Source organism: Cupriavidus sp. GW823-FHT06D04, from assembly GCF_058795055.1.
This window is the reverse complement of the sequence record NZ_JBXAHL010000011.1, coordinates 110,054-201,263: the sequence shown is the minus strand read 5'-3', so window position 1 is coordinate 201,263 and position 91,210 is coordinate 110,054. Positions and strand designations below refer to the sequence as shown.

The window sequence follows — 91,210 nt, the reverse complement described above, 5'->3', positions numbered from 1 at the left end:
AACAGGTCCGTGAAACAGCTCCGCGCCGATGATAGTGCGGATACCCGTGTGAAAGTAGGTCATCGCCAGGCTCTTATTCCCAAAACCCCTCGACAGCGTGTGCTGCGAGGGGTTTTGTTTTTTCCGGCCGTCGCCGCGCGTGGCCCCGCGGCCCTGCCAGGCCGCCTCAGAGCCTCCAGGAGCCGCGCTGGAAAGCCCCTATAGGGTGAGAACGCAGAAATCTAAACTGCGCTTGTGGGAGCGATCAGGCGGTTCAAGCGCCACGCTGGAACGCCTTCCCTGGTCTGCCCAAGTACAGCATCCGCAACGGAAAGTGCTTGACAGGCAAGGTGAGAAGCCCCATAATCGATAGTTCTCTGCGGAGAGGTGCCCGAGTGGCTAAAGGGGGCAGACTGTAAATCTGTTGGCTTACGCCTACGCTGGTTCGAATCCAGCCCTCTCCACCAGAATGCAAGACAGCAGCCGGCAGTGCCGGTGAAGAAGCAGGAAAGAACCGGGCGGGTGTAGCTCAATGGTAGAGCAGAAGCCTTCCAAGCTTACGACGAGGGTTCGATTCCCTTCACCCGCTCCAGTCGCGCGGTTGCTGTCAGAGTAGTACGTCAAGTTTCGCCCATGTGGCTCAGTGGTAGAGCACTCCCTTGGTAAGGGAGAGGTCGGCAGTTCGATCCTGCCCATGGGCACCAAATACCACGCACTGGCAATATCGCTACCGAGACAGGAGTCGCGAAATGGCAAAGGAAAAGTTCGAGCGGACCAAGCCGCACGTGAACGTTGGCACGATTGGTCACGTTGACCATGGCAAGACCACGTTGACGGCAGCGATCGCTACGGTGCTGGCAGCCAAGTTCGGCGGTGCCGCCAAGAAGTACGACGAAATCGACGCAGCGCCGGAAGAAAAGGCACGCGGTATTACCATCAATACCGCCCACGTCGAGTACGAAACGGCCAACCGCCACTACGCGCACGTTGACTGCCCGGGCCACGCTGACTATGTGAAGAACATGATCACGGGTGCCGCCCAGATGGACGGCGCAATCCTGGTTTGCTCGGCCGCTGACGGCCCGATGCCGCAAACGCGCGAGCACATCCTGCTGGCGCGTCAGGTTGGCGTGCCTTACATCATCGTGTTCCTGAACAAGTGCGACATGGTGGACGACGCTGAACTGCTCGAGCTGGTCGAGATGGAAGTTCGCGAGCTGCTGAGCAAGTACGAGTTCCCCGGCGACGACACCCCGATCATCAAGGGTTCGGCCAAGCTGGCGCTGGAAGGCGACAAGGGCGAGCTGGGCGAAGTGGCCATCATGAACCTGGCCGACGCACTGGACACCTACATCCCGACGCCGGAGCGTGCCGTTGACGGTACCTTCCTGATGCCGGTGGAAGACGTGTTCTCGATCTCGGGTCGCGGCACCGTGGTGACCGGCCGTATCGAGCGCGGCGTGGTGAAGGTCGGTGAGGAAATCGAAATCGTCGGTATCAAGCCGACGGTGAAGACCACCTGCACCGGCGTGGAAATGTTCCGCAAGCTGCTGGACCAGGGTCAAGCCGGCGACAACGTTGGCCTGCTGCTGCGCGGCACCAAGCGTGAAGACGTCGAGCGCGGCCAGGTGCTGTGCAAGCCGGGTTCGATCAAGCCGCACACCCACTTCACCGGCGAGGTGTACATCCTGTCGAAGGACGAAGGCGGCCGTCACACCCCGTTCTTCAACAACTACCGCCCGCAGTTCTACTTCCGTACCACCGACGTGACCGGCTCGATCGAGCTGCCGAAGGACAAGGAAATGGTCATGCCGGGTGACAACGTGTCGATCACCGTCAAGCTGATCGCCCCGATCGCCATGGAAGAAGGCCTGCGCTTCGCTATCCGTGAAGGCGGCCGTACCGTCGGCGCCGGCGTCGTGGCAAAGATCCTCGACTAAGTTGTTTGATAGCGAACGCGGCACCAACCGGCCGCGTTCGTTGCCAGAAGGGGTTGGCGCCAGCGCCGGCCCCACAGTTGTTTTAGGGGTATAGCTCAACTGGCAGAGCGTCGGTCTCCAAAACCGAAGGTTGGGGGTTCGATTCCCTCTGCCCCTGCCAAATCAATCAGCCGCGTCGCGAAGAGCAATCGTGACGCGGCTTAGTCTCGTTTGCGAAACATGGCCAATCCCAATGTTGAAACCGTGAACGCCAGCAGCGGCAAGTGGATGCTTGGCGTGGCGGTGCTGCTGGTGGTTGCGGGCGTCATCGGTTTCTATGCACTGGCACAGCAACCGTCTTATGTACGTGGCGCCGCACTGTTCGGTGGTATTGCACTGGGTATCGTGGTTGCACTGGTGTCTGTACCAGGCAAGGACTTTATCGGGTTCGCCAAGGAATCGTATCGGGAAGTTCGCAAGGTCGTCTGGCCGACGCGCAAGGAAGCCGGGCAAATGACGGGGCTGGTCTTCGTCTTTGTCGTCGTCATGGCGCTGTTCCTGTGGTCGGCTGACAAGCTCATCGAGTGGGTCGTCTTCTCGCTCGTGCTGGGCTGGAAATAAGAGGTAGCACATGACGGATAACGCTCAGCAGGAAACCACCGCGCCGGAATCGCCTTCGTCGAAGAAGCGCTGGTATGTCGTGCATGCCTACTCCGGCATGGAGAAGAGCGTGCAGCGCGCGCTGCAGGAGCGCATCGAACGCGCCGAGATGCAGGACAAGTTTGGCCGCATCCTGGTGCCGTCCGAAGAAGTCGTGGAAATCAAGGGCGGCCACAAGTCGGTCACGGAGCGTCGTTTCTTCCCGGGCTATGTGCTGGTGGAAATGGAAATGACCGACGAGACCTGGCACCTGGTGAAGAACACCAGCAAGGTCACCGGTTTCGTGGGCGGCGCCCGCAACCGCCCGAGCCCGATTTCGCAGCGCGAAGTCGACAAGATCATGACCCAGATGCAGGAAGGGGTCGAGAAGCCGCGTCCCAAGACGCTGTTCGAAGTGGGCGAAATGGTGCGCGTCAAGGACGGCCCGTTCACCGACTTCAACGGCAACGTGGAAGAAGTGAACTACGAGAAATCGCGCCTGCGCGTCTCGGTCACGATCTTCGGGCGTGCCACGCCGGTCGAGCTCGAGTTCGGCCAGGTCGAGAAGGTTTAAGGAATTTGCCGGCTGCGGCCTGAAAGGGCGGCAACTGGCAACGGCGACGCCCCGGTGGCGGCGCCAAGAGGAGCGTGAGGCCGTGCCGAAGGTGCGGCGACAGCGCGTTACGACTCAACAGGATCGCATCCCGAAAGGGCGATCCGGATTGGAGTAGAGATGGCCAAGAAGATCATTGGCTTTATCAAGCTGCAGATTCCGGCTGGTAAGGCAAATCCCTCCCCGCCCGTTGGTCCCGCACTGGGTCAGCGTGGTCTGAATATCATGGAGTTCTGCAAGGCGTTCAACGCCCAGACCCAGGGTATGGAACCCGGTCTGCCGGTGCCGGTGGTGATTACCGCCTTCGCCGACAAGAGCTTCACCTTCGTGATGAAGTCGCCCCCGGCGACCGTGCTGATCAAGAAGGCAGCTGGCATCACCAAGGGTTCGCCGAAGCCCCATACCGACAAGGTTGGCAAGATCACCCGCGCCCAGGCTGAAGAAATCGCCAAGGCCAAGAACGCTGACCTGACCGCCGCCGACCTGGACGCCGCCGTGCGTACCATCGCCGGTTCGGCTCGTTCGATGGGCATCACCGTGGAGGGTCTGTAAATGGCTAAGGTTTCCAAGCGCGTCGCCGCCAACAAGGCGAAGATCGAGCGTACCAAGTTCTACCCGATCGACGAGGCCCTGGGCCTGGTGAAGGGCTGCGCTTCGGCGAAGTTCGACGAGTCGATCGACGTGGCTGTGCAGCTGGGCATTGACGCCAAGAAGTCGGACCAGGTGGTTCGTGGTTCGGTGGTGCTGCCCGCAGGTACCGGCAAGTCGGTTCGCGTGGCTGTGTTCGCCCAAGGCGAAAAGGCCGAAGCCGCCAAGGCCGCCGGTGCTGACATCGTCGGCATGGAAGACCTGGCTGAGCAAGTCAAGGCCGGCAACCTGAACTTCGACGTCGTGATCGCTTCGCCGGACACGATGCGTATCGTCGGTACGCTGGGCCAGATCCTGGGCCCGCGCGGCCTGATGCCGAACCCGAAGGTCGGTACCGTGACGCCCGACGTGGCCCAGGCCGTGAAGAACGCCAAGGCTGGTCAGGTGCAGTTCCGTGTCGACAAGGCCGGTATCATCCACGCCACCATCGGCCGCCGCTCGTTCGAAGACGCAGCGCTGAAGAGCAACCTGTCCGCACTGCTGGAAGCCCTGGTGAAGTCCAAGCCGGCTACGAGCAAGGGCGTGTACCTGCGCAAGATCGCCGTCTCGTCCACCATGGGCGTTGGCGTGCGCGTGGAACAAGCTTCGCTGTCGGCCTGAGCTGACGGCATGGGCTGACCGGACCCGATAACACCGGTCGGCCACGAATTGAAGATCCTGGCGTTAGCGGGGATCGGCTCCGGACCTGGTTCTGTCAAGCGGCGGGACAAGGATAGGGAGCAAGGCTTTGGGCAGTGGCGGCAGCCGGACACATGGTGTTCAGGCAGTCGCCGCTGGTTATCAAAGACCGCTGGTGTCCACATGACCGCAGTCAGGCATGCGGGCTTAATCGGCCGGGACGTACAGGCAGGGCCAGGTGCCGTGCATGACCAACCCCGGGCAACCAGCGCAGATGGCGCACCCGAAGGGATTGATGAATCCGGGCCTGTCCCGGGTGATTCGGGCCAATCGGACGCCGTTCGTTTGTGCTGACGTGAAGACTCCGGTATTGCCGGAGGGCTAGCGTCATTTTGGAGCTTAACCGTGCCACTCAATATTGAAGATAAGAAGGCCGTCGTTGCTGAGGTTTCGGCGCAAGTCGCCAAGGCCCAGACCATCGTCGTGGCCGAATATCGCGGCATTACGGTTGGCGATCTGACCAAGCTGCGTTCCACCGCTCGGCAGCAAGGCGTGTACCTGCGTGTTCTGAAGAACACGCTGGCCCGCCGTGCCGTCGAAGGTACGCCGTTTGCAAGCCTCGCAGAGCAGATGACCGGTCCGCTGATCTACGGTATTTCCGAAGATGCAGTGTCGTCGGCCAAGGTTCTGAACGACTTTGCCAAGACCAACGACAAGCTGGTCCTGCGCGCTGGGTCGTATGACGGCAAGGTTCTCGACGCTGCCGCCGTGAAGGCGCTGGCATCGATCCCGAGCCGCGACGAACTGATTGCTCAGCTGCTGGGCGTGATGCAGGCACCGGTGTCGGGCTTCGCCCGTCTGCTGGCTGCACTGGCTGCCAAGAACGCCGAAGGCGCTCCCGCGGAAGCGGAAGCTGCTGGCGCCTAAGGCAATCCAGGCCTCGCATCGAAAGATCGCATTACCGATACCGAATCAAATCTAGTAGGAGTATTTCAAATGGCAATCACCAAAGACGACATCCTGGAAGCCGTTGGCGCGATGTCCGTGATGGAACTGAACGACCTGGTCAAGGCGTTTGAAGAGAAGTTTGGCGTGTCCGCCGCTGCCATGGCCGTGGCAGCTGCCCCGGGCGCCGGCGGTGCCGCCGCTGCTGAAGAGCAGACCGAGTTCAACGTGATCCTGGCCGAAGTCGGCGCCAACAAGGTTGGCGTGATTAAGGCTGTTCGCGAAATCACCGGCCTGGGCCTGAAGGAAGCCAAGGACCTGGTCGATGGCGCACCGAAGCCCGTCAAGGAAGGCGTGGACAAGGCTGCAGCTGCCGAAGCCAAGAAGAAGCTGGAAGACGCTGGCGCAAAGGTCGACGTCAAGTAAGGCATTGCTCGCGTGCCCTTCCGGCACGCGGATGGGGCTGGCAAAGGGAAATTCCCGGCGCCAGCCTTTTTGCGCTTGTGCGAAAGTGTTTTGAGAAGCACTCTTCGCGCCAAAAAGTGATGTTTGCGAGCCCCGGTGCCTTTGGGCATGCCGGAGTCTCAGCAGAGGCCAAACATCAGTGGCACACTAAGGGGTTGCTGCTGATGTTTGTCTTCTGAACCGACTGCAGAAGACAAGTTTGGTCGGGTGTCCCCCGGGCGAGTACAGGCGTTGCGCTTGATGCGACGACCACACCGCCCGCAGCGTGCGGACACCGTCAGCCAGAGGTTGGTAGCGGCCAACCGCCAAATCCCCTCCCAGTCGCTGAACACCTCAGGTCCGGCCAGGTCCAGCCAGCCCTGCGATGATTCGGAGATCCCATGGCGTACAGCTTCACCGAAAAGAAGCGCATTCGCAAAAGTTTTGCGAAGCGCGCGACGGTACATCAGGTTCCATTCCTGCTTGCCACCCAGATTGAATCCTACACTCAGTTCTTGCAAGCGGAAACGCCGACCGCGCGTCGCAAGACCGAAGGCCTCCAGGCCGCTTTCAACGCAATCTTCCCGATCTCCTCGCATAACGGGCTTGCCCGTATGGAGTTCGTCTCGTATCACCTGTCCAACCCGCCGTTCGACGTCAAGGAATGTCAACAGCGTGGCCTGACCTTCCACTCGGCGCTGCGCGCCAAGGTTCGCCTGATCATCAACGATCGCGAGAATCCTGGCAAGGTCAAGGAAGTGAAGGAGCAGGAAGTCTACATGGGCGAAATCCCGCTGATGACTTCCACGGGTTCGTTCGTCATCAACGGCACCGAGCGTGTCATCGTCTCGCAGCTGCACCGCTCGCCGGGCGTGTTCTTCGAGCACGACAAGGGCAAGACCCACAGCTCGGGCAAGCTGCTGTTCTCGGCACGTATCATCCCCTACCGCGGTTCGTGGCTGGACTTCGAGTTCGACCCGAAGGACATCCTGTACTTCCGCGTCGACCGCCGCCGCAAGATGCCGGTGACGATCCTGCTGAAGTCGATCGGCCTGACCCCGGAACAGATCCTCGCGCACTTCTTCGTGTTCGACAACTTCACGCTGCAGGCCGAAGGCGCGCAGCTGGAGTTCGTGCCCGAGCGCCTGCGCGGTGAAGTCGCGCGCTTCGACATCGCCGACAAGAACGGCCGCGTGGTGGTCGAGAAAGACAAGCGGATCAACGCCAAGCACATCCGCGACCTGGATTCGGCCGGCACCAAGCTGATCAGCGTGCCGGAAGACTACCTGCTGGGCCGCGTGCTGGCCAAGAACATCATCGACCCGGATACCGGCGAGGTGATTGCCAACGCCAACGACGAACTCACCGAAACGCTGCTGGAAAACCTGCGCGAAGCCGGCGTCAAGCAGATCCAGACCCTGTACACCAATGACCTGGACCAGGGCCCGTACATGTCGCAGACCCTGCGCGTGGACGAGACCGCCGACCAGACCGCTGCGCGTATCGCGATCTACCGCATGATGCGCCCGGGCGAGCCGCCGACCGAGGAAGCCGTGGAAGCGCTGTTCCAGCGCCTGTTCTACAGCGAAGAGTCGTACGACCTGTCGCGCGTTGGCCGCATGAAGGTCAACAGCCGCCTGGGCCGCCCCACCGGCGAAGGCGCCATGGTGTTGCAGGACGAGGACATCCTCGAGACTATCAAGATCCTGGTCAACCTGCGCAACGGCAAGGGCGAGGTCGATGACATCGACCACCTGGGCAACCGTCGCGTGCGTTGCGTCGGCGAACTGGCCGAAAACCAGTTCCGCGCCGGCCTGTCGCGCGTGGAGCGTGCCGTCAAGGAACGTCTGGGCCAGGCCGAGACCGAGAACCTGATGCCGCACGACCTGATCAACTCGAAGCCGATCTCGTCGGCGATCCGCGAGTTCTTCGGTTCGTCGCAGCTGTCGCAGTTCATGGACCAGACCAACCCGCTGTCCGAGATCACGCACAAGCGCCGTGTCTCCGCACTGGGCCCGGGCGGTCTGACGCGCGAGCGCGCCGGCTTTGAAGTCCGTGACGTGCACCCGACCCACTATGGCCGCGTGTGCCCGATCGAAACGCCGGAAGGTCCGAACATTGGTCTGATCAACTCGCTGGCACTGTATGCCCGCCTGAACGAATACGGCTTCCTGGAAACGCCGTACCGCAAGGTGGTCGACAGCAAGCTGACCGACCAGGTCGACTACCTGTCCGCGATCGAGGAAGGCAAGTACGTGGTGGCGCAGGCTAACGCGACCGTTGACGCCGACGGCAACCTGACCGACGAACTGGTGTCGGCGCGTGAAGGCTCCGAGCGTGAAACCCGCATGGTCACGCCGGACCGCGTGCAGTACATCGACGTGGCACCGTCGCAGATCGTGTCGGCCGCTGCCTCGCTGGTGCCGTTCCTGGAACACGATGACGCGAACCGTGCACTGATGGGCGCCAACATGCAGCGCCAGGCCGTGCCTTGCCTGCGTCCGGACAAGCCGCTGGTCGGCACCGGCATCGAGCGTACCGTTGCGGTCGACTCGGGTACGGCCGTGCAGGCGATGCGTGGCGGCGTGGTCGACTACGTCGACGCGATGCGTATCGTGATCCGCGTGAACGACGACGAAGCCGTTGCCGGTGAAGTCGGCGTGGACATCTACAACCTGATCAAGTACACGCGCTCGAACCAGAACACCAACATCAACCAGCGTCCGATGGTCAAGGTTGGCGATATCGTTGCCCGCAACGATGTGATCGCCGACGGCGCCTCGACCGACCTGGGTGAACTGGCCCTGGGCCAGAACATGCTGGTGGCGTTCATGCCGTGGAACGGCTACAACTTCGAGGATTCGATCCTGATCTCGGAGCGTGTGGTGGCCGAAGACCGCTATACCTCGATCCACATCGAGGAACTGTCGGTCGTTGCCCGCGACACCAAGCTGGGACCGGAAGAAATCACGCGCGATATCTCGAACCTGGCCGAGGCCCAGCTGGCTCGCCTGGACGAGTCGGGCATCACCTACATCGGCGCTGAAGTCGAAGCCGGTGACGTGCTGGTGGGCAAGGTCACGCCGAAGGGCGAGACCCAGCTGACCCCGGAAGAGAAGCTGCTGCGCGCGATCTTCGGCGAGAAGGCTTCGGACGTGAAGGACACCTCGCTGCGCGTGCCGTCGGGCATGAGCGGCATCGTGATCGACGTCCAGGTCTTCACCCGCGAAGGCGTGACGCGCGACAAGCGTGCCCAGTCGATCATCGACGACGAACTGAAGCGCTACCGCCTGGACCTGAACGACCAGCTGCGTATCGTGGAAGGCGACGCGTTCCAGCGTCTGGAGCGCCTGCTCATCGACAAGACCGTCAACGGCGGTCCGAAGAAGCTGGCCAAGGGTGCCAAGATCACCAAGGAATACCTGGCGGACATCGACAGGTACCACTGGTTCGACATCCGTCCGGCCGACGAGGAACTGGCTGCCCAGCTGGAAGCCGTCAAGGAAGCCATCGAGCAGAAGCGCCACGAGTTCGACCTGGCCTTCGAAGAGAAGCGCAAGAAGCTCACGCAGGGCGACGAACTGCCGCCGGGCGTGATCAAGATGGTCAAGGTGTACCTGGCCGTCAAGCGCCGCCTGCAGCCTGGCGACAAGATGGCAGGCCGTCACGGCAACAAGGGTGTCGTGTCCAAGATCACTCCGATCGAAGACATGCCCTACATGGCCGACGGCACGCCTGCCGACATCGTGCTGAATCCGCTGGGCGTGCCTTCGCGGATGAACGTGGGTCAGATTCTCGAGACCCACCTGGGCTGGGCCGCGCGCGGTCTGGGCGAGCGCATCGGCAACATGCTGAAGGCGCAAGCCAAGGCAGCCGAAGTGCGCAAGCTGCTCACGCAGATCTACAACGAGAGCGGCAAGGTCGAAGACCTCGACAGCCTGTCGGATTCGGAAGTCCTGGAACTGGCCGAGAACCTGAAGAAGGGCGTGCCGTTCGCGACGCCGGTGTTCGATGGTGCGCATGAGGACGAAATCCGCCGCATGCTGGACCTCGCCTATCCGGAAGAGATCGCGAAGGAGAAGGGCCTGACGGCTTCCAAGCAGCAGGTCACGCTGTTCGACGGCCGCACCGGCGAGGCGTTCGAGCGTCCGGTCACGCTGGGTGTGATGCACATGCTGAAGCTGCACCACCTGGTCGATGACAAGATGCACGCGCGTTCCACCGGCCCGTACTCGCTGGTGACGCAGCAGCCGCTGGGTGGTAAAGCCCAGTTCGGTGGCCAGCGTTTCGGTGAGATGGAAGTTTGGGCACTGGAAGCCTACGGCGCGTCGTACGTGCTGCAGGAAATGCTGACGGTCAAGTCCGATGACGTGAACGGCCGTACCAAGGTGTACGAGAACATCGTCAAGGGCGAGCACTCGATCGATGCCGGCATGCCGGAATCGTTCAACGTGCTGGTGAAGGAAATCCGCTCGCTGGGTATCGACATCGACCTCGATCGCTACTGATCGGGCAGGTGAGGGGAGCCGGTTGCGGCCGGTTCCCCGTCGACACTACAGGCGAAGGATTTCCCACAGGATGAATGCCATCGACCCGGACCAAATCCGGGGCGGTGGCGAAACAAGGAGTTGCAATGAAAGCATTGCTCGATCTCTTTAAGCAGGTACAGCAGGAAGAGCAGTTCGACGCGATCAAGATCGGCCTGGCCTCGCCCGAGAAGATCCGTTCGTGGTCGTACGGCGAAGTCAAGAAGCCGGAAACGATCAACTACCGTACCTTCAAGCCGGAACGCGACGGCCTGTTCTGCGCCAAGATCTTTGGCCCGATCAAGGACTACGAGTGCCTGTGCGGCAAGTACAAGCGCCTGAAGCACCGTGGCGTGATCTGCGAGAAGTGCGGCGTTGAAGTGACGCTGGCCAAGGTGCGCCGCGAGCGCATGGGCCACATCGAACTGGCCGCGCCGACCGCGCACATCTGGTTCCTGAAGTCGCTGCCGTCGCGCCTGGGCATGGTCCTGGACATGACGCTGCGCGACATCGAGCGCGTGCTGTACTTTGAAGCATTCGTGGTGATCGAACCCGGCATGACCCCGCTCAAGAAGAGCCAGATCATGTCCGAAGACGACTACCTGGCGAAGTGCGACGAGTACGGCGAGGGCGAGTTCGTCGCCATGATGGGTGCCGAGGGCATCCGTGAGCTGCTGCGCGGCATCGACATCGAGAAGCAGATCGAACAGATCCGCGCCGAGCTGCAGGCCACCGGCTCCGAAGCCAAGATCAAGAAGTTCGCCAAGCGCCTGAAGGTGCTCGAGGCCTTCCAGCGTTCGGGCATCAAGCCCGAGTGGATGATCCTCGAAGTGCTGCCGGTGCTGCCGCCCGAGCTGCGCCCGCTGGTGCCGCTGGACGGCGGCCGCTTCGCGACCTCGGACCTGAACGACCTGTATCGCCGCGTCATCAACCGTAACAACCGCCTCAAGCGCCTGCTGGAGCTGAAGGCGCCTGAAATCATCGTGCGCAACGAAAAGCGCATGCTGCAGGAAGCGGTTGACTCGCTGCTGGACAACGGCCGTCGCGGCAAGGCGATGACTGGCGCCAACAAGCGTCCGCTGAAGTCCCTGGCTGAAATGATCAAGGGCAAGGGCGGCCGTTTCCGTCAGAACCTGCTGGGCAAGCGCGTCGACTACTCGGGCCGTTCGGTCATCGTGGTGGGCCCGACCCTCAAGCTGCACCAGTGCGGCCTGCCCAAGCTGATGGCGCTCGAGCTGTTCAAGCCCTTCATCTTCCACAAGCTGGAAACGATGGGCATCGCCACCACCATCAAGGCGGCGAAGAAGGAAGTGGAAAGCCAGACCCCGGTGGTGTGGGACATCCTCGAAGAGGTGATCCGCGAGCACCCGGTGATGCTGAACCGTGCGCCGACGCTGCACCGCCTGGGTATCCAGGCGTTCGAGCCGGTGCTGATCGAAGGCAAGGCCATCCAGCTGCACCCGCTGGTCTGCGCGGCGTTCAACGCCGACTTCGACGGTGACCAGATGGCTGTTCACGTCCCGTTGTCGCTGGAAGCGCAGATGGAAGCTCGCACGCTGATGCTGGCTTCCAACAACGTGCTGTTCCCGGCCAACGGCGACCCGTCGATCGTGCCGTCGCAAGACGTGGTGCTGGGTCTGTACTACACGACCCGCGACAAGATCAACGGCCGCGGCGAGGGCATGACCTTTGCCGACATCAGCGAAGTGATCCGCGCCTACGAGAACAAGGAAGTCGAACTGGCTTCGCGCGTGAACGTGCGTATCACCGAGTATGAGCTGGTCGACAAGGACGCCGAGGGCGACGCCCGCTTCGCACCCAAGATCACGCTGCAGGCCACCACGGTCGGCCGCGCGATCCTGTCCGAGATCCTGCCCAAGGGCCTGCCGTTCTCGGTGCTGAACAAGCCGCTCAAGAAGAAGGAAATCTCGCGCCTGATCAACACCGCGTTCCGCAAGTGCGGTCTGCGCGAGACCGTGATCTTCGCCGACAAGCTGCTGCAGTCGGGCTTCCGCCTGGCAACCCGCGCCGGTATCTCGATCGCCATCGACGACATGCTGGTGCCGCCGCAGAAGGAAAAGATCATCGCCGAGGCCTCGGCCAAGGTGAAGGAATACGACAAGCAGTACATGTCGGGTCTGGTGACCGACCAGGAACGCTACAACAACGTCGTGGACATCTGGGGCGCCGCCGGCGACCAGGTGGGCAAGGCGATGATGGAGCAGCTCCAGCACGAAGACGTGGTCGACCGCGAAGGCAAGACCGTGAAGCAAGAGTCGTTCAACTCCATCTACATGATGGCCGACTCGGGCGCACGGGGTTCCGCCGCGCAGATCCGCCAGCTGGCCGGTATGCGTGGCCTGATGGCAAAGCCGGACGGCTCGATCATTGAAACGCCGATCACGGCGAACTTCCGTGAAGGCCTGAACGTTCTGCAGTACTTCATCTCGACCCACGGCGCACGTAAGGGCCTGGCCGATACGGCACTGAAGACCGCGAACTCGGGTTACCTGACCCGTCGTCTGGTCGACGTGACGCAGGATCTGGTTGTGGTGGAAGACGATTGCGGCACCTCCAACGGCGTGGCCATGAAGGCCCTGGTCGAAGGCGGTGAAGTGATCGAAGCCCTGCGCGACCGTATCCTCGGCCGTGTGACCGTGGCCGACGTGGTGAACCCTGAAACCCAGGAAACCGCGATCGAAGCCGGCACGCTGCTGGATGAAGACCTGGTTGAGCTGATCGACAACATCGGCGTGGACGAAGTCAAGGTCCGCACCCCGCTGTCGTGCGACACGCGCTACGGCCTGTGCGGCAAGTGCTACGGCCGCGACCTGGGCCGCGGCGTGCTGGTGAACTCCGGCGAAGCGGTTGGCGTGATTGCCGCCCAGTCGATCGGTGAGCCGGGCACGCAGCTGACCATGCGTACGTTCCACATCGGTGGTGCGGCATCGCGTGCGGCAGTGGCGTCGAGCGTGGAAGCCAAGGCAACCGGTACCGTGCGTTTCACGGCGACCATGCGTTACGTCACCAATGCGAAGGGCGAACTGATCGTCATCTCGCGTTCGGGCGAGGCGCTGATCACCGACGACCACGGCCGCGAGCGCGAACGCCACAAGATCCCGTACGGCGCCACGCTGCTGGTGCAGGACGGCCAGGCCATCAAGGCTGGCACGCAGCTGGCCACGTGGGACGCGCTGACTCGCCCGATCGTTTCGGAATACACCGGCACGACCAAGTTCGAGAACGTCGAAGAAGGCGTGACCGTCGCCAAGCAGATGGACGAAGTCACCGGCCTGTCGACCCTGGTGGTGATCGACGCCAAGCGCCGCACGGCTGCAACCAAGGGCATCCGCCCGCAGGTGAAGCTGCTCGACGCCAGCGGCCAGGAAGTGAAGATCCCGGGCACGGACCATTCCGTGACCATCGGCTTCCAGGTCGGCGCGCTGATTACCGTGAAGGATGGCCAGCAGGTGCACGTGGGTGAAGTGCTCGCGCGTATCCCGACCGAATCGCAGAAGACCCGCGACATTACCGGTGGTCTGCCGCGTGTGGCCGAGCTGTTCGAAGCGCGTTCGCCGAAGGACGCCGCCGTGCTGGCGGAAGTCACCGGCACGACCTCGTTCGGCAAGGACACCAAGGGCAAGCAGCGTCTGGTCATTACCGACCTGGACGGCAATGCCCACGAGTTCCTGATCGCGAAGGAAAAGCAGGTGCTGGTGCACGACGGCCAGGTGGTGAACAAGGGCGAAATGATCGTGGAAGGTCCGGCGGACCCGCACGACATCCTGCGCCTGAAGGGCATCGAAGAGCTGGCGCACTACATCGTGGACGAAGTCCAGGACGTGTACCGTCTGCAGGGCGTGAAGATCAACGACAAGCACATCGAAGTGATTGTTCGTCAGATGCTGCGCCGCGTGCAGATCGCCGATGTCGGCGACACCAAGTTCATCCCGGGTGAACAGGTGGAGCGTTCGGAACTGCTCGACGAGAACGACCGCGTGATCGCCGAAGGCAAGCGTCCGGCCACGTACGAGAACCTGCTGCTGGGTATTACCAAGGCGTCGCTGTCGACCGACAGCTTCATCTCGGCGGCATCGTTCCAGGAAACCACGCGCGTGCTGACCGAAGCCGCGATCATGGGCAAGACCGACGACCTGCGTGGTCTGAAGGAAAACGTGATCGTCGGCCGTCTGATCCCGGCCGGTACCGGCCTGGCCTACCACCGCGCCCGCAAGGCGCGCGAGGCCTCCGAGCGCGAACGCGCCCAGGCGATCGCCGAAGAAGAGCAGTCGCTCTTCATCGAGCCGGCGCCGGTGGTGCAGGCGACGACCGAAGGCGAAGGCGACAACGTCTGATCGCAGTAAGCTGTTTGCCGCCGCAAGGCGGCCCGAAAGCCCGGCTGATCCAGCCGGGCTTTTTTTTCGTCTGCACGCGGCGTTTGCTTTCGTGAGAAACGTCGCAGAGTTTGCCCTGCGGTCGCTGAAGCCGGGTCCCTTAGTGGTATGGTTACGGCTTTTCCGGCTTCAGCAATTCCGTTGTCTATGTCGCACGCGCTGGCGATCCTCAAAGATGTGTTCGGCTACCACGCCTTCCGTGGGCGCCAGGCCGAGATCATCGACCACGTTGCGACGGGCGGCGACTGCCTGGTGCTGATGCCAACCGGCGGCGGCAAGTCGCTGTGCTACCAGATCCCGGCGCTGCTGCGCCAGCGTGCCGGCGACGGCGTCGGCATCGTGGTGTCGCCGTTGATCGCGCTGATGCAGGACCAGGTCGCGGCACTGACCGAAGCCGGCGTGCGCGCCGCGGTGCTCAATTCGACGCTGACCGGGGCCGAGGCCTCGGCGGTCGAGCGCGACCTGCTGGCCGGGCGCATCGAGATCCTCTACGTGGCGCCGGAACGGCTGATGACGCCGCGCTTCCAGGACTTGCTCGAGCGCATTCGGGTCGGGCTCTTTGCCATCGACGAAGCGCACTGCGTGTCGCAGTGGGGCCACGACTTCCGCCCCGAGTACATCCAGTTGTCGGTGCTGCATGAGCGCTTCCCGTACGTGCCGCGCATCGCGCTGACGGCAACGGCCGACGCACTCACGCGCAATGAGATCATCGAGCGCCTGGCGCTGGACAACGCCCGCGTCTTCATCTCCAGCTTCGACCGGCCCAATATCCGCTACCGCATCGTCGAGAAGGACAATGCGCGCCAGCAGCTGCTGGCCTTCATCAAGGCCGAGCACACCGCGGCCGACGGCACCCATGACAGCGGCATCGTCTATTGCCTGTCGCGCAAGAAGGTGGAAGACACGGCACAGTGGCTGAGCGGGCAGGGCATCAATGCGCTGGGCTACCACGCCGGCATGGATGCCCAGGTGCGCCAGCACCACCAGGCGCGCTTCCGCGAGGAAGAAGGGCTGGTGATGGTGGCGACGATCGCCTTCGGCATGGGCATCGACAAGCCCGACGTGCGCTTTGTCGCCCACCTGGACCTGCCCAAGAGCATGGAAGGCTACTACCAGGAAACAGGGCGCGCCGGCCGCGACGGCCTGCCGGCCAATGCCTGGATGGCCTACGGCCTGGGCGACGTGGTGCAGCAGAAGCGCATGATCGACGAGTCCGAGGCGGACGAGGCCTTCAAGCGCGTGTCGTCGTCCAAGCTCGATGCGCTGCTGGGCCTGTGCGAGACCGCGGGCTGCCGGCGCGTGCGCATCCTGGCGTATTTCAACGAGGCCAGCGAACCCTGCGGTAACTGCGATACCTGTCTGGAGCCGCCGGCGACCTGGGACGGCACGCGTGAGGCGCAGATGGCGCTGTCGTGCGTGTACCGCACTGCGCAGGCGAGCCGGGTTCACTTCGGCGCCACCCACCTGATTGACGTGCTGCGCGGCAACAGCTCGGAGAAGATCCGCCAGTGGGGGCACGACAAGGTGTCCACCTTCGGCATCGGCAAGGACCGCTCGGTGCATGAATGGCATACGGTGTTCCGCCAGCTGATCGCCCAGGGGCTGCTGACCATCGACCATGGCGGCCATGGCGCGCTGCTGCTGGGCGAGGACGCGCGCGCGGTGCTCAAGGGCGAGCGCCAGATCATCTTGCGTCGCCAGGCCACCAAGCCGGGCAAGTCCGGCGAGCGTGCCGCACGCGGCACCCGCACCGACCACACCGCGGACATGGATGCCGACATGCTGGCCAACTGGGAGGCGCTGCGCCGCTGGCGCACCGAGGCCGCGCGTGAGCACGGGGTGCCGGCCTATGTCATCTTCCACGATGCAACGCTGGCGGAGCTGGCCCGGACCGCGCCGGGATCCCTGTCGGCGATGCAGGGCATTCCCGGGATTGGTGCCTCCAAGCTTGAGCGCTACGGGCAGTCCATCCTGGAAGCGCTCCGCGGGGTCTGAGCGGGAGGGCAGCGTCAGCGCGTCCCGGAAAGGGTATACGGCTTGACGGTATACGATTCCCCTGCTAGGATGCCAGATTCGAGTTTTTGGCTTTGGATTTCGCTCGCCCGTCGGACAAGTGGCCTTTAGGCCGCTGCCGGCAAGCCTTCCGGACTGGGTTTCCATGGACCGGTGGCGGCAGACGCGGGATCCGGGTGCCGGCTCGCGCTCTTTGGCATGCTGTTACCGCACAGTCCCGTCTCCAGAGCGCGTCCGCTCACCTCTCCCGCCCAAAACCCGTAGTTGCCTCTCCATCCTGGCGCATGCCGGTGCGAGTGGCGTTTTTCGTCAAACCAAGCTGGATTGAACAATGCCAACTATCAACCAACTGGTTCGCAAGCCGCGCGTCTCTGAAGTCGTCAAGAGCAAGAGCCCGGCGCTTGAGAACTGCCCCCAGCGCCGTGGCGTGTGCACCCGCGTGTACACCACGACGCCGAAGAAGCCGAACTCGGCACTGCGTAAGGTTGCCAAGGTGCGCCTGACCAACGGTTTCGAAGTCATTTCGTACATCGGCGGTGAAGGCCACAACCTGCAGGAACACTCGGTCGTGCTGATCCGCGGCGGCCGTGTGAAGGATTTGCCGGGTGTGCGTTACCACATCGTCCGTGGCTCGCTCGACTTGCAAGGCGTGAAGGACCGCAAGCAGGCTCGTTCGAAGTACGGCGCGAAGCGTCCGAAGGCAGCCTAAGCTTAAGCAGCCTGGGTCGGAAAGACCCGAAGCAACAAACGATAGCCTGTGGCGCGAGTCATGGTGCTGTCACCAGGCGGCGGTACAACGGAGCGCCTTTTTGGCAACCGTGCCGTCGAGTAAGTGGTCACCCGGCGAATTTGCTGTCTATCGCATGCAAGCTAGTTGGTGGCCGGAGAGCGGGAAAAACTGACCGCGCTCTCAACTGAATCTAAAGGAAAGAAGATGCCACGTCGTCGTGAAGTCCCCAAGCGGGATGTTCTGCCTGATCCGAAGTTCGGCAACGTTGAAGTTGCCAAGTTTATGAACGTGCTGATGCTGGACGGCAAGAAGTCGGTTGCCGAACGTATCGTCTATGGCGCGTTCGACCAGATCGAAAAGAAGGCAGGCAAGGCCCCCATCGAAGTGTTCTCCGTTGCCATCAACAACGTGAAGCCGGTGGTGGAAGTGAAGAGCCGTCGCGTGGGCGGCGCCAACTATCAGGTTCCGGTCGAAGTCCGTCCGTCGCGTCGTCTGGCATTGGCGATGCGTTGGCTGCGCGAGGCCGCGAAGAAACGCAGCGAGAAGTCGATGGCGCTGCGCCTGGCAGGTGAGCTGCTGGAAGCATCGGAAGGCCGTGGCGGCGCAATGAAGAAGCGCGACGAAGTGCACCGCATGGCCGAAGCCAACAAGGCGTTCTCGCATTTCCGCTTCTAAGCGCGCGATAGCGTTTGTTGGTTGCCGGGCGGGCTGTGTTTTTACACATCTCGCCCGTTTGTGTTAGGGGCGCGGGCCATGAGATGCCGGCGCCTCACGGACGAATAGAGGATTAAAGTGGCTCGTAAGACTCCTATTGAGCGCTACCGTAACATCGGTATTTCGGCTCACATTGACGCGGGTAAAACCACCACGACCGAGCGGATCCTGTTCTACACCGGTGTGAACCACAAGATCGGTGAAGTGCATGATGGCGCGGCCACCATGGACTGGATGGAGCAGGAGCAGGAGCGCGGCATCACCATCACGTCTGCTGCGACCACCGCCTTCTGGAAGGGCATGGCCGGCAACTACCCCGAGCATCGCTTCAACATCATCGACACCCCGGGCCACGTGGACTTCACCATCGAGGTGGAGCGTTCCATGCGCGTGCTGGACGGCGCGTGCATGGTGTACTGCGCAGTGGGTGGCGTGCAGCCGCAGTCGGAAACCGTCTGGCGTCAGGCCAACAAGTACCGCGTGCCGCGTCTGGCATTCGTCAACAAGATGGACCGTACCGGCGCGAACTTCTTCAAGGTCTACGACCAGCTGAAGACCCGCCTGAAGGCCAACCCGGTGCCCGTCGTGGTGCCGATCGGCGCTGAAGACGGCTTCCAGGGCGTCGTCGATCTGCTGGAAATGAAGGCGATCATTTGGGACGAAGCCAGCCAGGGCGTGAAGTTCGAATACCAGGACATCCCGGCTGAGCTGCAAGCCACCGCTGAAGAATGGCGCGAGAAGATGGTCGAGTCCGCCGCCGAAGCCAGCGAAGAGCTGATGGAAAAGTACCTGGGCGGCGAAGAGCTGACCCGCGCCGAGATCGTCAAGGCGTTGCGTGACCGTACCATCGCCTGCGAAATACAGCCGATGCTGTGCGGCACCGCGTTCAAGAACAAGGGCGTGCAGCGTATGCTCGACGCCGTGATCGACTTCCTGCCGTCGCCGGTCGACATTCCGCCGGTTACCGGCACGGACGAGGACGACAGCGAGAAGAAGCTCGAGCGCAAGGCTGACGACAACGAAAAGTTCTCGGCACTGGCGTTCAAGATCATGACCGACCCGTTCGTTGGTCAGCTGATCTTCTTCCGCGTCTACTCGGGCAAGATCAATTCGGGCGACACCGTGTACAACCCGGTCAAGAGCAAGAAGGAACGCCTGGGCCGTATTCTGCAGATGCATGCCAACCAGCGCGAAGAAATCAAGGAAGTGCTGGCCGGCGACATCGCCGCTGCAGTGGGTCTGAAGGACGCCACCACGGGCGACACGCTGTGCGATCCGGCTGCACCGATCGTGCTCGAGCGCATGGTGTTCCCGGAGCCGGTGATCTCGCAGGCTGTCGAGCCGAAGACCAAGGCTGACCAGGAAAAGATGGGCATCGCCCTGAACCGCCTGGCCGCTGAAGATCCGTCGTTCCGCGTGCGTACCGATGAAGAATCGGGTCAGACCATCATTTCGGGCATGGGCGAGCTCCACCTCGAAATTCTGGTCGACCGCATGAAGCGCGAATTCGGCGTGGAAGCCAACATCGGCGCGCCGCAGGTGGCCTACCGCGAAACCATTCGCAAGACGGCCGAAGGCGTCGAGGGCAAGTTCGTCAAGCAGTCGGGCGGCCGCGGCCAGTACGGTCACGCTGTGATCACGCTGGAACCGCAAGAGCCGGGCAAGGGTTTCGAGTTCATCGACGCCATCAAGGGCGGTGTGATTCCTCGCGAATACATCCCGGCGGTCGAAAAGGGTATCGTCGACACGCTGCCGAACGGCATCCTGGCTGGCTTCCCGGTGGTAGACGTGAAGGTCACGCTGACGTTCGGTTCGTACCACGACGTGGACTCGAACGAAAACGCGTTCCGCATGGCCGGCTCGATGGCTTTCAAGGAAGCCATGCGCAAGGCCAGCCCGGTTCTGCTTGAGCCGATGATGGCCGTGGAAGTGGAAACGCCGGAAGACTACACGGGTACCGTGATGGGCGACCTGTCGTCCCGCCGCGGCATCGTGCAGGGCATGGACGACATGGTGGGCGGCGGCAAGATCATCAAGGCCGAAGTCCCGCTGTCGGAAATGTTCGGTTATTCCACGTCGCTGCGCTCGGCCACGCAAGGCCGCGCCACGTACACCATGGAATTCAAGCACTACGCTGAAGCACCGAAGAACATCGCCGAAGCCGTGATGACGGCCAAGGGCAAGTAATAAGCTGTTTGCCGCCGCACCCCGCGTGGGGCGCGGCGGCGTGATGAATCGACAAGACTGAATTCCATTAGGAGCTGAAAAATGGCAAAGGAAAAGTTCGAGCGGACCAAGCCGCACGTGAACGTTGGTACGATCGGTCACGTTGACCACGGCAAGACCACGCTGACCGCGGCGATCGCCACGGTGCTGGCAGCCAAGTTCGGCGGTGCCGCCAAGAAGTACGACGAAATCGACGCAGCGCCGGAAGAAAAGGCACGCGGTATTACCATCAATACCGCCCACGTCGAGTACGAAACGGCCAACCGCCACTACGCGCACGTTGACTGCCCGGGCCACGCTGACTATGTGAAGAACATGATCACGGGTGCCGCCCAGATGGACGGCGCAATCCTGGTTTGCTCGGCCGCTGACGGCCCGATGCCGCAAACGCGCGAGCACATCCTGCTGGCGCGTCAGGTTGGCGTGCCTTACATCATCGTGTTCCTGAACAAGTGCGACATGGTGGACGACGCTGAACTGCTCGAGCTGGTCGAGATGGAAGTTCGCGAGCTGCTGAGCAAGTACGAGTTCCCCGGCGACGACACCCCGATCATCAAGGGTTCGGCCAAGCTGGCGCTGGAAGGCGACAAGGGCGAGCTGGGCGAAGTGGCCATCATGAACCTGGCCGACGCACTGGACACCTACATCCCGACGCCGGAGCGTGCCGTTGACGGTACCTTCCTGATGCCGGTGGAAGACGTGTTCTCGATCTCGGGTCGCGGCACCGTGGTGACCGGCCGTATCGAGCGCGGCGTGGTGAAGGTCGGTGAGGAAATCGAAATCGTCGGTATCAAGCCGACGGTGAAGACCACCTGCACCGGCGTGGAAATGTTCCGCAAGCTGCTGGACCAGGGTCAAGCCGGCGACAACGTTGGCCTGCTGCTGCGCGGCACCAAGCGTGAAGACGTCGAGCGCGGCCAGGTGCTGTGCAAGCCGGGTTCGATCAAGCCGCACACCCACTTCACCGGCGAGGTGTACATCCTGTCGAAGGACGAAGGCGGCCGTCACACCCCGTTCTTCAACAACTACCGCCCGCAGTTCTACTTCCGTACCACCGACGTGACCGGCTCGATCGAGCTGCCGAAGGACAAGGAAATGGTCATGCCGGGTGACAACGTGTCGATCACCGTCAAGCTGATCGCCCCGATCGCCATGGAAGAAGGCCTGCGCTTCGCTATCCGTGAAGGCGGCCGTACCGTCGGCGCCGGCGTCGTGGCAAAGATCCTCGACTAAGCACTTCCTGGGACATGCCTGTCGGGCATGTCCCCATTCAACGGGCACGTTGCCCAATCGCTCTTTTAAGGAAATATCATGCAGAACCAGAAGATCCGTATCCGCCTGAAGGCTTTCGACTACCGCCTGATCGACCAGTCGGCTGCGGAAATCGTGGATACCGCCAAGCGTACCGGCGCGATCGTCAAGGGCCCGGTGCCCCTGCCGACCCGCATCCAGCGCTTCGACATCCTGCGTTCGCCGCACGTCAACAAGACCAGCCGCGATCAGTTCGAGATCCGCACGCACCAGCGCCTGATGGACATCGTCGACCCGACCGACAAGACGGTTGACGCGCTGATGAAGCTCGACCTGCCGGCAGGCGTGGACGTCGAGATCAAGGTGTAATCATGCTTCGGGCCGCGCCCGCGGCCTGCTGCAGCAAAACGGCGAACCGTATGGTTCGCCGTTTTTGTTTTCAAGGCTTGCATACAGCTGCCTTGCTCGCCCGATTGCTCCCGTACCGTGCGAGCGAGGGCGACGAATCGATCCGGTTGCCACCGCCATCTCGCGCCGCAAAGTGATACATAAGCACTGATTGGTTGAATCATGTTGTATCACTAACGTCGATTGCAACTGGCGCAAGTGATGTAAATCAAAGCCGCGACGCCAACGCTGCTACGCTGATCGGCGTGTCCGTCATGGTGCCCGGCGCCCTGCCCGAGAAGCAGCAATCCCCGCACCGCTCAACGTCCCGGTGCTGGTCCTCTTCATGCGTTCGAAATCTTGAAAAAGGGGAGCGCGAAATGGCGCTCCGGCGCGTCCCCCGCAGCGGCTTTACCTTATTTCAGTCGTGACGGCAAAGCCGCAACCCTAAGCGTGGCGCCCCCCAGAGGAGACAATCATGTTTGAAAGGACTCACCGGACCCGTGCGTCCGCGCTCGGGCAATGCCATCGGCATTGCCCTGGCGTTGGGCATCGGACTCACGCTCAGTGAGTGCGGCGGCGGCGATGGGCAGCCTGAAGCTTCAACCGTGGCCGCGGTCGACTACACGGCGGCGTGCGCTACGCTGTAAGGCAGGGCCAGCATAACGGCGGTAAAGCGCATCGAGGCGGCGGGCGGGCTGCCGGGCTACTGCAAGGTTTCGGCAACCAGCGGCACGTTGCTCGACATCGAAGTGGATCTGCCGGACAACTGGACGGGCAGGCTGATGCACCAGGGTAGCGGAGGTTTCGATGGGCAGGTGAAAACCGTGGAGAGCTTCAGCGCCGGCTTCCCCCTGTACCAGCCGCTCCAGCGGGCCGTTGCGTACGCCGCGTCGAATGGCGGCAACCGTACTGGCGACCCCTCCGAATTCCTGACGAGCCAAACCGAGAAGTCCGACTATGCCTATGCCGCGGTCGGCACCACGATCGCTTTCGCCAAGGCAGCAGTCAAGGCGTTCTACGGGCGCGCACCCAGCTATACCTACTTCAACGGCGCGTCCAATGGCGGGCGCAATGCCTATATCGCGGCGCAGCGCTGGCCGGACCAGTATGACGGGATCATCGCCGGCGCGGAAACCATGAACATGGCCACGCAGACAGCAGCGTGGCACAACCTGGCCCGGCGTGCCGGTTCCGACCGACATGCCGGCCGCGGCCCAGTGGACAGCGCTGAACGCTGCCGCGATCGCAGCATGTGACGGGCTGGATGGGATCAGGGACGGCATCATCCGGCCGCGCTGGCGTGCGGTGCCCCCGGGGCTGATGCGGCCACCTGCCTGACCCCCGGGCAGCTGCGCACCGTTCAGGAACAGGTCGGGCCGCTGAGCGACGCGGCGGGCGCGCTGGTCTACGCGGGCTACTACTGGGCCGATTTTGGCGAATTCTTGCCATACTACGTGGGCCTCGGCGGCGGCTTCGCCGCCATCGCCACGGGCAACGCGGCGTAGATGTTGCCCGCCACGCAGCCGGGCAGCTTGCAGGCAACGTTCGACGTGACGCGGGACTTGCCGCCGATCGCCGCCGGCTTGCAGCAGGCTGGGGCGGATCACGATATGCGTGCCATCGCGCAATTCGTGTCATCGGGCAAGTAGCTGATTTCGTGGCACGGCGGCGCCGACTCGCCGCTCAGCGGCAGGGACCACGTTCGCAATTTCATGGCGATGACCCAGCTTGCTGGCGCCGGTGCGGCCAATGCACGCTTCTACCTCGAGCCGGGTGTCGGGCATGTGCAAGGCGGTGTCGGCCCGGATCAGGTCGACTATCTCGGGGGCATGATCGACTGGGTCGAGAAATCGGTGGCCCCTGAACAGCTGCAGAGTTCGAAGATGGACGCGCGGCAGACCGTGGTGCGCACCATGCCGCTGTGCGTGTACCCGAAATTCCCGAAGCACTCGGGGTCGGGAGATGCCAGTCTTGCTGCCAGCTACAGTTGCGCGACGAACTGAGCGATCACCAGCCTAGCCCGCCCCGCGCCGCCGCAACGTCTGCGCGGGGCACTCCCCGAACGCGCGCCGGTACTCCGCGCTGAAGCGCCCCAGATGGGCAAAGCCCCAGCGCAGCGCTGCCCCGCTCACTGACGACACCGACGCGTCGTTCAGCAGGTCGTGCCGCACGCGCTCGAGGCGCACCGTGCGCAGATAGGCCATCGGCCCGGTGCCGCGATGCTCGCGGAAGCCGGCGAACAGGCTGCGTACGCTGACGCCGGCAACCTCGGCCAGCAAGGCCGGCGTCAGCTCCGCAGCGGCGTTCGCGTGAATGTACTCCTCTACCACCTTCACATGGCGTGGTGCCAGCGGTTTGCCGTGCTCGCGCAAAGCGTCCGACAGGCTGTGCGGCTGCCAGGTCAGCAGCGTGCCGATCACCAGCTGTTCCAGCTGGCAGGCGGTCAGCGGATGGCGCGCGGTCTCGGGCGCGGTCTCCAGCATCGCGGCGAGATAGCGCATCAGTTCGTACCAGGCGCCGCTGCGCCAGGCCATGCCGAGCGCGAAGCGCAGCGGCTGCTCGGGGCGCCGGCCCAGGTGGGCGGCGCAGACGCGTTCCAGCGCACTGCGTTCGATGCGCACGATCAGCTGGTCGTTGTCGGCGCTCCAGCGCATGGCCAGCGCATCGCTGGGCGTCAGCACCGAAGCGCAGTCGGGCGTGGAGACGATGTGCTGGTCGCCGCAGCGGATCTCGGCCTGTCCTTGCAGCGGCATCTGCACCAGCAGGAAGTCGCCGAGCGGGCCGGGGTCGATGGTGACGTCGGCGCCGTAGGCCAGGCGGTTGAACGAGACCGCGCCAAGCGGCGCATGGTGCATGCGTGCCTGCAACCGGGGGCCGCGTATCTCGAGCCGGTGCGGCTTGAACACGCGCCCGACCGCGGCGCGCGTCTCGGCCAGGTCGGTCGAGGCGAACACGCACCGGGCGGGATCGCCGAGCAGGGCGCTCGCCAGCGGTCCGGCGGCGGGGGGCAGCTGCATTGTCTCGCTCCTCTGGCGGGGCCGCGGCGCTGCCGGTGACCGTGCGCGCCGCTGGTTCCGGGGCCGGCCCGGCATGACGGCCGGGCACGGTTTCCCACGCGATCCACTATAGCGGATGGCCCCGCTGTCAGCGCTGCGGCGTTGACCGATTCCGAAGTTTCCTGCACTAATCGGATAGCCGCTGCGTCCAGCGGCTAGTTTGCTGCGGTGCGGAGCCACCATCATGGAAGCCAGCACGGCAGTCCCACCAGATACTGGAAAGAGAACGACAAGGAGCGCAGGCCATGGGCCAGACCATCCAGATCCAGACCCCCGAAGGCAGTTTCAGCGGTTATCTCGCCACCCCGGCGGCAGGCAAGGGCCCCGGCATCGTGCTGTGCCAGGAGATCTTCGGCGTCAACGCGACCATGCGGCAGGTGGCGGAATACTACGCCGAGGAGGGCTATACGGTGCTGGTGCCCGACCTGTTCTGGCGCATCGCGCCCGGGATCGAGCTGACCGACCGCGGCGAGGACTTCCAGCGGGCGCTGGGCCTGTACCAGCAGTTCGACGAAGCCACGGGCGTGCAGGATGTGGGCGCCGCGCTTGAGGCACTGCGGGCGCGGCCGGAATGCGTCGGCCAGACCGGCGTGCTGGGCTTCTGCCTGGGCGGCAAGCTGGCCTACCTGGCGGCCTGCCGGCTGCCCGACGTGGCCTGCGCGGTGGCGTACTACGGCGTGGGCATCGAGCACGCGCTGGGCGAGGCCGCCAACGTGCGCGGCCGCCTGGTGCTGCATATCGCCGAGAAAGACGGATTCTGCCCGCCGCAGGCCCAGGCTGCGATCTGCGAAGCCCTGGCCGGGCGCGAGAACATCGAGGTCTACGTCTACGCCGGCGTAGACCATGCCTTTGCACGCACGGGCGGCGAGCACTTCGACAAGCCCTCGGCGCTGATGGCGCACCAGCGCTCGATCGCTGCGCTGCGCGGCGAGATGGGGCCGCATTACGATTTCTCCGCGCTGTGGGACAAGCACTGCGAGTATGAATTCGCCACCCGCGATGTCGACGCCACCATGGCGACGATGGTGCCGCAGCCCTATGTGAACCATATCCCGACCATGACCGGCGGCGTCGGCTACGCGCAGCTGCGGCGCTTCTACCAGCACCATTTCGTGCACAGCAATCCGCCCGACACCACGCTGATCCCGCTGTCGCGCACGGTCGGGGCCACGCAGATCGTCGACGAGATGCTGTTCTGCTTCACGCATACCTGCGAGATCGACTGGATGCTGCCCGGCGTGCCGCCCACCGGCAAGCGCGTGGAGATCCCGCTGATCGCCATCGTCAAGTTCCGCGGTGACAAGCTGTACCACGAGCATATCTACTGGGACCAGGCCAGCGTGCTGGTGCAGATCGGCAAGCTGGACCCGGCGGGTTTGCCGGTGGCGGGCGTGGAGACCGCGCGCAAGCTGCTGGACGAGACGCTGCCGTCGAACACGCTGATGGCGCGCTGGCAGCAGAGCGATGGCAAGTAGGCAGCGCGCGGCATAGATCCGGAACGGGCCCGCAGAGGCCCGCCCGCAACCATCGCCGGCGATTGCCGGCACAGGAGACAAGCATGAAAGGACTGCAGGGCAAGGTGGCCATTGTCACCGGCGGCGCCACGCTGATCGGGGCCGGCGTGGCGCGGGCCTTTGTCGAGGCCGGCGCGCGCGTGGCGATCTTCGATATCGATGCCGCCAACGGCGAGCGCGTGGCCGCGCAGCTCGGGCCGAACGCACTCTTCATCGCCACCGACATCACGCGTGACGAACAGGTCCGCGATGCGGTGGCGCAGGTGGTGCAGCGCTTTGGCGGCGTGGACTGCCAGGTCAACCTGGCCTGCACCTATCTCGATGACGGCTTCCGTTCGGGCCGGGCCGACTGGCTGGCGGCGCTCGACGTCAACGTGGTGTCGGGCGTGATGCTGGCGCAGGCGGTGCATCCGCACATGCGGGCGCGCGGCGGCGGCGCGATCGTCAATTTCACCAGTATCTCGGCCAACGTGGCGCAGACCGGGCGCTGGCTCTATCCGGTGTCGAAAGCCGCCATCGCGCAGCTGACGCGGAGCATGGCGATGGACCTGGCGCCGGACCGCATCCGCGTCAACGCGGTGTCGCCGGGCTGGACCTGGTGCCGGCTAATGGATGAGGTCAGCGGCGGCAACCGCGCCCGCACCGATGCGGTGGCCGCGCCGTTTCACCTGCTGGGCCGCGTCGGCGAGCCCGATGAAGTGGCACAGGTGGTGCTCTTCCTCTGTTCCGACCATGCCAGCTTCGTCACCGGTGCCGACTATGCCGTCGACGGCGGCTATTCCGCCATGGGGCCGGAGCAGAATGTGCCCGCCATCGGCAAGCTGGCCGGCTGAATGCCGCCGGACGACCTTCAGGAGAAAATCATGAGCCAACGCATCGCCATCGTCGGAGCCGGCCAGTCGGGCCTGCAAATGGCCCTCGGGCTGCAAGCCAACGGCTACCGGGTCACGCTGCTGTCCAACCGGACACCCGAGCAGATCCGCGGCGGGAAAGTCATGTCCAGCCAGTGCATGTTCGACCGCGCGCTGCAGGCCGAGCGCGAGCTCGGGCTGAACTGGTGGGACGATGCCTGCCCGCCGGTGGAGGGCATCGGCCTGGCCGTGCCGCATCCCGAGCAGGCCGGTGCCCGCGCGATCGACTGGGCCGCGCCCCTGGACCGCCCGGCGCAGGCGGTGGACCAGCGCCTGAAGATGCCGGCGTGGATGGAGACCTTCGTTGCACGCGGCGGCGACCTGCGCATCGTCGATGTCGGCCTGGACGAGCTGGAGGACCTGACCCGCGAGCATGACCTCGTGCTGCTGGCCGCCGGCAAGGGCGAGATCGTCAGCCGCTTCGAGCGCGATGCTTCCCGCAGCCCCTTCGACAAGCCGCAGCGCGCGCTGGCGCTGACCTATGTGACCGGCATGGAGCCGCGCACGCCGTTCTCGCGGGTTTGCTTCAACCTGATCCCGGGCGTGGGCGAGTACTTCGTCTTCCCCGCGCTGACGCTGTCCGGGCCGTGCGAGATCATGGTGTTCGAAGGCATCCCGGGCGGCCCGATGGACCGTTGGGCCGAGGCGCGCACCCCGGCGCAGCACCTGGCCGAAAGCCTGCGCATCCTGCAGACCTACCTGCCGTGGGAAGCCGAGCGCTGCGAGCGGGTGGCGCTGACCGACGACAACGGCATCCTTACCGGTCGCTTCGCGCCAACGGTGCGCAAGCCGGTGCTGACGCTGCCATCCGGGCGGCTGGTGTTCGGCATGGCAGATGCCGTGGTGGTCAACGACCCGATCACGGGGCAGGGCTCGAACAACGCCGCCAAATGCTCCAAGGTCTATCTTGATGCGATCCTGGCGCGCGGCGACCAGTCCTTCGACCAGGCCTGGATGGAGCGCACCTTCGACCAGTACTGGCAGTACGCGGGCGACGTGGTAGCGTGGACCAACTCGCTGCTGACCCCGCCGCCGCCGCATATCCTGGCGCTGCTGGGCGCCGCGGGGCAGGCGCCGGCACTGGCCGCGCGCATCGCCAACGGCTTCGACAATCCGCCGGACTACTTCCCGTGGTGGTTGGATCCGCAGGCCTGCCACCAGCTGATCAACCAGTACGTCGCCGAGGCCGCCTGACATGCACGCCGCCACGCCCGCCACTTCCGTCCATGATCCCCGCGAGCTGCGCCGGGTTTGCGGCCGCTATGCCACCGGCGTGGCCGTCATCGGCGCCTGCGGGGCGCAGGGCCGGCCCGTCGGCCTGACCGTGAACTCGTTTGCCTCGTTGTCGCTGGCGCCGCCGCTGATCCTGTGGAGCCTGGCGATGCACTCGCCGAATGCGGGCCTGTTTTCACGCGGCGCGCCCTTCGGCGTCAGCATTCTGCGCGCGGGCCATGGCGAACTGGCGCGCCGCTTCGCCACCCCGTCGGCGGACAAGTTCGCGGGCGTCGCCCACCGGCGCTGCGAGCGCGGCGTGCCCTACCTGGACGAGGCGCTGGCGACGCTGGCCTGCCGCGTGGAGCGGGCCGACTTGGTGGGCGATCACCTGCTGATCGTCGGCGCCGTCGAGGCGTTCGGCGCCGGGGAGGGCGAACCGCTGGTATTCTACGGCGGCGATTTCGTGCGCATCGCCGCCTGAACAAACCATCCCTGGATGCACTTTACGGCGCTTCAACTACCCGTCGTCGCCTCCACACCACACCCCAAGCAACGCAAGCGCCACTACTGCGGCAGCCTGCCTACAACACTGCAGGCGAATCCGCAATTCATATTGCCCTTTCCAAACCGCTGCGATATAGTGTAAGGCTACCCGTTTCCTCGGGTAGTGGGCTGGCCACTTTGGCCGCGCGCAGTCTTCTTTAGCGCAAGTCCACAGCAAACACAGTTTTCGTGTATCAATCAGCCCCGGCCAATCGCAGCTGGGAATGGAGCAAACCATGAGCCTTGGCCTTGTAGGTCGCAAGGTTGGCATGACCCGTATTTTCACGGACGACGGTGATTCGATTCCCGTTACCGTGGTCGAGGTCGGCGACAACCGCGTGACGCAAATCAAGACGGACGAGACCGACGGTTATACCGCGGTTCAAGTCACCTTCGGCGCACGACGCGCAAGCCGCGTTACCAAGCCGCTGGCGGGTCATCTCGCCAAAGCCGGCGTGGAAGCCGGCGAAATCATCCGCGAATTCCGTATCGATGCAGCCAAGGCTGCCGAACTGCAAGCTGGCGGTTCGCTGTCGGTCGACCTGTTCGAAGTCGGTCAGAAGATCGACGTGCAGGGCGTGTCGATCGGTAAGGGCTACGCCGGTACCATCAAGCGTTATCACTTCGCCTCCGGCCGTGCCACCCACGGTAACTCGCGCTCGCACAACGTGCCGGGCTCGATCGGTATGGCGCAGGATCCGGGCCGCGTGTTCCCGGGCAAGCGCATGACCGGTCACCTGGGCGATGTCACCCGCACCGTGCAGAACCTGGAAATCGCCAAGATCGACGCAGAGCGCAAGCTGCTGCTGGTCAAGGGTGCCATTCCCGGCTCCAAGGGCGGCAAGGTCATCGTCACCCCGGCCGTCAAGGCCAAAGCCAAAGCTTAAGGAGCGCATGTAATGGAACTCAAGCTCCTCCAGGACAATGGCCAGATCGGTGCGGGCGTTGACGCTTCGCCCGAAGTGTTCGGCCGTGACTACAACGAAGCCCTCGTTCACCAGATCGTCGTCGCTTACCAGGCCAACGCTCGCAGCGGTAACCGTAAGCAGAAGGATCGTGAAGAGGTCAAGCACACGACCAAGAAGCCGTGGCGCCAGAAGGGTACGGGCCGTGCTCGTGCCGGTATGTCTTCCTCGCCGCTGTGGCGCGGGGGCGGCCGTATCTTCCCGAATTCGCCGGAAGAGAACTTCACCCAGAAGGTCAACAAGAAGATGTTCCGTGCCGGCATGCGCTCGATTTACTCGCAGCTCGCACGTGAAGGTCGTATCAACGTGGTGGACGGTTTCACTGTCGACGCGCCCAAGACCAAGCTCTTGGCCGACAAGTTCAAGGCCATGGGCCTGGACTCGGTGCTGATCATCACCGACAGCCTCGACGAAAACCTCTACCTGGCTTCGCGCAACCTGCCGCACGTGGCAGTTGTCGAGCCGCGCCAGGCTGATCCGCTGTCGCTCGTGCACTACAAGAAGGTGCTGGTGACCAAGGCAGCCGTCGCGCAGATCGAGGAGTTGCTGAAATGACGCAAGTAGCCAAGAACGATCATCGTTTGATGCAGGTGCTGCTCGCGCCGGTGGTTTCCGAAAAGGCAACCCTGGTCGCCGACAAGAATGAACAAGTCGTGTTCGAAGTGGCCCGCGATGCCAACAAGGCAGAAGTGAAGGCCGCAGTCGAATTGCTGTTCAAGGTCGAGGTGCAGTCCGTTCAGATCCTGAACCAGAAGGGCAAGCAGAAGCGTTTTGGCCGTTTCATGGGGCGTCGCAACCACGTGAAGAAGGCCTACGTTTCGCTGAAGCCGGGTCAGGAAATCAATTTTGAAGCGGAGGCCAAGTAATCATGGCACTCGTCAAGACCAAGCCGACTTCCCCGGGTCGTCGCTCGATGGTGAAGGTGGTCAACAAGGACCTTCACAAGGGCGCCCCGCACGCTCCGCTGCTGGAAAAGCAATTCCAGAAGTCGGGCCGTAACAACAATGGTCATATCACCACCCGCCACAAGGGCGGTGGTCATAAGCACCACTACCGCGTGGTCGACTTCAAGCGTAACGACAAGGACGGCATCCCCGCCAAGGTCGAACGCCTGGAATACGATCCGAACCGCAGCGCCAATATCGCGCTGGTGCTGTTCGCCGACGGCGAGCGCCGCTACATCATCGCCACCAAGGGCATGGTTGCCGGTCAGCAACTGCTGAACGGCTCGGAAGCGCCGATCAAGGCCGGTAACAACTTGCCGATCCGCAACATTCCGGTCGGTACCACGATCAACAACGTGGAAATGCTGCCGGGCAAGGGTTCGCAGATCGCACGTGCCGCCGGCGGTTCCGCCGTGCTGCTGGCTCGTGAAGGCCTGTACGCCCAGGTTCGCCTGCGCTCCGGTGAAGTGCGCCGCGTGCACATCGAGTGCCGCGCCACCATCGGTGAAGTGGGCAACGAAGAGCACAGCCTGCGCGTCATCGGCAAGGCCGGTGCCACCCGCTGGCGCGGTATCCGCCCGACGGTGCGTGGTGTCGTGATGAACCCGGTGGATCACCCGCACGGTGGTGGTGAAGGCAAGACCGCCGCTGGTCGCGATCCGGTTTCGCCGTGGGGTACCCCGGCCAAGGGTTACCGTACCCGCAGCAACAAGCGCACGGACAGCATGATCGTCCAGAAGCGCCACAAGCGTTAATCGGTAGGTAGGAGCTAAAGATATGACTCGTTCCGCTAAAAAGGGTCCGTTCTGCGACGCCCACCTGCTGAAGAAGGTGGAAGTCGCCTCGAGCGGCAAGGACAAGAAGCCCATCAAGACTTGGTCGCGTCGCTCGACCATTCTGCCGGAGTTCATTGGCCTGACGATCGCCGTGCACAACGGCCGTCAACACGTGCCGGTGTACGTTACGGAAAACATGGTTGGCCACAAGCTCGGTGAATTTGCGATTACCCGCACGTTCAAGGGCCACGCGGCTGACAAGAAAGCGAAGAGGTAAGGTGCCATCATGGAAGTGAAAGCGATTCATCGCGGTGCCCGCATCTCCGCCCAGAAGACGCGCCTGGTCGCTGACCAGATCCGTGGTCTGCCGATCGAGCGCGCGCTCAATGTCCTGCAGTTCAGCCCGAAAAAGGCTGCCGGGATCGTGAAGAAGGTGGTCGAATCGGCCATCGCCAACGCTGAGCACAACGAAGGCGCCGACATCGACGAACTGAAGGTCAAATCGATCTTCGTCGACAAGGCAACCTCGCTCAAGCGCTTCACCGCACGGGCGAAGGGCCGCGGCAACCGCATCGAGAAACAAACCTGTCACATCACTGTGACGCTCGGCAACTAAGGAGTCACGATGGGACAGAAGATTCATCCGACTGGCTTCCGCCTGGCTGTCAGCCGTAACTGGGCTTCGCGCTGGTACGCCAGCAACACGAAGTTCGCCGGCATGCTGAAGGAAGACATCGAAGTTCGAGACTTCCTGAAGAAGAAGCTGAAGAACGCATCGGTTGGCCGCGTCGTGATCGAGCGCCCCGCCCGCAACGCACGCATCACCATTTACAGCTCGCGTCCGGGCGTGGTGATCGGCAAGAAGGGTGAGGACATCGAACTGCTCAAGGCTGAACTGCAGCGTCGCATGGGCGTGCCCGTGCACGTGAACATCGAGGAAATCCGCAAGCCGGAAACCGATGCTCAGCTGATCGCCGACTCGATCACCCAGCAGCTCGAGCGCCGCATCATGTTCCGCCGCGCCATGAAGCGCGCGATGCAGAATGCGATGCGCCTGGGCGCCCAGGGTATCAAGATCATGAGCGCCGGCCGTCTGAACGGTATCGAAATCGCACGTACCGAGTGGTACCGCGAAGGCCGTGTGCCCCTGCACACCCTGCGCGCCGACATCGACTACGGTTTCTCCGAAGCAGAAACCACCTACGGCATCATCGGTGTCAAGGTGTGGGTCTACAAGGGTGATCACCTCGGCCGCAATGACGCGCCGGTGGTGGAAGAGCCGCAAGACGACCGTCGTCGTCGCCCGGGTCGTCCGGAAGGCCGCCGCCGTGAAGGCGAAGGCCGCCCGGGTGGCAACCGTCGCGGTGGCGCCGGTGCAGGTGCCGGTCGCCGCGGTGCGCCTGGCGATGCGAAGAGTGGAGAATAACGATGCTGCAACCTAAGCGCAGAAAATACCGCAAGGAGCAGAAGGGCCGCAACACGGGTAAGGCTACCCGTGGTAACGCCGTGTCTTTCGGCGAATTCGGCCTGAAGGCCATGGGCCGTGGCCGCCTGACGGCTCGTCAGATCGAGTCGGCACGTCGTGCGATGACCCGCCACATCAAGCGTGGCGGCCGCATCTGGATCCGGATCTTCCCGGACAAGCCGATCTCGAAGAAGCCTGCCGAAGTCCGTATGGGTAACGGTAAGGGCAATCCGGAGTATTACGTGGCTGAAATCCAGCCGGGTAAGATGCTGTACGAAATGGATGGCGTGACCGAAGACCTGGCGCGTGAGGCGTTCCGCCTCGCAGCCGCCAAGCTGCCGATCGCCACCAATTTCGTGGTGCGCCAGGTCGGGACGTAAGGAGAGCAGGGATGAAAGCATCCGAACTTCGCGGCAAGGACGCCGCCGGGCTGAACCAGGAGCTCTCCGAGCTGCTGAAGGCCCAATTTAGCCTGCGCATGCAAAAGGCGACCCAACAGCTGCAGAACACCAGCCAGCTGAAAAAGGTTCGCAAGGACATCGCGCGTGTGCAAACCGTGCTGACTCAAAAGGCAAACGCGAAATGACTGAAGCTGCACAAACGGAAAAGTCGCTTCGCCGTACCCTGGTCGGCCGTGTCGTGAGCGACAAGATGGACAAGACCGTTACGGTCTTGGTGGAAAACCGCGTCAAGCATCCTCTGTACGGCAAGTACGTGCTGCGTTCGAAGAAGTACCACGCACACGACGAAGCCAACCAGTACAAGGAAGGCGACAAGGTCGAGATCCAGGAAGGCCGTCCGCTGTCGCGGACCAAGTCCTGGGTGGTTTCCCGGCTGGTAGAGGCTGCACGCGTCATCTAAGAACAACACGTTCTTAGCTTGACTTGCAAGTCCAGGATTATGTAGCTATAATCCTGGACTTCCGCTTTGTTGCGTTCGCCTTTGTAGTACCACCCGGGCGGGCCTGTGAAGCGAGCCAGGGCCGAGCGGCCTCAGCAAGTTGTTGAGATCGCCTGGTTCCTACCGACTTCAAAGTTGATCAACCCATACGGAGCTGGCGCAATGCCGGAGCCGACGGGACCAAGACTGACCGATGGGCGCTTTTTGCACCTGACGGATTAAGTTGGGAAGACAAACACCATGATTCAGACAGAAAGCCGGCTCGAAGTAGCCGATAACACTGGTGCGCGCGAAGTGCTGTGCATCAAGGTGCTGGGTGGCTCCAAGCGCCGCTACGCAAGCGTTGGCGACATCATCAAGGTGACCGTCAAGGACGCAGCGCCGCGCGGTCGCGTGAAGAAGGGCGACATCTACAACGCCGTCGTCGTGCGTACCGCCAAGGGCGTGCGCCGCGCTGACGGTTCGCTGATCAAGTTCGACGGCAACGCCGCCGTCCTGCTGAACAACAAGCTCGAGCCGATCGGCACCCGTATCTTCGGGCCGGTGACTCGTGAACTCCGTACCGAGCGCTTCATGAAGATCGTGTCGCTCGCTCCGGAAGTGCTGTAAGGAGCCGCCATGAACAAGATTCGCAAAGGCGACGAAGTCATTGTGCTGACCGGCAAGGACAAGGGCAAGCGCGGTACCGTGCAAGCCGTCCTGGGCGACAAGGTTGCGGTGCAAGGCGTGAACATCGCCAAGAAGCATGCCCGCCCGAACCCGATGCTGGGCACTACCGGTGGTGTGGTCGACAAGGTCATGCCCCTGCATATTTCCAACGTTGCGCTCGTGGATGCCAATGGCAAGCCGTCGCGCGTCGGCATCAAGGTGGAAGACGGCAAGCGCGTGCGCGTGCTGAAGACCACCGGCGCCGTCGTGGCAGCTTGATTCTGGGCACGTATAGGAGTTGAGCATGGCAGCACGTCTGCAAGAGTTTTACAAAGAACAGGTTGTGCCGAAGCTGATCGAACAGTTCGGCTACAAGTCGGTCATGGAAGTGCCGCGCATCACCAAGATCACCCTGAACATGGGTCTTGGCGAAGCCATCAATGACAAGAAGATCATTGAGAACGCCGTGGGCGACCTGACCAAGATCGCCGGTCAGAAGCCGGTCGTGACGAAGGCCAAGAAGGCTATCGCCGGCTTCAAGATCCGCCAGGGCTACCCCATCGGTGCGATGGTGACCCTGCGCGGCGAGCGCATGTTCGAATTCCTCGATCGTTTCGTTACCGTGGCCCTGCCGCGCGTGCGTGACTTCCGTGGTGTGTCGGGCCGGTCGTTCGACGGTCGCGGCAACTACAACATCGGTGTGAAAGAGCAGATCATTTTCCCCGAAATCGAGTACGACAAGATCGACGCACTGCGTGGTCTGAACATCAGCATCACGACGACGGCAAAGAACGACGAGGAAGCCAAGGCACTCCTCGGTGCGTTCAAGTTCCCGTTCCGCAATTAAGGGGTAACCGTGGCTAAACTGGCTCTGATTGAACGTGAGAAGAAGCGCGCCAAGCTGGTGGCGAAGTATGCCGCCAAGCGCGCCAACCTCAAGGCCATTATCGACGACCAAGAGAAGTCGGAAGAAGAGCGTTACAGCGCGCGTCTCGAGCTGCAACAGCTCCCGCGCAACGCGAACCCGACTCGCCAGCGTAACCGCTGCGCGATCACCGGTCGTCCCCGCGGTACCTTCCGCAAGTTTGGCCTGGCGCGTAACAAGATCCGCGAAATCGCCTTCAAGGGCGAAATCCCGGGTCTGACGAAAGCCAGCTGGTAATTACGCACAGGCTACAGGAGAAACAGTATGAGCATGAGCGATCCTATCGCCGATATGCTGACGCGCATCCGCAACGCCCAGGGCGTGCAGAAAGCGTCGGTTGTCATGCCGTCGTCGAAGCTGAAAGTGGCAATCGCCAAGGTCCTGAAGGACGAAGGCTACATCGACGACTACGCCGTCCAGGAAGATGGCGGCAAGGCACAACTGAGCATCGGTCTCAAGTACTACGCCGGCCGTCCGGTCATCGAGCGCATTGAGCGCGTCTCGAAGCCCGGCCTGCGCGTGTACAAGGGCCGCAGCGACATCCCCCAAGTGATGAACGGCCTGGGTGTGGCGATCATTTCGACCCCGCAGGGTCTGATGACCGACCGCAAGGCTCGCGCCACTGGCGTGGGCGGCGAAGTTCTCTGCTACGTCGCTTAAGGAGAGAACCATGTCCCGTGTAGGTAAGGCTCCCATCGCGCTCCCCAAGGGCGCGGAAGTGAACGTGGCGGCTGGCGTGCTCTCCGTAAAGGGCCCGCTCGGCACGCTGTCGCAGCCGATTCACAGCCTGGTCAAGGTCAATGTCGAAAATGACACGCTGACCTTCAGCCCGGCTGACGAATCGCGTGAAGCAAACGCTCTGCAGGGCACCATGCGTGCTCTGGTGGCCAACATGGTCAAGGGCGTAACCACCGGTTTCGAGCGCAAGCTGAACCTCGTCGGCGTGGGCTATCGTGCCCAGCTGCAAGGCGCTGCGCTGAAGCTCCAGCTTGGTTTCTCGCACGACGTGATCCATGAGATGCCGGAAGGCGTGAAGGCGGAAACGCCGACGCAGACCGAGATCATCATCAAGGGTGCGGACAAGCAGAAAGTCGGTCAGGTTGCCGCGGAAGTCCGCGCGTACCGCCCGCCTGAGCCCTACAAGGGCAAGGGTGTGCGTTACTCGGACGAGCGCGTCATCCTGAAGGAAACCAAGAAGAAGTAAGGGGTGCAATGATGAACAAGAAAGACGCTCGTTTGCGCCGTGCACGTCAGACCCGCGCCAAGATCGCGGAGATGAAAGTCAATCGTCTGACCGTGTTCCGTACGAATTCGCATATTTACGCCCAGGTTTTCTCGGAGTGCGGCACCAAGGTGCTGGCTTCCGCGTCGACCGCCGAGGTGGAAGTGCGCAAGGAACTGGATGGCAAGGGCGCTACCGCCGCTGCCGCCACCGTGGTTGGCAAGCGCATCGCCGAAAAGGCGAAGGCTGCCGGCGTGGAAACCGTCGCGTTCGATCGCGCCGGCTTCCGTTTCCATGGCCGCGTTAAGGCCCTGGCAGACGCCGCCCGCGAAGCCGGCCTGAAGTTCTAAGCGCATAGAGAGAGATACGTCATGGCAAAGATGCAAGCAAAAGTCCAACAGGACGAACGCGACGACGGCCTCCGCGAGAAGATGATCTCGGTCAACCGCGTCACCAAGGTGGTGAAGGGTGGCCGGATTCTCGGTTTCGCTGCGCTGACCGTGGTTGGTGACGGCGATGGCCGCATCGGCATGGGCAAGGGCAAGGCTAAGGAAGTGCCGGTTGCTGTTCAGAAGGCAATGGACGAAGCCCGTCGCAAGATGGTCAAGGTCTCGCTGAAGAACGGCACGCTGCAACACGAAGTCGTTGGCAAGCACGGCGCCGCCAAGGTGCTGATGATGCCCGCCAAGGAAGGTACCGGCGTGATCGCCGGCGGCCCGATGCGCGCGATCTTCGAAGTGATGGGCGTCACCAACGTGGTGACCAAGTCGCACGGTTCCACCAACCCGTACAACATGGTTCGCGCCACGCTGGACGGCCTTCAGAAGATGAGCACGCCGGGCGAAATCGCCGCCAAGCGTGGCAAGTCGGTCGAAGACATCCTGGGTTAAGGTGAACGCAATGTCGCAGAAAACCGTAAAAGTGCAACTCGTGCGCAGCCTGATCGGCACGCGCGAGGATCATCGCGCCACTGTTCGTGGCCTGGGCCTGCGCCGCATCAACTCGGTGTCGGAGCTGCAGGACACGCCCGCTGTGCGCGGCATGATCAACAAGGTCTCGTACCTGGTCAAGGTTCTGGCCTGATACCGGGAACTCGGAGAGCAAGATGCAACTGAACAACCTGAAACCGGCCGCCGGTTCGAAGCACGCCAAGCGTCGCGTCGGCCGCGGTATCGGCTCCGGCCTGGGCAAGACTGCCGGTCGCGGCCACAAGGGTCAGAAGTCGCGTTCGGGCGGCTTCCACAAGGTGGGCTTCGAAGGCGGTCAAATGCCGCTGTATCGTCGTCTGCCCAAGCGCGGCTTCACCTCGCTGACCAAGGCGTTCAACGCCGAAGTCACGCTGCGTGACATCGAGCGCCTGGAAGCGGCCGAAGTCGATCTGCTGGTCCTGAAGCAAGCTGGCCTGGTGGGCGAGCTGGTCAAGAGCGCCAAGGTCATCAAGGCTGGCGAACTGACCCGCAAGGTGACGATCAAGGGTCTGGGCGCCACCGCTGGCGCCAAGGCCGCGATCGAAGCCGCCGGCGGCCAGATCGCAGCCTGACAGGCATTTATCGCAGCATAGGCAGTCATAGTCGGAGCATCGTTTGGCCACGGCGAAACCCAATGCAAGCGCGCAAGCCAGGAACACGGCGAAGTACGGCGACCTCAAGCGCCGGCTGATGTTCCTGGTGCTGGCCCTGATCGTGTACCGCATCGGCGCTCATATTCCGGTGCCCGGTATCGATCCGGAGCAGCTTGCGAAGCTTTTCCAGAGTCAGTCGGGTGGCATCCTCGGGATGTTCAACCTGTTCTCGGGCGGGGCGCTGTCGCGCTTTACCGTCTTCGCGCTCGGCATCATGCCGTACATCTCGGCGTCGATCATCATGCAGTTGCTGACGATCGTGCTGCCGCAGCTGGAAGCGCTGAAGAAGGAAGGGCAGGCAGGGCAACGCAAGATCACGCAGTACACGCGCTACGGCACCGTGGTCCTGGCCACGTTCCAGGCGCTGTCGATTGCGGTGGCGCTGGAATCGCAGCCTGGGCTGGTGCTGGATCCGGGCCTGATGTTCAGGGCCACGGCAGTGATCACGCTGGTGACCGGTACGATGTTCCTGATGTGGCTGGGTGAGCAGATCACCGAGCGTGGTCTGGGCAACGGCATCTCGATCATCATCTTTGGCGGTATCGCGGCGGGCCTGCCCAACGCGATCGGCGGACTGTTCGAACTGGTCCGTACGGGTTCCATGAGCATCATCGCGGCGATCTTCATCGTGGCGATCGTGATCGGTGTGACCTTCGCCGTGGTGTTTGTCGAGCGGGGCCAGCGCAAGATCCTGGTGAACTATGCCAAGCGTCAGGTCGGCAACAAGGTGTACGGCGGCCAGTCGTCGCACCTGCCGCTGAAGCTGAACATGGCAGGGGTGATTCCGCCGATCTTCGCATCGTCGATCATCCTGTTCCCGGCGACGATTGCAGGCTGGTTCACGTCCCAGTCGACGGGTGCGGTTGGCCGGTTCGTCAAGGACCTGGCTGCCACGCTGTCGCCGGGCCAGCCGGTCTACATCCTGCTGTACGCTGCTGCGATTGTATTTTTCTGCTTCTTCTATACGGCCCTGGTGTACAACAGCCGTGAAGTGGCAGACAACCTGAAGAAAAGCGGTGCCTTCATTCCGGGCATTCGTCCGGGCGAGCAGACGACGCGCTATATCGACAAGATTCTGGTGCGCCTGACGCTGGCTGGTGCGGTCTATATCACACTGGTCTGCCTGTTGCCGGAATTCCTGGTGCTGCGGTGGAACGTTCCGTTCTACTTTGGCGGAACCTCGCTGCTGATCATCGTGGTCGTCACGATGGACTTCATGGCTCAGGTTCAGTCTTACGTGATGTCGCAGCAATATGAGTCGCTGCTGAAGAAGGCGAATTTCAAGGGCAATCTGACCTTGCGCTGACTTCGGATCGGTACAGGCTAGGTATGGCAAAAGACGACGTCATCCAGATGCAGGGGGAGGTCCTGGAAAACCTGCCCAATGCGACGTTCCGGGTCAAGCTGGAGAATGGCCACGTAGTACTGGGCCATATCTCCGGCAAGATGCGAATGAACTACATCCGGATTCTTCCGGGTGACAAGGTGACGGTCGAGCTGACCCCATATGATCTGTCGCGCGCACGAATCGTCTTCCGGACGAAGTGAGCGAACAGGAATTGAAGGAAGAGGAAAATTATGAAAGTGCTGGCTTCTGTTAAGCGCATTTGCCGCAACTGCAAAATCATCAAGCGCAACGGTGTCGTGCGCGTGATCTGCTCGTCGGATCCCCGCCACAAGCAACGCCAAGGCTAATCGGAAAGAGGATTGACGAATGGCACGTATCGCAGGGGTTAACATCCCGAACCACAAGCACACCGAAATCGGCCTGACGGCCATTTATGGTGTCGGCCGCTCGCGCGCTCGCAAGATTTGCGAGGCCACCGGTGTACCGTTTGACAAGAAGGTCAAGGATCTGACCGACGCCGACCTGGAAAAGCTTCGTGACGAAGTGGGCAAGGTCACGGTCGAGGGTGACCTGCGTCGTGAAACCACGATGAACATCAAGCGTCTGATGGACCTTGGTTGCTATCGTGGCATGCGTCACCGCAAGGGCCTGCCCATGCGCGGCCAGCGTACCCGGACCAATGCCCGCACCCGCAAGGGTCCGCGCAAGGCCGGCGTGGCTCTGAAGAAGTAAAGCCGAAGGCAGAGGAAGAAACTAATGGCAAAAGGTCCGAATAACGCCGCTCGCGCGCGTAAAAAGGTCAAGAAGAACGTTGCCGACGGCATTGCGCACGTCCACGCCTCGTTCAACAACACCATCATCACGATCACCGATCGCCAGGGCAACGCCCTGTCGTGGGCGACCGCCGGTGGCCAGGGCTTCAAGGGTTCGCGCAAGTCGACCCCGTTCGCTGCCCAGGTTGCTGCCGAGAACGCCGGCCGCGTGGCGCAAGACCAGGGCATCAAGAACCTGGAAGTGCGCATCAAGGGCCCGGGCCCGGGTCGTGAATCGGCTGTCCGCGCGCTGAACGCGCTGGGCATCAAGATCGCGATCATCGAAGACGTCACGCCGATTCCGCATAACGGCTGCCGTCCGCCGAAGCGCCGCCGCATCTGAGCGTTGGTGTGTCCGGGCCCGGTGGGTTTACCTGCCGGTTCCGGATATGGTAGTATCGCGCGCTGACCTGCTGCATTTTAATGCGGCAGGTTTTCGTTTTGCGTCGAAGGAATGTCGCTTACGGCACATTCCCATGCCGGCGCACTGTACATGCTTGCAGCGTCGTTCCCGGCAACGGGGCGCGCTTAATAAGCCCACCGTCCGTCACGGTCTCCCGGGTGCAGAAATGCACTGCGGAAGCACTGCGTTGGCGGACTCGCGGCGCGTCTTGAAGGCGTCGCGATCGATCAAAGGAAGACAACGTGGCACGTTATACCGGCCCGAAGGCCAAACTTTCCCGCCGTGAAGGCACCGACCTGTTCCTGAAGAGCGCCCGCCGCTCGCTCGCCGACAAGTGCAAGCTGGACAGCAAGCCCGGCCAGCACGGCCGTACCTCGGGTGCCCGCACCTCCGACTACGGCAACCAGCTGCGTGAAAAGCAGAAGGTCAAGCGCATCTACGGTGTGCTCGAGCGCCAGTTCCGCCGCTACTTCGCCGAAGCCGACCGCCGCAAGGGCAACACCGGCGAAAACCTGCTGCAACTGCTGGAATCGCGCCTGGACAACGTCGTGTACCGCATGGGCTTCGGCTCGACCCGCGCTGAAGCGCGCCAGCTGGTGTCGCACAAGGCGATCCTGGTGAACGGTCAGACCCTGAACGTGCCGTCGGCCCAGATCAAGTCTGGCGACGTCGTCACCATCCGCGAACAGTCGAAGAAGCAAGTCCGTATCGCTGAATCGCTGTCGCTGGCAGAGCAGTCGGGCTTCCCGACCTGGGTGGCGGTGGATTCGAAGAAGTTCGAAGGCACCTTCAAGCAAGTACCGGATCGCGCCGATATCTCGGGCGACATCAACGAAAGCCTGATCGTCGAACTGTACTCGCGTTAATCACGCGAGCGGAACGGCCCAGAGCTTGCGTTCGCCGCAAAGCTTCCCTTTCAGCCCGACGCGCTGTGTGCGCGGTCGGGCTTCGCCCATCTCGCGATGGGATTTTCAGGTTCCAAACGTCAGCCTTATCGGTGTAACGAGCCGAGGGTATTGAAAAGGACAACCTAATGCAAACAGCACTCCTCAAGCCAAAAATCATCGCCGTCGAGCCTCTGGGCGACCATCACGCCAAAGTCGTGATGGAGCCGTTCGAGCGCGGCTACGGCCATACGCTCGGTAACGCCCTGCGTCGCGTGCTGCTGTCGTCGATGGTCGGCTATGCACCGACCGAAGTCACGATCGCTGGGGTGGTCCACGAGTATTCCACCATCGACGGCGTGCAGGAAGACGTCGTTAACCTGCTGCTCAACCTGAAGGGCGTGGTGTTCAAGCTGCACAACCGCGACGAAGTCACGGTGTCGCTGCGCAAGGATGGCGAAGGCGTGGTCACGGCTGCCGATATCGAGCTGCCGCACGACGTCGAGATCATCAACCCGAACCACGTGATCGCCCATCTGTCCGCCGGCGGCAAGCTGGACATGCAGATCAAGGTCGAGCAAGGCCGCGGCTATGTGCCGGGCAACGTGCGCAAGTTCGGCGACGAGTCGGGCAAGGTCATCGGCCGCATCGTGCTGGACGCTTCGTTCTCGCCGGTGCGCCGCGTGTCGTACGCCGTGGAATCCGCTCGCGTGGAACAGCGTACCGACCTGGACAAGCTGGTGATGAACATCGAAACCGACGGCGTGATCTCGCCCGAGGAAGCGATCCGCCAGTCGGCCCGCATCCTGGTCGACCAGCTGTCCGTGTTCGCCGCGCTGGAAGGCACCGAGTCGGCGGCAGAAGCCGCTTCGAGCCGCACGCCGCAGATCGATCCGATCCTGCTGCGCCCGGTCGACGACCTGGAGCTGACGGTGCGTTCGGCCAACTGCCTGAAGGCCGAAAACATCTACTACATCGGCGACCTGATCCAGCGTACCGAGAACGAACTGCTCAAGACCCCGAACCTGGGTCGCAAGTCGCTCAACGAGATCAAGGAAGTCCTCGCCTCGCGTGGCCTGACCCTCGGCATGAAGCTCGAGAACTGGCCGCCCGCAGGTCTGGAGAAGTAATTGTGGTGCGGGGCACTTGTCCCGCACCGCGGTAACCGCCCTGGCTTCGGCCGGGGCTCGTATGACTACCGGCCCGCGTCCAGCCGCATCGGACGATAGAAGAGCTGGTCAAACACTTAACTGAAAGGAATCATCATGCGTCACCGTCATGGTCTGCGGAAACTGAACCGCACCTCGTCGCACCGTCTCGCGATGCTGCGCAACATGTCCAACTCGCTGTTCCAGCACGAGCTGATCAAGACCACCGTGCCCAAGGCCAAGGAACTGCGCAAGGTTGTCGAGCCGCTGATCACGCTGGCCAAGAAGGACACCGTTGCCAACCGCCGCCTGGCTTTCGCCCGCCTGCGCGACCGCGACATGGTCACCAAGCTGTTCACCGAACTGGGCCCGCGCTACGCCACCCGTCCGGGCGGCTACACCCGCATCCTGAAGTTCGGTTTCCGTCAGGGCGACAATGCGCCGATGGCGCTGGTCGAACTGGTGGATCGTCCGGAAATCACCGAAGCCCCGGCCGAAGAAGCCGCGGAATAAGGTAGTTTCCCGCCCGCCGCTGCGGCGACGAGTCCGGGCACACCGCTTACAATCGAGCCAGGCTTCTGCCTGGCTCTTTTGTTTTTTGGGCCGCTGCCGTGCCTGCCGCAAGGAGATGTCGATGCAAAGCCATGCCAGCCAGCCGGATGCCGGCGCCCCGGGCGATCCGGCCGAGGTGATCGTCGTGATCACCAATACCCCCGATGCCGAGACCGCGGCGCACCTGTCGCAGGTAGTGCTGCAGGCGCGCGCCGCCGCCTGCGTGAACCGCCTGGCGCCGGTCGAGTCCGAGTACTGGTGGCAGGGCAAGCTGGAGCGCGCGCAGGAGTGGCCGTTGCTGATCAAGACCACGCGCGCACGCTACGCTGCGCTGGAGGCCGTGATCCGGCAACATCACCCCTACGACGTGCCGGAGCTCATTGCCTGGCCGGTGACGGCGGGTTACGCGCCGTACCTGGCCTGGGTCCGCAGCGAGACCGAGACCGCCGCAGCGCCGGCAAAGTAGGGGGCAACGGCGCCCGCAGCGCAGCAGCAGGTACGCAGGTAACCCCGGTTCAAGACAGACAGGAAACAGCGACATGAACATCGGTTTGGCACTTCCGGAGCGCGCGCGCGGGCAGGACTGGGCGCGGCATATTGCCGCAGCGCTGCTGGCGGCATTGGCCTGGGTGTGCCTGGCGGGCGGCGCGCATGCCGCCACCGAAGACGACTTCCTGCCGCCGGAGCAGGCCTTCCGCTTCGCCGCGAGCCAGCTTGACGACAAGACGGTCGAGGTGCGCTTCGAGGTTGCGCCCGGCTACTACATGTACCGCGAGCGCTTCGCCTTTGCCGCGCAGCCCGCCGACGTAAAGCTGGGAGCGCCGGTGTATCCGCACGGCAAGGTCAAGTTCGACGAGACCTTCGGCAAGGAGATGGAGACCTACCGCGACAGCGTGGTCATCCGCGTGCCGGTGGACGCGGCGCCGGCCGACGGCAAGTGGTCGCTGACGGTCACTTCGCAGGGTTGCGCCGACAAGGGCCTGTGCTATCCGCCGATGGAGAGCGTGTACAAGGTCGGCAGCAGCGGGCTGGCCGACCTGTTCGGCAAGCGCGGGCGCTCGGACGCGCCCGCGGCGGCGCTGGCACCGGAGCCGGCCACGCCCGGCGCGGCGGCGGTGCTGCGTGCCGACGACAGCGACCGCATCGCCGGTGCGCTGGCGAGCCGCAACCTGGCCCTGATCGCGGCGCTGTTCTTCGGCCTGGGCCTGCTGCTGACGTTCACCCCCTGCGTGTTGCCGATGGTGCCGATCCTGTCATCCATCGTGGTGGGCGAGCACGTCACGCGCGGCCGTGCGCTGCTGGTGTCGCTGGCCTACGTGCTGGGCATGGCGGTGGTGTACACAGCGGTCGGCGTGGCTGCCGGGCTGCTGGGCGAGGGCCTGTCGGCCGCGCTGCAGACACCGTGGGTGCTGGGCCTGTTCGCGGCGCTGATGGTGGCGCTGGCGCTCTCGATGTTCGGGCTGTACGAACTGCAACTGCCGCGGCGCTGGCAGACCCGCCTGACCGAATCGTCGAACCGCCGTCAGGGCGGCCAGGTGGCGGGTGCGGCGGCGATGGGCGCGATCTCGGCGCTGATCGTCGGGCCATGCGTCACCGCGCCGCTGGCCGGGGCGCTGGCCTATATCGCGCAATCCCGCGATGCCGTGATCGGCGGCGCGGCGCTGTTCGCCATGGCGCTCGGCATGGGCGTGCCGCTGGTGCTGGTGGGCGTCGGCGCGGGCAACCTACTGCCGCGGGCCGGGCGCTGGATGGAGGTCACCAAGCGCTTCTTCGGCTTCCTGCTGCTGGGCGTGGCGCTGTGGATGCTGGGGCCGGTGCTGCCGGCCTGGGCCTCGATGCTGGCGCTGGCGGTGCTGCTGCTGGTGGCGGCGGTGTTCCTGGGCGCCTTTGACGGCCTGGGCCCGGATCCGCGCAACCTGGCGCGGGTGGGCAAGGGCGTGGGCGTGCTGTTTGCGATCGCAGCGGCGATCGTGCTGATCGGCGTGGCCTCGGGCGGGCGCGATCCGCTGCAGCCGCTGTCGCACCTGAGCGTGGCACGCGGTGGCGCAGAAGCCTCTTCTGGCGCGCAGACGGTGCGCTTCGAGCGCGTGCGCAGCGTGGCCGAGCTCGATGCCCGCGTGGCGCAGGCCGCGGCCGCAGGCAAGCCGGTGCTGCTGGATTTCTACGCCGACTGGTGCGTCAGCTGCAAGGAAATGGAGCACATAACCTTCGTCGATCCGCGCGTGCGCGCGCGGCTGTCGGAGATCGTGCTGCTGCAGGCGGACGTGACCGCCAACAATGCCGACGACAAGGCGCTGCTCAAGCGCTTCGGCCTGTTCGGGCCGCCGGGCATCATCCTGTTCGGGGCCGACGGGCGCGAGCGCCCGGTGCGCGTGATCGGCTACCAGTCGGCCAACCGCTTCTTGGAAAGCCTGGAGCGGGCCTTTGGCACGCGTACCAGTACCTGAGGCGTACCTGGCGCTGCGCTGCTAGCGCTCCAGCCGCCGCCCCAGCGCCCACAGTGCGGCCAGCCCCAGCGCCACGGCGCCCATCAGGCCGATCGACCACCAGAACCCGTCCGGCTCGCGCAGCCAGGGCATGCGGTCGAAGTTCATGCCGAAGACGCCGGTGATCAGCGTCAGGGGCATGAACAGCGCCGTGATCAGCGTCAGCGTGCGCATGGTGCGGTTGGTCCGGTGCGCCACCGCCGAGAAGTGAATCTGCACCGCCGACTCGATCGAATCCTCCAGTCGCCTGGCGTGCGCCAGCACGCGCTGGATGTGCTCCATCACGTCGTTGATGCGCACCAGCAGCACCTCGTCGCGTCCCGGCGCATTGGCCGGGCCGCCGGGCTGGTCGCTGCTGTAGCGGTTATCGAGCAGGCTGTCACGGAATTCCTGCAGCGCGTCGCGTTGCTCTTCGCTCAGGTGTTCCAGCTTGCGCAGCTGGATGCGGGCATCCAGCAGTCCCTCCCAGCTTGAAAAGCTGCGGCGCGAGTTCAGCAGCGCGCGCTGCCAGCGGTCGAGCTGGCGCGTCAGCGGCGCGCGCAGTTCCAGGTAGCGGTCGACCATCGCATTGAGCAGGCGCAGCATCAGGTCCTCGGGCCGGCTGGGCGGGCGCACGCCGTGCAGCAGCGGCTGGCCGTTGCGCACGGGCGTGGCCTGCGGGCGCGGTGCCTGGCACAGCTCCAGCAGGCGCTGGCGCACTTGGTCGACCGTGCGCGACTGCCCCGAGCGCACCGTGACCAGCACCGTGTCGAACATGAAGAACGTGACCGGCTGTGTGTCGATCCTGGCCAGTGCCGGGAGGAAGCCGGGCGGATAGCGCTTCTGGCGGGCGGCAGTCTCGGCAGCAGGCGGCTTCGCCGTGCCGGTCGCGGGATCCTGCGGCTCGGCCTCGGCGATGGCGCGGCTGGTCTCGAAGGTCAGCTTGCGGAAGATCACCATGTCGTACGCATTGGTCGTATCGAAATACGACGGATGCGCGGCATTGGTGGCGTCGGTCAAGTGCAGGTCCAGGATCGGCGCGCCGGCAAGCTGGCGCACGCTCTCGCGCCAGGCATCCGGCGCGGCGGTGACTTCCTCGGTGGAAAAGTCCGCCCAGACGAAGAGCGCGGCGGCATTGCCGTTGAGGAAGTTGCCCGCCTCGGTGAGCGAGGCGAGCGGGTGTACCTGGCTGGCCGAGAAGCCTAGCAGTTCCATAGGCGCTCTGTCCGTTGGCCGCTCAGGCCGTCAGCAGCCGCGCGGCGTCGCGCGCGAAATAGGTCAGGATGCCGTCGGCGCCGGCGCGGCGGAAGGCCAGCAGCGATTCCATCATCACCTTGTCGTGGTCCAGCCAGCCGTTCTGCGCGGCGGCCTTGAGCATCGCGTATTCGCCGCTGACCTGGTAGACGTAGGTGGGGAAGCGGAATTCGTCCTTCACGCGGCGCACGATGTCCAGGTACGGCATGCCGGGCTTGACCATCACCATGTCGGCGCCTTCCAGGATGTCCTGCGCCACTTCGCGCAGGGCTTCGTCGGTATTGGCCGGATCCATCTGGTAGGTCATCTTGTTGCCCTTGCCCAGGTTGGCGGCCGAGCCCACCGCGTCGCGGAAGGGGCCGTAGAACGCCGACGCATACTTGGCCGAGTACGCCATGATGCGCGTATGGATATGGCCGTTGTCTTCCAGCGCCGTGCGCACCGCGCCGATGCGGCCATCCATCATGTCGGATGGGGCCACGATGTCGACACCGGCTTCGGCCTGTGCCAGTGCCTGGCGCACCAGGATCTCGACGGTCACATCGTTGATGACGTAGCCGTTGTCGTCCAGCACGCCGTCCTGGCCGTGGCTGGTGTACGGGTCGAGCGCCACGTCGCAGAGCACGCCGAGCTCGGGGAAGCGGTCCTTGAGCGCGCGCACGGCACGCGGCACCAGGCCCTCGGGGTTGGTGGCCTCGATGCCGTCCGGCGTCTTCAGCGACGGGTCGATCACCGGGAACAGCGCGATCACTGGGATGCCCAGCTTGACGCAGTCTTCGGCCACCGGCATCAGCAGGTCGACCGACACGCGCTCGACGCCCGGCATCGACGCCACCGCCTGGCGCTGGTTCTGGCCGTCGAGGATGAAGACGGGGTAGATCAGGTTGTCCGGAGACAGGCGATGCTCGCGCATCATGCGGCGGGAGAAATCATCGCGGCGCATGCGGCGCGGGCGGTATTCGGGGAAGGTGGACATGGCGGGCTTCTTGACTGTAGAGCTGGACAGGAAAGCGGGCCGGCAAGCACGGCGCGCGCGGCAAAGCGCGGTCCAAGGCGGCTGGCCGAAGAAAAACTAAACTTTTGAGCGTGCCCGCTATCATACTCGCGGACACTTTGCGTTGCGCCCTGCGTGGCGCGGTGTCCCCCGCTACTCCTCCCTGAGCGGGTACCCGCCCCTGCGGCGGGAAAGTTTGTCCCCGTTGCTTGCAGCGGGGCTTTTTTTTGTGTGCTGACCTGGTGATTACACCGCCGGGTCGGCAGCAGGCGGCTCGCTCGTCTCCGCTGCGGACTTGGCTTCGGCCTTCTGCGCTTCCGGCAGGTTCAGCCAGCCGGCGATCACGCCCTGCGCCTCTTCGATGCCGCGGCGCTTCAGGCTGGAGAAGAGCTGTGCCGTCATGGGCACCGGCGTTTCCATCTGCTCGGCGTAGCCCTGCAGCATCTTGCGGGTCTCGCGCAGCGCCTTGGCGTTGTCGCTGTTGGTGAGCTTGTCGGCCTTGGTCAGCAGCACGTGGATGGGGCGCCCCGTCGGCAGGAACCACTCCACCATCTGGCAATCGAGATCCGTGAACGGACGGCGCGCGTCCATCATCAGGATCAGGCCGGACAGTTGCTGGCGCGTCTGCACATAGTCGCTCAGCAGCCCCTGCCAGTGGTACTTGGCCGTGCCCGAGACCTCGGCATAGCCGTAGCCGGGCAGGTCGACCAGGAAGGCGAGCGGGTCGGGCGCCTTGACCGGCGCCACCGAGAAATAGTTGATGTGCTGCGTGCGCCCGGGAGTGCGCGACGAGAACGCCAGCCGCTTCTGGTTGCACAGGATGTTGATGGCCGTGGACTTGCCGGCGTTGGAGCGGCCGGCGAACGCCACCTCCGGCACGGCCGTGGCGGGCAGGTCGCGCAGGTGGTTCACGGTGATGAAGAAGCGGGCCTGGTGAAGAAGGGACATGCGCTAGAGCGGTGGGGCGGGCCGCGGAGGCTGTGCGCATTGCGCAAGCCGGGGCCGGGGTCTCGCCAGGGTGGGATGGCTGGCGGCCTGGGCCGCCCGCCGGGGTTGATCTGGCGCAGCCCGAAAGGGGCATGACAAGGCGCAAGGCATCAATCCGGCACATAACTTATTGTACAATACGCCGGTTAACGGTCTCCTGAACGGGTGACGCGTGGCATCCATGGCCGCGTGCCTTGGCTGCCGTCGTCCGGGCGGGAAGCCTAGTGTGTCGTTCCATCGTGGGCAGGGCCCTTGCCCCGCATTGCGTGTTGCACCGGAGGGTGCGGCGGCGGCGGGAGCGGGCTGGCGGGGTCTGCCGCCACGGCCAGCGCTTTGCGGATCGGTCAGCCGCGCGCGGGTCGCCACGATACCAGCCTTTGCACCGGCGCGTCCTCACCGCCTGCAAAGCGCCGGGCCGGCACGCATCACGGTATCCAAAACAATTCAGAGAAGGTGTGCGAATGAACCGCATTGCGAAGATTCTGGGTGTCCTGGCTTTGGCCGTTCCTGCCGCCGCCCTTTCCGGAATGGCATCTGCCGCAGAGCAGGCCGCCGCAAAGGCTGACCCGGCCAAGGGTGAAACGCTGTACACGCAAGGTGCCCCCGACCGCAATGTGCCCGCCTGCCTGAGCTGCCACGGCGCCGCCGGCAATAGCGCCGCCGCCGCCAACCCGAAGCTGGCCGCCCAGCATCCCGAGTACGTCCACAAGCAGCTGGCCGACTTCAAGTCCAAGGCACGCAACAACGCGATCATGGTGCCGATGGCGTCGGTGCTGACCGACGAGGAAATGCGCAACGTCGGCGCCTACCTGGCCAAGCAGTCGCTCAAGCCGGCGACCGCCAAGAACAAGGACACCATCGAAGCCGGCCAGAAGATCTACCGCGGCGGCATCGCTGCCAAGGGCGTGCCCGCCTGCGCCGCCTGCCACGGTCCTACTGCCGCCGGCATTCCCGCCCAGTACCCGCGCATCGGCGGCCAGTGGGCGGACTATACCGAAGCACAACTGGTGGCATTCCGCCAGGGCACCCGCAAGAACAACCCGGTCATGACGACCATCGCCGCCAAGATGTCGGATGCCGAGATCAAGGCGGTGGCGGATTACGTCGCCGGCGTTCGATAACGATTCCGCGACTCCGCTGGCGCCCGCCAGGCGCCGGCGCGTTGGTCTGGCGGCCCCCGTTCCGGCGGGTGTGCCGCGGCATGCAACCGAACGCGCCTGTCACAATCGAAAAGGGTGGCCTGCTTGCCAAAGCATGTCCGCCCTTTTTTCATTTCCAAGCCGCACGTTGTTTTAGGTTTCCCTGCACATGTCGACCGCTTCCACTTCAGGGCTGCACCTGAAGACCTCTCACCGCGTGCTGCGCGACGCGGTCGAATTGTTGTCCTCGATGCGCTTTGCGATCGCGCTGCTGACGGTGATCTCCATCGCCAGCGTGATCGGCACCGTGCTCAAGCAGAACGAGCCGTATCCCAACTACGTCAACCAGTTCGGGCCGTTCTGGGCCGATGTGTTCCATACGCTGTCGCTGCAGAAGGTCTACGGGTCCTGGTGGTTCCTGCTGATCCTGGCCTTTTTGGTGGTGTCGACCAGCCTCTGCCTGATCCGCAACGCGCCCAAGATGGTGGCGGACATGCGCTCGTGGAAGGACCATGTGCGCGAGCGCAGCCTGCGCGCCTTCCATCACCGCGGCGAATTCGACGGCGCGCGCCCGCGCACCGAGGCGGTGAGCCGCCTGTCGGCGCTGCTGCGCAACCGCGGCTACCGCCTCAAGGCGGTCGAGCATGACGGCGCCACGCTGCTGGCGGCCAAGGCCGGCGCGGCCAACAAGGCCGGCTATATCCTGGCGCACACCGCTATCGTGGTGATCTGTATTGGCGGCCTGCTGGATGGCGACCTGCTGATCCGCGCGCAGATGTGGGTGGGCGGCAAGTCCCCGATCAGCGGCAACGCGGTCATCAGCGAGATCCCGCCGCAGCACCGGCTGTCGGCGAGCAACCCGGGCTTTCGCGGCAACGCTTACGTGCCCGAGGGCTCGACCGTGTCCACCGCCATCCTGAACATCGCCGACGGGGCGCTGGTGCAGGACCTGCCGTTCGCGATCACGCTGAAAAAGTTCAAAGTCGATTTCTACGAGACCGGCATGCCCAAGCTGTTTGCCTCGGATGTGGTCGTGACCGACCGCGCCACCGGCAAGCAGACCGAGGCCACCATCAAGGTGAACGAGCCGCTGATCGTCGACGGCATCGCCATCTACCAGTCCAGCTTCGAGGACGGCGGCTCGCGCCTGAAGTTCGTCGGCTACCCGATGCAGGGCAGCGGCCACGCCACCTTCACCATCGATGGCGCGGTGGGCGGCAACAAGCCGCTGGCGGGCACCGGCACCAGCGCCGACAGCGAAGGCCTGACGGTCGAGTTCAGCGACTTCCGGCTGATGAATATCGAGAACGTCACCGATGCCTCGGGCAAGCCCGACGCGCGCGGCGTGGCGCGCAAGTCCTTCAACGAGACGCTGGAGAAGCACCTGGGCGCCGCCGCCAGCACCGACCGCGCCAAGACGCTGCGTAACGTCGGCCCGTCGGTGCAGTACAAGCTGCGCGACCGCACCGGCCAGGCGCGCGAGTACAACAACTACATGGTGCCGGTGCAGATGGACGGCCAGTCGGTGTTCCTGGCCGGCATGCGCGAATCGCCCAGCGAACAATTCCGCTATCTGCGCATCCCCGCCGACGACCAGGGCAGCGTGGCCGACTGGATGCGCCTGCGCGCCGCGCTGCAGGACCGCGCGCTGCGCGGCGAGGCCGCGCGCCGCTTTGCGCTGGCGTCGATGCCAGGCGATGACAAGGCCGACCTGCGCCGCCAGCTGGCGGAAAGCTCGCTGCGTGCGCTCGACCTGTTCGCCGGCGCCACGCGGCCCTCGCCGGATTCGCCCCCGGGCGGCTTCACCGCGATCGCGGCCTTCCTGGAGAAATCCGTGCCCCCGGCCGAGCAGCAGAAGGCGGCCGACGTGCTCCTGAAGATCCTGAACGGCTCGATGTGGGAGCTGTGGCAGCTGGCGCGCGCCCAGGACAAGCTGCCGGTGGTGGCCAACAGCGCCCAGAGCGGCACCTTCCTGCAGCAGGCCATCAACGCGCTGTCGGACAGTTTCTTCTACGGCGCGCCGGTGTTCCTGCAGCTCGACGACTTCAAGGAGATCAAGGCCAGCGTGTTCCAGTTGACCCGTGCGCCGGGCAAGAACATCGTGTATCTTGGCTGTCTGCTGCTGGTGCTGGGCGTGTTCGCGATGTTCTATATCCGTGAGCGCCGGGTCTGGATCTGGGTGAAGGACAAGCCCGCCGAGGGCGACACCGAGCCTGGCAGCCATGTGCTGATGGCGATGTCGACTCAGCGCCGCACGATGGATTTCGAAAAGGAATTCACGGCGCTGCGCGACGATATCGGCCGCGCCGCAGGGGGCCGCAGCGATGCGCCCGGGCCCGCCGGCACTCCCCACTGAATTGAGCAGGTACGCTATGTCCTCAAATGTGAACCAGGCCGGTCCCGCCATGCGCGGCACCACGCGCGCCGACACCGGCGCGGCTGACGAGGCCTATCTCGAACCTTCCTTCCTGCGCCGCCTGACCTGGGTGGACTGGCTCTTTGCGCTGGCGCTGGCGGTTGGCGCCGGCGTGGCGCTGTCGCAATACGGGCAGTGGATGGACGGCTACGACAAGGCCGTGCTGATCGGCGCCGTGCCTACCTTCGCGCTGCTCGGCTGGCACTGGAAGGCGGTGCGCCCGCTGATGCTGGCGCTCACCGCGCTGTCGCTGTTCGCGATCCAGCTCTACCAGGGGCAGCTGGCGCGCGCGGACCAGGCCTTCTTCCTGAAGTATTTCCTGTCGAGCCAGTCGGCCATCCTGTGGATGAGCGCACTGGTATTCCTGTCCACGCTGTTCTACTGGCTCGGGCTGGCGACGCGCTCGGACACGGGCTACAGCATCGGCAGCAAGCTGTGCTGGGGCGCGGTGGTGCTGGGCTTCACCGGCCTGCTGGTGCGCTGGTATGAGTCCTACCTGATCGGCACTGACATCGGCCATATCCCCATTTCCAACCTGTATGAAGTGTTCGTGCTGTTCACGCTGATCACTTCGCTGTTCTACCTGTACTACGAAGGCCGCTACGCCACGCGCGCGCTGGGCCCGTTCGTGATGCTGGTGGTGTCGGCCGCGGTGGGCTTCCTGCTGTGGTACACGGTCAGCCGCAATGCGCAGGAGATCCAGCCGCTGGTGCCGGCGCTGCAAAGCTGGTGGATGAAGATCCACGTGCCGGCCAACTTTATCGGCTACGGCACCTTTGCGCTGGCGGCAATGGTCTCGGTAGCCTACCTGCTCAAGCAGCGCGGCATCCTGGCCGAGCGCCTGCCATCGCTGGAGCTGCTTGATGATGTGATGTACAAGGCAATCGCGGTCGGCTTTGCCTTCTTCACCATTGCCACCATCCTGGGCGCACTGTGGGCGGCCGAGGCCTGGGGCGGCTACTGGAGCTGGGACCCGAAGGAAACTTGGGCGCTGATCGTCTGGCTGAACTACGCGGCGTGGCTGCACATGCGGCTGATGAAGGGCCTGCGTGGCACGGTGGCGGCCTGGTGGGCGCTGGTCGGCCTGCTGGTGACGACCTTCGCGTTCCTGGGCGTCAACATGTTCCTGTCGGGACTGCACAGCTACGGCGAACTGTGACGCGGCCTCATGCTGCAATGCAAAAACCTGCCTCCGGGCAGGTTTTTTTTCGTCTTTTTTTAATTTTTTTGGACGCCAAAGGAATAAAGGCATCACATCCGGTGTTTACTTGAGGAGCGGTGCCGGTTGGCGGCACCGGTTTGCATGGAGAACAAGATCATGGCAAGTCCGCGTCGTAACGCTGCAGCATCCCTCGTTCGTCCCGCCGCGCTCGCGCTCGGCTGCGCGGCGGTCCTGCTCGCCGGCTGTGCCGGTATGGGCGGCACTGCCGGCAATATGCCGCCCACGGTGAAGGTGACCAGTGGCGTGCTGACCGATCCGCAGGGCCTGACGCTGTACACCTTCGACCGCGACACCGCCGGCAGCGGCAAGAGCGCCTGCAACGGCCCGTGCGCCACCAACTGGCCGCCGCTGATGGCAGCACCTGGCACCAATGCGTCAGGACAGTACACCATCATCACGCGCGAGGACGGCGGCAAGCAGTGGGCGTACCGCGGCATGCCGCTGTACCGCTTTGCCAAGGACGCCAAGCCGGGCGACCGCGCCGGCGACAACCTCAACAACGTCTGGCACGTGGCCAAGCCCTGACGCTTCAGCAGCCACCACCGCAGCCACGGCATGGAAGGGTTTGACGGCCAGCTCGTCGCGCTGGCGCCGCGGCTGCGGCGCCATGCGCGCGGCCTCACCGGCGACGCGGCGCTGGCCGACGACCTGGTGCAGGACACGCTCGAGCGCGCGCTGCGCTACCGCTGGCGCTTCCGCCTGCGCCCCGGCGCCTGGTGGGGCGACGGCGCCGATGGCCTGCTGCCGTGGCTGCTGACCCTGATGCACCGCCTGCGCCTGAATACCGTGCGCAGGAAGGAACTGGTGGTCACCACCGATACGCTGCCCGAGGTCAGCGCCCCCGCTGACGACCCCGGCCTGCGCCGCGACCTGGTGCAGGCGCTGGCGCAACTGCCGGAGGCGCAGCGCGCGGTGCTGCTGCTGGTCAGCCTGGAGCAACTGACGTATGCGGAGGCCGCGCGCGTGCTCGACGTGCCGCAGGGTACGGTCATGTCGCGCCTGGCGCGGGCGCGCGAGCAGATGCGCCGGCTGCTCGACGGCAAGGCGCCCGCTGCCGCGCCGGCGGCTTCCGGCAAGCCCCTGCAGCGGGTGAAATGATGTCCGCCATCCACGAAGCCGATCTCCACGCCTACGCCGATGGCCAGCTTTCCGGCGCGCGCCGTGCGGCCGTGGAGGCGTACCTGGCGCAGCACCCGGACGCGGCGGCGCAGGTTGCCGCCTGGCGCCGGCAGGCCGATGCCTTGCACGGGGGGCTGGATCCGATATTGAACGAACCGGTGCCGCTCGCGGCCTTGCCGCCCGGGCTGCATGGCGATGGCCGGCGCGACAACGCGCGACTACGGCGGCCGCGCTGGACCATGGCGCTGGCGGCCACCTGCGCGTCGGTGGCGCTGCTGTCTGTCGGCGGCGTTCTCGGCTGGCTGGCCCATGGCCGCCTTGGCGGCGTGTCCGTGGCGATGGCGCCCGGCGAGCGCTTTGCGCGCGAGGCGCTGGCCACGCACGCGGTCTACGCTCCGGAAATGCGCCACCCGGTGGAAGTCGCGGCGACGGAAGAGGCCCACCTGATCGCATGGCTGTCCAAGCGCCTGGGCAAGGCGCTGCAGGTGCCGGACCTGCGCGCGCAGGGCTTCCACCTGATCGGCGGCCGGCTGGGCGTGGCCGAGGGCGGCCCGTCGGCCATCCTGATGTATGAAGCGGACGACGGTACGCGCCTGTCGCTGCAGCTGCGGCGCATGGCACAGGGCACGCCCGATACGGGCTTCCGCGTCGAGCGCATGCCAGGCGCGGGCACCAGGCGGCCAGCCCCCGGCCGCGACCCAATGATGGCCTTCTACTGGATCGACCGCGACCTCGGCTTTGCGCTGGCGGGCCCGCTGGAACGGGCGCGGCTGCTGACGCTGGCGCAGGTGGTGTACCAGCAATACCAGGGCGGATAGCCGGGCGCGAGGTGCAGGCGGCACATTGCGTGCGTCTGACGCCTCATGACCCGCGGCATTCCGACGCAGGCACAAAAAACTGTCAGGACTGGCCCGCACTCTCCGACCAAGGCCAGAGTCCAATTCTGCAAGCGTGTTGGCGCAACCGGCGCCGGCACGGCCAGGCAACGAGGAAAACCATGCTGATCCCTTCCCCCAAATGGCTGCGCGGCGGCGATATCGCCGCCAGCGAGATCACGCCCCGTCACGTCTTCGAAGCGCGCCGCCGCGTGCTGGCGCTGGCCGCCGCCGGCGCCGCCGGGAGCACGCTGGCGCCGTGGTTTGCGCGCCAGGCCCTGGCGCAGGGGCAGCACGGCCACAAGCTGGCCGCCACACCCAACAACGCCTACATCATCACCGACAAGCGCACGCCCTTCGAGGATGTCACCACCTACAACAACTTCTACGAATTCGGCACCGACAAGTCCGACCCGGCGCGCAACGCCGGCACGCTGCGCCCGCGCCCGTGGCAGGTGTCGGTGGAAGGGCTGGTGAAGAAGCCCAAGGTCTATGACCTGGACGAGCTGATGAAGCTGGCGGCAATGGAAGAGCGCGTCTACCGCCTGCGCTGCGTGGAGGGCTGGTCGATGGTGATCCCGTGGGTCGGCTACCCGCTGGCCGAGCTGATCCGGCGCGTCGAGCCGCAGCCTGGTGCCAGGTACATCCAGTTCATCACGCTGGCCGACAAGAAGCAGATGCCCGGCGTCAGCAGCGGCGTGCTCGACTGGCCGTACAGCGAGGGCCTGCGCATGGACGAGGCCATGCACCCGCTGGCGCTGCTGACCTTCGGCCTGTATGGCGAGGCCCTGCCCAACCAGAATGGCGCGCCGGTGCGCATGGTGGTGCCGTGGAAGTATGGCTTCAAGAGCGCCAAGTCGATCGTGAAGATCCGCTTTGTCGACAAGCAGCCGCCCACCAGCTGGAACCTGGCCGCGCCACAGGAGTACGGCTTCTATTCGAACGTGAACCCGGACGTGGACCATCCGCGCTGGAGCCAGGCCACCGAGCGCCGCATCGGCGAGGAGCGCGGCAGCGGCTTTGGCGCGTTGTTCGCACCCAAGCGCAAGACCCTGCCGTTCAATGGCTACGGCCAGCAGGTCGCCTCGCTGTACCAGGGCATGGACCTGAAGAAGTTCTTCTGATGCAAGGCGAACACATGGCTACCTCATCCACCAGCGCCGCCGCCGTGGCGGCGCGCAAGCCGGTCGGCCTGGCCACGTTGTCGCCGCAGCGCGTGCGCGCGCTCAAGCTTGCGCTCTGGCTGCTGGCGCTGCTGCCGTTCGTACGGCTGCTGTACCTGGGTGCCACGGAACAGTTCGGCGCCAATCCGCTTGAATTCGTGACCCGCTCCACCGGCACCTGGACGCTGGTGATGTTGTGCCTGACGCTGACCATCACCCCGCTGCGCCGCCTCACTGGCTGGAACTGGCTGATCAAGCTGCGGCGCATGCTGGGCCTGTTTGCGTTCTTCTACGGCCTGCAGCACTTCCTGCTGTGGATCGGGGTGGATCGCGGTTTTGACCTCGCCTACATGATCAAGGACGTGTACAAGCGGCCCTTCATTACGGTCGGTTTCTCTGCCTTCATGCTGATGATCCCGCTGGCGCTGACTTCGACTAACGGCATGGTGCGCTGGCTGGGCGGCAAGCGCTGGCAGGCGCTGCACAAGCTGGTCTATGCGATCGCCGTGCTGGCCATCCTGCACTACTGGTGGCACAAGGCGGGCAAGAACGACTTTGGCGAAGTGTCGATCTACGCCGCGGTGGTGTTCGTGCTGCTGGGGATGCGGCTGTGGTGGCGGCTGCGCAAGCCCGCGGGGGCGCGCCAGCCCGCCGCGTAGGCGGGCCGGGCGTTTTGGGATTCAGTCCTGCAGCAGGCGTTCGTCGCGGAACAGGTCCTCGACCAGTTCGCGCTCGCGCACCAGGTGCACCGTGGCGCCATCGACCATCACTTCGGCGGCACGCGGGCGGGTGTTGTAGTTGGAGCTCATGGTGAAGCCGTAGGCACCGGCCGACATCACTGCCAGCAGGTCGCCCGGCTGCACCGCCAGCGCGCGGTCGCGGCCCAGCCAGTCGCCCGATTCGCACACCGGGCCGACGATGTCGTAGGTCACCGCTTGCGCGTCGCGCCGCACCACCGGCTCGATGCGGTGGTAGGCCTCGTACATCGCCGGGCGTGCCAGGTCATTCATGGCGGCATCGACGATGCAGAAGTTCTTGGCCGCGCCGGGCTTGAGGAACTCCACCTGCGTCAGCAGCACGCCGGCGTTGCCCACCAGCGAGCGGCCCGGCTCGAACAGCACCTCGCGGTGGCCGTGACCGCGCGCGGCCACGCGTTCCAGCAGCGTAGTGGCAAAGCCGGTGATGTCCGGCGGGGTTTCGTCGGTGTAGGTGATGCCCAGGCCGCCGCCAACGTCGATATGCTCCAGGCGGATGCCGTCGCGCTCCAGCGCCTCGACCACGTCCAGCACCTTGTCCAGCGCTTCAAGATAGGGCTCCACCTCAGTGATCTGCGAACCGATATGGCAGTCGATGCCGGTCACTTCCAGGTGCGGCAGCGCGGCCGCGGCGCGGTAGGTCGGCAGTACGTCCTCGAAGGCGATGCCGAACTTGTTGCCCTTCAGGCCGGTGGAGATATACGGGTGCGTCTTCGCATCAACGTCCGGATTGATGCGAAGCGACACGCGCGCACGCTTGCCCATGCGGCCGGCCACTTCGTTCAGGCGGTCCAGCTCGGGGATCGACTCGACATTGAAGCAGCGCACGTCGTGTGCCAGCGCCAGTTCCATTTCCGCCGCGCTCTTGCCCACGCCGGAGAACACCACCTTGCGCGGGTCGCCGCCGGCGGCCAGCACGCGCTTGAGCTCGCCGCCCGAGACGATGTCGAAGCCGGCACCGAGCTTGGCAAACACCTGCAGCACCGCCAGGTTGGAGTTTGCCTTCATGGCGTACTGGACCTGCGCCTTGCGGCCCTGGCAGGCGGCGGCGTAGGCCTGGTAGGCAGCGGTCAGCGCCGCGCGCGAGTACACATAGGTCGGCGTGCCGAATTCAGCGGCAATGCGCGCCAGCGGCACCTGCTCGACGGCAAGCGCGCCGTCCTGGCGATGGAAAAATGCGGTCATGGTTATCGGGTGGTGGGGGCGGCAGGGGACGAGGCCGGTTGCGTGGCGGGGGCAGGGGTGGAGGGCGGGGCCGGCATGGCATCGGCGCGGCCCAGGCCCGGATCCGTCACGGTCGGCGGGGTCGGCTCGGGTGGCACTTTGGGCATGGTCAGCGGCCCGCGGATGCCGCATCCGCCCAGTAGGGGCATCGCAAGGGCGGCGGCAAACGCCGATACAATCGCAACACGACGCAGCATCGGGTCGTCCTTTAGGCTGTTGGCAAGGCGTTGGATGGCCCGACGCGCAACGGCCGGGCATCCGAAGGATTCTTAACAAAAAAGCCGTTCGCGCCACGTACGCCCGGTCCGGGCAGCGGCGGCAACGGCGGTCTCGGAGTTTAGCATGCCCCCCTTGAGCGAAAGCGAGTTCCTGGCCCTGGCCACGCAGGAGCTGGACCGCATCGAAGCCACGGTCGAGGCGGCCGCCGACGCGGCCGACGCCGATATTGAGATCAGCCGTACCGGCAACGTGATGGAGCTGGAGTTCGAGAACGGCACCAAGATCATCATCAACAGCCAGGCGCCGATGCAGGAGCTGTGGGTGGCCGCGCGCGCCGGCGGCTTCCACTTCCGCCGCGACGGCGAGCGCTGGATCGACACCCGCAACGGCGGCGAGCTGTACGCGGCGCTGTCGGGCTACGTCAGCGAGCAGGCCGGCGCGGCCCTCACGCTGGGCTGACGCAAAGCCTGCCTCGCGGGCAAAAGAAAAGCCGGCCTCGTGGCCGGCTTTCTGCTGTCTGGCGGCCGTGATCAGGCGCCGCCGAACATCTCCAGGATCTTCTTCTTCTCGGCCTCGGTGTCGGCCGGCGCGGTGGCCGATTCCTCCTGCTTGCCCGGCCACGGATCGCCCAGGCCCACCGAAGCCACGCCGGCGCCGCCGGCGTTCTCTTCGAAGGTCCAGTCGCCGCCCACCATCAGCACGCCTTCCGGCGCAGGGCGCTCGGGCGACTCCGGCACGCCCTTGAGCGCCTTGCTCATGTAGCCCACCCAGATCGGCAGGGCCAGGCCGCCACCGGTTTCGCGCACGCCCAGGCTCTTGGGCTGGTCGTAGCCCATCCAGGCGATCGCCACCAGGTTGGGCGTGTAGCCGGCGAACCAGGCATCGACCGCGTCGTTGGTGGTGCCGGTCTTGCCCGCCAGGTCGTTGCGGCCCAGGCGCTGCTTGGCGCTGTTGGCGGTGCCCATGCGCACCACGTCGCGCAGCATGGTGTCGGCGATAAAGGCGGTGCGTGCGTCCAGCACCCGCACCGCGTCGCTGCCGGCGCGCTGCGGCTGGGTTTCGGAGATCACGTTGCCGCGCGCGTCCACCACCTTCTGGATCAGGTACGGGTTGACGCGGTAGCCGCCGTTGGCGAACACCGAGTACGCGCCTGCCATCTGCAGCGGCGTCACGGCGCCCGAACCCAGCGCCATCGGCAGGTAGGCCGGGTGCTTGTCCGCCTCGAAGCCGAAGCGCGTGATGTAGTCCTGCGCGTACTGCGTGCCGATCGCGCGCAGGATCCGCACCGAGACCAGGTTCTTGGACTTGGCCAGCGCGCGGCGCATGGTCATCGGGCCCTCGAAGCGGCCGTCATAGTTCTTCGGTTCCCACACCTGGCCGCCGGTATCGGGGCCGATCGTCAGCGGCGCGTCGTTGATCACCGTGGCCGGCGAGAAGCCCTTTTCCAGCGCGGCCGAGTAGATGAACGGCTTGAAGCTGGAACCCGGCTGGCGCCAGGCCTGGGTCACGTGATTGAACTTGTTGCGGTTGAAGTCGAAGCCGCCCACCATCGAACGGATCTCGCCGTCCTGCGGGTTGATCGACACGAACGCCGCGGCCACTTCCGGCAGCTGGGTCACCGACCAGTCGCGTTTCTCGTCCTGGGTCACGCGGATGACCGCGCCGGGGCGCATCTTCATCTTGGGTTGCGCGTTGGACGACAGCGACGGCGAGATAAAGCGCAGCGCCGGGCCTTCGATGGTTGCCACTTCGCCGGATAGCAGCGTCGCCTTCACCTGCCTGGCCGACACGCTGGTGACCACGGCCGAGCGCAGGTCGCCGCTGCCGGGGTGCTCGACCAGCGCATCGTCGATGGCCTGCTCGCGCTCGGCCGGGTCAGAGGGCAGGTCGATAAAGGCTTCGGGGCCGCGGTAGCCGTGCTTGCGCTCGTAGTTCATGATGCCGGAGCGCACGGACTCATAGGCGGCGTCCTGGTCCGGCTTGGTCAGCGTGGTGTAGACCGTCAGGCCGCGCGTGTAGGTTTCTTCGCGGTACTGCGCGTACATCAGCTGGCGCACGATCTCGGCGACGTACTCGGCGTGGGTGGAGAACTCGTTGCCCTCGGTGCGCACCTTCAGCTCGGCATGCACCGCCTGCTCGTACTGGTCGGGCGTGATATAGCCCAGGTCGCGCATGCGCTGCAGGATGTACTCCTGGCGCACCTTGGCGCGGCGCGGGTTGACCACCGGGTTGTACGCCGACGGCGCCTTGGGCAGGCCGGCCAGCATGGCGGCCTCGGCCGGCGTCACGTCGCGCACCGACTTGCCGAAATACACGCGCGCGGCGCTGTCGAAGCCATAGGCGCGCTGGCCCAGGTAGATCTGGTTCATGTACAGCTCGAGGATCTGGTCCTTGCTCAGATTGGCCTCGATCTTGTACGCCAGCAGCATCTCATAGATCTTGCGCGTGTAGGTCTTCTCGCTGGACAGGAAGAAGTTGCGCGCCACCTGCATGGTGATGGTGGAGGCGCCCTGCGACAGCCCGCCGCGCAGGTTGGCCAGCCCGGCGCGCAGCACGCCGACGAAGTCGACGCCGCCGTGCTCGTAGAAGCGGTCGTCCTCGATCGCCAGGACCGCCTTTTTCATCACGTCCGGAATCTCGGCGATGGGCACGAAGTTGCGCCGCTCTTCGCCGAATTCGCCGATCAGCACATTGTCCGCGGTGTAGATGCGCAGCGGGATCTTGGGCCGGTAGTCGGTGATGGTGTCCAGCGATGGCAGGTTGGGCGCAGCCACCAGCAGCGCGTAGCCAAGCAGCAGCGCGATCACGACGGCTCCGGCGACAACCAGTCCGACCGCCCCGAACATGAGCCGCGCCCAGATCGAGCGGCGGGCAGGGTGGGACTTGTGTTGTGCGGTGGCCATAAGGGAAATACCTAGTCAGGGGTGCCCGGGATTATATCTTCCGGCATAGGCCCGTCCGGGCGTACAGTGGTGCGGGCGCCGCTATCGCGCTGTTACAAGATGTAATGTGGCGAATGCTGGCATGCACGGCGACGTTGCATGCAGCTAAAGGCGTACGGGCGGGCGCACAAGCGCGCACGGAAGGGAACCCGACGACCGTGGGGTTTTGGCAACGGATTGGCGAGGGGCTTCTCAAAAAGAACTCGGCGCCAGTTCGGCACATTGCCACCGATGCTGGATTTTGTGAGAATCGACCAACATAAAAGAGCAAACGTTTCATTCAAGAAACAAGGCTCGCCCGATTAGAGCGTTCAAGCCAGGGGCGAGTTCAAAAGTCAGGGGGTCACCTTGCGTCGGGGCATTTTGTCGGGGCTTCTACGCCGGACTACGGTCGGTGTGGATATCGGGTCGTCCAGTGTCAAGGTAGTCGAGCTGTCCGTAGGGGGCAGCAGGCAAGATTACCGGCTGGAAAAATGCGCCAGCGAACTGCTGGACCGCAACGCCGTTGCCGATGGCAACGTCATCAATATCGAGGCCGTCGGGATCGCGCTCAAACGCGCGCTGGGCAAGGCCGGCATCCGTTCGAAGGACGTGGTGCTGGGCGTGCCGTCCATGCTGACGGAGTCACAGACGGTCAGCCTGCCGGACAACCTGTCCGAAGACGAGCTGTATTCCCAGGTCGAATCCGAGGCGCACCGGCTTTATCCGCCGTCGCAGGCGGTCAACTTCGACTTCGCCGTAATCGGCCCCAGCGAGACCGAAGGCGGCATCGGCGTGCGCGTCACGGCGGCCAACAGCGACCGCGTGCAGGAGCGCGTGACCGCGGCCGAGATGGCCGGGCTCAAGCCCCAGGTCATGGATGTCGAGGAATACGCGGTGCAGCGCTCGATCGTACAGATGCTGGGCGTTCCGCATGAGATGCCCGAGGCCGATGCGCGCGCGCTGCCGGTGGTGGCGGTGATCCACCTGGGCGGCAGCCGTTCCAAGGCAATCTTCTACCAGGGCTGGAAAGAACTCTACGAGCAGCCGCTGAACAGCTACGGCGATCAGCTCACGCAGAGTGCGGCGCGCATGTTCACCCTCGACGCGCTCAAGGCCGAGATCAAGAAACGCAAGAACACGCTGCCTGAAGCCTGGCGCGCGCAGCTGCTCAAGCCGTCGCTGGATGCACTGGCGATGGAAGTGCAGTCCGCGGTCGGCAACTTCATCGCCAGTTCCAGCCTGGGCCGGGTCGACGAGATCCTGCTCTCGGGCGGGCATGCGTCGCTGCTCGGCGTGCAATCGGCGATCCAGCACCAGACCAAGATCACCACCACGCTGGCGAACCCGTTCGCCAACATGGCGACCAACGCCAAGGTCAACGAGCGCTACCTGCAGCGCGACCTGCCGGCGTATATCGTCAGTGCCGGCCTGGCCCTGCGCGGCCTGCAATAACGCACCGGAGGCATCAGATGTCTACGAACACACTGCCTTCGGTCAACCTGCTGCCTTACCACGAAGCCCGCAAGGCAGCACGCCGCAAGAAGGTCTATACGATGCTGGCCGGCGCCGCAGTGGCTGGCGCTGCCGTGGTGCTGCTGGGTGGCTACTATATCGACGGGCGCATCGCTTCGGTGGTCGCGCTCAACCAGGTATTGAGCGCTGAGAACGCCAAGCTGGACGGGCAGATCCGCGAGGTCAACAGCCTGAAGAAGGACATCGACGCGCTGCTGCAGCGCCAGAAGGCCGTTGAAAGCCTGCAGACCGAGCGCAACCGCCCGGTGCAGCTGCTTGAGGAACTGGTGCGGCAGGTGCCAGAAGGCGTCTACCTGACCAGCCTGAAGCAGACCGGCGAGGCCTTCACCATCGCGGGCGTGGCGCAGTCCAACGAGCGCATTTCCGAGCTGCTGCGCAACCTGAGCGGGGTGGCCTGGCTGGACAAGGCCGAGCTGGTCGAATCCAAGGCCGTCACCATGACCAACAACCTGCGCGAGCAGCGCCGGTTGTTCGAGTTCTCGATGCGCTTCACGTATCGCGCGCCGGAAGCGGCGGCCGACGGCAAGAAGACCGTGCCGGGCGCCTCCGCACCCGCAGCCGCCCCAGTTCCCGCACCCGCAGCCGGAAAGGCCTGACCATGGCGCTCAATACTGAAATCAACCTGGCCGACCTGACCGGCCAGTTCCGCGGGCTCAACCTGAGCGAACCGGAGACGTGGCCGGCCGCGCCGCGCGTGCTGTTCGCGGTGCTGGCCGCGGCCGTGGTGCTGCTGCTGGGCTGGCAGTTCTACTGGAGCGCCAGGTTCGACGAACTCGACCGCCAGCGCCAGGAGCAGGAAAGCCTGAAGCAGGCGTACCAGTCCAAGGTGGCGCAGGTGGCCAACCTGGACGCGCTGCGCGAGCAGAAGAAGCAGGTGGAGCAGCGCGTGGCGCTGCTGGAGCGGCAGCTGCCCAACAAGGCCGAAATGGATGCACTGCTGGCCGACGTCAACCACGCCGGCGTCGCACGCGGGCTGCAGTTCGAGCTGTTCAAGCCGCAGGGGGCGGTGATCAAGCCCTACTTCGCCGAGATCCCGGTGAACCTGCGCGTGACCGGGCGCTACCACGAGGTGGCGCAGTTCAATGCCGACGTGGCGGCACTGTCGCGGATCGTCTCGATGCAGAACCTGCAGCTGGCCAATACCAAGGATGGCGGGATGTCGATGGAGGCGGTGGCGATGGCCTACCGCGCGCTCGACCCGGACGAGCAGGCCGCGCAGCGCAAGGCCGCGGCAGCCGCTGCGGCAGCCAAGGCAGGAGGTGCCAAATGAGCCGCACCGCGCGTACCCGCAGCCTCGCCTGGACCACGGCGCCACGCACGTTCGCGGCGGCGGCGCTGGCCGTCGGCCTGCTGGGCGCCTGCGGCGCCAGCGATGAAGACGCCTTGCGCCAGTGGATGGATGCCACCCGCAGCGCGCGCGCCAAGCCGCCCGAGCCGCTGCCCGACGCCCGGCCCTATGTGCCGCGCGAGTACGCCGCAGCCAAGGCGCCCGAGCCGTTCGCGCAGGCCAAGATCGGCGAGCTGAACAAGACGCTGGCGGATTCGCCCGAAGCCGGGCGGCGCCGCGAGCCGCTGGAGGACTACCCGCTCGAGAACTTCAAGATGCTCGGGATGATGATGAAGCACGGGGAGACCTTCGGCATCGTGCGGGTTGATAACAAGATCCACCATGTCAAGGTGGGTCAGTATCTCGGCCAGAGCTATGGCCGGGTGGTCCGCATCACCGATCAGGAGATCGTGCTGCGCGAATTGGTCCGGGAGGGGGTATCAGAGTGGAAAGAGAAAATGACCAGCCTGAAGCTGGAGGTGGCGGCATGACCCTTACGCGCTGGTACCGTGCGCTTGCGGGCGCCGCAAAGACAACGATGGCGCTGTTGCTGGTGATTGCCGCGCCGGCCGCGCTGGCACAGAGCAACCGGATCAAGGCGGTTGACGTCAGCATGGTCGGGGAGCAGACCGTGTTCACGATCGAGCTCGAACGGCCGCTGGCGCAGAAGCCGGCGGATTTCACCACGCAGAACCCGGCACGGCTCGCGATCGATTTCTTCGATACCGGCTTTGCCAACCGGCGCGCGCAGTACGACTACGGCGGCAAGCTGGTCAAGTCCGCCAACGTGGTGCAGATCGGCGACCGTACCCGCGTGATCCTCGACCTCACGCGCAACGCCACCTATCGCACCGACCAGCGCGGCAACTACTTCGTGGTGGCGCTGGATAACGTGGCGCCGGCGCTCAAGAACGCCGCGCCCACGTTTGCGCCGGCGGCGACGCCTGCAGCCGCTGCGGCGCGGCCGTCGGTGCGCAATGTCGACTTCCGCCGCGGTGCCGATGGCGCCGGGCGCGTGGTGGTGGACCTGTCCTCGCGCGATTCGGGCATCAATATCGCGCAGCAGGGCAAGAACGTCGTGGTCGATTTCCTCGGCACCACGCTGCCAGACAACCTGCGGCGTCGCTTCGACGTCAGTGACTTCGGCACGCCGGTGCAGGGCATGCATGCCTCGGACGCCAACGGCAACGCGCGCCTGACGATCGAGCCGCGCGGCAACTGGGAATACAGCTCGTACCAGACCGATACCCAGTTCGTGGTAGAGGTGCGCCCGGTCAAGGAAGACCCGACCAAGCTGATCAGTGGCCCGGGCTACCGCGGCGAGCGCCTGTCGCTGAACTTCCAGAACATCGACATCCGCTCGCTGCTGCAGGTGTTCGCCGATTTCACCAACCTGAACATCATCACCAGCGAAAGCGTGCAGGGCAACATCACGTTGCGCCTGAAGGACGTGCCGTGGGACCAGGCGCTGCAGATCGTGATGGATGCCAAGGGCCTGGCCTCGCGCCGCAACGGCAATGTGCTGTGGGTAGCGCCCAAGGCGGAGCTGCAGACCAAGGAGAAGCTGGAGCTGGAGTCGCAGCAGCAGATCAGTGACCTGGAGCCGATCCGCAGCCAGGTGTTCCAGCTCAACTACCAGCGTGCCGAAGACGTGCGCAAGATGCTGCTGGGCCTGGGGGCGGGCGGCGGTGCTGCTGCGGCGGCGCCCATTGGCGTGGCAGGGGCGGCGGGCGCCAGCACGCGCATGCTGTCCAAGCGCGGTTCGCTGACGGCCGATGCGCGCACCAACCAGCTCTTCGTCTCGGATATCGCCACCAAGCTGGAGGAGGTGCAGAACTTCATCGGCAAGATCGACATCCCGGTGCGCCAGGTGATCATCGAGGCGCGTATCGTCGAGGCCACCGATACCTTCAGCCGCAACCTGGGCGTGAAGCTGGGCTTTGCCGGGCAGTACAACAACGCCAAGGTCGGCAACACCTACAACAACGTGCTGCCGGGCTCCACCTCGGACAACGGCCCGTTCCTGAGCCTGCCGGCAGGCGCCATCAACGGCACCAACCCGGCCAATATCGCGGTGAGCCTGTTCAACAGCGCCGCCACGCGTTTCCTGGCGCTGGAGCTGTCGGCACTGGAAGCGGACGGCAAGGGCAAGATCATCTCCAGCCCGCGCGTGGTCACGGCCAACAACATCAAGGCGCTGATCGAGCAGGGTACCGAGCTGCCGTACCAGGCGGCGACCTCCAGTGGCGCGACCTCGGTGCAGTTCCGCAAGGCCAACCTGAAGCTGGAAGTGACGCCGCAGATCACGCCCGAAGGCAATGTGCTGCTCGATGTGGACGTGAACAAGGACAGCGTGGGCATCCAGACCACCTCGGGCTTTGCCATCGACACCAAGCACGTGCAGACCCAGGTGCTGGTGGAGAACGGCGGCACGGTGGTGATCGGCGGCATCTACACCCAGACCGAGTCCAACGACACCGACAAGGTGCCGCTGCTGGGCGATATCCCGGTGCTGGGCAACCTGTTCAAGAGCAACGCCAAGGTGCGCAACCGCACCGAGCTGCTGGTGTTCCTGACCCCGCGCATCCTGAACGAGAGCGTGTCGCTCAGGTAGGGACATGGCGTCCGGAGGCGCCGGATACAGTAGACTGGCAGGCCGCATCGAGGGATGCGGCCTTTTTTTGCGCGTCGCGGGAGGCCCGGAGGCGGCCCTGGGACGGGCCAGCCATGTGGGCCATGCCGCATTCGCCACTTGCCGGCCGCGCCACAACATAAGAAGATGATGCAGTTCCCAACCGGGGAGGACGGCCCACATGCCACGCTCCCGAACGACAGTCCAGTGACAGCCTCAGCGACAGGCCCGGCGGCACAGCGCCAGGCCCAGGATCGGCGCGACGCCGATCGATCCGACTCCGAGCGACCGGAATCCGATCGACCCAACCTCTTTTTCGTCGGCCTGATGGGCGCCGGCAAGACCACCGTTGGCCGCACGGTGGCGCGGCGCCTGCACTATCCGTTTTTCGATTCCGACCATGAACTGGAAGCGCACTGCGGTGTGCGCATCCCGGTGATCTTCGAAGTCGAGGGCGAAGCCGGCTTCCGCGACCGCGAGGCCGCAATGATCCGCGAGCTGGCCGCGCGCCAGGGCATCGTGCTGGCCACCGGCGGCGGCGCCGTGCTGCGCGCCGAGAACCGCGAGGTGCTGAAGGCCCGCGGCACGGTCGTATACCTGCGCGCCAGCCCGCACGACCTGTGGCTGCGCACCCGCCACGACCGCAACCGCCCGCTGCTGCAGACCGAGGACCCCAAGGGCAAGCTCGAGGCGCTCTATGCCGAGCGCGACCCGCTTTACCGCGAGGTCGCGGACTTCATCATCGAAACCGGCAAGCCCTCGGTGGCGCAGCTTGCTAATATGGTGTTGATGCAACTTGAAATGGCCGGTTTCCCGATCGATCCCCCGCAGCCGGCCTCCGCGCCGCCGGAAGCGTCGGAGCCGCCGGCGCAGGACCCCAATCCATGATTACGCTTGAAGTCGACCTGGGCGAGCGCAGCTACCCCATCCATATCGGTACCGGCCTGCTGGACAACGCCGAACTGCTGCGCCCGCACGTGCGCGGCCAGCACGCCGTCATCGTCACCAATGAAACCGTGGGGCCGCTGTACGCGGCGCGGGTGGAAGCCAGCCTGAAGGCGCTCGGCAAGACCGTGCGCACCGTGACGTTGCCCGACGGCGAAGCCTTCAAGCACTGGGAAACGCTGAACCGGATCTTCGACGCGCTGCTGCAGGCCGGCGCCGACCGCAAGACCACGTTGGTCGCGCTGGGCGGCGGTGTGGTGGGCGACATGACCGGGTTTGCCGCCGCCTGCTACATGCGCGGCGTGCCTTTCATCCAGATGCCGACCACGCTGCTGGCGCAGGTGGATTCGTCGGTGGGCGGCAAGACCGGCATCAACCATCCGCTGGGCAAGAACATGATCGGCGCGTTCCACCAGCCCAACGCGGTGATCGCCGACATCGACACGCTGCGCACGCTGCCCCCGCGCGAGCTGGCCGCCGGCATGGCCGAGGTCATCAAGCACGGCGCGATCGCCGATGCCGAGTACTTCGGTTGGATCGAGCGCAACATCAAGCCGCTGAATGCCTGCGACCCGGACCTGATGGCGCTCGCCGTGCAGCGCTCCTGCGAGATCAAGGCTGGCGTGGTGGCCCAGGACGAGCGCGAGGGCGGCCTGCGCGCCATCCTCAATTTCGGCCACACCTTCGGCCATGCGATCGAGGCCGGCATGGGCTACGGCGCCTGGCTGCACGGCGAGGCCGTCGGCTGCGGCATGGTGATGGCCGCCGACCTGTCGCACCGGCTGGGCTTTATCGACACTGAAACCCGCGCCCGCATCCGCGAGCTGACGCAGGCCGCCAACCTGCCCGTGGTGGCGCCGGAACTCGGTGCCGACCGCTATATCGAACTGATGAAGGTCGACAAGAAGGCCGAGGCGGGGAGCATCAAGTTCATCCTGCTGAAGCAGCTCGGCGAAGCGTTCATCACCACCGTGCCGGACGCTGACCTGCGCGCCACGCTCGCGCACGCCGTGCTCAAACCTCCCACCGAGGCCCCGGTCGCCTGACCGATCGGTTATGCCTCGCCACCCCGCCCCAGCCACCGGACGCGCCGCATGACCGACTTTGAAAGCCATCTCGCCCCTTACGCCGCCCGCTCTGCGCAGACGCGCGGGCGGGTGCATGCCGAACCCGCATCGCTGTCGCGCAGCGAATTCCAGCGCGACCGCGACCGGGTCATCCACAGCACGGCGTTCCGGCGGCTCGAGTACAAGACCCAGGTCTTCGTCAACCATGAAGGGGACCTGTTCCGCACCCGGCTGACCCACAGCCTGGAGGTGGCGCAAATCGCCCGCTCGATCGCGCGCAACCTGCGCCTCAATGAAGACCTGGTCGAGGCGATCTCGCTGGCGCACGACCTGGGGCACACCCCCTTCGGCCACGCTGGGCAGGATGCGCTCAATACCTGCATGAAGAACCATGGTGGCTTCGAGCACAACCTGCAGAGCCTGCTGGTGGTGGACGAGCTGGAAGAGCGCTACGGCGGCTTCAACGGGCTGAACCTGACCTTCGAGACGCGCGAGGGCATCCTCAAGCATTGCTCGCGGGTCAATGCCTCGGCGCTGGGCGAGCTGGGCCGGCGCTTCCTGGAGGGCACGCAGCCGTCGCTGGAGGCGCAGCTGGCCAACTTGGCCGATGAGATCGCCTACAACAACCACGATATCGACGACGGCCTGCGCTCGGGGCTGCTGACGCTGGAGCAGCTGGACGAGGTGCCGATGTGGGCCCGCCACCGCGCCGAGGTGGCCGCTGTCTTCCCCGCCGTCAACGGCCGGCGCGCCATCAACGAGACGGTCCGGCGCATGATCAATACGCTGATCGTCGACCTGATCGAGACCACCAGCCGCAATATCGCCGCGGCCAACCCGCGCAATATCGACGCGGTGCGCGCCGCCGGCCCGCTGGTCGGCTTCAGCCCGCAGATGCATGAAGAAGCGGCCGAACTCAAGCGCTTCCTGTTCCGGCACCTGTACCGGCACTATCTGGTGATGCGCATGTCGGCCAAGGCGCAGCGCATTGTCGGTGACCTGTTCCAGGCCTTCATGTCCGACCCGCGCCTGCTGCCGCCGCAGTACCAGGCCAGCCATGGGGGCGACCAGTCGCGGCTGATTGCCCACTACATCGCGGGCATGACCGACCGCTACGCGATCCGCGAGCACCGCCGCATCTTCGCCGTCAGCGAAGGCAACTGACGGCCGCGTTCGGGCTGGCCCTCCGATCGGCGCGCCAGCCTGCCGCATAAGTGGGGACGGATCAGGCTATCATGTGGGCATCAATGCTCGCATGACCTGTCATGGCACGCCTTCCCCGCTTTTCCCCCGCCGGTCTTCCCGCCCTGGTGTTGCAGCGCGGCAACAACCGCCAGCCCGTGTTCCTGGGGCCGGACGACTACCTGCACTACCTCGACTGCCTGCGCATGGCCGCGCGCGAGCATGACCTTGCCATCCACGCCTACGCGCTGCGGCCCAACCACGTGCACCTGGTGGCCACGCCCAAGGAGGCAGACTCGCTGAGCCTGACCATGCAGGCGGTGGGGCGGCGCTATGCGCGCTACTTCAACCGGGTGGCCAGCCGCACCGGCACGCTGTGGGAAGGGCGCTTCCGTTCCGCGGTGTTCGATCCCGCCCGGTGGATGCTGCCGGCGATGCTCTATGTCGAGGGTAACGCGCTGCGCGCGGGGGAGGTGACCACCCCCGAGGCCGATTGCTGGAGCAGTTACCACCATCACGCCGGCATCGAGGCCAGCCCGTTTGTGAGCGACCACTCCGCGTACTGGGAGCTGGGCAATACGCCGTTCGAGCGGCAGTCGAACTACCGGATGCTGACCGCCGAGGGCCTGTCGGGCAAAACTCTGGAGACACTGCGCGGCCATGCCCATAGCGGCTGGCCGCTTGGCGACGAAGCGTTCCTGGCCCAATTGGAGCGGCATGCAACGCGGCGCGTGCAGCCGTTGCCGAAAGGACGCCCCAAAAAGGTGCAAGCCGCATCATCGAATGGGTCAGAATCGCCGCAAAATTAATATGTCCCTATTTAAATGGATCACGGAAATGGTGCGTAACTTAATGTGATCTGACCCCATTTAAAAATTTTGCGAGACGAACGCGATTCCCATATAGTTGCTCCACCCACAGTCATTGTGCGGCGCGTCACGCTCGTGTACGCCGCTGCGGCCCGCTGACAGCTTCGTCCCCATTTTCCGTCCCGCCGGTTTCCGGTTTGGGTGGAGGAATAAAGAAAACGAGAAAGCGCGCGGTCCCCGTTCCGGTACGCCCAGCCAGTTCGCGCAGCCTTCACCGGAATTCAGCCCGTGGACCAAACGAAAAATCTTTCGGCCCAAGCGCAGACCAGCGAGTCTTCCCACGCCATTGACCTGCGCCCGCAAGCGCAGGGCATGTACGATCCCAGCAACGAGCATGACGCCTGCGGCGTCGGCATGGTCGCGCACATCAAGGGCAAGAAGTCCCACGAGATCATCTCGCAGGGCCTGAAGATCCTGGAGAACCTGGACCACCGGGGTGCGGTCGGCGCCGATGCGCTGATGGGCGACGGTGCCGGTATCCTGATTCAGATCCCGGACCAGTTCTACCGCGAGGAAATGGCCGCGCAGGGCGTGAGCCTGCCGCCCGCCGGCGAATACGGCGTGGGCATGATCTTCCTGCCGAAGGAACACGCCTCGCGCCTGGCCTGCGAGCAGGAACTGGAGCGCACGGTCCGCCTGGAAGGCCAGGTCGTGCTGGGCTGGCGCGACGTGCCGGTCGACGCCAAGATGCCGATGTCGCCGACGGTGCGCACCACCGAGCCGGTGATCCGCCAGATCTTCATCGGGCGCGGCCGCGACATCATGACCACGGACGCGCTGGAACGTAAGCTCTACGTTATCCGCAAGACCGCCAGCCACGCCATCCAGGCGCTCAAGCTCAAGCACGGCAAGGAATACTTCGTGCCGTCGATGTCGGCCCGTACCGTGGTGTACAAGGGCCTGCTGCTGGCCAACCAGGTCGGCGAGTACTACCTGGACCTGCTGGACCAGCGCGCCGTCTCGGCCCTGGCCCTGGTGCACCAGCGCTTCTCGACCAACACCTTCCCGGCCTGGGAACTGGCCCACCCGTACCGCATGGTCGCCCACAACGGCGAAATCAACACGGTCAAGGGCAACGTCAACTGGATCAACGCACGTACCGGCGCGATCTCGTCGCCGGTGCTGGGCGACGACCTGCCCAAGCTGTGGCCGCTGATCTACCCGGGCCAGTCCGACACCGCATCGTTCGACAACTGCCTCGAACTGCTGACGATGGCCGGCTACCCGCTCGTCCACGCGATGATGATGATGATCCCGGAAGCCTGGGAACAGCACACGCTGATGGACGACAACCGCCGCGCCTTCTACGAGTACCACGCCGCCATGATGGAGCCGTGGGACGGCCCGGCCGCGATCTGCTTCACCGATGGCCGCCAGATCGGCGCCACGCTGGACCGCAACGGCCTGCGCCCGGCACGTTTCTACGTGACCGAGGATGACATCGTGGTGCTGGCCTCGGAAGCCGGCGTGCTGCCGTTCCCGGAGTCGCGCATCGTTGAGAAGTGGCGCCTGCAGCCGGGCAAGATGTTCCTGATCGACATGGAACAGGGCCGCATCATCGACGACAAGGAACTCAAGGACAACCTGGCCAACGCCAAGCCGTACAAGAGCTGGATCGACGCCGTGCGCATCAAGCTCGACGAGCTCGACGCCAAGCCGGAAGACGTTGCCGCCGAGAAGAAGCCGGCGGCCAAGCTGCTGGACCGCCAGCAGGCCTTCGGCTACACCCAGGAAGACGTCAAGTTCCTGATGGCGCCGATGGCGCTGGCAGGTGAAGAAGCCACCGGCTCGATGGGCAATGACAGCCCGCTGGCGGTGCTGTCGTCCAAGAACAAGACGCTGTACCACTACTTCAAGCAGCTGTTCGCCCAGGTGACCAACCCGCCGATCGACCCGATCCGCGAGAACATGGTGATGTCGCTGGTGTCGTTCATCGGGCCGAAGCCGAACCTGCTGGAGCTGAACAACATCAACCCGCCGATGCGCCTCGAAGTGTCCCAGCCGGTGCTGGACTTCAAGGACATCGCCAAGATCCGCAACATCGAGCACTACACCGGCGGCAAGTTCCGTTCATACGAGCTGAACATCTGCTACCCGAAGGCCTGGGGCAAGGAAGGCATTGAAGCCCGCCTGGCCTCGCTGTGCGCCGAAGCCGTGGATGCGGTGCGTTCGGGCTTCAACATCCTGATCGTGTCGGACCGCCGCGTGGATGCCGAGCATGTCGCGATTCCCGCGCTGCTGGCCACGTCCGCCATCCACCACCACCTGGTGGAGAAGGGCCTGCGCACGTCCACCGGCCTGGTGGTCGAAACCGGCACCGCCCGTGAAGTGCACCACTTCGCGCTGCTGGCCGGCTATGGCGCCGAAGCCGTGCATCCGTACCTGGCGATGGAAACGCTGGCCGAAATGGCTCAGGGCCTGTCCGGCGACCTGTCGCCCGAGAAGGCCGTCAAGAACTTCGTCAAGGCGATCGGCAAGGGCCTGTTCAAGGTGATGTCCAAGATGGGCATCTCCACGTACATGTCGTACACCGGCGCGCAGATCTTCGAAGCCATCGGCCTGTCGCGCGAACTGGTGCAGAAGTACTTCCATGGCACCCCGTCGAACGTCGAGGGCATCGGCATCTTCGAGGTGGCCGAGGAAGCCCTGCGCCTGCACCGCGACGCCTTTGGCGACAACCCGGTGCTGGAAAGCATGCTGGACGCCGGCGGCGAATACGCCTTCCGCATCCGCGGCGAAGAGCATATGTGGACCCCGGACTCGGTCGCCAAGCTGCAGCACTCGGTGCGCGCCGACGACGGCAAGGGCGCCTACCAGACGTACAAGGAATACGCCAACATCATCAACGACCAGAGCAAGCGCCACATGACGCTGCGCGGTCTGTTCGAGTTCAAGGTCGATCCGGCCAAGGCGATTCCGCTGGAAGAAGTGGAATCGGCCAAGGAGATCGTCAAGCGCTTCGCCACGGGTGCGATGTCGCTCGGCTCGATCTCGACCGAAGCCCACACCACGCTGGCGCTGGCGATGAACCGCATCGGCGGCAAGTCGAACACCGGCGAAGGCGGCGAGGACGAGAAGCGCTACCGCAACGAGCTGCGCGGCATTCCCATCAAGCAGGGCGATACCCTCAAGGGCCTGCTGGGCGACGGCGTGATCGAGAACGACCTGGAACTGCGCGACGGCGATTCGCTGCGCTCCAAGATCAAGCAGGTGGCGTCGGGCCGTTTCGGCGTGACCGCCGAATACCTGGCTTCGGCCGACCAGATCCAGATCAAGATGGCGCAGGGCGCGAAGCCCGGCGAAGGCGGTCAGCTGCCCGGCCACAAGGTCTCGGACTACATCGGCAAGCTGCGTTACTCGGTGCCGGGCGTGGGCCTGATCTCGCCGCCCCCGCACCATGACATCTACTCGATCGAGGATCTGGCACAGCTGATCCACGACCTGAAGAACGTCAACCCGTCGTCGGATATCTCGGTCAAGCTGGTGTCCGAAGTGGGCGTCGGCACTGTGGCCGCGGGCGTGTCCAAGGCCAAGGCCGACCACGTGGTGATCGCCGGCCATGACGGCGGCACCGGCGCCTCGCCGTGGTCGTCGATCAAGCACGCCGGTACGCCGTGGGAGCTGGGCCTGGCCGAAACGCAGCAGACCCTGCTGCTCAACGGCCTGCGCAACCGCATCCGAGTGCAGGCGGACGGCCAGATGAAGACCGGCCGCGACGTCGTCATCGGCGCGCTGCTGGGCGCTGATGAATTCGGCTTCGCCACTGCGCCGCTGGTTGCGGAAGGCTGCATCATGATGCGCAAGTGCCACCTGAACACCTGCCCGGTGGGCGTGGCCACGCAGGATCCGCAGCTGCGCAAGAAGTTCCAGGGCAAGCCGGAACACGTGGTCAACTTCTTCTTCTTCGTTGCAGAAGAGGCCCGCGAGATCATGGCCCAACTGGGCATCCGCAAGTTCGACGAGCTGATCGGCCGCGCCGACCTGCTCGACACCAAGCCGGGCATCGAGCACTGGAAGGCACGCGGCCTGGACTTCAGCCGCATCTTCCACCAGGTGTCGCTGGGCGCGGACGTGCCGCTGTACCACACCGACGTGCAGGACCACGGCCTGTCGGCGGAAGCCGGCAAGGCGCTGGACCACGTGCTGATCGCCAAGGCGCGTCCGGCGATCGAGAAGGGCGAGCGCGTCTCGTTCATCCAGCCGGTCAAGAACGTCAACCGTACCGTCGGCGCGATGCTGTCCGGCGTGGTCGCCAAGCAGCATGGCCACGAAGGCCTGCCTGACGACACCATCCACATCCAGCTGCAAGGCACCGCCGGCCAGTCGTTCGGCGCGTTCCTGGCGCATGGCATCACGCTGGACCTGGTGGGCGACGGCAACGACTACGTCGGCAAGGGCCTGTCGGGCGGCCGCGTGATCGTGCGCGCCCCGCACGAGTTCCGCGGCGACCCGACCCGCAACATCATCGTCGGCAACACCGTGCTGTACGGTGCCATCGCCGGTGAAGCGTTCTTCAATGGCGTGGCCGGCGAGCGCTTCGCGGTGCGCAACTCAGGCGCGGTTGCCGTGGTGGAAGGCACCGGCGACCACGGTTGCGAGTACATGACCGGCGGCACGGTGGTGGTGCTGGGCGGCACGGGCCGCAACTTCGCGGCCGGCATGTCGGGCGGCGTGGCCTACGTCTATGACGAGGACGGCCTGTTCGACAAGCGCTGCAACACCTCGATGGTGGCGCTGGAAGCGGTGCTGGCCTCGGCCGACCAGGAGAAGGGCCAGCCCCAGGCTTCGTGGCACAAAGTCGACGGCAAGCGCGTGCTGGATGAAGTCATCCTGCGCAACCTGATCGAGCAGCACTTCCGCTACACCGGTTCCGAGCGCGCCAAGGCGCTGCTGGCTGACTGGACCACGGCACGCCGCAAGTTCGTCAAGGTCTTCCCGACCGAGTACAAGCGCGCGCTGGGCGAGATGTACGCCAAGGAACAGGCCGCCCGCGACAGCGACCGCGAAGCCATCGCGGCCTGAGCGAGCGCAACGCAACGACGCAGAGGGGCCGCGGCAGCCGCCGCGGTCCTGACAAGATTCTGACCCCACCGCAGGGCCGGCGACGCCGCCGGTCCCGCGCAGCATGACCAAGGACGCAACATGGGTAAGGCGACTGGCTTTCTCGAATTTCCGCGCCAGAACGAAGGCTACGAAGCGGTAGTCAAGCGCGTGAAGCACTACAAGGAATTCGTGTTCGCGCTGTCCGACAGCGAAGCGAAGATCCAGGGTGCGCGCTGCATGGACTGCGGCATCCCGTTCTGCAACAACGGCTGCCCGGTCAACAACATCATTCCCGACTTCAACGACCTGGTGTACCGCCAGGACTGGAAGTCGGCGATCGAGGTGCTGCACCAGACCAACAACTTCCCCGAGTTCACCGGCCGCATCTGCCCCGCACCGTGCGAGGCCGCCTGCACGCTGGGTATCAATGAACTGCCGGTGGGCATCAAGTCGATCGAGCACGCCATCATCGACAAGGCCTGGGAAGAGGGCTGGGTCAAGCCGCAGCTGCCGCGCCACAAGACCGGCAAGACCGTGGCCGTGGTCGGCTCCGGCCCCGCCGGCTTGGCTGTCGCGCAGCAGCTGGCACGCGCCGGCCATGACGTGACCGTGTTCGAGAAGAACGACCGCATCGGCGGCCTGCTGCGCTACGGCATCCCCGACTTCAAGATGGAGAAGACGCTGATCGACCGCCGCATCGAGCAGATGCAGGCCGAAGGCGTGACCTTCCGCGCCGGCGTAATGGTGACCGACGGCGAACTGCCGGCCGGGATCAAGAACTACGCCCGTGAAACCATCTCGGCCCAGGCCCTGATGGACCAGTTTGACGCCGTGGTGCTGGCGGGCGGCTCGGAAGTGCCGCGCGACCTGCCGGTGCCGGGCCGCGACCTGGCCGGCATCCACTTCGCGCTGGAATTCCTGATCCCGCAGAACAAGGAAGTGGCCGGCGACGGCGAAAACGAGATCCGCGCCGAAGGCAAGAACGTGATCGTGATCGGTGGCGGCGATACCGGCTCCGACTGCGTGGGTACGTCCAACCGCCATGGCGCCACCTCGGTGACGCAGTTTGAACTGCTGCCGCAGCCGCCGGAAGAAGAGGACAAGCCGCTGGTGTGGCCGTACTGGCCGATCAAGCTGCGCACCTCGTCGTCGCACGATGAAGGCTGCGAGCGCGACTGGTCGGTAGCGACCAAGGAATTCATCGGCGAGAACGGCAAGGTCACCGCTCTGAAGGCCTGCCGCGTCGAATGGAAGGATGGCCGCATGCAGGAAGTCGAAGGCAGCGAGTTCATCCTGCCGGCTGACCTGGTGCTGCTGGCGATGGGCTTCACCAACCCGGTGGGCTCGATGCTGGAAGCGTTCGGCGTGGATACCGATGCGCGCAAGAACGCCAAGGCCTCGACCGAGGGCGAACGTGCTTACCACACCAACGTGCCCAAGGTGTTCGCCGCCGGCGATGTGCGCCGCGGCCAGTCGCTGGTGGTGTGGGCGATCCGCGAAGGCCGCCAGGCTGCGCGTTCGGTCGATGCCTTCCTGATGGGCCACACCGAACTGCCGCGCTGATTCACCCCGGCAAGAACAAAAAGCCCGCCTGGCGCAAGCCGGCGGGCTTTTTGTCGTCCTGGCGCCAGTGTGCTGATGGAGCGCTCAGTCGGCCAGCGTGCGCTCCATCAGCATCGCGCTGGCGCCGTAGCTGGCCAGCTTGGCCGCATGGGCGGCGGCCGTGTGCGCCGCCACCGGGGCGTACCCGAGCCTGCGCCACCACGGCGCGGCCGACTGCACCGCGATCAGCCGCGAATGCCGCAGCCCCGCCGCGCGCGCGGCCGCCAGTGCCGCCGCGTACAGGCGCGGCGCCAGGCCGGCGCCGCGTCCGGCGGGCGCCACCGCCATGTCGTGCACGAACCAGGTGAGGGCATCCGGCCCGGCGCCATGACGCCAGCCATCGTCGAGCACGCCGTCCAGCGGCGGCAGGGTGGCTTCGGGCCAGGCGTGGGTAAAGAGGTAGGCGGCGAGCGCGCCGGGATGCCCGGGATCGTCCGCGACCCAGCAGGTGGCGGGGGACAGCGCCAGCCGGCTTGCCAGCGCTGCCTGGCTCTCCAGCAGGACTTCGGTATAGCAGCTGGCTTGCACCGCCAGCACGGCCGGCAGGTCGGTGGTGACCATGGGCCGCAGGGTGTAAATCGTCATCGGCCGATTATAGCCGGCGAGGTCCGTGCGCCCTGGCCGCCATGGCGCGTTTGGCAAGGCCTGGCGGGGCCTTCAGGGTTCTCCCGGCTATGGTTTACGTGTCTGTGGTGGCCTGGGTAATGTCCTTACAATTTTCAAAAACAACTAACGGAAAACTGCCTCGCAAATCCTTTTTCCCCAGAACCAGCTTGCCGCCTCCTCAGGAGACCGGCCGGAGGAAATTGATGCCCGAAGTGCGCAAGTTGTCGCGGCTTTGGCGAGGTAAAGCAAAGTTGGCGCCGCGCCCCCCAATGGGCCCAGTCCGGCGCTGGCTCCAGCCTTTCCTGTGCCTGTATGCCCTGGGGTGTGCCACGCTGGCGCTGGCGGTGCCAGCCATGCCGGCGCATGCCGGGACCCAGCAGCTCGCCCGCAGCATGTCGTTCCCCGACCGCCCGATGCGTCTGATCGTGCCGTTCCCGGCCGGCGGCGTTGCCGATGCGGTGGCGCGCATGCTGGCCGAGCGTCTTTCCGCCCGGCTGGGCGTGCCGGTGGAGGTCGACAACCGGCCCGGCGCCGCCGGCACCATTGCCGGCGACGTGGTCGCCAAGGCCAGCTCCGATGGCCACACCCTGTTGTTGCACCAGGCCAATATGCTGATCCAGCCCGGACTGGAGCCGGTGCCGTACGACGTCGTGCGCGATTTCACGCCGGTGGCGCGCGTGGCCACCACGCCGCTGTTCCTGGTGATCGATGCCAGGCTGCCCATGCGCACGCCCGAGCAATGGATGACCGCGGTGAAGTCGAATCCCGGCTCCTACAGCTATGGCTACGGCCAATCGGGCAGCCCCTCCCACCTGTACGCCGAGTACGCCGTGCGCGGCATCCGCAGCGGCGTGCCGCTGGTCACCGCCAAGGGCGAAGCCGCCGTGGTCCAGGAAATGCTGGCCGGCCGCATCAGTGCCTGTTTCTGTTCGTTTGCCGCGGTCCAGGGCCAGGTCAGGAGCGGCGGGTTGCGCCTGGTCGGGGTGACGGGCGTGGCCCGCTCGCCGCTGGCGCCGCTGGTGCCGACCCTGCAGGAATCGGGGCTGGAAGGCTATGCCGCGGCCGCCTGGTTTGGCGTGATGGCGCCAGCCAAGACCCCGCGCGCGATCGTCGCCAGGCTGGCGGTCGAGCTCGACGCCGTCATGTCCGAGCGCGAGGTGCGTTCGCGCCTGCAGGCAGCGGGGGTCACGCCGCTGCGCGACTCGCCGGAGGCGTTCGCCACCGCGATCCGCTCGGAATCGATCCAATGGCAGGTGATCCTGAAGGACGTTGCGCCGACACAGGAGCCTTGAGCAGCAAAGGGGTGGACCGGTTTGGGAGGCTAGGGCAAGTCTGAGAGAGGGGGCATGTGGCGCGGGGCACACGGGTGCCAGCAGGGCTAGGTAGTACACCTTATAATGCGCGCCTGTCCTGACCGGTGCCCACGTGACCGATTCTGCTCAAAACCTCGTCGAACTGACTGCGGTGGACTTCGCCTATGCGGACCACGGCAAGCCGATCCTGTCCGGCCTGACCATGCATTTCCCGCGCGGCAAGGTGATTGCGGTGATGGGCGGCTCGGGTTGCGGCAAAACGACGGTGCTGCGGCTGATCGGCGGCCAGATCCGCCCGCAGGCGGGCACGGTCAGCTTTGCCGGCACCGATATCCACACGCTGGATACCCGCGGCCTGTACGCGGTGCGCCGCCAGATGGGCATGCTGTTCCAGTTCGGCGCGCTGTTTACCGACCTGTCGGTGTTCGACAATGTGGCGTTCCCGCTGCGCGAGCACACCGACCTGCCCGACTCGATGATCCGCGACCTGGTGCTGATGAAGCTCAACGCGGTCGGCCTGCGCGGCGCGCGCAACCTGCTGCCGTCGCAGATCTCGGGCGGCATGGCGCGGCGCGTGGCGCTGGCTCGCGCGATCGCGCTGGATCCGGCGCTGCTGATGTATGACGAGCCCTTCGCCGGGCTGGACCCGATCTCGCTCGGGCTGACCGCGCGGCTGATCCGCAGCCTGAACGACGCGCTGGGCGCCACCACGATCATCGTCTCGCACGACGTGCACGAGACCTTCCAGATCGCCGACTACGTCTATTTCATTGCCGACGGCCGCATCGTCGCGCAGGGCGAGCCTGAGGCGCTGCGCGCCTCCACCGACCCGTTCGTGCACCAGTTCGTCCATGCCGAGGCCGACGGACCGGTGCCGTTCCACTACGCCGGACCTTCGCTGGCCGAGGATTTCGCCGGAGGTGCGCGGTGACGGACTTCTTTACCACCATCGGCGCGGCCGTGCGCCGCAGCCTGTCGGGGCTGGGCCATGCCACGCGCATGTTCCTGACGCTGCTGGGCCTGTCCCCGGCGCTGCTGCGCCGCTTCCGGCTGGTGACCGACCAGGTCTTCTTTGTCGGCAACCTGTCGCTGGTGATCATCGCGGTGTCGGGCCTGTTCGTGGGCTTCGTGCTTGGCCTGCAGGGCTACTACACGCTGAACCGCTACGGGTCCGAGCAGGCACTCGGGCTGCTGGTGGCGTTGTCGCTGGTGCGCGAACTGGGCCCGGTGGTGACCGCGCTGCTGTTCGCCGGCCGCGCCGGCACCTCGCTGACTGCCGAGATCGGCCTGATGAAGGCGGGCGAGCAGCTGACGGCCATGGAAATGATGGCGGTGAACCCGCTGCAGCGCGTGATCGCGCCGCGCTTCTGGGCTGGCGTGATCGCCATGCCGGTGCTGGCGGCGATCTTCAGCGCGGTCGGCATCCTGGGCGGCTACGTGGTGGGCGTGCAGTTGATTGGCGTTGACGCCGGCGCCTTCTGGTCGCAGATGCAGGGCGGTGTCGATGTGCGCGCCGACGTGCTCAATGGCGTGATCAAGAGCTTTATCTTTGGCATTGCCGTGACGTTTATTGCCCTGTACCAGGGCTTCGAGGCCAAGCCCACGCCGGAAGGCGTCGCGCGCGCGACCACCCGTACCGTGGTGATTGCGTCGCTGGCCGTGCTGGGGCTGGATTTCCTGCTGACCGCGCTGATGTTCAGCAAATGACGCGGCCGTACCAACGACAAGACAGCGACAAGAACACTACGGGGTTGAAGAAAGAGATTCCAATGAAAAAGAATGCACTCGATTTCTGGGTGGGGCTATTCGTCGCGGCGGGCTTTGTCGCCGTGCTGTTCCTGGCCCTCAAGGCGGGGAACATGAGCGCCTTTTCCTTCCAGGACACCTATAGCGTGCAGGCGCGCTTTGATAATATCGGCGGGCTCAAGCCGCGCGCGCCGGTCAAGAGCGCGGGCGTGGTGGTCGGCCGCGTGGCGGCGATCCGCTTCGACGACAAGACCTACCAGGCCACCGTCGAGATGAGCCTGGAGAAGCGCTACCAGTTTCCCAAGGACACCTCGGCCAAGATCCTGACATCCGGACTGCTCGGCGAGCAGTACATCGGCCTGGAAGCCGGCGGCGACACCGCCATGCTGGCCGAAGGCGGACGCATCATCATGACGCAGTCGGCGGTGGTGCTGGAAAACCTGATCGGCCAGTTCCTGTACAACAAGGCGGCAGATGCCGGCGGCGGTGCGTCCGCCGGTGCCAGCGCACCGGCGCCGGCAGGGGACCTCAAATGAGCGTTGCCCCATCCTTCTGCAAGGGCCTGGCCGCGGTGGCTGCCGCGGCCGTGCTTGCCGGTTGCGCCACGGGCCCCACCGCCAATCCGAAAGATCCGCTGGAGCCGTTCAATCGCGAAGTCGCGAAGATCAACGAGGACTTCGACAAGGGCATCCTGCGCCCGGTGGCCCAGGTCTATGCCGACTACATGCCCACGCCGGTGCAGCGCGCGGTGGAGAACTTCTTCTCCAATGTGAGCGATGTCTACTCGGCGGCGAACAACCTGCTGCAGGGCAAGCCCGCCCGCGCCGCAGAGGACACCATGCGCGTGGCCATGAACACCGTGCTGGGGATCGGCGGCCTGATCGACATCGCCACCCCGGCCGGCCTGCCCAAGTACAAGGAAGACTTCGGCCAGACGCTGGGCGTGTGGGGCGTGCCGCCCGGGCCGTACCTGGTGCTGCCGCTGTTCGGGCCCAGCACGGTGCGTGACACCGGCGGCATGCTGGTGGACCGCAGTTTCGATCCATCGGCCTATTTCTATCCGGTATCGCTGCGCAACTCGCTGACCGGCGTGCGCATCGTCGCCGGCCGGGCGCAGCTGCTGGGCGCGAGCAACCTGCTGGAGCAGGCGGCGCTGGACAAGTACTCGTTCATGCGCGATTCCTACCTGCAGCGGCGCCAGTACCTGGTCTACGACGGCAACCCGCCGGAAGGCGACGAGGATGCAGACAGCGCCCCGGAGGCGCCGGCGGCGCGCCCTGAAGCCCCTGGCGGGGCCGAAGGTGAAAAGCCTGCCACGCCCGCTACGCCCGCTACGCCCGCTACGCCCGCTACGCCCGCTACGCCCGCTACGCCCGCTACGCCCGCTACGCCGGCGCAGCCTGCAGCACCGGCACCGGCACCGGCACCGGCACCGGCACCGGCACCGGCACCGGCACCCGCCGCGCCGCCGGCCGACGCCTCGGCCCCGGCCGCCACCCCGGCGCAGCCTGCGCAGACGCCCCCGGGCGACCTGCAGCCTGAGAGCCAGAGCCTGCCGATACCGCCCATGGATCCGATGCAGCGGATCGTGCCGGGTGTTCGTATCCGCTGACTCTGCGTGGCGCGGGCGGCTCCAGGGCCCGCGCCAGGCTGTGAATGCCCTGTGAGGGCTGAAACAATTTGTTTATAAGTAGCGGAAAAGGCGCTTGTGGGGGCAACCACCGCTCCTCGCTTATGTTCCAATCACCGCAAGGCCGCGCGCCAGCCAATGGCGCCCGGCCAGTTCGCCTTCGGCGAAAAATGTCTTTGATAAAGAAGGAAAATCCATGATAAAGCGACTGTTGGTCCCCTTCCTTACGGTAGTTGCCTTCGCAGGCACGGCGCACGCCCAAGTGGCGACCCAGGACGCAGCGACCCCGGACGGGCTGGTCAAGGCCGTGGTCAGTGACGTGATGACGACCGTCAAGGCCGACAAGGACATGCAGGCCGGCAATATCGCCAAGATCACCGCGCTGGTCGAGCAGAAGATCATCCCCAACGCCAACTTCCAGAAGACCACGCAGATCGCCATGGGCCGCAACTGGTCCAAGGCCACGCCCGAGCAGCAGAAGCAGATCACCGAGGAGTTCAAGACCCTGCTGATCCGCACCTATGCCGGCGCCATCGCCCAGATCCGCGACCAGACCGTGCAGTACCGCCCGTACCGCGGCACGGCTGACGATACTGATGCCACCATCCGCACCCAGGTCGTCAACAAGGGCGAGCCGATTCAGATGGACTACCGCCTGGAAAAGACCGCCCAGGGCTGGAAGGTCTATGACATCAACGTGCTGGGCGCCTGGCTGACCGAAGCCTACAAGGGCAGCTTCAACACCATCGTCGGCCAGCAGGGCGTCGAGGGCGTGATCAAGACGCTGCAGGACCGCAACCGCCAGCTGGCCAGCGCCAAGAGCTGAGGCGCGCGTGCCCAACGGTGCGCCGCTGCAATGCAGCACGGCACGCCGATCTGCTCTACAATGGCCGTTCGCGGCACAGACTCCCGCCCGATGTGCGGGAGTCGTCGTTTTTGCCACCGTATTCAAGCTACCGATCCCCAGGCCACGCATCCATGCTCTCGCTAGGCACCTCGCTGACCAACCAGAACGCCGCCGCCGTGCTGCGTGACGGGCTGGCACGCGTGGCGCAGGGCGAGGTGCAGGTCGACTGCACCGGCCTGGCGCAGGTGGATTCCTCTGCGGTCGCCGTGCTGCTGGCATGGAACCGCGCCGCCGCCGCGCGCAGCCAGGCGCTGTCGCTGCGCGGCGTGCCGCCGCAGCTGTCGCAACTGGCCAGCCTGTACGGCGTGGACGGCCTGCTGGGCCTGGCCCCCGCGGCCGCGCCGCAAGGGCACCACCACCGACATTGATCCGGCATCGCCGGTCGCCAGCACGGCGGCCGCCCGCGATGCCGCGGCGACGGCCCTGCGCGGTCGCCGAGCCCCTGGGGGCAGATCAAGCGGGACCCTCCCCGCATCCCCTATAATTCCGGGTTGTTCGCCCATCCCCCCGCCTGTTACCGGTTCATGCCACGCCGGGCCAGGAAGTCCGGGCACGCAGTTGCTCCCCAATTCCCGGCGGCCGGCCCCGAAAAAGCCGGACCCGCCACAAACAATCGGCCATGAAAGCCATTGAAATCCACGACGTTCGCAAGCGCTACCGCAACCTGCAGGCGCTCAAGGGCGTCAGCTTCACCGTCGAACGCGGCGAATTCTTCGGCCTGCTCGGGCCCAACGGCGCCGGCAAGACCACGCTGATCTCGATCCTCGCCGGCCTGAACCGCGCCGATTCCGGCCGCGTCAGTGTGCTTGGTCACGATGTCGTCGCCGACTACCGGATGGCCCGGCGTATGCTGGGCGTGGTGCCGCAGGAGCTGGTGTTCGATCCGTTCTTCACGGTGCGCGAGACGCTGCGGCTGCAGTCGGGCTACTTTGGCCTGACCCGCAACGATGACTGGATCGACGAGATCATGGCCAACCTGGACCTGACCGGGAAAGCCGACGCCAATATGCGCCAGCTCTCGGGCGGCATGAAGCGGCGCGTGCTGGTGGCGCAGGCGCTGGTGCACCGCCCGCCGGTTATCGTGCTGGACGAGCCCACCGCCGGTGTGGACGTGGAACTGCGCCAGACGCTGTGGAAGTTCATCTCGCGCCTGAACCGGGAAGGGCACACCATCATCCTGACCACGCACTATTTGGAAGAGGCCGAGGCCCTGTGCGACCGCATCGCCATGCTCAAGTTCGGCGAAGTGGTGACGCTGGACCGCACCAGCAACCTGCTGACGCAGTTTGCCGGGCTACAGCTGGTGCTGACCTTTGCGCGCGGCGTCCTGCCGCCGGCGCTGGAGCCGCTGCGCATGCCGGCCAACCCCGGCGAGCGCGCGGTGCGCCTGCGGTTGTCGGGCTACCAGGCGGTTGAACCGATCCTGGCCGCCTGCCGCGAAGCGGACTGTGACATCGAAAACATGGAAATCAACAAGGCCGACCTCGAGGACGTATTTGTGCAGATCATGCGCCGCGAGGGGCATATGCCCGGTGCGTTGCCCGATCCGGCGATGGAGGCCGTGGCATGAAGCAGCCTGGCGATATCGAGGTCCTGGACGACACCGGCCTTGGGCCGATGGCCGTGGGCGGCCTGGTGGGTTTCCGCACCCTGCTGTACAAGGAAGTGCTGCGTTTCTGGAAGGTCAGCTTCCAGACCGTGGCCGCGCCGGTGCTGACCGCGGTGCTGTACCTGCTGATCTTCGGCCATGTGCTGGAAGACCGGGTCAAGGTCTATGACCAGATCAGCTACACCGCCTTCCTGGTGCCCGGCCTGGTGATGATGAGCGTGCTGCAGAACGCGTTTGCCAACAGCTCGTCATCGCTGATCCAGTCCAAGATCACCGGCAACCTGGTGTTCGTGCTGCTGCCGCCCTTGTCGCACTGGGAGATGTTCGGCGCCTATGTGGTGGCCTCGGTGATCCGCGGGCTGACCGTGGGCCTGGGCGTGCTGCTGGTGACGGCGTGGTTTGCCAACCTGCATTTTGCCTATGTGGCCTGGATCCTCGTCTTTGCGCTGCTGGGTGCGGGCATCCTCGGCACGCTGGGCCTGATCGCCGGTATCTGGGCCGAGAAATTCGACCAGCTGGCCGCGTTCCAGAACTTCCTGATCATGCCGGCGACCTTCCTGTCCGGTGTGTTCTATTCGATCCATTCGCTGCCCGCCTTCTGGCAGGCGGTGTCCCATGCCAATCCGTTCTTCTACATGATCGACGGCTTCCGCTATGGCTTCTTCGGCGTCTCGGACGTGTCGCCGCTGTTCAGCCTGGCAGTGGTCGGATCGGCGTTCGTGGTGCTGGCCGCGCTGGCGCTGCGCTTGCTGAAGTCCGGATACAAGCTGCGCCACTGAACTGTGGCCGGCCATACTGAATCACGCTGAAGAGAACCCCATGCTGCCTACACCGGAACAAGTCAGGGATTACATTGCCCAAGGACTGCCCTGCGAACATCTGCAAGTCGAGGGCGATGGCCAGCACTTCTTTGCCACCATCGTCAGCGCCGAATTTGAAGGCAAGCGGCTGATCCAGCGCCACCAGCGCGTCTATGCCGCGCTGGGCGACCGCATGCGTGCCGAGATCCACGCGCTGTCGATGAAGACGCTGACGCCTGCCGAGTGGCAGGCGGGCGAAGGCAAGTAAGCCCCGCCAATATGCGCCGCGCCACCCGCGCGGCCCCAGAACCATGACGCCGGGCGCGTGCCCGGCTCCAGACGACAGAACATGGACAAATTCCAGATCCACGGCAATGGCCCGCTGAAGGGCGAAATCCGCGTGTCGGGCGCCAAGAACGCCGCCCTGCCGATCCTGTGCGCGGGCCTGCTGACGGCGGATACCGTCTCGCTGGACAACGTGCCGAACCTGCAGGACGTGCGCACCACCCTCAAGCTGCTGCGCCAGATGGGCATGCAGGCCGAGTTGGATGGCGCCCGCGTGACCCTGAACGGCGCCGACGTCAACGTGCTCGAGGCCCCGTATGAGCTGGTCAAGACCATGCGCGCCTCGATCCTGGTGCTGGGCCCGCTGGTGGCCCGCTTCGGCGAGGCCCGCGTGTCGCTGCCCGGCGGCTGCGGCATCGGCGCGCGCCCGGTCGACCAGCACATCAAGGGCCTGCAGGCGATGGGCGCGGAGATCAGCATCGAACACGGCTTTATCCATGCCCGCGCCAAGCGCCTGAAGGGCGCGCGCGTGGTCACCGACATGATCACCGTGACCGGCACCGAGAACCTGCTGATGGCTGCCACGCTGGCCGAAGGCGAGACCGTGCTGGAAAATGCCGCGCGCGAGCCCGAGGTGACCGACCTGGCCCACCTGCTGGTCAAGATGGGCGCGAAGATCGAAGGCATCGGCACCGACCGCCTGGTGGTGCAGGGCGTGGAGCGCCTGCATGGCGCCAGCCACAGCGTGATCGCCGACCGCATTGAGGCCGGCACCTTCCTGTGCGCCGCCGCCGCGACGCTGGGCGACCTGGTGCTGCGCGGCGTGCAGCCGGACATCCTCGACACCGTGCTCGACAAGCTGCGCGAAGCCGGCGCAAAGCTCGAGACCGGCGCCGATTGGATCCGCCTGGCGATGCCGCAGCGCGCGAAGGCCGTGAGCTTCCGCACCTCGGAGTACCCGGCCTTCCCGACCGACATGCAGGCCCAGTTCATGGCACTCAATGCCGTGGCCGAAGGCACCGCGCGCGTGACCGAGACCATCTTCGAAAACCGCTTCATGCACGTGCAGGAACTGAACCGCCTGGGCGCGGACATCGCGGTCGAAGGCAATACCGCGGTGGTCAACGGCGTGCCGCGCCTGTCGGGCGCCAACGTGATGGCGACCGACCTGCGCGCCTCGGCCAGCCTGGTGATCGCCGGCCTGGTGGCCGATGGCGAGACCGTGATCGACCGCATCTATCACCTGGACCGCGGCTACGACCGCATGGAAGACAAGCTGTCGGCAGTGGGCGCGAAGATCCGCCGCATTGCCTGAGGAAGTCCGATGAGCCCCACTTTCAACGCATCGCCCAACCAGCTGACGCTGGCGCTGTCCAAGGGCCGCATCTTCACCGAGACGCTGCCGCTCCTGGAAGCCGCCGGCATCCGCGTCACCGAGGACCCCGAGACCTCGCGCAAGCTGATCCTGCCGACCTCCGACCCGGCCGTGCGCGTGGTGATCGTGCGCGCCTCGGACGTGCCGACCTACGTCCAATATGGCGCCGCCGACTTCGGCGTGGCCGGCAAGGACGTGCTGATGGAAAGCGGCATGGCCGGCCTGTACGCGCCGATCGACCTGAACATCGCGCGCTGCCGCATGTCGGTGGCGGTGCCGGCCGGGTTTGACTACGCCAACGCGGTGCGCCAGGGCGCGCGCCTGGCCGTGGCTACCAAGTACGTGCAGACGGCGCGCGAGCATTTTGCGAAAAAGGGCGTTCACGTCGACCTGATCAAGCTGTACGGTTCGATGGAGCTGGGTCCGCTGGTGGGCCTGTCCGATGCCATCGTCGACCTGGTCAGCACTGGCAGCACGCTGCGCGCCAACAACCTGGTCGAAGTCGAAGAGATCGTGCAGATCTCGTCGCGGCTGGTGGTGAACCAGGCCGCGCTCAAACTCAAGCGCGAGCGGCTTGCGCCGATTCTCGACGCATTCGAACGAGCTTCGGCGGCGCTGGCGTAAGGCCACACCAGGCCCGCGCCGACTGAGAGGAAAGTAGTCATGAACGCAACCGAAATGGAAAACCTGCCGATCCGCCGGCTCGATTCCAGCAAGCCTGGCTTTGCCGAGGCGCTGGGCCAGGTGCTGGCCTTCGAGGCTGGCGAGGACGAGGCCATCGATCGCGCCGCGGCGCAGATCCTGGCCGACGTGAAGGCGCGCGGGGATGCCGCGGTGCTGGAATACACCAAGCGCTTCGACCGCGTGGAAGCGTCGTCGATGGGCGCGCTGGAGGTGTCGCAGCAGCAGCTGGAAGCCGCGCTCGAAGACCTCGAGCCCAAGCGCCGCGCCGCGCTGGAGGCTGCCGCCGCGCGCGTGCGCGCCTACCACGAGAAGCAGAAGATCGAATGCGGCAGCCACAGCTGGGAATACACCGAGGCCGACGGCACCATGCTCGGCCAGAAGGTGACGCCGCTGGACCGCGTCGGCATCTACGTGCCGGGCGGCAAGGCCGCGTATCCGTCGTCGGTGCTGATGAACGCGATCCCGGCGCGCGTGGCGGGCGTGAAGGAAATCATCATGGTCGTGCCCACGCCGGGTGGCGTGCGCAATGAGCTGGTGCTGGCCGCCGCGCAGATCGCCGGCGTAGACCGCGTGTTTACCATCGGCGGCGCCCAGGCGATTGGCGCGCTGGCCTACGGCACGGCGACGCTGCCGCAGGTCGACAAGATCGTCGGCCCCGGCAACGCCTATGTGGCCGCGGCCAAGCGGCGCGTGTTCGGCACCGTCGGTATCGACATGATTGCCGGCCCGTCCGAGATCCTGGTGATCTGCGACGGCACCACCGACCCCGACTGGGTGGCGATGGACCTGTTCTCGCAGGCCGAGCACGACGAGCTGGCGCAGTCGATCCTGCTGTGCCCGGACTCTGGCTATATCGCCCGCGTCGAAGCCAGCATCCAGCGCCAGCTCGGCACCATGCCGCGGCGCGAGGTGATTGCCGCGTCGATCTCCGGCCGTGGCGCGCTGATCAAGGTGCGCGACATGGAAGAGGCCTGCGAGATCGCCAATGCGATCGCGCCCGAGCACCTGGAGATCTCCGCCGAGAACCCGCGCCAGTGGAGCGAGAAGATCCGCCACGCCGGCGCCATCTTCCTGGGCCCCTATACCAGCGAGTCGCTGGGCGATTACTGCGCGGGCCCGAACCACGTGCTGCCGACCTCGCGCACCGCGCGCTTCTCTTCGCCGCTGGGCGTCTATGACTTCCAGAAGCGTTCGAGCCTGATCGAAGTGAGCGAGGGCGGGGCGCAGATGCTCGGCCAGATCGCCGCCGAACTCGCGTACGGCGAAGGCCTGCAGGCCCACGCCCGCAGCGCGGAATATCGTTTCAACAAACGCAGTTGATCTACTGACCCACGCTGCCTGATAACGCAGCCAACTTTGGAGTTCCCATGTCAGCCGTAGAGCCCTCCCTGATCGAAC

The 91,210-nt window shown here is 65.1% G+C and carries 95 protein-coding genes and 4 tRNA genes (1 of these 99 only partly in view); 91 read left to right on the top strand and 8 right to left on the bottom strand.

The features are described 5' to 3' along the window. The first annotated feature begins 360 nt into the window (after window positions 1–360). The 11 genes from AC1Q7H_RS16725 to rplL all read left to right on the top strand — a co-directional run bounded on the left by AC1Q7H_RS16725 (window position 361) and on the right by rplL (window position 5,787). Window positions 361–446 (top strand) — tRNA-Tyr (locus AC1Q7H_RS16725). Between the two features lie 51 nt (window positions 447–497). Next, window positions 498–571, top strand: a tRNA-Gly gene (locus AC1Q7H_RS16720). 37 nt (window positions 572–608) lie between these two features. After that, window positions 609–683 (top strand) — tRNA-Thr (locus tag AC1Q7H_RS16715). Window positions 684–728: 45 nt separating this feature from the next. Then, complete coding sequence (gene tuf, locus AC1Q7H_RS16710; RefSeq protein ID WP_010810470.1) at window positions 729–1,919, top strand: elongation factor Tu; 1,191 nt, start codon at window positions 729–731, stop codon at window positions 1,917–1,919. Between the two features lie 84 nt (window positions 1,920–2,003). Beyond that, a tRNA-Trp gene (locus tag AC1Q7H_RS16705) sits at window positions 2,004–2,079 on the top strand. A gap of 59 nt (window positions 2,080–2,138) precedes the next feature. Further along, entirely contained in the window at window positions 2,139–2,519 is a 381-nt protein-coding gene (secE, locus tag AC1Q7H_RS16700; protein ID WP_013958264.1) for a preprotein translocase subunit SecE, read from the top strand. Between the two features lie 10 nt (window positions 2,520–2,529). After that, window positions 2,530–3,111 (top strand): transcription termination/antitermination protein NusG, encoded by a 582-nt coding sequence (gene nusG / locus AC1Q7H_RS16695; protein ID WP_010810468.1) that lies wholly within the window; start codon window positions 2,530–2,532, stop codon window positions 3,109–3,111. 159 nt (window positions 3,112–3,270) lie between these two features. Then, window positions 3,271–3,702, top strand: a complete 432-nt coding sequence (gene rplK, locus AC1Q7H_RS16690; RefSeq protein ID WP_010810467.1) for a 50S ribosomal protein L11 — start codon at window positions 3,271–3,273, stop codon at window positions 3,700–3,702. Beyond that, window positions 3,703–4,398 carry a 50S ribosomal protein L1 gene (rplA, locus tag AC1Q7H_RS16685; protein WP_013958262.1) on the top strand — a complete coding sequence of 232 codons (696 nt, stop codon included), beginning with the start codon at window positions 3,703–3,705 and terminating at the stop codon, window positions 4,396–4,398. It abuts the gene before it with no gap. Window positions 4,399–4,821: 423 nt separating this feature from the next. Continuing rightward, window positions 4,822–5,343 (top strand): 50S ribosomal protein L10, encoded by a 522-nt coding sequence (rplJ, locus tag AC1Q7H_RS16680; protein ID WP_010810465.1) that lies wholly within the window; start codon window positions 4,822–4,824, stop codon window positions 5,341–5,343. A 69-nt stretch (window positions 5,344–5,412) separates the two neighbouring features. Then, a complete protein-coding gene (gene rplL, locus AC1Q7H_RS16675; RefSeq protein ID WP_010810464.1) occupies window positions 5,413–5,787 on the top strand; it encodes a 50S ribosomal protein L7/L12 in 375 nt (124 codons plus the stop codon). 158 nt (window positions 5,788–5,945) lie between these two features. On the opposite strand, the gene AC1Q7H_RS16670 is transcribed toward rplL, so the two are convergent. Then, on the bottom strand, window positions 5,946–6,326 hold the full coding sequence (locus AC1Q7H_RS16670) for a hypothetical protein (protein ID WP_162097553.1): 381 nt from the start codon (window positions 6,324–6,326) through the stop codon (window positions 5,946–5,948). Between AC1Q7H_RS16670 and rpoB the strand changes: the two genes are divergently transcribed. The 12 genes from rpoB to AC1Q7H_RS16610 all read left to right on the top strand — a co-directional run bounded on the left by rpoB (window position 6,207) and on the right by AC1Q7H_RS16610 (window position 24,052). After that, window positions 6,207–10,313 (top strand): DNA-directed RNA polymerase subunit beta, encoded by a 4,107-nt coding sequence (rpoB, locus tag AC1Q7H_RS16665; RefSeq protein ID WP_492320446.1) that lies wholly within the window; start codon window positions 6,207–6,209, stop codon window positions 10,311–10,313. The two genes, AC1Q7H_RS16670 and rpoB, sit on opposite strands and share 120 nt — an antisense overlap. A gap of 125 nt (window positions 10,314–10,438) precedes the next feature. Continuing rightward, window positions 10,439–14,686 (top strand): DNA-directed RNA polymerase subunit beta', encoded by a 4,248-nt coding sequence (rpoC, locus tag AC1Q7H_RS16660; RefSeq protein WP_013958259.1) that lies wholly within the window; start codon window positions 10,439–10,441, stop codon window positions 14,684–14,686. A gap of 186 nt (window positions 14,687–14,872) precedes the next feature. Further along, window positions 14,873–16,720 carry a DNA helicase RecQ gene (gene recQ, locus AC1Q7H_RS16655; protein WP_041228215.1) on the top strand — a complete coding sequence of 616 codons (1,848 nt, stop codon included), beginning with the start codon at window positions 14,873–14,875 and terminating at the stop codon, window positions 16,718–16,720. 349 nt (window positions 16,721–17,069) lie between these two features. Next, window positions 17,070–17,447, top strand: a complete 378-nt coding sequence (rpsL, locus tag AC1Q7H_RS16650) for a 30S ribosomal protein S12 (protein ID WP_010810460.1) — start codon at window positions 17,070–17,072, stop codon at window positions 17,445–17,447. A gap of 225 nt (window positions 17,448–17,672) precedes the next feature. Then, window positions 17,673–18,143, top strand: a complete 471-nt coding sequence (gene rpsG, locus AC1Q7H_RS16645; RefSeq protein ID WP_010810459.1) for a 30S ribosomal protein S7 — start codon at window positions 17,673–17,675, stop codon at window positions 18,141–18,143. A gap of 117 nt (window positions 18,144–18,260) precedes the next feature. After that, on the top strand, window positions 18,261–20,369 hold the full coding sequence (fusA, locus tag AC1Q7H_RS16640; protein ID WP_013958257.1) for an elongation factor G: 2,109 nt from the start codon (window positions 18,261–18,263) through the stop codon (window positions 20,367–20,369). Window positions 20,370–20,450: 81 nt separating this feature from the next. Further along, a complete protein-coding gene (gene tuf / locus AC1Q7H_RS16635; RefSeq protein ID WP_010810470.1) occupies window positions 20,451–21,641 on the top strand; it encodes an elongation factor Tu in 1,191 nt (396 codons plus the stop codon). A gap of 78 nt (window positions 21,642–21,719) precedes the next feature. After that, a complete protein-coding gene (gene rpsJ, locus AC1Q7H_RS16630) occupies window positions 21,720–22,028 on the top strand; it encodes a 30S ribosomal protein S10 (protein WP_006160488.1) in 309 nt (102 codons plus the stop codon). Between the two features lie 500 nt (window positions 22,029–22,528). Further along, complete coding sequence (locus AC1Q7H_RS16625) at window positions 22,529–22,696, top strand: hypothetical protein (protein ID WP_153955111.1); 168 nt, start codon at window positions 22,529–22,531, stop codon at window positions 22,694–22,696. A gap of 87 nt (window positions 22,697–22,783) precedes the next feature. Further along, the gene (locus tag AC1Q7H_RS16620) at window positions 22,784–23,305 is read left to right on the top strand and encodes a tannase/feruloyl esterase family alpha/beta hydrolase (protein WP_492381482.1); all 522 of its coding nucleotides are present in this window, start codon (window positions 22,784–22,786) and stop codon (window positions 23,303–23,305) included. 249 nt (window positions 23,306–23,554) lie between these two features. Then, window positions 23,555–23,698 carry a hypothetical protein gene (locus tag AC1Q7H_RS16615; RefSeq protein ID WP_492381481.1) on the top strand — a complete coding sequence of 48 codons (144 nt, stop codon included), beginning with the start codon at window positions 23,555–23,557 and terminating at the stop codon, window positions 23,696–23,698. Beyond that, window positions 23,699–24,052, top strand: coding sequence for a tannase/feruloyl esterase family alpha/beta hydrolase (locus AC1Q7H_RS16610; protein ID WP_492381483.1), 354 nt, complete (start codon window positions 23,699–23,701; stop codon window positions 24,050–24,052). 12 nt (window positions 24,053–24,064) lie between these two features. Here AC1Q7H_RS16610 and AC1Q7H_RS16605 read toward each other — a convergent pair whose 3' ends face one another. Then, window positions 24,065–25,066, bottom strand: coding sequence for an AraC family transcriptional regulator (locus tag AC1Q7H_RS16605; protein WP_013958251.1), 1,002 nt, complete (start codon window positions 25,064–25,066; stop codon window positions 24,065–24,067). 284 nt (window positions 25,067–25,350) lie between these two features. Here AC1Q7H_RS16605 and AC1Q7H_RS16600 point away from each other — a divergent pair, with 284 nt between their 5' ends. The 34 genes from AC1Q7H_RS16600 (at window position 25,351) to dsbD (ending at window position 46,348) form a co-directional block, all read left to right on the top strand. Further along, window positions 25,351–26,580, top strand: a complete 1,230-nt coding sequence (locus AC1Q7H_RS16600; protein WP_013958250.1) for a dienelactone hydrolase family protein — start codon at window positions 25,351–25,353, stop codon at window positions 26,578–26,580. Window positions 26,581–26,663: 83 nt separating this feature from the next. Further along, window positions 26,664–27,452, top strand: coding sequence for an SDR family oxidoreductase (locus AC1Q7H_RS16595; protein ID WP_492381480.1), 789 nt, complete (start codon window positions 26,664–26,666; stop codon window positions 27,450–27,452). Between the two features lie 30 nt (window positions 27,453–27,482). Then, window positions 27,483–28,724 carry a styrene monooxygenase/indole monooxygenase family protein gene (locus tag AC1Q7H_RS16590; RefSeq protein WP_492381479.1) on the top strand — a complete coding sequence of 414 codons (1,242 nt, stop codon included), beginning with the start codon at window positions 27,483–27,485 and terminating at the stop codon, window positions 28,722–28,724. Window position 28,725: 1 nt separating this feature from the next. Then, a complete protein-coding gene (locus AC1Q7H_RS16585) occupies window positions 28,726–29,226 on the top strand; it encodes a flavin reductase family protein (protein ID WP_211980380.1) in 501 nt (166 codons plus the stop codon). 298 nt (window positions 29,227–29,524) lie between these two features. Then, on the top strand, window positions 29,525–30,175 hold the full coding sequence (rplC, locus tag AC1Q7H_RS16580; protein WP_013958246.1) for a 50S ribosomal protein L3: 651 nt from the start codon (window positions 29,525–29,527) through the stop codon (window positions 30,173–30,175). 12 nt (window positions 30,176–30,187) lie between these two features. Then, complete coding sequence (gene rplD, locus AC1Q7H_RS16575) at window positions 30,188–30,808, top strand: 50S ribosomal protein L4 (RefSeq protein WP_010812396.1); 621 nt, start codon at window positions 30,188–30,190, stop codon at window positions 30,806–30,808. Then, window positions 30,805–31,119: a 50S ribosomal protein L23 gene (rplW, locus tag AC1Q7H_RS16570; RefSeq protein ID WP_006576245.1), complete on the top strand. Its 315-nt coding sequence runs from the start codon at window positions 30,805–30,807 to the stop codon at window positions 31,117–31,119. Before rplD ends, rplW begins: the two co-directional genes overlap by 4 nt. A gap of 2 nt (window positions 31,120–31,121) precedes the next feature. Next, window positions 31,122–31,952: a 50S ribosomal protein L2 gene (gene rplB / locus AC1Q7H_RS16565; RefSeq protein ID WP_013958245.1), complete on the top strand. Its 831-nt coding sequence runs from the start codon at window positions 31,122–31,124 to the stop codon at window positions 31,950–31,952. 22 nt (window positions 31,953–31,974) lie between these two features. Next, window positions 31,975–32,250 carry a 30S ribosomal protein S19 gene (gene rpsS, locus AC1Q7H_RS16560; protein ID WP_010812394.1) on the top strand — a complete coding sequence of 92 codons (276 nt, stop codon included), beginning with the start codon at window positions 31,975–31,977 and terminating at the stop codon, window positions 32,248–32,250. Window positions 32,251–32,259: 9 nt separating this feature from the next. Then, a complete protein-coding gene (gene rplV, locus AC1Q7H_RS16555) occupies window positions 32,260–32,589 on the top strand; it encodes a 50S ribosomal protein L22 (protein WP_013958244.1) in 330 nt (109 codons plus the stop codon). A gap of 9 nt (window positions 32,590–32,598) precedes the next feature. Further along, window positions 32,599–33,399 carry a 30S ribosomal protein S3 gene (gene rpsC / locus AC1Q7H_RS16550; protein ID WP_013958243.1) on the top strand — a complete coding sequence of 267 codons (801 nt, stop codon included), beginning with the start codon at window positions 32,599–32,601 and terminating at the stop codon, window positions 33,397–33,399. A gap of 2 nt (window positions 33,400–33,401) precedes the next feature. Further along, the gene (gene rplP, locus AC1Q7H_RS16545) at window positions 33,402–33,818 is read left to right on the top strand and encodes a 50S ribosomal protein L16 (protein WP_013958242.1); all 417 of its coding nucleotides are present in this window, start codon (window positions 33,402–33,404) and stop codon (window positions 33,816–33,818) included. Window positions 33,819–33,829: 11 nt separating this feature from the next. Then, window positions 33,830–34,024: a 50S ribosomal protein L29 gene (gene rpmC / locus AC1Q7H_RS16540; protein WP_010812390.1), complete on the top strand. Its 195-nt coding sequence runs from the start codon at window positions 33,830–33,832 to the stop codon at window positions 34,022–34,024. Continuing rightward, entirely contained in the window at window positions 34,021–34,299 is a 279-nt protein-coding gene (gene rpsQ, locus AC1Q7H_RS16535; RefSeq protein WP_010812389.1) for a 30S ribosomal protein S17, read from the top strand. Before rpmC ends, rpsQ begins: the two co-directional genes overlap by 4 nt. 279 nt (window positions 34,300–34,578) lie before the next feature. Continuing rightward, window positions 34,579–34,947, top strand: a complete 369-nt coding sequence (rplN, locus tag AC1Q7H_RS16530) for a 50S ribosomal protein L14 (protein WP_010812388.1) — start codon at window positions 34,579–34,581, stop codon at window positions 34,945–34,947. Between the two features lie 9 nt (window positions 34,948–34,956). Beyond that, a complete protein-coding gene (gene rplX / locus AC1Q7H_RS16525; RefSeq protein WP_010812387.1) occupies window positions 34,957–35,265 on the top strand; it encodes a 50S ribosomal protein L24 in 309 nt (102 codons plus the stop codon). Between the two features lie 25 nt (window positions 35,266–35,290). Further along, window positions 35,291–35,833, top strand: coding sequence for a 50S ribosomal protein L5 (gene rplE, locus AC1Q7H_RS16520; RefSeq protein WP_010812386.1), 543 nt, complete (start codon window positions 35,291–35,293; stop codon window positions 35,831–35,833). 9 nt (window positions 35,834–35,842) lie between these two features. Next, window positions 35,843–36,148 (top strand): 30S ribosomal protein S14, encoded by a 306-nt coding sequence (gene rpsN / locus AC1Q7H_RS16515; RefSeq protein WP_010812385.1) that lies wholly within the window; start codon window positions 35,843–35,845, stop codon window positions 36,146–36,148. Between the two features lie 27 nt (window positions 36,149–36,175). Next, on the top strand, window positions 36,176–36,571 hold the full coding sequence (gene rpsH / locus AC1Q7H_RS16510; protein WP_010812384.1) for a 30S ribosomal protein S8: 396 nt from the start codon (window positions 36,176–36,178) through the stop codon (window positions 36,569–36,571). A 10-nt stretch (window positions 36,572–36,581) separates the two neighbouring features. After that, the gene (rplF, locus tag AC1Q7H_RS16505) at window positions 36,582–37,115 is read left to right on the top strand and encodes a 50S ribosomal protein L6 (protein WP_010812383.1); all 534 of its coding nucleotides are present in this window, start codon (window positions 36,582–36,584) and stop codon (window positions 37,113–37,115) included. Between the two features lie 11 nt (window positions 37,116–37,126). Beyond that, window positions 37,127–37,483, top strand: coding sequence for a 50S ribosomal protein L18 (rplR, locus tag AC1Q7H_RS16500; RefSeq protein WP_010812382.1), 357 nt, complete (start codon window positions 37,127–37,129; stop codon window positions 37,481–37,483). Between the two features lie 21 nt (window positions 37,484–37,504). Next, the gene (rpsE, locus tag AC1Q7H_RS16495) at window positions 37,505–38,023 is read left to right on the top strand and encodes a 30S ribosomal protein S5 (RefSeq protein ID WP_006160449.1); all 519 of its coding nucleotides are present in this window, start codon (window positions 37,505–37,507) and stop codon (window positions 38,021–38,023) included. Window positions 38,024–38,033: 10 nt separating this feature from the next. Further along, window positions 38,034–38,216: a 50S ribosomal protein L30 gene (gene rpmD, locus AC1Q7H_RS16490; protein WP_010812381.1), complete on the top strand. Its 183-nt coding sequence runs from the start codon at window positions 38,034–38,036 to the stop codon at window positions 38,214–38,216. A gap of 22 nt (window positions 38,217–38,238) precedes the next feature. Then, window positions 38,239–38,673: a 50S ribosomal protein L15 gene (rplO, locus tag AC1Q7H_RS16485; RefSeq protein WP_010812380.1), complete on the top strand. Its 435-nt coding sequence runs from the start codon at window positions 38,239–38,241 to the stop codon at window positions 38,671–38,673. Window positions 38,674–38,716: 43 nt separating this feature from the next. Next, window positions 38,717–40,060 carry a preprotein translocase subunit SecY gene (gene secY / locus AC1Q7H_RS16480; RefSeq protein WP_013958241.1) on the top strand — a complete coding sequence of 448 codons (1,344 nt, stop codon included), beginning with the start codon at window positions 38,717–38,719 and terminating at the stop codon, window positions 40,058–40,060. Window positions 40,061–40,083: 23 nt separating this feature from the next. After that, the gene (gene infA / locus AC1Q7H_RS16475; RefSeq protein ID WP_010812378.1) at window positions 40,084–40,302 is read left to right on the top strand and encodes a translation initiation factor IF-1; all 219 of its coding nucleotides are present in this window, start codon (window positions 40,084–40,086) and stop codon (window positions 40,300–40,302) included. 30 nt (window positions 40,303–40,332) lie between these two features. After that, on the top strand, window positions 40,333–40,449 hold the full coding sequence (gene rpmJ, locus AC1Q7H_RS16470; protein ID WP_008642959.1) for a 50S ribosomal protein L36: 117 nt from the start codon (window positions 40,333–40,335) through the stop codon (window positions 40,447–40,449). 19 nt (window positions 40,450–40,468) lie between these two features. Further along, window positions 40,469–40,834, top strand: a complete 366-nt coding sequence (rpsM, locus tag AC1Q7H_RS16465; RefSeq protein ID WP_010812377.1) for a 30S ribosomal protein S13 — start codon at window positions 40,469–40,471, stop codon at window positions 40,832–40,834. Between the two features lie 24 nt (window positions 40,835–40,858). Further along, on the top strand, window positions 40,859–41,257 hold the full coding sequence (gene rpsK / locus AC1Q7H_RS16460) for a 30S ribosomal protein S11 (RefSeq protein ID WP_010812376.1): 399 nt from the start codon (window positions 40,859–40,861) through the stop codon (window positions 41,255–41,257). 302 nt (window positions 41,258–41,559) lie between these two features. Further along, on the top strand, window positions 41,560–42,183 hold the full coding sequence (rpsD, locus tag AC1Q7H_RS16455; RefSeq protein WP_013958240.1) for a 30S ribosomal protein S4: 624 nt from the start codon (window positions 41,560–41,562) through the stop codon (window positions 42,181–42,183). Window positions 42,184–42,350: 167 nt separating this feature from the next. After that, a complete protein-coding gene (locus AC1Q7H_RS16450) occupies window positions 42,351–43,331 on the top strand; it encodes a DNA-directed RNA polymerase subunit alpha (protein ID WP_010812374.1) in 981 nt (326 codons plus the stop codon). 135 nt (window positions 43,332–43,466) lie between these two features. Further along, window positions 43,467–43,862: a 50S ribosomal protein L17 gene (gene rplQ, locus AC1Q7H_RS16445; protein WP_010812373.1), complete on the top strand. Its 396-nt coding sequence runs from the start codon at window positions 43,467–43,469 to the stop codon at window positions 43,860–43,862. Window positions 43,863–43,983: 121 nt separating this feature from the next. Next, a complete protein-coding gene (cutA, locus tag AC1Q7H_RS16440; RefSeq protein WP_013958239.1) occupies window positions 43,984–44,367 on the top strand; it encodes a divalent-cation tolerance protein CutA in 384 nt (127 codons plus the stop codon). Window positions 44,368–44,440: 73 nt separating this feature from the next. Further along, complete coding sequence (gene dsbD, locus AC1Q7H_RS16435; protein ID WP_211980377.1) at window positions 44,441–46,348, top strand: protein-disulfide reductase DsbD; 1,908 nt, start codon at window positions 44,441–44,443, stop codon at window positions 46,346–46,348. A 21-nt stretch (window positions 46,349–46,369) separates the two neighbouring features. Here dsbD and AC1Q7H_RS16430 read toward each other — a convergent pair whose 3' ends face one another. The 3 genes from AC1Q7H_RS16430 to yihA form a co-directional block, all read right to left on the bottom strand. After that, entirely contained in the window at window positions 46,370–47,581 is a 1,212-nt protein-coding gene (locus AC1Q7H_RS16430) for a magnesium transporter CorA family protein (protein WP_013958237.1), read from the bottom strand. A gap of 22 nt (window positions 47,582–47,603) precedes the next feature. Next, window positions 47,604–48,596 (bottom strand): porphobilinogen synthase, encoded by a 993-nt coding sequence (gene hemB / locus AC1Q7H_RS16425; RefSeq protein WP_010812369.1) that lies wholly within the window; start codon window positions 48,594–48,596, stop codon window positions 47,604–47,606. A 264-nt stretch (window positions 48,597–48,860) separates the two neighbouring features. Continuing rightward, on the bottom strand, window positions 48,861–49,562 hold the full coding sequence (yihA, locus tag AC1Q7H_RS16420) for a ribosome biogenesis GTP-binding protein YihA/YsxC (RefSeq protein ID WP_013958236.1): 702 nt from the start codon (window positions 49,560–49,562) through the stop codon (window positions 48,861–48,863). A gap of 500 nt (window positions 49,563–50,062) precedes the next feature. On the opposite strand from yihA, the gene AC1Q7H_RS16415 reads away from it, so the two are divergent. From AC1Q7H_RS16415 to msrQ, 8 genes are all read left to right on the top strand, one after another. Further along, window positions 50,063–50,722: a c-type cytochrome gene (locus AC1Q7H_RS16415; RefSeq protein WP_010812367.1), complete on the top strand. Its 660-nt coding sequence runs from the start codon at window positions 50,063–50,065 to the stop codon at window positions 50,720–50,722. A 187-nt stretch (window positions 50,723–50,909) separates the two neighbouring features. Further along, window positions 50,910–53,096 (top strand): cytochrome c biogenesis protein ResB, encoded by a 2,187-nt coding sequence (locus tag AC1Q7H_RS16410; RefSeq protein WP_492378272.1) that lies wholly within the window; start codon window positions 50,910–50,912, stop codon window positions 53,094–53,096. Between the two features lie 49 nt (window positions 53,097–53,145). Then, window positions 53,146–54,315, top strand: coding sequence for a c-type cytochrome biogenesis protein CcsB (gene ccsB / locus AC1Q7H_RS16405; RefSeq protein ID WP_153955135.1), 1,170 nt, complete (start codon window positions 53,146–53,148; stop codon window positions 54,313–54,315). A gap of 159 nt (window positions 54,316–54,474) precedes the next feature. Next, window positions 54,475–54,903, top strand: coding sequence for a COG4315 family predicted lipoprotein (locus AC1Q7H_RS16400; protein WP_013958233.1), 429 nt, complete (start codon window positions 54,475–54,477; stop codon window positions 54,901–54,903). 30 nt (window positions 54,904–54,933) lie between these two features. Further along, window positions 54,934–55,476, top strand: coding sequence for an RNA polymerase sigma factor (locus AC1Q7H_RS16395; RefSeq protein WP_013958232.1), 543 nt, complete (start codon window positions 54,934–54,936; stop codon window positions 55,474–55,476). After that, on the top strand, window positions 55,473–56,315 hold the full coding sequence (locus tag AC1Q7H_RS16390) for an anti-sigma factor family protein (RefSeq protein WP_041228210.1): 843 nt from the start codon (window positions 55,473–55,475) through the stop codon (window positions 56,313–56,315). The genes AC1Q7H_RS16395 and AC1Q7H_RS16390 overlap by 4 nt, the downstream gene beginning before the upstream one ends. 179 nt (window positions 56,316–56,494) lie before the next feature. Then, window positions 56,495–57,496 carry a protein-methionine-sulfoxide reductase catalytic subunit MsrP gene (gene msrP / locus AC1Q7H_RS16385; RefSeq protein ID WP_153955115.1) on the top strand — a complete coding sequence of 334 codons (1,002 nt, stop codon included), beginning with the start codon at window positions 56,495–56,497 and terminating at the stop codon, window positions 57,494–57,496. Then, window positions 57,496–58,194 carry a protein-methionine-sulfoxide reductase heme-binding subunit MsrQ gene (gene msrQ, locus AC1Q7H_RS16380; RefSeq protein ID WP_492381478.1) on the top strand — a complete coding sequence of 233 codons (699 nt, stop codon included), beginning with the start codon at window positions 57,496–57,498 and terminating at the stop codon, window positions 58,192–58,194. The genes msrP and msrQ overlap by 1 nt, the downstream gene beginning before the upstream one ends. A 21-nt stretch (window positions 58,195–58,215) precedes the next feature. On the opposite strand, the gene lysA is transcribed toward msrQ, so the two are convergent. After that, complete coding sequence (lysA, locus tag AC1Q7H_RS16375; protein ID WP_211980375.1) at window positions 58,216–59,475, bottom strand: diaminopimelate decarboxylase; 1,260 nt, start codon at window positions 59,473–59,475, stop codon at window positions 58,216–58,218. Window positions 59,476–59,856: 381 nt separating this feature from the next. Between lysA and cyaY the strand changes: the two genes are divergently transcribed. Continuing rightward, a complete protein-coding gene (cyaY, locus tag AC1Q7H_RS16370) occupies window positions 59,857–60,192 on the top strand; it encodes an iron donor protein CyaY (RefSeq protein ID WP_010812358.1) in 336 nt (111 codons plus the stop codon). A gap of 71 nt (window positions 60,193–60,263) precedes the next feature. Here cyaY and AC1Q7H_RS16365 read toward each other — a convergent pair whose 3' ends face one another. Next, window positions 60,264–62,636, bottom strand: a complete 2,373-nt coding sequence (locus tag AC1Q7H_RS16365; RefSeq protein ID WP_211980374.1) for a penicillin-binding protein 1A — start codon at window positions 62,634–62,636, stop codon at window positions 60,264–60,266. A 402-nt stretch (window positions 62,637–63,038) separates the two neighbouring features. Between AC1Q7H_RS16365 and pilM the strand changes: the two genes are divergently transcribed. The 11 genes from pilM (at window position 63,039) to AC1Q7H_RS16310 (ending at window position 78,818) form a co-directional block, all read left to right on the top strand. Beyond that, window positions 63,039–64,109, top strand: coding sequence for a type IV pilus assembly protein PilM (pilM, locus tag AC1Q7H_RS16360; RefSeq protein WP_035820419.1), 1,071 nt, complete (start codon window positions 63,039–63,041; stop codon window positions 64,107–64,109). Between the two features lie 17 nt (window positions 64,110–64,126). Next, window positions 64,127–64,786 (top strand): PilN domain-containing protein, encoded by a 660-nt coding sequence (locus AC1Q7H_RS16355; RefSeq protein ID WP_492381477.1) that lies wholly within the window; start codon window positions 64,127–64,129, stop codon window positions 64,784–64,786. A 2-nt stretch (window positions 64,787–64,788) separates the two neighbouring features. After that, the gene (locus tag AC1Q7H_RS16350; RefSeq protein ID WP_114132203.1) at window positions 64,789–65,460 is read left to right on the top strand and encodes a type IV pilus inner membrane component PilO; all 672 of its coding nucleotides are present in this window, start codon (window positions 64,789–64,791) and stop codon (window positions 65,458–65,460) included. Beyond that, window positions 65,457–66,008: a pilus assembly protein PilP gene (locus tag AC1Q7H_RS16345; RefSeq protein WP_013958223.1), complete on the top strand. Its 552-nt coding sequence runs from the start codon at window positions 65,457–65,459 to the stop codon at window positions 66,006–66,008. The genes AC1Q7H_RS16350 and AC1Q7H_RS16345 overlap by 4 nt, the downstream gene beginning before the upstream one ends. Next, on the top strand, window positions 66,005–68,131 hold the full coding sequence (locus tag AC1Q7H_RS16340; protein ID WP_492381476.1) for a type IV pilus secretin PilQ: 2,127 nt from the start codon (window positions 66,005–66,007) through the stop codon (window positions 68,129–68,131). The genes AC1Q7H_RS16345 and AC1Q7H_RS16340 overlap by 4 nt, the downstream gene beginning before the upstream one ends. A 345-nt stretch (window positions 68,132–68,476) precedes the next feature. Continuing rightward, complete coding sequence (locus AC1Q7H_RS16335) at window positions 68,477–69,037, top strand: shikimate kinase (RefSeq protein WP_211982343.1); 561 nt, start codon at window positions 68,477–68,479, stop codon at window positions 69,035–69,037. Then, window positions 69,034–70,140 (top strand): 3-dehydroquinate synthase, encoded by a 1,107-nt coding sequence (gene aroB, locus AC1Q7H_RS16330; protein WP_211980372.1) that lies wholly within the window; start codon window positions 69,034–69,036, stop codon window positions 70,138–70,140. Before AC1Q7H_RS16335 ends, aroB begins: the two co-directional genes overlap by 4 nt. A 48-nt stretch (window positions 70,141–70,188) precedes the next feature. Next, the gene (locus tag AC1Q7H_RS16325) at window positions 70,189–71,325 is read left to right on the top strand and encodes a deoxyguanosinetriphosphate triphosphohydrolase (RefSeq protein ID WP_013958219.1); all 1,137 of its coding nucleotides are present in this window, start codon (window positions 70,189–70,191) and stop codon (window positions 71,323–71,325) included. Between the two features lie 101 nt (window positions 71,326–71,426). Further along, on the top strand, window positions 71,427–72,152 hold the full coding sequence (locus AC1Q7H_RS16320; RefSeq protein WP_211980371.1) for a transposase: 726 nt from the start codon (window positions 71,427–71,429) through the stop codon (window positions 72,150–72,152). 288 nt (window positions 72,153–72,440) lie between these two features. Beyond that, window positions 72,441–77,234 carry a glutamate synthase-related protein gene (locus AC1Q7H_RS16315; protein ID WP_492378270.1) on the top strand — a complete coding sequence of 1,598 codons (4,794 nt, stop codon included), beginning with the start codon at window positions 72,441–72,443 and terminating at the stop codon, window positions 77,232–77,234. Window positions 77,235–77,354: 120 nt separating this feature from the next. Next, on the top strand, window positions 77,355–78,818 hold the full coding sequence (locus AC1Q7H_RS16310) for a glutamate synthase subunit beta (RefSeq protein ID WP_013958216.1): 1,464 nt from the start codon (window positions 77,355–77,357) through the stop codon (window positions 78,816–78,818). Window positions 78,819–78,902: 84 nt separating this feature from the next. Here the strand turns inward: AC1Q7H_RS16310 and AC1Q7H_RS16305 are convergent, their stop codons facing one another. Continuing rightward, the gene (locus AC1Q7H_RS16305) at window positions 78,903–79,442 is read right to left on the bottom strand and encodes a GNAT family N-acetyltransferase (protein WP_153955116.1); all 540 of its coding nucleotides are present in this window, start codon (window positions 79,440–79,442) and stop codon (window positions 78,903–78,905) included. Between the two features lie 290 nt (window positions 79,443–79,732). Between AC1Q7H_RS16305 and AC1Q7H_RS16300 the strand changes: the two genes are divergently transcribed. The 14 genes from AC1Q7H_RS16300 to hisC form a co-directional block, all read left to right on the top strand. After that, window positions 79,733–80,755: a Bug family tripartite tricarboxylate transporter substrate binding protein gene (locus AC1Q7H_RS16300; RefSeq protein ID WP_371827379.1), complete on the top strand. Its 1,023-nt coding sequence runs from the start codon at window positions 79,733–79,735 to the stop codon at window positions 80,753–80,755. A 133-nt stretch (window positions 80,756–80,888) separates the two neighbouring features. Continuing rightward, on the top strand, window positions 80,889–81,707 hold the full coding sequence (locus tag AC1Q7H_RS16295; RefSeq protein WP_211980368.1) for an ABC transporter ATP-binding protein: 819 nt from the start codon (window positions 80,889–80,891) through the stop codon (window positions 81,705–81,707). Beyond that, window positions 81,704–82,483, top strand: coding sequence for a lipid asymmetry maintenance ABC transporter permease subunit MlaE (gene mlaE, locus AC1Q7H_RS16290; RefSeq protein WP_211980367.1), 780 nt, complete (start codon window positions 81,704–81,706; stop codon window positions 82,481–82,483). The genes AC1Q7H_RS16295 and mlaE overlap by 4 nt, the downstream gene beginning before the upstream one ends. 62 nt (window positions 82,484–82,545) lie before the next feature. After that, window positions 82,546–83,058 carry an outer membrane lipid asymmetry maintenance protein MlaD gene (gene mlaD, locus AC1Q7H_RS16285; protein ID WP_153955118.1) on the top strand — a complete coding sequence of 171 codons (513 nt, stop codon included), beginning with the start codon at window positions 82,546–82,548 and terminating at the stop codon, window positions 83,056–83,058. Further along, on the top strand, window positions 83,055–84,134 hold the full coding sequence (locus tag AC1Q7H_RS16280; protein ID WP_492381475.1) for an MlaA family lipoprotein: 1,080 nt from the start codon (window positions 83,055–83,057) through the stop codon (window positions 84,132–84,134). Before mlaD ends, AC1Q7H_RS16280 begins: the two co-directional genes overlap by 4 nt. A 214-nt stretch (window positions 84,135–84,348) precedes the next feature. Further along, window positions 84,349–84,978, top strand: a complete 630-nt coding sequence (locus AC1Q7H_RS16275) for an MlaC/ttg2D family ABC transporter substrate-binding protein (protein WP_013958209.1) — start codon at window positions 84,349–84,351, stop codon at window positions 84,976–84,978. Between the two features lie 110 nt (window positions 84,979–85,088). Continuing rightward, complete coding sequence (locus AC1Q7H_RS16270; protein WP_492378267.1) at window positions 85,089–85,427, top strand: STAS domain-containing protein; 339 nt, start codon at window positions 85,089–85,091, stop codon at window positions 85,425–85,427. 251 nt (window positions 85,428–85,678) lie between these two features. Then, entirely contained in the window at window positions 85,679–86,629 is a 951-nt protein-coding gene (locus AC1Q7H_RS16265) for an ABC transporter ATP-binding protein (protein ID WP_153955121.1), read from the top strand. Continuing rightward, window positions 86,626–87,447, top strand: a complete 822-nt coding sequence (locus tag AC1Q7H_RS16260) for an ABC transporter permease (protein ID WP_371827378.1) — start codon at window positions 86,626–86,628, stop codon at window positions 87,445–87,447. The genes AC1Q7H_RS16265 and AC1Q7H_RS16260 overlap by 4 nt, the downstream gene beginning before the upstream one ends. Window positions 87,448–87,487: 40 nt before the next feature. Beyond that, window positions 87,488–87,736 (top strand): BolA family protein, encoded by a 249-nt coding sequence (locus AC1Q7H_RS16255; RefSeq protein ID WP_010812335.1) that lies wholly within the window; start codon window positions 87,488–87,490, stop codon window positions 87,734–87,736. An 81-nt stretch (window positions 87,737–87,817) separates the two neighbouring features. Beyond that, window positions 87,818–89,068: a UDP-N-acetylglucosamine 1-carboxyvinyltransferase gene (murA, locus tag AC1Q7H_RS16250; RefSeq protein WP_013958206.1), complete on the top strand. Its 1,251-nt coding sequence runs from the start codon at window positions 87,818–87,820 to the stop codon at window positions 89,066–89,068. 9 nt (window positions 89,069–89,077) lie between these two features. Next, complete coding sequence (gene hisG, locus AC1Q7H_RS16245; RefSeq protein WP_010812333.1) at window positions 89,078–89,752, top strand: ATP phosphoribosyltransferase; 675 nt, start codon at window positions 89,078–89,080, stop codon at window positions 89,750–89,752. Window positions 89,753–89,791: 39 nt separating this feature from the next. Continuing rightward, entirely contained in the window at window positions 89,792–91,132 is a 1,341-nt protein-coding gene (gene hisD / locus AC1Q7H_RS16240) for a histidinol dehydrogenase (protein WP_492381474.1), read from the top strand. A 47-nt stretch (window positions 91,133–91,179) separates the two neighbouring features. After that, a protein-coding gene (gene hisC, locus AC1Q7H_RS16235; protein ID WP_013958204.1) for a histidinol-phosphate transaminase crosses the window boundary here: on the top strand, window positions 91,180–91,210 show its 5' portion. It continues 1,070 nt past the right edge of the window; 31 of the gene's 1,101 nt are visible here — the first part of the coding sequence; it begins with the start codon at window positions 91,180–91,182; its stop codon lies beyond the right edge, outside the window.

What these genes read in the sequence shown, in the direction of transcription:
- tuf (WP_010810470.1), top strand. Translation starts at nt 729, where the DNA reads ATGGCAAAGGAAAAGTTCGAGCGGACCAAGCCGCACGTGAACGTTGGC.
- secE (WP_013958264.1), top strand. Translation starts at nt 2,139, where the DNA reads ATGGCCAATCCCAATGTTGAAACCGTGAACGCCAGCAGCGGCAAGTGG.
- nusG (WP_010810468.1), top strand. Translation starts at nt 2,530, where the DNA reads ATGACGGATAACGCTCAGCAGGAAACCACCGCGCCGGAATCGCCTTCG.
- rplK (WP_010810467.1), top strand. Translation starts at nt 3,271, where the DNA reads ATGGCCAAGAAGATCATTGGCTTTATCAAGCTGCAGATTCCGGCTGGT.
- rplA (WP_013958262.1), top strand. Translation starts at nt 3,703, where the DNA reads ATGGCTAAGGTTTCCAAGCGCGTCGCCGCCAACAAGGCGAAGATCGAG.
- rplL (WP_010810464.1), top strand. Translation starts at nt 5,413, where the DNA reads ATGGCAATCACCAAAGACGACATCCTGGAAGCCGTTGGCGCGATGTCC.
- rpoB (WP_492320446.1), top strand. Translation starts at nt 6,207, where the DNA reads ATGGCGTACAGCTTCACCGAAAAGAAGCGCATTCGCAAAAGTTTTGCG.
- rpoC (WP_013958259.1), top strand. Translation starts at nt 10,439, where the DNA reads ATGAAAGCATTGCTCGATCTCTTTAAGCAGGTACAGCAGGAAGAGCAG.
- recQ (WP_041228215.1), top strand. Translation starts at nt 14,873, where the DNA reads ATGTCGCACGCGCTGGCGATCCTCAAAGATGTGTTCGGCTACCACGCC.
- rpsL (WP_010810460.1), top strand. Translation starts at nt 17,070, where the DNA reads ATGCCAACTATCAACCAACTGGTTCGCAAGCCGCGCGTCTCTGAAGTC.
- rpsG (WP_010810459.1), top strand. Translation starts at nt 17,673, where the DNA reads ATGCCACGTCGTCGTGAAGTCCCCAAGCGGGATGTTCTGCCTGATCCG.
- tuf (WP_010810470.1), top strand. Translation starts at nt 20,451, where the DNA reads ATGGCAAAGGAAAAGTTCGAGCGGACCAAGCCGCACGTGAACGTTGGT.
- rpsJ (WP_006160488.1), top strand. Translation starts at nt 21,720, where the DNA reads ATGCAGAACCAGAAGATCCGTATCCGCCTGAAGGCTTTCGACTACCGC.
- AC1Q7H_RS16615 (WP_492381481.1), top strand. Translation starts at nt 23,555, where the DNA reads ATGTTGCCCGCCACGCAGCCGGGCAGCTTGCAGGCAACGTTCGACGTG.
- AC1Q7H_RS16605 (WP_013958251.1), bottom strand. Translation starts at nt 25,066, where the DNA reads ATGCAGCTGCCCCCCGCCGCCGGACCGCTGGCGAGCGCCCTGCTCGGC.
- AC1Q7H_RS16600 (WP_013958250.1), top strand. Translation starts at nt 25,351, where the DNA reads ATGGGCCAGACCATCCAGATCCAGACCCCCGAAGGCAGTTTCAGCGGT.
- AC1Q7H_RS16595 (WP_492381480.1), top strand. Translation starts at nt 26,664, where the DNA reads ATGAAAGGACTGCAGGGCAAGGTGGCCATTGTCACCGGCGGCGCCACG.
- AC1Q7H_RS16590 (WP_492381479.1), top strand. Translation starts at nt 27,483, where the DNA reads ATGAGCCAACGCATCGCCATCGTCGGAGCCGGCCAGTCGGGCCTGCAA.
- AC1Q7H_RS16585 (WP_211980380.1), top strand. Translation starts at nt 28,726, where the DNA reads ATGCACGCCGCCACGCCCGCCACTTCCGTCCATGATCCCCGCGAGCTG.
- rplC (WP_013958246.1), top strand. Translation starts at nt 29,525, where the DNA reads ATGAGCCTTGGCCTTGTAGGTCGCAAGGTTGGCATGACCCGTATTTTC.
- rplD (WP_010812396.1), top strand. Translation starts at nt 30,188, where the DNA reads ATGGAACTCAAGCTCCTCCAGGACAATGGCCAGATCGGTGCGGGCGTT.
- rplW (WP_006576245.1), top strand. Translation starts at nt 30,805, where the DNA reads ATGACGCAAGTAGCCAAGAACGATCATCGTTTGATGCAGGTGCTGCTC.
- rplB (WP_013958245.1), top strand. Translation starts at nt 31,122, where the DNA reads ATGGCACTCGTCAAGACCAAGCCGACTTCCCCGGGTCGTCGCTCGATG.
- rpsS (WP_010812394.1), top strand. Translation starts at nt 31,975, where the DNA reads ATGACTCGTTCCGCTAAAAAGGGTCCGTTCTGCGACGCCCACCTGCTG.
- rplV (WP_013958244.1), top strand. Translation starts at nt 32,260, where the DNA reads ATGGAAGTGAAAGCGATTCATCGCGGTGCCCGCATCTCCGCCCAGAAG.
- rpsC (WP_013958243.1), top strand. Translation starts at nt 32,599, where the DNA reads ATGGGACAGAAGATTCATCCGACTGGCTTCCGCCTGGCTGTCAGCCGT.
- rplP (WP_013958242.1), top strand. Translation starts at nt 33,402, where the DNA reads ATGCTGCAACCTAAGCGCAGAAAATACCGCAAGGAGCAGAAGGGCCGC.
- rpmC (WP_010812390.1), top strand. Translation starts at nt 33,830, where the DNA reads ATGAAAGCATCCGAACTTCGCGGCAAGGACGCCGCCGGGCTGAACCAG.
- rpsQ (WP_010812389.1), top strand. Translation starts at nt 34,021, where the DNA reads ATGACTGAAGCTGCACAAACGGAAAAGTCGCTTCGCCGTACCCTGGTC.
- rplN (WP_010812388.1), top strand. Translation starts at nt 34,579, where the DNA reads ATGATTCAGACAGAAAGCCGGCTCGAAGTAGCCGATAACACTGGTGCG.
- rplX (WP_010812387.1), top strand. Translation starts at nt 34,957, where the DNA reads ATGAACAAGATTCGCAAAGGCGACGAAGTCATTGTGCTGACCGGCAAG.
- rplE (WP_010812386.1), top strand. Translation starts at nt 35,291, where the DNA reads ATGGCAGCACGTCTGCAAGAGTTTTACAAAGAACAGGTTGTGCCGAAG.
- rpsH (WP_010812384.1), top strand. Translation starts at nt 36,176, where the DNA reads ATGAGCATGAGCGATCCTATCGCCGATATGCTGACGCGCATCCGCAAC.
- rplF (WP_010812383.1), top strand. Translation starts at nt 36,582, where the DNA reads ATGTCCCGTGTAGGTAAGGCTCCCATCGCGCTCCCCAAGGGCGCGGAA.
- rplR (WP_010812382.1), top strand. Translation starts at nt 37,127, where the DNA reads ATGAACAAGAAAGACGCTCGTTTGCGCCGTGCACGTCAGACCCGCGCC.
- rpsE (WP_006160449.1), top strand. Translation starts at nt 37,505, where the DNA reads ATGGCAAAGATGCAAGCAAAAGTCCAACAGGACGAACGCGACGACGGC.
- rpmD (WP_010812381.1), top strand. Translation starts at nt 38,034, where the DNA reads ATGTCGCAGAAAACCGTAAAAGTGCAACTCGTGCGCAGCCTGATCGGC.
- rplO (WP_010812380.1), top strand. Translation starts at nt 38,239, where the DNA reads ATGCAACTGAACAACCTGAAACCGGCCGCCGGTTCGAAGCACGCCAAG.
- infA (WP_010812378.1), top strand. Translation starts at nt 40,084, where the DNA reads ATGGCAAAAGACGACGTCATCCAGATGCAGGGGGAGGTCCTGGAAAAC.
- rpmJ (WP_008642959.1), top strand. Translation starts at nt 40,333, where the DNA reads ATGAAAGTGCTGGCTTCTGTTAAGCGCATTTGCCGCAACTGCAAAATC.
- rpsM (WP_010812377.1), top strand. Translation starts at nt 40,469, where the DNA reads ATGGCACGTATCGCAGGGGTTAACATCCCGAACCACAAGCACACCGAA.
- rpsK (WP_010812376.1), top strand. Translation starts at nt 40,859, where the DNA reads ATGGCAAAAGGTCCGAATAACGCCGCTCGCGCGCGTAAAAAGGTCAAG.
- AC1Q7H_RS16450 (WP_010812374.1), top strand. Translation starts at nt 42,351, where the DNA reads ATGCAAACAGCACTCCTCAAGCCAAAAATCATCGCCGTCGAGCCTCTG.
- rplQ (WP_010812373.1), top strand. Translation starts at nt 43,467, where the DNA reads ATGCGTCACCGTCATGGTCTGCGGAAACTGAACCGCACCTCGTCGCAC.
- cutA (WP_013958239.1), top strand. Translation starts at nt 43,984, where the DNA reads ATGCAAAGCCATGCCAGCCAGCCGGATGCCGGCGCCCCGGGCGATCCG.
- dsbD (WP_211980377.1), top strand. Translation starts at nt 44,441, where the DNA reads ATGAACATCGGTTTGGCACTTCCGGAGCGCGCGCGCGGGCAGGACTGG.
- AC1Q7H_RS16430 (WP_013958237.1), bottom strand. Translation starts at nt 47,581, where the DNA reads ATGGAACTGCTAGGCTTCTCGGCCAGCCAGGTACACCCGCTCGCCTCG.
- hemB (WP_010812369.1), bottom strand. Translation starts at nt 48,596, where the DNA reads ATGTCCACCTTCCCCGAATACCGCCCGCGCCGCATGCGCCGCGATGAT.
- yihA (WP_013958236.1), bottom strand. Translation starts at nt 49,562, where the DNA reads ATGTCCCTTCTTCACCAGGCCCGCTTCTTCATCACCGTGAACCACCTG.
- AC1Q7H_RS16415 (WP_010812367.1), top strand. Translation starts at nt 50,063, where the DNA reads ATGAACCGCATTGCGAAGATTCTGGGTGTCCTGGCTTTGGCCGTTCCT.
- AC1Q7H_RS16410 (WP_492378272.1), top strand. Translation starts at nt 50,910, where the DNA reads ATGTCGACCGCTTCCACTTCAGGGCTGCACCTGAAGACCTCTCACCGC.
- ccsB (WP_153955135.1), top strand. Translation starts at nt 53,146, where the DNA reads ATGCGCGGCACCACGCGCGCCGACACCGGCGCGGCTGACGAGGCCTAT.
- AC1Q7H_RS16400 (WP_013958233.1), top strand. Translation starts at nt 54,475, where the DNA reads ATGGCAAGTCCGCGTCGTAACGCTGCAGCATCCCTCGTTCGTCCCGCC.
- AC1Q7H_RS16395 (WP_013958232.1), top strand. Translation starts at nt 54,934, where the DNA reads ATGGAAGGGTTTGACGGCCAGCTCGTCGCGCTGGCGCCGCGGCTGCGG.
- AC1Q7H_RS16390 (WP_041228210.1), top strand. Translation starts at nt 55,473, where the DNA reads ATGATGTCCGCCATCCACGAAGCCGATCTCCACGCCTACGCCGATGGC.
- msrP (WP_153955115.1), top strand. Translation starts at nt 56,495, where the DNA reads ATGCTGATCCCTTCCCCCAAATGGCTGCGCGGCGGCGATATCGCCGCC.
- msrQ (WP_492381478.1), top strand. Translation starts at nt 57,496, where the DNA reads ATGCAAGGCGAACACATGGCTACCTCATCCACCAGCGCCGCCGCCGTG.
- lysA (WP_211980375.1), bottom strand. Translation starts at nt 59,475, where the DNA reads ATGACCGCATTTTTCCATCGCCAGGACGGCGCGCTTGCCGTCGAGCAG.
- cyaY (WP_010812358.1), top strand. Translation starts at nt 59,857, where the DNA reads ATGCCCCCCTTGAGCGAAAGCGAGTTCCTGGCCCTGGCCACGCAGGAG.
- AC1Q7H_RS16365 (WP_211980374.1), bottom strand. Translation starts at nt 62,636, where the DNA reads ATGGCCACCGCACAACACAAGTCCCACCCTGCCCGCCGCTCGATCTGG.
- AC1Q7H_RS16355 (WP_492381477.1), top strand. Translation starts at nt 64,127, where the DNA reads ATGTCTACGAACACACTGCCTTCGGTCAACCTGCTGCCTTACCACGAA.
- AC1Q7H_RS16350 (WP_114132203.1), top strand. Translation starts at nt 64,789, where the DNA reads ATGGCGCTCAATACTGAAATCAACCTGGCCGACCTGACCGGCCAGTTC.
- AC1Q7H_RS16345 (WP_013958223.1), top strand. Translation starts at nt 65,457, where the DNA reads ATGAGCCGCACCGCGCGTACCCGCAGCCTCGCCTGGACCACGGCGCCA.
- AC1Q7H_RS16340 (WP_492381476.1), top strand. Translation starts at nt 66,005, where the DNA reads ATGACCCTTACGCGCTGGTACCGTGCGCTTGCGGGCGCCGCAAAGACA.
- AC1Q7H_RS16335 (WP_211982343.1), top strand. Translation starts at nt 68,477, where the DNA reads ATGGGCGCCGGCAAGACCACCGTTGGCCGCACGGTGGCGCGGCGCCTG.
- aroB (WP_211980372.1), top strand. Translation starts at nt 69,034, where the DNA reads ATGATTACGCTTGAAGTCGACCTGGGCGAGCGCAGCTACCCCATCCAT.
- AC1Q7H_RS16325 (WP_013958219.1), top strand. Translation starts at nt 70,189, where the DNA reads ATGACCGACTTTGAAAGCCATCTCGCCCCTTACGCCGCCCGCTCTGCG.
- AC1Q7H_RS16320 (WP_211980371.1), top strand. Translation starts at nt 71,427, where the DNA reads ATGGCACGCCTTCCCCGCTTTTCCCCCGCCGGTCTTCCCGCCCTGGTG.
- AC1Q7H_RS16310 (WP_013958216.1), top strand. Translation starts at nt 77,355, where the DNA reads ATGGGTAAGGCGACTGGCTTTCTCGAATTTCCGCGCCAGAACGAAGGC.
- AC1Q7H_RS16305 (WP_153955116.1), bottom strand. Translation starts at nt 79,442, where the DNA reads ATGACGATTTACACCCTGCGGCCCATGGTCACCACCGACCTGCCGGCC.
- AC1Q7H_RS16300 (WP_371827379.1), top strand. Translation starts at nt 79,733, where the DNA reads ATGGGCCCAGTCCGGCGCTGGCTCCAGCCTTTCCTGTGCCTGTATGCC.
- mlaD (WP_153955118.1), top strand. Translation starts at nt 82,546, where the DNA reads ATGAAAAAGAATGCACTCGATTTCTGGGTGGGGCTATTCGTCGCGGCG.
- AC1Q7H_RS16280 (WP_492381475.1), top strand. Translation starts at nt 83,055, where the DNA reads ATGAGCGTTGCCCCATCCTTCTGCAAGGGCCTGGCCGCGGTGGCTGCC.
- AC1Q7H_RS16275 (WP_013958209.1), top strand. Translation starts at nt 84,349, where the DNA reads ATGATAAAGCGACTGTTGGTCCCCTTCCTTACGGTAGTTGCCTTCGCA.
- AC1Q7H_RS16265 (WP_153955121.1), top strand. Translation starts at nt 85,679, where the DNA reads ATGAAAGCCATTGAAATCCACGACGTTCGCAAGCGCTACCGCAACCTG.
- AC1Q7H_RS16260 (WP_371827378.1), top strand. Translation starts at nt 86,626, where the DNA reads ATGAAGCAGCCTGGCGATATCGAGGTCCTGGACGACACCGGCCTTGGG.
- AC1Q7H_RS16255 (WP_010812335.1), top strand. Translation starts at nt 87,488, where the DNA reads ATGCTGCCTACACCGGAACAAGTCAGGGATTACATTGCCCAAGGACTG.
- murA (WP_013958206.1), top strand. Translation starts at nt 87,818, where the DNA reads ATGGACAAATTCCAGATCCACGGCAATGGCCCGCTGAAGGGCGAAATC.
- hisG (WP_010812333.1), top strand. Translation starts at nt 89,078, where the DNA reads ATGAGCCCCACTTTCAACGCATCGCCCAACCAGCTGACGCTGGCGCTG.
- hisD (WP_492381474.1), top strand. Translation starts at nt 89,792, where the DNA reads ATGAACGCAACCGAAATGGAAAACCTGCCGATCCGCCGGCTCGATTCC.